At 72.6% G+C, this 115,343-nt stretch carries 85 protein-coding genes and 6 pseudogenes; 38 read left to right on the plus strand and 53 right to left on the minus strand.

Annotated elements, in window-relative coordinates:
• Positions 1-146 precede the first annotated feature (146 nt).
• On the minus strand, positions 147-1,730 hold the full coding sequence (locus ACGF13_RS08140; RefSeq protein ID WP_392870275.1) for a purple acid phosphatase family protein: 1,584 nt from the start codon (positions 1,728-1,730) through the stop codon (positions 147-149).
• Positions 1,731-1,818: 88 nt separating this feature from the next.
• On the opposite strand from ACGF13_RS08140, the gene ACGF13_RS08145 reads away from it, so the two are divergent.
• The gene (locus ACGF13_RS08145; protein WP_392870278.1) at positions 1,819-2,517 is read left to right on the plus strand and encodes a response regulator; all 699 of its coding nucleotides are present in this window, start codon (positions 1,819-1,821) and stop codon (positions 2,515-2,517) included.
• Positions 2,518-2,901: 384 nt separating this feature from the next.
• Here ACGF13_RS08145 and ACGF13_RS08150 read toward each other — a convergent pair whose 3' ends face one another.
• Positions 2,902-4,566 (minus strand): peptide-N4-asparagine amidase, encoded by a 1,665-nt coding sequence (locus ACGF13_RS08150; RefSeq protein ID WP_392870281.1) that lies wholly within the window; start codon positions 4,564-4,566, stop codon positions 2,902-2,904.
• Between the two features lie 344 nt (positions 4,567-4,910).
• Between ACGF13_RS08150 and ACGF13_RS08155 the strand changes: the two genes are divergently transcribed.
• The gene (locus tag ACGF13_RS08155) at positions 4,911-5,876 is read left to right on the plus strand and encodes a pseudouridine-5'-phosphate glycosidase (RefSeq protein ID WP_392871636.1); all 966 of its coding nucleotides are present in this window, start codon (positions 4,911-4,913) and stop codon (positions 5,874-5,876) included.
• Positions 5,877-5,879: 3 nt separating this feature from the next.
• Positions 5,880-6,758 (plus strand): carbohydrate kinase family protein, encoded by an 879-nt coding sequence (locus ACGF13_RS08160; RefSeq protein WP_392870284.1) that lies wholly within the window; start codon positions 5,880-5,882, stop codon positions 6,756-6,758.
• A gap of 149 nt (positions 6,759-6,907) precedes the next feature.
• On the opposite strand, the gene polX is transcribed toward ACGF13_RS08160, so the two are convergent.
• A complete protein-coding gene (polX, locus tag ACGF13_RS08165) occupies positions 6,908-8,638 on the minus strand; it encodes a DNA polymerase/3'-5' exonuclease PolX (RefSeq protein WP_392870287.1) in 1,731 nt (576 codons plus the stop codon).
• 180 nt (positions 8,639-8,818) lie between these two features.
• Complete coding sequence (locus ACGF13_RS08170) at positions 8,819-9,541, minus strand: sensor histidine kinase (RefSeq protein WP_392870290.1); 723 nt, start codon at positions 9,539-9,541, stop codon at positions 8,819-8,821.
• A 333-nt stretch (positions 9,542-9,874) separates the two neighbouring features.
• On the opposite strand from ACGF13_RS08170, the gene ACGF13_RS08175 reads away from it, so the two are divergent.
• A complete protein-coding gene (locus tag ACGF13_RS08175) occupies positions 9,875-10,495 on the plus strand; it encodes a helix-turn-helix domain-containing protein (protein WP_392870293.1) in 621 nt (206 codons plus the stop codon).
• Positions 10,492-11,850, plus strand: coding sequence for an MFS transporter (locus tag ACGF13_RS08180; RefSeq protein WP_392870296.1), 1,359 nt, complete (start codon positions 10,492-10,494; stop codon positions 11,848-11,850). The genes ACGF13_RS08175 and ACGF13_RS08180 overlap by 4 nt, the downstream gene beginning before the upstream one ends.
• A gap of 101 nt (positions 11,851-11,951) precedes the next feature.
• Here the strand turns inward: ACGF13_RS08180 and ACGF13_RS08185 are convergent.
• Together ACGF13_RS08185 and ACGF13_RS08190 are read right to left on the minus strand one after the other, a co-directional pair.
• A pseudogene (locus ACGF13_RS08185) lies at positions 11,952-12,512 on the minus strand (DUF6629 family protein); the annotation flags it as partial.
• Between the two features lie 239 nt (positions 12,513-12,751).
• Positions 12,752-13,591, minus strand: a pseudogene (locus tag ACGF13_RS08190) (DMT family transporter); the annotation flags it as partial.
• A 264-nt stretch (positions 13,592-13,855) separates the two neighbouring features.
• Here ACGF13_RS08190 and ACGF13_RS08195 point away from each other — a divergent pair.
• From ACGF13_RS08195 to ACGF13_RS08205, 3 genes are all read left to right on the plus strand, one after another.
• On the plus strand, positions 13,856-14,119 hold the full coding sequence (locus ACGF13_RS08195) for a dsRBD fold-containing protein (RefSeq protein ID WP_392870299.1): 264 nt from the start codon (positions 13,856-13,858) through the stop codon (positions 14,117-14,119).
• Positions 14,120-14,252: 133 nt separating this feature from the next.
• The gene (gene thpR, locus ACGF13_RS08200; RefSeq protein ID WP_392870302.1) at positions 14,253-14,873 is read left to right on the plus strand and encodes an RNA 2',3'-cyclic phosphodiesterase; all 621 of its coding nucleotides are present in this window, start codon (positions 14,253-14,255) and stop codon (positions 14,871-14,873) included.
• A gap of 169 nt (positions 14,874-15,042) precedes the next feature.
• Positions 15,043-15,411: a hypothetical protein gene (locus ACGF13_RS08205; RefSeq protein WP_392870305.1), complete on the plus strand. Its 369-nt coding sequence runs from the start codon at positions 15,043-15,045 to the stop codon at positions 15,409-15,411.
• Positions 15,412-15,535: 124 nt separating this feature from the next.
• On the opposite strand, the gene ACGF13_RS08210 is transcribed toward ACGF13_RS08205, so the two are convergent.
• From ACGF13_RS08210 to ACGF13_RS08225, 4 genes are all read right to left on the minus strand, one after another.
• Positions 15,536-16,984 carry an alkaline phosphatase family protein gene (locus ACGF13_RS08210; RefSeq protein WP_392870308.1) on the minus strand — a complete coding sequence of 483 codons (1,449 nt, stop codon included), beginning with the start codon at positions 16,982-16,984 and terminating at the stop codon, positions 15,536-15,538.
• A gap of 144 nt (positions 16,985-17,128) precedes the next feature.
• Positions 17,129-17,749, minus strand: coding sequence for a DoxX family protein (locus ACGF13_RS08215; protein ID WP_392870311.1), 621 nt, complete (start codon positions 17,747-17,749; stop codon positions 17,129-17,131).
• A gap of 173 nt (positions 17,750-17,922) precedes the next feature.
• Positions 17,923-20,148 (minus strand): NACHT domain-containing protein, encoded by a 2,226-nt coding sequence (locus ACGF13_RS08220; RefSeq protein WP_392870314.1) that lies wholly within the window; start codon positions 20,146-20,148, stop codon positions 17,923-17,925.
• A complete protein-coding gene (locus ACGF13_RS08225; RefSeq protein WP_392870317.1) occupies positions 20,145-20,579 on the minus strand; it encodes a hypothetical protein in 435 nt (144 codons plus the stop codon). Before ACGF13_RS08225 ends, ACGF13_RS08220 begins: the two co-directional genes overlap by 4 nt.
• 332 nt (positions 20,580-20,911) lie before the next feature.
• Between ACGF13_RS08225 and ACGF13_RS08230 the strand changes: the two genes are divergently transcribed.
• Complete coding sequence (locus ACGF13_RS08230) at positions 20,912-21,967, plus strand: alpha/beta hydrolase (RefSeq protein WP_392871639.1); 1,056 nt, start codon at positions 20,912-20,914, stop codon at positions 21,965-21,967.
• A gap of 34 nt (positions 21,968-22,001) precedes the next feature.
• Here the strand turns inward: ACGF13_RS08230 and ACGF13_RS08235 are convergent, their stop codons facing one another.
• Positions 22,002-23,108: a BTAD domain-containing putative transcriptional regulator gene (locus tag ACGF13_RS08235; protein ID WP_392870319.1), complete on the minus strand. Its 1,107-nt coding sequence runs from the start codon at positions 23,106-23,108 to the stop codon at positions 22,002-22,004.
• Between the two features lie 290 nt (positions 23,109-23,398).
• Here ACGF13_RS08235 and ACGF13_RS08240 point away from each other — a divergent pair, with 290 nt between their 5' ends.
• Together ACGF13_RS08240 and ACGF13_RS08245 are read left to right on the plus strand one after the other, a co-directional pair.
• Complete coding sequence (locus ACGF13_RS08240; RefSeq protein WP_392870321.1) at positions 23,399-23,653, plus strand: hypothetical protein; 255 nt, start codon at positions 23,399-23,401, stop codon at positions 23,651-23,653.
• Between the two features lie 138 nt (positions 23,654-23,791).
• Positions 23,792-25,624, plus strand: a complete 1,833-nt coding sequence (locus ACGF13_RS08245; protein ID WP_392870323.1) for an FAD-dependent oxidoreductase — start codon at positions 23,792-23,794, stop codon at positions 25,622-25,624.
• A 30-nt stretch (positions 25,625-25,654) separates the two neighbouring features.
• Here the strand turns inward: ACGF13_RS08245 and ACGF13_RS08250 are convergent, their stop codons facing one another.
• The 8 genes from ACGF13_RS08250 to ACGF13_RS08285 all read right to left on the minus strand — a co-directional run bounded on the left by ACGF13_RS08250 (position 25,655) and on the right by ACGF13_RS08285 (position 39,315).
• On the minus strand, positions 25,655-26,023 hold the full coding sequence (locus ACGF13_RS08250) for a hypothetical protein (RefSeq protein WP_392870326.1): 369 nt from the start codon (positions 26,021-26,023) through the stop codon (positions 25,655-25,657).
• An 18-nt stretch (positions 26,024-26,041) separates the two neighbouring features.
• Entirely contained in the window at positions 26,042-26,209 is a 168-nt protein-coding gene (locus ACGF13_RS08255; RefSeq protein ID WP_392870329.1) for a hypothetical protein, read from the minus strand.
• A 281-nt stretch (positions 26,210-26,490) separates the two neighbouring features.
• Positions 26,491-27,693, minus strand: coding sequence for a hypothetical protein (locus tag ACGF13_RS08260; protein ID WP_392870332.1), 1,203 nt, complete (start codon positions 27,691-27,693; stop codon positions 26,491-26,493).
• Between the two features lie 58 nt (positions 27,694-27,751).
• Positions 27,752-29,416 carry a YncE family protein gene (locus tag ACGF13_RS08265; protein ID WP_392870335.1) on the minus strand — a complete coding sequence of 555 codons (1,665 nt, stop codon included), beginning with the start codon at positions 29,414-29,416 and terminating at the stop codon, positions 27,752-27,754.
• A 47-nt stretch (positions 29,417-29,463) separates the two neighbouring features.
• Positions 29,464-30,624 (minus strand): hypothetical protein, encoded by a 1,161-nt coding sequence (locus ACGF13_RS08270; protein ID WP_392870338.1) that lies wholly within the window; start codon positions 30,622-30,624, stop codon positions 29,464-29,466.
• A complete protein-coding gene (locus ACGF13_RS08275) occupies positions 30,621-34,448 on the minus strand; it encodes a hypothetical protein (protein ID WP_392870341.1) in 3,828 nt (1,275 codons plus the stop codon). Before ACGF13_RS08275 ends, ACGF13_RS08270 begins: the two co-directional genes overlap by 4 nt.
• Before the next feature lie 63 nt (positions 34,449-34,511).
• On the minus strand, positions 34,512-36,734 hold the full coding sequence (locus ACGF13_RS08280) for a hypothetical protein (RefSeq protein WP_392870344.1): 2,223 nt from the start codon (positions 36,732-36,734) through the stop codon (positions 34,512-34,514).
• 10 nt (positions 36,735-36,744) lie between these two features.
• The gene (locus ACGF13_RS08285; RefSeq protein ID WP_392870347.1) at positions 36,745-39,315 is read right to left on the minus strand and encodes a DUF6603 domain-containing protein; all 2,571 of its coding nucleotides are present in this window, start codon (positions 39,313-39,315) and stop codon (positions 36,745-36,747) included.
• A gap of 265 nt (positions 39,316-39,580) precedes the next feature.
• On the opposite strand from ACGF13_RS08285, the gene ACGF13_RS08290 reads away from it, so the two are divergent.
• Together ACGF13_RS08290 and ACGF13_RS08295 are read left to right on the plus strand one after the other, a co-directional pair.
• Complete coding sequence (locus ACGF13_RS08290; protein ID WP_392870350.1) at positions 39,581-40,810, plus strand: ComEC/Rec2 family competence protein; 1,230 nt, start codon at positions 39,581-39,583, stop codon at positions 40,808-40,810.
• 10 nt (positions 40,811-40,820) lie between these two features.
• Positions 40,821-42,563 carry a hypothetical protein gene (locus tag ACGF13_RS08295; RefSeq protein WP_392870353.1) on the plus strand — a complete coding sequence of 581 codons (1,743 nt, stop codon included), beginning with the start codon at positions 40,821-40,823 and terminating at the stop codon, positions 42,561-42,563.
• A gap of 47 nt (positions 42,564-42,610) precedes the next feature.
• Here ACGF13_RS08295 and ACGF13_RS08300 read toward each other — a convergent pair whose 3' ends face one another.
• From ACGF13_RS08300 to ACGF13_RS08320, 5 genes are all read right to left on the minus strand, one after another.
• Positions 42,611-43,084: a nucleoside deaminase gene (locus tag ACGF13_RS08300; RefSeq protein WP_392870356.1), complete on the minus strand. Its 474-nt coding sequence runs from the start codon at positions 43,082-43,084 to the stop codon at positions 42,611-42,613.
• 70 nt (positions 43,085-43,154) lie between these two features.
• Positions 43,155-44,051 (minus strand): universal stress protein, encoded by an 897-nt coding sequence (locus tag ACGF13_RS08305; RefSeq protein WP_392870358.1) that lies wholly within the window; start codon positions 44,049-44,051, stop codon positions 43,155-43,157.
• Between the two features lie 188 nt (positions 44,052-44,239).
• Complete coding sequence (locus ACGF13_RS08310) at positions 44,240-44,941, minus strand: hypothetical protein (protein WP_392870361.1); 702 nt, start codon at positions 44,939-44,941, stop codon at positions 44,240-44,242.
• A 30-nt stretch (positions 44,942-44,971) separates the two neighbouring features.
• The gene (locus ACGF13_RS08315; RefSeq protein ID WP_392870364.1) at positions 44,972-48,109 is read right to left on the minus strand and encodes an ATP-binding protein; all 3,138 of its coding nucleotides are present in this window, start codon (positions 48,107-48,109) and stop codon (positions 44,972-44,974) included.
• Positions 48,110-48,227: 118 nt separating this feature from the next.
• Positions 48,228-49,172 (minus strand): hypothetical protein, encoded by a 945-nt coding sequence (locus ACGF13_RS08320; RefSeq protein WP_392870367.1) that lies wholly within the window; start codon positions 49,170-49,172, stop codon positions 48,228-48,230.
• A 217-nt stretch (positions 49,173-49,389) separates the two neighbouring features.
• On the opposite strand from ACGF13_RS08320, the gene ACGF13_RS08325 reads away from it, so the two are divergent.
• Entirely contained in the window at positions 49,390-49,956 is a 567-nt protein-coding gene (locus ACGF13_RS08325; RefSeq protein WP_392870370.1) for a GNAT family N-acetyltransferase, read from the plus strand.
• Between the two features lie 74 nt (positions 49,957-50,030).
• On the opposite strand, the gene ACGF13_RS08330 is transcribed toward ACGF13_RS08325, so the two are convergent.
• The 3 genes and pseudogenes from ACGF13_RS08330 to ACGF13_RS08340 all read right to left on the minus strand — a co-directional run.
• Positions 50,031-51,632, minus strand: a complete 1,602-nt coding sequence (locus ACGF13_RS08330; RefSeq protein ID WP_392870373.1) for a glycine-rich protein — start codon at positions 51,630-51,632, stop codon at positions 50,031-50,033.
• On the minus strand, positions 51,536-52,282 hold the full coding sequence (locus ACGF13_RS08335) for a hypothetical protein (RefSeq protein ID WP_392870376.1): 747 nt from the start codon (positions 52,280-52,282) through the stop codon (positions 51,536-51,538). The genes ACGF13_RS08330 and ACGF13_RS08335 overlap by 97 nt, the downstream gene beginning before the upstream one ends.
• Before the next feature lie 113 nt (positions 52,283-52,395).
• A pseudogene (locus ACGF13_RS08340) lies at positions 52,396-52,680 on the minus strand (SDR family NAD(P)-dependent oxidoreductase); the annotation flags it as partial.
• A 462-nt stretch (positions 52,681-53,142) separates the two neighbouring features.
• Here ACGF13_RS08340 and ACGF13_RS08345 point away from each other — a divergent pair.
• Both ACGF13_RS08345 and ACGF13_RS08350 read left to right on the plus strand, forming a co-directional pair.
• Positions 53,143-57,672: a LamG domain-containing protein gene (locus tag ACGF13_RS08345; protein WP_392870379.1), complete on the plus strand. Its 4,530-nt coding sequence runs from the start codon at positions 53,143-53,145 to the stop codon at positions 57,670-57,672.
• A 118-nt stretch (positions 57,673-57,790) separates the two neighbouring features.
• Positions 57,791-58,309, plus strand: coding sequence for a hypothetical protein (locus tag ACGF13_RS08350; protein WP_392870382.1), 519 nt, complete (start codon positions 57,791-57,793; stop codon positions 58,307-58,309).
• 20 nt (positions 58,310-58,329) lie between these two features.
• Here the strand turns inward: ACGF13_RS08350 and ACGF13_RS08355 are convergent, their stop codons facing one another.
• Positions 58,330-59,235 carry a hypothetical protein gene (locus ACGF13_RS08355; RefSeq protein ID WP_392870385.1) on the minus strand — a complete coding sequence of 302 codons (906 nt, stop codon included), beginning with the start codon at positions 59,233-59,235 and terminating at the stop codon, positions 58,330-58,332.
• A 112-nt stretch (positions 59,236-59,347) separates the two neighbouring features.
• On the opposite strand from ACGF13_RS08355, the gene ACGF13_RS08360 reads away from it, so the two are divergent.
• From ACGF13_RS08360 to ACGF13_RS08410, 11 genes are all read left to right on the plus strand, one after another.
• Complete coding sequence (locus ACGF13_RS08360) at positions 59,348-61,762, plus strand: ATP-binding protein (RefSeq protein WP_392870388.1); 2,415 nt, start codon at positions 59,348-59,350, stop codon at positions 61,760-61,762.
• A gap of 32 nt (positions 61,763-61,794) precedes the next feature.
• Entirely contained in the window at positions 61,795-63,018 is a 1,224-nt protein-coding gene (locus ACGF13_RS08365; RefSeq protein WP_392870391.1) for a glycosyltransferase, read from the plus strand.
• Positions 63,019-63,170: 152 nt separating this feature from the next.
• On the plus strand, positions 63,171-63,830 hold the full coding sequence (locus tag ACGF13_RS08370) for a SigE family RNA polymerase sigma factor (protein WP_392870394.1): 660 nt from the start codon (positions 63,171-63,173) through the stop codon (positions 63,828-63,830).
• A complete protein-coding gene (locus ACGF13_RS08375) occupies positions 63,827-64,525 on the plus strand; it encodes a hypothetical protein (protein WP_392870397.1) in 699 nt (232 codons plus the stop codon). Before ACGF13_RS08370 ends, ACGF13_RS08375 begins: the two co-directional genes overlap by 4 nt.
• A gap of 197 nt (positions 64,526-64,722) precedes the next feature.
• Entirely contained in the window at positions 64,723-65,010 is a 288-nt protein-coding gene (locus ACGF13_RS08380; RefSeq protein WP_392870400.1) for a hypothetical protein, read from the plus strand.
• 277 nt (positions 65,011-65,287) lie between these two features.
• The gene (locus tag ACGF13_RS08385; RefSeq protein WP_392870403.1) at positions 65,288-65,662 is read left to right on the plus strand and encodes a type VII secretion target; all 375 of its coding nucleotides are present in this window, start codon (positions 65,288-65,290) and stop codon (positions 65,660-65,662) included.
• Positions 65,662-67,434: an alpha/beta hydrolase gene (locus ACGF13_RS08390; RefSeq protein WP_392870406.1), complete on the plus strand. Its 1,773-nt coding sequence runs from the start codon at positions 65,662-65,664 to the stop codon at positions 67,432-67,434. Before ACGF13_RS08385 ends, ACGF13_RS08390 begins: the two co-directional genes overlap by 1 nt.
• Positions 67,431-68,051: a hypothetical protein gene (locus ACGF13_RS08395; RefSeq protein WP_392870409.1), complete on the plus strand. Its 621-nt coding sequence runs from the start codon at positions 67,431-67,433 to the stop codon at positions 68,049-68,051. Before ACGF13_RS08390 ends, ACGF13_RS08395 begins: the two co-directional genes overlap by 4 nt.
• Before the next feature lie 79 nt (positions 68,052-68,130).
• Complete coding sequence (locus ACGF13_RS08400) at positions 68,131-68,610, plus strand: hypothetical protein (protein WP_392870412.1); 480 nt, start codon at positions 68,131-68,133, stop codon at positions 68,608-68,610.
• A gap of 186 nt (positions 68,611-68,796) precedes the next feature.
• Positions 68,797-69,486, plus strand: a complete 690-nt coding sequence (locus ACGF13_RS08405) for an isochorismatase family protein (protein WP_392870415.1) — start codon at positions 68,797-68,799, stop codon at positions 69,484-69,486.
• Positions 69,487-69,519: 33 nt separating this feature from the next.
• Positions 69,520-69,993: a hypothetical protein gene (locus tag ACGF13_RS08410; RefSeq protein ID WP_392870418.1), complete on the plus strand. Its 474-nt coding sequence runs from the start codon at positions 69,520-69,522 to the stop codon at positions 69,991-69,993.
• A 7-nt stretch (positions 69,994-70,000) separates the two neighbouring features.
• Here ACGF13_RS08410 and ACGF13_RS08415 read toward each other — a convergent pair whose 3' ends face one another.
• From ACGF13_RS08415 to ACGF13_RS08435, 5 genes are read right to left on the minus strand one after another with little or no spacing between them, the layout of a single operon-like run.
• A complete protein-coding gene (locus tag ACGF13_RS08415) occupies positions 70,001-70,507 on the minus strand; it encodes a hypothetical protein (RefSeq protein WP_392870421.1) in 507 nt (168 codons plus the stop codon).
• Between the two features lie 40 nt (positions 70,508-70,547).
• The gene (locus tag ACGF13_RS08420) at positions 70,548-71,117 is read right to left on the minus strand and encodes a hypothetical protein (protein WP_392870424.1); all 570 of its coding nucleotides are present in this window, start codon (positions 71,115-71,117) and stop codon (positions 70,548-70,550) included.
• Between the two features lie 14 nt (positions 71,118-71,131).
• Positions 71,132-71,566 (minus strand): ATP-binding protein, encoded by a 435-nt coding sequence (locus ACGF13_RS08425; protein WP_392870427.1) that lies wholly within the window; start codon positions 71,564-71,566, stop codon positions 71,132-71,134.
• Between the two features lie 53 nt (positions 71,567-71,619).
• The gene (locus ACGF13_RS08430) at positions 71,620-71,850 is read right to left on the minus strand and encodes a hypothetical protein (RefSeq protein ID WP_392870430.1); all 231 of its coding nucleotides are present in this window, start codon (positions 71,848-71,850) and stop codon (positions 71,620-71,622) included.
• Positions 71,851-71,906: 56 nt separating this feature from the next.
• Entirely contained in the window at positions 71,907-73,139 is a 1,233-nt protein-coding gene (locus tag ACGF13_RS08435) for a helix-turn-helix domain-containing protein (RefSeq protein WP_392870433.1), read from the minus strand.
• A 205-nt stretch (positions 73,140-73,344) separates the two neighbouring features.
• Here ACGF13_RS08435 and ACGF13_RS08440 point away from each other — a divergent pair, with 205 nt between their 5' ends.
• Positions 73,345-73,686 (plus strand): ASCH domain-containing protein, encoded by a 342-nt coding sequence (locus tag ACGF13_RS08440; RefSeq protein WP_392870436.1) that lies wholly within the window; start codon positions 73,345-73,347, stop codon positions 73,684-73,686.
• Between the two features lie 50 nt (positions 73,687-73,736).
• Entirely contained in the window at positions 73,737-73,952 is a 216-nt protein-coding gene (locus ACGF13_RS08445) for a DUF397 domain-containing protein (RefSeq protein ID WP_392870439.1), read from the plus strand.
• Positions 73,953-74,141: 189 nt separating this feature from the next.
• On the opposite strand, the gene ACGF13_RS08450 is transcribed toward ACGF13_RS08445, so the two are convergent.
• Positions 74,142-74,519, minus strand: a complete 378-nt coding sequence (locus ACGF13_RS08450) for a nuclear transport factor 2 family protein (RefSeq protein WP_392870441.1) — start codon at positions 74,517-74,519, stop codon at positions 74,142-74,144.
• A 250-nt stretch (positions 74,520-74,769) separates the two neighbouring features.
• On the opposite strand from ACGF13_RS08450, the gene ACGF13_RS08455 reads away from it, so the two are divergent.
• Positions 74,770-75,066 carry a hypothetical protein gene (locus tag ACGF13_RS08455; protein ID WP_392871694.1) on the plus strand — a complete coding sequence of 99 codons (297 nt, stop codon included), beginning with the start codon at positions 74,770-74,772 and terminating at the stop codon, positions 75,064-75,066.
• Here ACGF13_RS08455 and ACGF13_RS08460 read toward each other — a convergent pair.
• A pseudogene (locus ACGF13_RS08460) lies at positions 74,952-75,321 on the minus strand (IS5/IS1182 family transposase); the annotation flags it as partial. The gene ACGF13_RS08455 and the pseudogene ACGF13_RS08460 sit on opposite strands and share 115 nt — an antisense overlap.
• A 183-nt stretch (positions 75,322-75,504) precedes the next feature.
• Here ACGF13_RS08460 and ACGF13_RS08465 point away from each other — a divergent pair.
• The 6 genes from ACGF13_RS08465 (at position 75,505) to tgmC (ending at position 79,633) form a co-directional block, all read left to right on the plus strand.
• Positions 75,505-75,768: a hypothetical protein gene (locus tag ACGF13_RS08465; protein WP_392870444.1), complete on the plus strand. Its 264-nt coding sequence runs from the start codon at positions 75,505-75,507 to the stop codon at positions 75,766-75,768.
• The gene (locus ACGF13_RS08470) at positions 75,740-76,273 is read left to right on the plus strand and encodes a DUF6879 family protein (RefSeq protein WP_392870447.1); all 534 of its coding nucleotides are present in this window, start codon (positions 75,740-75,742) and stop codon (positions 76,271-76,273) included. The genes ACGF13_RS08465 and ACGF13_RS08470 overlap by 29 nt, the downstream gene beginning before the upstream one ends.
• 31 nt (positions 76,274-76,304) lie before the next feature.
• Positions 76,305-77,153 (plus strand): helix-turn-helix domain-containing protein, encoded by an 849-nt coding sequence (locus tag ACGF13_RS08475; protein ID WP_392870450.1) that lies wholly within the window; start codon positions 76,305-76,307, stop codon positions 77,151-77,153.
• Between the two features lie 95 nt (positions 77,154-77,248).
• Positions 77,249-77,521, plus strand: a complete 273-nt coding sequence (gene tgmA / locus ACGF13_RS08480) for a putative ATP-grasp-modified RiPP (protein ID WP_392870453.1) — start codon at positions 77,249-77,251, stop codon at positions 77,519-77,521.
• A 1-nt stretch (position 77,522) separates the two neighbouring features.
• Positions 77,523-78,494: an ATP-grasp ribosomal peptide maturase gene (gene tgmB, locus ACGF13_RS08485; RefSeq protein ID WP_392870456.1), complete on the plus strand. Its 972-nt coding sequence runs from the start codon at positions 77,523-77,525 to the stop codon at positions 78,492-78,494.
• On the plus strand, positions 78,491-79,633 hold the full coding sequence (gene tgmC, locus ACGF13_RS08490) for an ATP-grasp peptide maturase system methyltransferase (RefSeq protein ID WP_392870459.1): 1,143 nt from the start codon (positions 78,491-78,493) through the stop codon (positions 79,631-79,633). The genes tgmB and tgmC overlap by 4 nt, the downstream gene beginning before the upstream one ends.
• 111 nt (positions 79,634-79,744) lie before the next feature.
• Here the strand turns inward: tgmC and ACGF13_RS08495 are convergent, their stop codons facing one another.
• From ACGF13_RS08495 to ACGF13_RS08575, 17 genes are all read right to left on the minus strand, one after another.
• Positions 79,745-80,518, minus strand: coding sequence for a hypothetical protein (locus ACGF13_RS08495; RefSeq protein ID WP_392870462.1), 774 nt, complete (start codon positions 80,516-80,518; stop codon positions 79,745-79,747).
• Between the two features lie 4 nt (positions 80,519-80,522).
• Positions 80,523-87,038 (minus strand): RHS repeat domain-containing protein, encoded by a 6,516-nt coding sequence (locus ACGF13_RS08500; RefSeq protein ID WP_392870465.1) that lies wholly within the window; start codon positions 87,036-87,038, stop codon positions 80,523-80,525.
• A gap of 86 nt (positions 87,039-87,124) precedes the next feature.
• Positions 87,125-91,522 (minus strand): LamG-like jellyroll fold domain-containing protein, encoded by a 4,398-nt coding sequence (locus ACGF13_RS08505; RefSeq protein ID WP_392870468.1) that lies wholly within the window; start codon positions 91,520-91,522, stop codon positions 87,125-87,127.
• 283 nt (positions 91,523-91,805) lie between these two features.
• Positions 91,806-92,978, minus strand: coding sequence for an MAB_1171c family putative transporter (locus ACGF13_RS08510; protein ID WP_392870471.1), 1,173 nt, complete (start codon positions 92,976-92,978; stop codon positions 91,806-91,808).
• Positions 92,971-93,486: a ParH-like protein gene (locus ACGF13_RS08515; protein WP_392870474.1), complete on the minus strand. Its 516-nt coding sequence runs from the start codon at positions 93,484-93,486 to the stop codon at positions 92,971-92,973. The genes ACGF13_RS08510 and ACGF13_RS08515 overlap by 8 nt, the downstream gene beginning before the upstream one ends.
• A gap of 110 nt (positions 93,487-93,596) precedes the next feature.
• Complete coding sequence (locus ACGF13_RS08520) at positions 93,597-94,019, minus strand: XRE family transcriptional regulator (RefSeq protein ID WP_392870477.1); 423 nt, start codon at positions 94,017-94,019, stop codon at positions 93,597-93,599.
• A gap of 208 nt (positions 94,020-94,227) precedes the next feature.
• Entirely contained in the window at positions 94,228-94,419 is a 192-nt protein-coding gene (locus ACGF13_RS08525) for a hypothetical protein (RefSeq protein WP_392870480.1), read from the minus strand.
• A gap of 22 nt (positions 94,420-94,441) precedes the next feature.
• Positions 94,442-94,633, minus strand: coding sequence for a hypothetical protein (locus ACGF13_RS08530; RefSeq protein ID WP_392870483.1), 192 nt, complete (start codon positions 94,631-94,633; stop codon positions 94,442-94,444).
• Between the two features lie 23 nt (positions 94,634-94,656).
• Entirely contained in the window at positions 94,657-94,845 is a 189-nt protein-coding gene (locus ACGF13_RS08535) for a hypothetical protein (RefSeq protein ID WP_392870486.1), read from the minus strand.
• Between the two features lie 46 nt (positions 94,846-94,891).
• A complete protein-coding gene (locus ACGF13_RS08540) occupies positions 94,892-95,083 on the minus strand; it encodes a hypothetical protein (RefSeq protein WP_392870489.1) in 192 nt (63 codons plus the stop codon).
• 119 nt (positions 95,084-95,202) lie between these two features.
• Positions 95,203-97,413, minus strand: a complete 2,211-nt coding sequence (locus ACGF13_RS08545) for a peptidase domain-containing ABC transporter (protein ID WP_392870492.1) — start codon at positions 97,411-97,413, stop codon at positions 95,203-95,205.
• Positions 97,410-100,826, minus strand: coding sequence for a type 2 lanthipeptide synthetase LanM family protein (locus tag ACGF13_RS08550; RefSeq protein ID WP_392870495.1), 3,417 nt, complete (start codon positions 100,824-100,826; stop codon positions 97,410-97,412). The genes ACGF13_RS08545 and ACGF13_RS08550 overlap by 4 nt, the downstream gene beginning before the upstream one ends.
• 340 nt (positions 100,827-101,166) lie before the next feature.
• A complete protein-coding gene (locus ACGF13_RS08555) occupies positions 101,167-101,862 on the minus strand; it encodes a formyltransferase family protein (RefSeq protein ID WP_392870498.1) in 696 nt (231 codons plus the stop codon).
• Between the two features lie 40 nt (positions 101,863-101,902).
• Entirely contained in the window at positions 101,903-103,153 is a 1,251-nt protein-coding gene (locus ACGF13_RS08560; protein WP_392870501.1) for a cytochrome P450, read from the minus strand.
• Positions 103,154-103,155: 2 nt separating this feature from the next.
• Positions 103,156-104,940, minus strand: a complete 1,785-nt coding sequence (locus tag ACGF13_RS08565) for a beta-ketoacyl synthase N-terminal-like domain-containing protein (protein ID WP_392870504.1) — start codon at positions 104,938-104,940, stop codon at positions 103,156-103,158.
• A gap of 54 nt (positions 104,941-104,994) precedes the next feature.
• Complete coding sequence (locus ACGF13_RS08570; RefSeq protein WP_392870507.1) at positions 104,995-106,854, minus strand: amino acid adenylation domain-containing protein; 1,860 nt, start codon at positions 106,852-106,854, stop codon at positions 104,995-104,997.
• Positions 106,851-113,048: an acyltransferase domain-containing protein gene (locus tag ACGF13_RS08575; protein WP_392870510.1), complete on the minus strand. Its 6,198-nt coding sequence runs from the start codon at positions 113,046-113,048 to the stop codon at positions 106,851-106,853. The genes ACGF13_RS08570 and ACGF13_RS08575 overlap by 4 nt, the downstream gene beginning before the upstream one ends.
• A gap of 409 nt (positions 113,049-113,457) precedes the next feature.
• Between ACGF13_RS08575 and ACGF13_RS08580 the strand changes: the two genes are divergently transcribed.
• Positions 113,458-114,855 carry an MFS transporter gene (locus ACGF13_RS08580; protein WP_392870513.1) on the plus strand — a complete coding sequence of 466 codons (1,398 nt, stop codon included), beginning with the start codon at positions 113,458-113,460 and terminating at the stop codon, positions 114,853-114,855.
• A 194-nt stretch (positions 114,856-115,049) separates the two neighbouring features.
• Here the strand turns inward: ACGF13_RS08580 and ACGF13_RS08585 are convergent.
• Positions 115,050-115,136 (minus strand): annotated as a pseudogene (locus tag ACGF13_RS08585) (gamma-glutamyl-gamma-aminobutyrate hydrolase family protein); the annotation flags it as partial.
• Between ACGF13_RS08585 and ACGF13_RS08590 the strand changes: the two are divergent.
• Positions 115,126-115,251, plus strand: a pseudogene (locus ACGF13_RS08590) (cytochrome P450); the annotation flags it as partial. The pseudogenes ACGF13_RS08585 and ACGF13_RS08590 sit on opposite strands and share 11 nt — an antisense overlap.
• Between the last annotated feature and the right edge of the window lie 92 nt (positions 115,252-115,343).

Genomic DNA, 115,343 nt, shown 5'->3' on the forward strand with positions numbered 1-115,343 from the left:
GCTGCTCCCTGCCGGGACGCTGAGGCGTGCCTCGGGGGCGGGTGCGGTGGGTCAGTGGCCCCGGCCGCCGCCGCGGGTGCCGCGCGGGCGGGTCAGCTGCTCCCTGCCGGGACGCTGAGGCGTGCCTCGGGGGCGGGTGCGGTGGGTCAGTGGCCCCGGCCGCCGCCGCGGGTGCCGCGCGGGCGGGTCAGGGTGAAGCGGTCGACCGGGACGAGGTCCCCGTACGGGCCGCTGACGGAGTAGTAGGTGACGCCGATGGTGGTCTGCCCGTTGCGGCCGCCCGGGTCGACGTCGAAGGACGCGAAGCCGTACGGGTTGTCGGCGTCCCGGAAGGCGGACCAGGGGGCGTCCTCGATCACGTACACCGGCGGGCGCTTGCCGGTGGCCGGGTCGACGGTGCCGACGCCGGTGATCACCCGGGCCTTGGGCGGGTCGAAGAAGAGCTGGTTGGACGGGGCGGAGGTGCCGCCGCCGCCGATGACCATGTGGACGGTGCCCTTGGTGGTGTCGATGGTGCGGGTGTCGGTGGAGACCGGGATCGGCGTGCGGGTGTCGGTCGGCTGCTGGCCGCGGAGCGGGTGCGAGCGCTCGTAGTGGTGCTCGTGGCCGCAGACCACCAGGTCCACGCCGTACTTGTCGAACAGCGGCACCCAGGACTCGCGGATCCCGAGGTCGGCGCCGTTGAACTTGTCGGCGGTGGAGATCACCACCTGGTGCATGCAGACCACGATCCAGTCGATCTCCGGGTCGGCGTTGGCCGCGATCAACTCCCGTTCCAGCCAGCGCTGCTGGGCGCCGCCGGAGTAGCCGTGGACGTAGCTGTTGCCGCCGTCCTGGTAGGCCACGTCGTCGTTGTTGAGGCTGATCACGCGCACCGAGCCGGCCGTGAACGAGTACCAGAGGCCGGCCGTCTCGGCGTCGGAGCGGGCGTCCGGCAGCTCGAAGTACGCCTGGTAGGCGCCGAAGCCGATCGGGCCGTTGCCCTTCTCGTTCTCGTGGTTGCCGGCCGCCGGCATCCAGGGGCGGTGGCGGGCCGAGCGGCTGTTGTTCTCGAACCAGTCGGACCAGGTGCGGACCCGGTCGGTGGCGATGTTCGCGTAGCAGAGGTCGCCGTTGAGCAGGTGGAACAGCGGGGCGATCCGCTCGACCCCGGCGGTGGTGTCGCCGGCGGCGGGGCTGCCGAGGTTGTCGTTCACGTAGCCGGTGGCGGTCTTCTTTCCGAGGGTGGGGGTGCCCTGGTCGCCGAAGCTGGTGAAGGTGAAGGCGGAGCGGCCGCGCGGGGCGGTGCGGACGGTGCCGAGCTCGGGGGTGGCGCCGTCGTGGACGGCGGCGTAGACGTAGTCCGTGTCGGCGTGCAGGCCGGTCAGCCGGGCGTGGTGCACCCGGACCTCGGTGCCGGAGGCGGCGTCCCGGTAGGTGCGGGTCGCGGCCTGGACCGTCCGGCCGAAGCCGTTGTTCGAAGTCCCGTACATCACGCGGGGGTTGCCGACCGAGCTGGTGGTGTGCCAGGAGACCACCACCTCGCGCGAGGCGTCCGAACCGAACTGGAGGTGCAGGCCCGCCACGCGCGGCGCGCCGGAGCGGCCCGGCCGCTGCCACAGCACCGGGGAGGCGGCGGCGGGGGTGGCCGAGAGGCCCGAGAGGGACACGGCGCCACCGAGGCCGACGCCGGTCGCACCGGCCAGGAGGCCGCGGCGGCTGACGGAGAGACGTCCACTGGATTCGTTCATGGCGGCCAGCCCACCGGACGAAGGTGAACCGCGCACGGTCCGCCGCGTGAACTTTCCCGCGGCTCACCCGTGCGCCACACTGCTGGGCGTGACGAGTGTGAACGGCGAGGACCGGCGGGTGATCCGCACCCTGATCGCGGACGACCAGGAGGCCGTCCGGCGCGGTGTGCGAAGGATCCTGACGGCCCAGCCGGACATCGAGGTGGTGGGCGAGGCGGCGGACGGGCTGGCCGCGCTGGAGCTGGCGGCCGAACTGCGGCCGGACGTCGCGCTGGTGGACATCCGGATGCCGCGGATGGACGGGTTGGAGCTGACCCGGCGGCTGGCCGGTCCGGGGGTGGCGGAGCCGGTGCGGGTGGTGGTGCTGACCACCTTCGACCTGGACGAGTACGTGTACCCGGCCCTGCGGCACGGGGCGTCCGGCTTCCTGCTGAAGCGTTCCGGCCCGTCCCTGCTGGCCGAGGCGGTACGGGCGGCTGCGGACGGGGAGAGCCTGATCAGCCCGTCGGTCACCGTCCGGCTGCTGCGGCACGTGACGGTGCCGCGCCGTCAGGACCGCCGCCCGGACCGCCGTCAGGCGGCGCCGGTGGTGTCGCTGACCGAGCGGGAGGTGGAGATCGCCGGGCACGTCGCGGCGGGCCGTACCAACGCGGACATCGCCGCGGAGCTGTTCATCTCACCGGGCACGGTGAAGACCCACGTGGCCAGCATCCAGCGCAAGCTCGGGGTGACGAACCGGGTCGGGATCGCGGTGCACGCCTGGGAGATGGGCTGGGCGGCTCGGTAACGGCCGCGGGCCCAGGAACGGCCACGGGCGCGGTGACGGCCACGGGAGGGACCACGGAAAGGAAGGGACGGGAACGCGTCCACGGGGCCGAGGGGATGCTCCGTGGACGCGTGGAACCTGTGAGACTGGGGTGGCCTCCGGACGTGGTGTCCTCCGGCCTGTAGTTCGATCGTCGACCGAGGTAGTGCCCAGCGGCAGACCCTGATCCGTCTCGATCTGTCGCCACTGCCTCCTGCGGTCGAACTATTTCAGCTGCCTCACAGGTCCATCTCCCATGATGCGCCTCCCACGCGCCGTGCACCAGGGGTGTACGGCACGAATCCGGGCAATTTTCACAACCCGGGCAGTCGGGCTTCGGCTGCGCGGGCTTCGGTCATGCGGGTTTCAGGTACGCGGCCAGCCGTCCACGAAGCTCAGCGTCCGCTGGTACGGCCCCTCGGGCCCGGTGCTGCGGTACTCCTCGGTGCTGCTGCCGGTCCGGACGGTGCGGTCCCCGTCGTGCCGCACGGCGGTGGGGCGCAGGGTGTGGTCGACGGTGGAGCGCTCGGTGACGTGGCCGCCGGTCGCCGCGGTGGCCTCGCGGTGGTAGCCGAGTTCCATGGTGGTGCTCTGGTCGCTGTTGCCGGCCGCGTCCCGGCTCACCCGGTAGGAGACGTCCAGCGGTTCGCCCTCGTGCACGGTGGTGGTGCGGTGCGGGCCGCCGCCCCAGGTGGAGGTGGTGCGGGTGAGATCGGTGCCGTTGCGCAGCGTCAGGTCGTTGCCGCCGTCGCGCAGCCGCTGGGTGGAGCGGAAGGCGAGTTCGTCGCGGACCTCGGTGGTGATCCGGCCGTGCGAGGTCTGCACCCAGCCCCGGGCGAGGTCGTTTCGGGTGGCGGTGACCGTCCAGTCGCCGCTGCCGCCGCCGTGGTCGGCGAGGTCGGTGGCGACGGTGGCCTCCGGGGCGACCCGGTGGTCGGTGAGCTGTCCGGTGGTGCTGGCGGCGCCGTGGTCCGTCTCGGCGAAGAGGTTGACCTGGCCGGTCCAGACGTCGTTGCTCTGCGCCTCGGCGGCGTTCACGGTGACGCCCACGGTGTGCGGTCGGCCGTCCAGCAGCAGCCCGACGTACGGGGTGAGGTCGAGCCGGTAGGCGGGCAGGTCGAAGGCGAAGACACCGGGCACGGGCCGCCAGAGCAGCGGGTCCCAGCCGCCGGTGTAGATCACCGGGTACGGCCAGACGGCTCCGGCCACCCGGCCGTCCACGGTGAGCCGCAGCTCGCGGAACGGGCCCTTGCCGCAGATGCCGGTGCCCGGGTTGGCGGCGGCGAAGGCGTCCGGCGCGGAGGCGTAGGCGAACTCCTCGCAGGCGCCGCCGCCTCGGGCGTAGACCTCGGCGGTGAGGCGTTCGAGGTTCCGCGGGAAGGTGAGGTCCCGTCCGGCGGTGGGTGCGGCCTGGGTGAGCCCGAACGGGCCGGTGGTGAGCAGCCGGTCGGCGGTGTGGGCGGCCGGCCAGTGTTCGTCCGCGGTGTAGAAGCTCAGGCTCGCGCTGATCGTGAAGACGCCCGTGTAGGTGGCGTCGGTGACGTTGGCGAGGTCGAAGGAGAAGTCCTGCGGGCCGTCCGCGAGGAGCGGGGCGTAGCGGGTGACGTCGTGCTCGACGTTCCAGGCGATGCCGTCCTTGGACGGCTCCGGGGTGGAGGAGAGCAGCACCTGGACGCCGCCGACGCGGACGCTGAAGATGCGGTCGAACTGCCGCCCGGCGACCTGCCCGTGGAGGTCCAGGACCACCGCCGACCAGGGGCCGGCGCAGTCGGCGGGCGGGGTGAGGGTGGTGGTGTACGGGGTGTCCGGCGGGTTGCCGTATCCGTTGCGGAACTCGCGCTCGTGCATCACCTCGACGGTGCAGGAGCGGGTGTCGGGGCGGGTGAGCGGCTTGGTGGCGGTGACCGGGTCGTGGTAGTCGGTGCCGAAGTCGGCGTGGGCCGGACCGGCGGCGGTGAGGGTGCCGGCCAGGGTGAGGACGGCGGCGCCGACCAGACCGGCGGCGCGGCGGAGCAACGGGCGCAGGGCCAAGGCGGGTTCCCGGGGTCGGGCGGCCCGCGGACGGGTGCCGCGGGCCGGTCGGATGATCCGGGAATCCTTCCGGGGGTGGCATGCCAGCGTCAAGGGATGGCGTCCGTCCGTCGCCGCGCCTCCGGCGGCGTGGCGGCCCGCTTTCGTCGAGGCCGGCGGGTGCGACCCCGGGGACGCACCCTGGCTGCCGGTGCGAACCGTCCATACGCTGAGCGGCATCCTGCTCCGCCGTAGTGGCATCCTCACAGAGAGTTCGCATCATGACCGGACTTCGCCCCGCCGCTCCTGCTACTTCCGATGCTTCCGCTACTTCCGCCGCTTCCGCCACCTCTGCCACCTCCGCCATCGAGGTGTCCGAGGAGGTCGCCCGGGCCCTCGCGGCCGGCCGGCCGGTGGTCGCCCTGGAGTCGACCATCTTCACCCACGGCCTGCCGAGGCCGCGCAACCTGGCCGTCGCGCTGGAGGCGGAGGAGCGGCTGCGGGCGGTGGGCGTCGTCCCGGCCACGATCGGGGTGCACGCCGGGGTGCCCACGGTCGGGCTGAGCACCGAGCAGATCACCGAACTGTCCACCACCGACGGCCTGGAGAAGGTGAGCCTGCGCGACCTCCCGGTGGTCGCCGCGTTCGGTCGGCACGGTGGCACCACCGTCGCCGCCACCGCCTTCCTCGCCCACCGCGCCGGCATCCGGGTCTTCGCCACCGGCGGCCTGGGCGGCGTGCACTTCGGCGCCTCGGAGAGCTTCGACGAGTCGGCCGACATCACCACCCTGGCCGCCACCCCGGTCACCGTGATCAGCGCGGGCGTGAAGTCCATCCTCGACATCCGGGCCACCCTGGAGCGCTTCGAGACCCACAACGTCCCGGTCATCGGCTACCGCACCCGCAAGTACCCGGGCTTCTACGTCACCGACTCCGGCCACGAGATCAACTTCAGTGTGGAGTCGCCCGAGCAGGCCGCCAGGGTCATCGAGGCCCGCGACCGGCTCGCCCTGCCGCAGGCCGTCCTGATCGCCAACCCGGTCGACCCGGGCAAGCAGCTGCCGCCGGAGGAGCTGGACGGCATCCTGACGCGCGCCCGGGCCGAGGCCGAGCGGCAGGGCGTCACCGGCAAGGCCTCCACGCCGTTCCTGCTCGACTTCATCCGGCGGGACACCGGCGGGCGCAGCCTGGAGGTCAACGTCGAGGTGTACCGGGGCAACGTCCGGCTCGGCGGGGAGATCGCGACCGCGCTGGCGGCGGGTGGTGCTGGTGGCATGGCCGCCGGCGCCGGTGGCACCGCTTCGGCCGTCCCCACCGAGACCGGGGCCTGAGCCGTGCTGGGGGTGCTCGGTGACCTCGTCGAGGACATCGTGGTCTGGGCCGACGGCCCGCTGCGCCGCGGCACCGACTCCGGCGCCCGGGTGTTCCGCCGGCGCGGCGGCAGCGCGGCCAACGTCGCCTGCTTCGCCGCCGGACAGCACCTGGCGCGCTTCCTCGGCTGCGTCGGCGCGGACGCGGTCGGGGACGGCCTCGTCGCCGAACTGACCGGCCACGGCGTCGACGTACGGGTCTCCCGGCGCGGCCGGACCGGCAGCGTGGTGGTGCTGATCGACCAGGACGGCGAGCGGACCATGCTGCCCGACCGGGGCGCCGCCACGCTGCTGGAGCGGGTCCCGGACGCGTGGCTGACCGGGCTGACTCACCTGCACGTGCCGGCCTACTCCTTCGACGGCGAGCCGGTCGGCAGCACGGCCGTCGACGCGCTCGCCCGGGTCCGGCGGGCGGGCGGCACCACCTCGGTGGACGCCTCCTCGACCGGCATGCTGGAGAGGTTCGGCCGGGAGCGGTTCCTCGCGCTGCTGGCCGGGTTGGCGCCGACCTTCGTGTTCGCCGACCGCTCCGAGTCGGAGTTCCTCGGGTTGCTGGTGGACGGTCTGCCCGGGCCGGAGCGCGCCCGGCTGGCGGTCACCACGGTCGTCACCAAGGCGGGCGCCGGGCCGACCGCCGTCGACGTGCCCGGTGAGCCGCTGCTCGTGGTGCCGGTGCCGCCGGTGGCCGAGGTGCGGGACCTCACGGGGGCCGGGGACGCCTTCGCGGCGGGGTTCCTGGCCGGCTTCCTGGACACCGGGGACCTCGGGCACGCGGTCGGGCTCGGGCACCGCGGCGCGGCCCGGGTGCTGGCCTCGCCCGGGGCCTCCTGGGGCGGGGAGTGACGTTTCGGCGGGCTTCCGCCGAGCGCGGTCGAGGGTGCGGGCCCGGGGTCGCTCGGGCCCGGCGCTACTGGCGTCCCGGAGCCACCTGGGGCCCGGAGCCACCCGGGCCTCGGGGCTACGTGGGGCTCGGAGCTACTGGGGGCCCGGAGCTACTTGGGCACCGCGTCCTTGCGGAGGAAGTGCTTCAGCTTCTGCCAGGTCCAGGTGTTGATCACGTCCTCGGCGGTGAGCCAGCCGCGCTGCGCCGTGCCGATGCCGTAGCGCGGGTAGGCGAGGTGGCCGGTGGCGTGCGCGTCGCTGTCGACGGCGAAGCGCACGCCGTGCCGCCTGGCCCGCAGGATGTCCTCGTCGCGCAGGTCGAGCCGTTGCGGGGAGCTGTTGATCTCGATCGCGGTGCCGGTGCGCGCGGCGGCCTCGAACACCGCGTCCAGGTCGACGTCGATCGGCCCGCGCCGGCCGATCCGGCGGGTGGTGAGGTGGCCGATGACGTGCACGTACGGGTTCTCGCAGGCGCGGATCAGCCGACGGGTCTGGGCGGCCCGGTCCAGGGCGAAGTGCGAGTGGACGGAGGCGACGCAGACGTCGAAGCCGGCCAGGAACCCGGGCGGCCAGTCCACTCCGCCGTCCGGGCCGATGTTCAGCTCGGTGCCGTGCAGCAGTCGCAACTTCTTGTGCCGGTCGGCGAGTTGCCGCAGCTGCCCGCGCTGGGCGAGCATCTTCTCGTCCGTCATCCGCTGCATCACCAGGTCCGGGGCGTGGTCGGTGACGGCGAAGTAGGAGTAGCCGCGGGCGGCGGCGGTGTCGATCATCTCCTCCAGGGTGGCCAGCCCGTCGGTCAGGTCGGTGTGGGTGTGCAGGTCGCCGCGCAGGTCGGACTCCTGGACCAGGTCCGGGAGTCCGCCGTCCAGCGCGGCCTCGATCTCGCCCCGGTCCTCGCGCAGCGGCGGCGGGATCCACGGAAGGCCGAGTGCCGCGTACACCTCGTCCTCGGTCTCCGAGACCACCTTGGCGCCGCCGTCCACCTCGAACAACCCGTACTCGGAGAGCTTCAGCCCGGCCCGGACGGCCATCGTGCGCAGCTTGATGTTGTGCGCCTTCGAACCGGTGAAGTAGACCAGCGCCGCTCCCCAGTCCTCCTCCGGTACGACCCGCAGATCCACCTGTACGCCCTGGGTGGTACGGACCGAGGTCTTGGTGCTTCCGCTGCCGATCACCTCGGCGACGTACGGGAGTTCGGTGAGCGCGGCCATCAGCGGGGCGGAGTCCTCGGCGGTCGCGAGCACGTCGATGTCGCCCACCGTCTCGCGCATCCGGCGCAGTGAGCCCGCGTACGCGCAGCGGGTGCAGCCGGGGACGGCGGAGAGCGCGGCGACCAGCTGCTCGGCCAGCTCGGTGGCGGTGTCCAGCAGGGTGCGGCCGCCGGACTGCCGCATCAGATCGATGCCGTGCAGGATCTTCTCGCCGCTGCGCTCGCCGAAGCCGGGCAGGTCGGCGAGCTTCTCGGCGCGGGCGGCCGCGGCGAGTTCGTCCACCGAGGCGATCCCCAGGTCGCGGTAGAGGGCCAGGGCGCGCTTCGGCCCCACGCTGGGGACGGCCATCATCTCCCGTACGCCGGACGGGATCTCGGCGCGCAGCGCCTCCAGGGCGGGGATGGTCCCGGTGGCGAGGTACTCGGCGATCTTCTCGGCGGTGGACTTGCCGACGCCGGGGATCTGCTGCAGGCCCTTGACGTCCAGGTCGGCCAGGTCCTCGGGGTGGCCGCCGACCGCGCGGGCGGCCTTCTCGTAGGCGCGGGCCCGGAAGGCGTCCCCGCCGGTGATGTTGATCAGGTCGGCGTACTCCTGGAGCAGTTCCCTGACCTGGTCGTTGAGCCGGGGCATGGGGCAAGTCTAGGGTCGGCGGCATGGGCCTGCCGGGTGTGTGCTCCGCCGGGTTTGCGCTCCGCCGGGTGGAGCGGAGGTGGGCGGGCGGTACTCCGCGGGTCGTACGGGGCCGGTCTCCCGGGGGCGGACTCCCGGGGGCGGCCGTACAGGGGGTCGCGGTCGTCGGTCGTCCCGGGGTCAGTCGTGCGCGACGGTCAGCAGCAGGATGACGGTGAGCCCGCCGCCGGGGGTGGGCTCCACCGCGAGCCGGGCGCCCGAGGCCACCACCAGGCTCCGCAGGGCGGGACCCACCGGGCCGTCCGTCCGCCCGCCCCCGATCAGCCACGCGCGTGCCTCGGAGGGCTCGTGGGCGCCCTGGTCGGAGACCCGGATCTCCACCCGGCCGAGGGTCTCCGCCGGCCTGCCGGGCGCCCGCAGCACGGAGGCGCCGCCCGCCACGTCGGCCCGGACCAGCACCCGGCCGCCCGGCGGGCTGCGCCGGATCGCGTGGTCGACCAGGCCGGCGACGGCGGCCTCCAGCCGGCGGGCGTCCCCGGCCACCACCGGGAGTCCGGGCGCCACCCGCACCGTCACGGCCGCCGCCCGGTCGCCGCCGCGCACCACCCGGCGGAGCACCTCGGCCACCTGGACGTGCCGGGCCATCGGCTCGCAGCCCTCCTGCCGGCCGGTCCACCGCAGCCGCTCCAGCTCGGTGCGGCTGAGCGCCCTGGGCGCGGCCGGCGCGCCCGGCGAGTACGGGCCGGGGCCCTCCTCGGCCTCGGCCCTCGCCCGTGCGCCCACCCGTCCGGGTCCGCCCCGGCGTCCGGTGCCGCCCGCCCCGACGGCCCCGACGGTGCCGCCGAGCGCGCCGAGCGCCCGGGCTCCCGACGCGACGTAGCCCCAGAGCCTCCCGCGTGCCATCGCCCTGCCCCTCGTGCTCCCCGGCGGCCGTCATCCGATCCGCGGCCGACCGCGGCGGGCCGACCTCCGGGCCCTTCCTGCCAGCCTGCGCCCTCGGCCGCCCGGGTGACAATCCCGCTCCGGTCCGCGGTCCGTCCCGGGGCCCCCGCCGAGCGGCCGGCCGGGTACCCGCCGACCGGCGGGGCCGGAGCCCGGGCGCGGTCCCGTTCGACGAACCGCACGGAGCCGGACCGCAGAAGCCGGACCGCAGAGTCGAACCGCAGAGCCGAACTGCAAAGAGTTCTTCGCAAAAAACCCTTTGCAAAGAACTCTTTGCGGTTCTAGTCTCCTGCCATGACCGAAGAGCACGGCTGGAAGCACAGCGACGACCAGCGCGCCGTCGCCCTCACCGCCGAGAGCATGCGGGCGATGGCACACCCCGTACGTCTGCGGGTGGTGGGGCTGCTGCGCAAGTACGGCCCCTCCACGGCGACGCGGCTCGCCGCGGAGCTGGGGATCAACTCCGGCGCGACGAGCTACCACCTGCGCCAGCTCGCCGCCGCGGGCTTCGTCGAGGAGGACGAGGGGCGCGGCAACGCCCGCGAGCGCTGGTGGCGTTCGGCCCACCGGCTCACGGTCTGGACGGTGGACGACATGGCGGACGAGCAGCTGGGCGAGGCCGCCGGGTACCTGCGGTCCGTGCTGGCCGCGCACACCCTGGCGGCCCAGCGCACGCTGGACGCCTTCGAGGCGATGCCGCGGCCTTGGCGCAAGGCGGTGAACCTGAGCGATCTGGTACTGCAGTTGACGCCCGCCGAGGCCGAGCAGCTGTCCGGCGAGTTGAGCGAAGTGATACGGCGCTACCGCTGGGTGGGCGCCGAGGGGCCGGTCCCGGAGGGATCGGAGCAGGTGTCCGTCGTCGTCCACGTCCTGCCGGACGTGCGCGACGACACCGACGAGGGGGGAACCACATGACGAGCACCACCACCACGAGAACCGCCACCGACGAACCCGGGCGCAACTTCCGCCCGCTCGCCGGGGTGCTGACCGCCTCCGTCGTCTCGGTGACGGGCACCCGCGTCTCGGCGATCGCCCTGCCCTGGTTCGTCCTGGCCACCACCGGCAGCGCCACCATGACGGGCCTGGTCGCCTTCGCCGAGATGGCGCCGTACGTGGCGGTCAAGGCACTGACCGGGCCGTTGGTGGACCGGCTCGGGCCGCGGACGGTGTCCTGGACGACGGACGCGGTCAGCGCGGTCGCGGCCGGGCTGATCCCGCTGCTGCACGCGCAGGGGCTGCTCCCGTTCTGGGTGCTGCTGGTGATGGTCGCGGTGATCGGGGCGATGCGTGGCCCGGGGGACTTGGCCAAGTCCGTCATGGTCCCGGAGGCGGCCGACCGCGCCCGGGTGCCGATGGAGCGCGCCACCGGGCTGTCGGGTGTCGCCGAGCGGCTGGCCTCCACCGTCGGCCCGGCGGTCGGCGGCGGGTTGGTCGCCCTGGTCGGCCCGCTCGCCGGGCTGGCGGTCAACGCGGGCACCTTCGCGCTCGGATCGCTGATCATCGCGGTCGCGCTCCCGCGCGGCATGGGGCGCTCGGCGGTGCCCGCCGCTGCCGCCAACCCGGCCGCGGAGGAGCAGCCCGCGGGCTACTGGCGGATGTTCCGCGAGGGCTTCACCTTCCTGCGCTCGGAGCCGCTGCTGCTCACCGTCACCGTGATGGTCGGCATCACCAACCTGATCGACGCCGGTTTCACCACCGTTCTCGTCCCCGTCTGGGCGCGGGAGTCCGGCAACGGCCCGGCCGCCATCGGCCTGATGGCGGCCGTCATGGGCGCCACCGCCGTCGTCGGCAGCCTGATAGCGGCGGCCGTCGCCTCCCGGCTGCCCCGCCGGACGGTCTTCTTCGCGGGCTTCCTGCTGTGCGGCGTACCGCGCTTCCTGGTGCTCGCCCTCGGCGCGCCGATGTGGTTGGTGATCACCGTCTTCGCGATCGGCGGCTTCGGCGCGGGCTTCCTCAACCCGATCCTCGGCGCGGTGCTCTTCGAGCGAGTGCCCCGCCACCTGCTGGGCCGCGTCCAGGCCCTCAGCGGCTCCCTCGCCTGGGCCGGCATCCCGCTCGGCGGGCTGGTCGCCGGTGCGGCGGTCGCCATGGTCGGGCTGATACCCAGCCTGATCGTCAGCGGAGCCCTGTACTTCGCCACCACCACGCTGGCCGGGCTGCGCCCCGAGTGGCGCGAGATGGACCGCCTCCGTGGGCACGTGGGTGGCGCAGGCGAGGCGGGCAGCGCGGGCGGTGCGGCGGCCGAGCCGGAACCGGCGCACAGCGCGTAAGCCGCCCGTCGGCGCGGCTGACGGGCCCGGCCGGCGGCGGAGGCGGGCGCGCCCGCCGGGCGATGGCCCGCCCAGTGAAGCAGCACCGGGCCGGCCAGGGCAGCGAGGGCACACCAGGTGGAGACGAAGGCGAGGCGCCGGAGCGGAGCACAGGCGACGGCACCCGCACCAGTGAGGAGACCGAGACGGCGGAGCAGCGGGTCGCCGCTCACCAGGGAGGAGCCGATGGTGGCGAGGAGGTAACCGGCCGGCAGAAGGGCCGGGTTCGGTACGCCGACCGCGTAGCCGAGCGTGTGGCCGCGCACGGTGGCCGTCACCGGGTGGGACACGACGGCCACGGCCAGCGGGACGGCGACCGCCGCACCGAGCAGGGTGAGCGCGGCGAGCACCCGTCGGCGCGGCCCGCTGGTCGCGCACCACACGGCGGCGGGAACGAACACGGGCAGCAGCGGCAGGGTGGCGACCGCCCAGGCGGTACGGGCCGCGCCGGCGAGGCCGTCCGGCAGCCCGCCCTCCGTACCGAGCCAGACCAGCGCCTCGATCACCTGGTGCAGGCCCAGCACCAGGGGGAGTGCGGCGAGCGGAAGACGCTCGGGCCGGCCGGCCCGGTGGGCACGGACCAGGCACGCCACCCCCGCGAGCGCGACCACCCCACCGGCCACGGCGTCCGCCCGCGCGCTCCAGCACTCGCGGCCTAACCGCTGCTCCCGGGGCGGCCGCTCTCTGGGGGATCGCCGGTCGGCTTCTCCTCCGGTCCGCCCCGCGCGTCCCCCCGCGCGTCCCCCCGCGCCTCGTCCTGCGCTTTCTCTCCCGCTGCTTCCTCCGCCTTCTCCTCCGTCTTGACCTTCTCCGGTTCCTCCGGCAACGCCCCGATGCTCTCCAGGGTGTCGCGGGCGGTTCCGGGCATCGCCGGATGGCGGCCGATCACGATCACCCCGACCACGATCGCCAGCATCCCGGCCGCCTGCCAGGCCAGCGCGGCCGGAGTCACCCGCAACCGGTCGCCGAGGAAGCCCACCGCACAGGCGATCCCGGCCAGCGGCTGGGCGGCGGTCAGCGCAGGCAGGGACATCCGCAGCGGCGCGGCCTCGAAGGCGCTCTGCACCAGCAGCAGCCCGACCACCCCCGCCACCACCACCGCGTACGGCTGCCAGCTGCGCAGCACCGCGGCCAGGCCGTCGTGGTCGAGGCGCTGGGTGGTGGTCCGGGTCAGCGCGTCCTGGAGGCCGTAGAGCAGTCCGGCGGCGAGCGCCAGCAGGGTCGCCTCCTCGAACAGCGGCAGCCGCCGGGCCATCGAGACCAGGAGCAGGACCAGCCCGACCACCGTTCCGACCACCAGCCAGTGCCGCAGCTCCCCGGCGAGCGGCCCGCCGCCCGTCGGCTGCCCGGCCACGATGAAGGCCGTCACCCCGAGGGCCAGCAGCAGCACCCCGGCCCAGCCGGAGCGTCCCAGGGTCTGACGGGTCAACACCCGGGCCAGCGCCATGGCGAAGATCAGATTGGTGGCCAGCAGCGGCTCGACCAGCGATACCTCGCCCTGGTTGAGGGCGAGCGCGGAGAGGATCAGCCCGCTGACCATGAACCCGGTGCCGAGCAGCCACTGCGGCATCCGCATCAGGTCGAGCAGCAGCCGCCAGTGCAGCAGATCGGAACGCGGGGCTCGCTGCGCCGCGTGCTGCTGGAGGACGAAGCCGAGCCCCAGACAGCAGGCCGCACTGAGAGCGAGGAGGAAGACCGCCACGGAGGGACCACCAGGTTGTCGCTGCCCGCGCCGCGCCGACGAGTCCGAGGGGTGGGTCGGGCGTCGCGGCCGCTCCCGTCAGCCTACCGCCGGGCCGGTGCCCGGGCCGGTCGCGCGACGACACGGCGCGGCGGGCGCCGGGCGCCCCCGGCAGCGCTTGCCGCCATCGGCCGGGCAGGCGCACGCTGGTGAGAGCGGCCGCCGCGGGTCTCCGTCCGTGCCGGTCCGGACAGCGCGACGGGGGCCGCCGCCAGGAGGTGTGGCATGCACAACCAGTGGGACGTGGAGCTGAACTTCGACGAAGACGGCGTGCACACGACGTGCGAGGCCAGGCTGACCGGCGCGAGGGCGCCCGGCCTGAGCGCGCACGGCGAGTCCACGAAGAGCGCGGACGACCGTCCGCTCGCCAGGATCGGCGAGGAGGTCGCGGCCTCCCGGGCCCTGGAGGAACTGGCCCACAAACTGCGGACCCAGGCCACCGGGGAGATCGACGACGAAGGGCACCGTCCGGGTTACCTGATCTACTGAGCTGATCTACTCAGCCCACCGTCGCCCGGGCGGCGGCCTACCGGCGTCGCCCGGGATCACGCAGGACGTGGTCCGGGGCCCCGTCCGGCAGGAGCGAGCACGGTCGACCCGCCCTCGGCTACCCTCCCCCCTCGTGGACGATCACCCCGAACCCTCGACCCTGCGCGTCTTCATCGCACTGGCTCCGCCCGACGACGCCAAGGACGAGCTGGCCCGGGCCCTGCAACCCGCCTACGCCGGTTACCCGCGACTGCGGTGGAACCGGATCGAGGACTGGCACATCACCCTGGCCTTCCTCGGCGAGCTGCCGTCCACGGCGGTGCCGCCGTTGCGATCGGCGCTGGCCGGTGCGGCCGCGTCGCATCCCGCCCTGAACCTGCGCCTGCGCGGCGGCGGCCACTTCGACCAGCGACTGCTGTGGAGCGGGATCGACGGAGACCTGGAGCAGCTGCACCTGCTCGCCGCCGACGTCCGGGACCTGGTCAGGTCCTGCGGAATCGAGTTCAGGGAGCGGCCGCTGCGCCCCCATCTGACGCTGGCACGCTCCCGCCGCGACGACGCCGTCAGCGTTCCGCTGGCCGCGGCCGGTCTCACCGGGTTCGTGGGCCGGCCGTGGTGGACCGAACGTCTCCACCTGGTCGGCAGCAACATCGGCCGCGGCCCCGGGCCGATCCGCTATCGCGACATCGATGCGTGGCGATTCGGCGCCAGCGTCGTCCAGGCCGGGAGCGACGGCGCTCTCACCGACTCGTAGCCGGCCGGCACCTGTGGATGGCGGGGAGCCGACACCGGGCCGGAGAGCCGTCCGAAAACCACCGAAGTCGGATCACGAACTCCTACCAGTACGGGCCTCCCACTGGTCGCGGGCCCGACGTCGTCGTCATCATCACTTGTGGCAGACACCATGTCACGAGAGGACCGAGATGCCCCGGACGTTCAAACTGCCCCGCCTCAAGGCGGGGATGGTCGCCGTGGCGACCGTGGCGGCGCTGGGCGCCGCCGTGCCCGGTGCCCACGCGGCGGGCAACTGCACCCACTACGGGCAGGCCGGGTACGGGCAGGTGTTCACCGACTACAACTACTCGGGTGACTGCTGGGAGTTCAAGATCGGGACCTGGACGGTCTTCCCGGTCCTGGTCAACCACAAGGTCTCCTCGCTCAGGAGCTGGGCCGCCTACTCCGGGCAGGTCGTGCACCTGTCGGGCGACGGCATGACGTTCGACGCGGGCGCGGGTGAATGGTGGGCAAGCCTGCCCGACTGGTTCAACGACCACGCCAACGCCGCCTACTGACGATCGGGCACCCCGCGTACCGAGGGGCTTCCACACCTGCGGCACGGTGCGAGCCGAGCCCCGGGCCCGGGTCCGGACCCGGCTCAAGACCCGGACCCGGCCCCGGGCCGAAAGCGGTCGAGCGCTACCGGGGCCGGTGGGGCCCATGGGGCAGGTGCGGACGGTAGCCGGGCTCCTGGACGGGGAACTGCTGGCCCGCGCCCGGCAGGGTGGGCGCCGGATAGTGCGCCACCTCGTACTCGGCCAGTTCGAGTTGCGCGGCGGTCGCGGGCAGCGCCGGGGCCCGGCGCACGCCGCGATGGAACTGGAAGGCCGAGGTCAGGTCCCCGAAGGTGCGGCGGCGCCAGTCGGTGACGGTGGCCGACCGGACCCCGGTGAACCGCTCCAGGAACCGCAGCACCGAGGTGTGGTCGAAGGCCTCACCGGCGACCCATCCGCCCACCGTCCAGGGCGAGACGATGATGCACGGCACCCGGAAGCCGCCGCCGATCGGCAGGCCGTCGACGAACTCGCCCGGGGTCCCGGCCGGGGGCACCGGCGGCGGCACGTGGTCGAACAGGCCGTCGTTCTCGTCGTAGTCGAGGATGAACACCGTCTTCGCCCAGACCTCGGGGTTCGACGCGACCGCCTCGATCTTGGACGCGACGTAGTCGGCACCGGCGGCGGGCAGGTAGTCCGGGTGCTCGGACTGGTGGCTGGTCGGCAGGATCCAGGAGACGGCCGGCAGCCGGTCGTTGCGCGCGTCGTCCTCGAAGGTGCCGGCCGGCCGGGCCGTCATGCCCTTGCGGTGCAGCGCACTGCCGGGCGCGGCCTGCTGAAAGCTCCTGAAGAGCGAGAGCACGTTGGTGCCGTAGTTGTCGGCTTCCTGGTAGACCTGCCAGCTGACGCCGGCCGCCTCCAGCTGTTCGGGGTAGGTCTTCCAGGTCAGCGGCTCGGGTGCCGAGTTCCTGGTGACGGGGCCGCCCTGGCCGCCGTCGGCGCCGATCGAGCCCGTCATCCAGTACAGCCGGTTGGGCCAGGTCGGTCCCTGGACCGAGCAGAAGTAGTTGTCGCAGATGGTGAACGACTCGGCCAGGGCGAACTGGAAGGGGATGTCCTCCCGGGTGTAGTACCCCATCACGTACGGGCCGTTGACGCCGTCGGCGGCCCGGTGCGCGGGCAGCCACCGGTCCATCTTCCCGCCGTTCCAGGCCTGGTGCTGCACCGACCAGGCGTGGCTGGTGGACGGGATCGCCTGCGCGCTCGTGGTGCGGGTGTCCAGGTGGAACGGCAGCAGGTAGCCGTCCGGGTTGGCGCTGTCGGGCTGGTGGAACACGGAGCGCCCGTTCTCCATCCGCAGCGCGTGCGGGTCCGCGAAGCCGCGGACGCCGGCCATCGTGCCGAAGTAGTGGTCGAAGGACCGGTTCTCCTGCATCAGCAGGACCACGTGCTCCACGTCCCGCAGCGAACCGGCCCTCGGCACCCCCGCCGCCACCGCCCGCTGGACACTCGGCGGCAGCAGGTTCGCCGCCGCTGCCGTCCCCAGCACACCGGCCGCCGATCCCAGCAGCCTCCGTCGGGTCATTCCGGACATCCGTCCGCCCTCTCAGTCACGCCGGCGCGCGTGCGGGATGCCACCGCGCCGGATCGCCTTTCGCCTTCCCCGGGAACTTCGGCGCAGCGGAGGTGACGGATGAACGGTCGAGGGCACGCCGGTCACCCGCCGAGCCGGCCGGCCCTACGCGCCGGGCCGCGAGAAGGTCAGACGGTCGACGGCGGACGCGCGGGGGCCGGGAGCCGCGGCGGCCGCCAGGGTGACGGCGGCGAGCCGGCCGTCGTCGTGCGGGGCCGGCTCGGGCGCCCGGCTGAAGGCCGGGCCGGACCGCGTCCGCTCCTCTCCCCGGGTGGCGACGGTCAGGCAGGCCGCGATCAGCACGACGTTCTTGAGGATGTACTGCCCCTCGAGTGTCGGGACGGGCGGGACGCCGTGCACCCACACGTCGTTCGGCAGCAGGACGAGCGTCGCGAACACTCCGGCCATGTGCACGAAGAACACGGCCAGGACGACGCGGAGCAGCAGCCCGGTGACCAGGCCGGCCCCGATGGCGACCTCCATGACCGCCAGCAGCGGCCGCGAGACGCCGGGCGGCACCAGGTCGAGGGTCAGCAGGCTCATGCAGCGGGTGGCGAGGTCCTCGGCGGGACTGGCCCCCGGGATGAACTTGAGCACCCCGAACCAGAGGTACACCAGCCCGACGCTGGCCCGCAGTACGACGGGGGCCACCCGCCGGTAGCCGCGGGAGAAGACGTCGGCCCGGCGTCTGCCGGACCGCACCACCCGTGCGGGATACGACTCCATCCGCCCCTCCTTCGGATCCCTTCAGAGTCCCCGGCACCGAAGAGGACGGGATGTACCGTGGTTGGCTGGATCCGGGTGAGGGGTAGCCCGAAGTGCCAACCGGGGCACGGCCCGTCAGGTGCCGGCTCGGAAGCCCGCAGCTTAGCGCCCGGCCGGCGTGATGGATAGGTTCATCAGGTCCTCCAATGGTGCGATGAAGTCCGGCTGTGCCGGACCGGTGCCTGGGCGAAGTGCTGTCGGAGCCGGGCGTGGCGGAACTGGTAGACCGCGCCGACCTTGCGCAGGACGCCCCGCTCGTGGGCGTCCTCGAGGAACGTCATCGCCGCCAGCGGGAGCCGTCCGGTCAGGGGCAGCCAGGTCCGCGCGAGGACCGTCCACTGGCCCCACGCGGTCAGGCTCAGCATGGTGCCGAGCCCGATCGCGAACGCCGCGAGGACTCCGAACCTGAGCGCGTACCCGGCGTCCCAGATCAGCCGGATGCCCCAGAGGGAGTTGTGGACGAGGGCGAGGAGGGGCTGGCTCCCGACCCCGACCAGGCATCCGAACACCGGCGCGACCATGAGCCACTGCAGCAGCACGGTCCTGCGGTTCAGGTCCAGCAGGTCGCGGGGGCCGGGGGCGGACGCGATGGTGACGGGGGCTTCGACCCAGGCCATCAGCGCCCCGGTGAGCGCGGCGGCGAGGGCGAACACGGCACCGAAGAACGCGGCGTACACCGGTCCGACCCTGTACCACGCCGCGTCCCCCGAGGTCAGGGCTCTGCCGATCCCCTGCAGGAGGCCGACCCCGGCCCCGCCCACCAGCCCTGCCACGAGCCCGAGCCCGGCACGCGCGAGGATCTCGGGGCCGGACCTGGCACCCGCTCCCGCCGTCCTTCCGACGAGTCGTATCCGGACGCGCGACGGCTGCAGGGCCCCGTCCCGGAGCACGAAGGCGATCCCGTGCGCGAGGGTGGAGACCAGGACGGCCGGAAGGCCGTTGATCAGTCCGTCCAGCACCGCGATGGTGAACCCGTCCGCGAATCTGGTCGTGAGGTCGCGTGCGGGCCCGTCCCCGTTGTCGTAGAAGGCGACGGCCCCGTCCAGGGCGCCGATGACGAGGGCGACACAGGCCCCGGTCAGGAGCCCGGTCAGGAGCATGCGCGGCACCAGCCGCATGGCGCCGTCCAGTTCCCACCACGCGAGGTCGGGACGGCCGTTCCGTTCGAGGTGCCGGGCGAGGAAGCCGAGCCAGCGGGACACCCGTTCCGGATCCCGGTTCCGCTCCTCCCGCGACCACTTGGCCGAAGCCCTGCGGCCGGGTTGGGGCGGCGGCAGCGGACCGGAGGGGTACACCGACGGGACCAGCGAGTCCAGCAGGTGGCTCTCGATCGCCTCGGGGGTGGGGAAGAGGCACCGGTCGGCGAGGTCGCCGGGCTGCCGGTCCGGGGCCGGGCGCTGGTAGGCGGTGCGGCACAGCCACAGCATCAGCGGAACCGTCAGGACCTCGGCCGCGGGGCAGGACGGGTCCCCGGTCAGCGCGTCCGCGAGCGGGCGCCAGCGGTGCCGGTGCTGGGGCGTGGCGCTCCTGAGCAGGTACCGCGCGGCCTCCTCGGCGGTCAGCGGTTCGGCCTCGACCACGGCGGCCGAGCGGAGCACCTCGGTGGAGCCGATCGCCGCGGCGTAGTTCTCGGTCCGGCAGGTCAGGACCAGGGGGGTTCCGTCCTTGAGGGCGTTGAGCTTCTCCAGGGCGACCGACTGTTCGGCGGCGGGCAGTTCGTCCAGCCCGTCGAGCACGGGCAGGATGCGTCGGCCGAGGCGCAGGAGCCGGGCCGTCTCCAGGCTCAGGTAGGGGTACTCGCGCAGCAGTTGGTGGTCCAGCCAGTCGGCCAGGTGCTCCACCCGGGGCCGCCAGGAGGCGAGCGGCAGCAGGACGGGGACCGGCTCGCCCTCGCGCATCCGCTGCAGCAGTTCGACCACCAGCAGCACGGCCAGGGTCGTCTTGCCGCTGCCGGGCCCGCCCAGCACGACCAGTCTGCGCTGAGGCAGGCGCAGGAACGCGCCGGCGAAGGAGGCCAGGTCCGCGATGCTTCCCTCGACGGGATCGATGGGACCGGTGGATATGTCGGGATCGACCGGTTCGGCGGGACCCGCCGTCAGGTCGGGGTGGTCGCCGAACTCCCCACCGGGCCTCGCACACCATCGGACGGGGATCGGCTCCGGCCCGTGGAGGCCGCGCAGGGCGGCCTCCTGCCGCCACTGCGCCAGCACCACGTTTCCCAGCTGCTGCGCCGCGGTCTCCAGCCGATCGGGGAAGCGCAGGGTGAAGTAGTTGTTCTGGACACTGTTGGCGCCCGACAGGATCGCGGTCGGGCCGTAGAAGACGAGGCTCGGTCCGCTGCCCGGCTCCGCACCGGTCATGAGGCCCCGAAGTGGTTCTCCTGGCGGCTGTGGTCACCGACCGCGATCGCGGTCGGCCCGTGGAAGGTGTTCCCGGTCATCGTGTTCCCGCCGTGGGCCGGACCGGCGGCGGCCTCGGCGGCCTGGACCTCCGCCACGGCTTCTTGCAGCGTCCCGGCGAACCCGGTGTCGTTCTCGGCCGCCTCCTCCAGGGCCAGCCGCAGCCGCTGCCGGGTACGGTCGGTCGGCTCGGGCAGGCCGGAATCGGCCTCCTCGATCATCCGCTCCAGGGCCGGGTCGGTGCCCAGGCGGACCGCCACCACCTCGTGCAGGCGGTCCATCCCGGCGTCCAGCGCCTGGTCGACCTCGGTGTCCACCCGGCCCGCCACCCGCTTCGCCTTGCGCACCGCCCACGCGAAGAGGAATCCGACCGCCAGCTCCATGCCCACCATGCTCGCTCCTTCGCAGCACGCGTCAGGACGCGTTTCGTCGGTGCGCCGACCATAGCTCCACCGCACCGGCCGCGTGGCGGGAATCCCGAACCTCACCCCGGGTCGGACGCGTCCGAACTCCCTTGATCGGACGCATGTATGACGATACGTCAGTCAATCGACGCAAACCGGTGGACCCGGGCGGCAGGCGTCATCGGGATGTCATCGACCGCTGCGACGGTCGTCCGGTGACTTCGGTTGGCCGGCTCATGGAGGGGAACACCGTGAACACCGCGACGAGGACAGCAGGCCGGTGGCGGCTGGTGGTGGCCCTGGTGGCCGCCGCCCTGGCCATGGCCACGACGGCGGGTTCGGCGACGGGTTCGGCCGGTACGGCGGCGGTGGATCTGGCGAGGGCCGGCGGCGGCACCGGCGCGCCGCCGCCGATGGCGGACGGGTTCGGCCTGACCCAGGTCGCCCCCGCCATGGGCGGGCCCACCGATTTCTACCTCACCGTGACCACACCCGAGGTCGCGGGCAGGCACCACCTCAAGATCATCCTGCCGCGCGGCTACGACGACGACCCGGCCAGGCGCTACCCGGTGCTGTACTTCCTGCACGGTTCGCCCGACAACCCCCTCAACCAGACCTACCCGGCGCTGACCACCTCGAACGCGATGATCACCGTCATCCCGGACGGTGGCGCCCGCGGCTGGTACGCCAACTGGCGGGACCAGAACACCCCGGCCGGAGCCCAGAACTGGGAGAACTTCCACCTCGGCCAGGTGATCCCGTTCATCGACGCCAACCTGCGGACCGTCGCCACCAGGAAGGCCAGGGCCGTTGCCGGGGTCTCCATGGGCGGCTTCGGGGCCTTCCACTACGCCCAGGACCACCCCGAACTGTTCAGCCAGACCGCCTCCCTGTCCGGAGACATCGACCTCTCGATCGACTCCATGGACCTGAGGCTGGCCGTGGTCGCCTCCCTCGTCGACGGACAGGGCGTGATCTGCGGCCTGTCCTCGGGTTCCTGCGACCCCGCGAACTCCCCGTACAGGCCCGCCGTGGACAGCGACGCCCTGTTCGGCTCGCCCTACCCGGTGCTCAACGCGGACTGGCGGTGGAACGAGGTCGACCCGTCCCGGCACATGGACCGGCTCGCCGGAGTCGGGGTCTCCGTCTACGTCGGCAACGGGCGCGGCGTGGTCACCCAACCGGAGTTCTGGCTCGAAGGCGCCGCCAAGCACGTCAAGGGCGCCATGGACGCCCTGGGCATGCCCTACCACTACGTCGACTACGGCGACGGTTCCACCTGGGGCAGCCAGTGCGACGGCGGCCACAACGGCGGCTGCTGGGAGCAGGACCTCCGGGACCTGATCCCCCGGCTGGAGACGGCCTTCGCGTCCTGAGCCGCTCGAGTCGCCCGAGTCGCCCGACCCGACCTCACCGGGCGACTCCGGTGAGGTCGGGGCCGGCGTCGTCTCCGCGCAGGATCATCCGGTACGTCTGCCGCAGCATCCGGCCCGGCGGCACCCCCAGGTCGTCGGCCAGCCGTCGGCGGGCGCGGTCGAACACGGCCAGGGCGTCCGCCCGTCGGTCGCCGCTGTACAGCGCGCGCATCAGCATCGCCGCCACCAGCTCGTTCAACGGGTGCTCCGCGGACAGGGCGAACAGCTCGTCGACGGCCTCCGCGTGCCGGCCCAGCCGCAGCTGCCACTCCAGTTTCCGCTGCGCGACGGCGATCCGGCGCTCGGCGAGCCGCAGCCGCTCCAGCTCGGCGAGCGGGCCGGGCAGGCCGGCGAGGAGCTCCCCGCGGAACAGGTCCAGCGCCTGGGAACAGAGGCGGACCGCCTCGGCCTGGTCGCCCGCCCGGTGGGCCGTCCCGGCGGCGGTGACCAGATCCTCCATCCGCGTCAGGTCCACCTCGGCCGCGCCGGAGACCAGCCGGTAGCCGCCCCGGTCGTGCTCGATCACCGAGTCAGGGCTGTCCCCGATGCGCAGGATCTTGCGCAGCCGGTAGATGTGGACCGGCACCACATTGGCGACCGGTGGCTCCAACCCCCAGACGCCGTCCAGCAGTTCCTGCCGGCTCAGGGCCCGGCCCCCGCGCAGCGCCAGTGCCGCCAGCACGGCCTGCCGGCGCGGATACCCGAGGTCCAGGGAACGACCGTCCCGCCAGGCTCGCAGCGGTCCGAGCACGGCGATCCGCACCGCGGGCCCGGACGTTGCCGTAAACCCGGCCGTTGCCGCGGGTCCGGCCGTCCCGTTCGCGGCGCTCCGCGGCGCGGGGCGCACCGGCTGCGCGCGGGGGCCGCGGCCCGGGGCGACCAGCCCGCAGTCGAAGGCGTGGACGATGGCGGCGGCCCGGTCGCGCAGCCCGAGCTTCCCGAGGATTCGTGCGAGGTGCGCGGCCACGGCGTCCTCGGAGGTGGCCAGCGCGGCGGCGATCTCGTCGTCCCTCAGCCCGCAGCCGACCGCGTGGAGCACCTCGCGCTCCCGGCGCCCGAGTTCGCCGGCGCCGGGCCTGCCGGTGGTGGCGGTCGTCGGCATCGCTGCCCCCTCGACGAGAGTTCCGCTCGGGTGCCTCCGGCCCACGCAGCGCTCCCCGTACCGCCCGAGCAGACCGTTCCCAGGCGAACGGTACCTCCTCGTCCGGGACGGTAAACCGTACGGCGGCGCGGGGACGGGATCGGGCCTGGTGGCTGGCATAGTGTTGGCGGCGAACGCGGCGAACGCGGCGAACACGCACGCCACAGGCCGCGCGACCGTCGCAGGCGCGGCGGCGGACCCGTCGCGATGGGTCGACCGGGCGGCTCCTCGGACCCGCCGAACTCGCCGAGATGAAGCACTCCACGAGCCTCGGACGCGGCGCCGACTACGGCCTCGGCCCGGAGCGCACGCCCACCCCGTGCGGGGACTTCTGGGGCCACCGTGTCGACGGCATCGGCTACAGCAGTGTCATGCTCGGCGACGACACCGGGCAGCGCCGGATCGTGCTCTCCCGCAATCCGTACGACCCCGCGGGGCGGCACGCCTCCGAGGTCGCCTTCACCAGTCTGGTGGCCACCGTGGCCTGCACCGGCCGGACCGCCTGAGGCTCGTCCGGCCCGGTGACGAACAGCGCGGATCCGCAACCGGGCCGGTGGCGGGTGACCGGCGCCGGTCCCGGTCGTTGCACACCGGGGGTCGCACCCGCCATTCGGGGCGGCCCGGGAGTGGGAGGTGCGCGCATCATGGGGTTGGCGGAAGGCTTGCCGGAGGTCGCGGCGGGTGGACGGACGCGCCGTCAGTTCATCGCCGGGGCAGCCGCGTTGGGCGGCGCCATGGCCGTGGGGCCCACGAAGGTCGCCGCTCTCCCGCGCGGCACGGGCACCGGCGCCCGCGGCGGCCCGGGGCGGAGCGTGGCGGTCCTCGGCGGCGGGGTCTCCGGGTTGAGCGCGGCGCACGAACTGGCCGAGCGCGGCTACCGGGTGACGGTGTACGAGTACCATGCCGCGCTCGGCGGCAAGGCCCGGAGCATGGACGTGCCGGGCAGTGCGGCCGGCGGCCGGCGGGCGCTGCCGGGGGAGCACGGTTTCCGGTTCTTCCCCGGCTTCTACCGCAACCTGCCGGACACCCTGCGCCGCATCCCCGTCCCCGGCAACCCCGGCGGCGTCCACGACAACCTGCGCGACGCCACCCAGGCGCTGCTGGCCTTCGACGCCCCGCGCCCGGGCCTGCTGCTCCCGTTCCGGTCCCTCGCCCGGCCGCTCGACCTGGGCGACCTCGCCCCGGACGCCCTGCGGCGGATCCTGGCCGGCGCTCTGGACGAGGTGCTGCACCTGCCCGCCGACGAGCTGGCCTACTTCGTGGACCGGCTCCTGGTCCACCTGACCAGCTGTGACCTGCGCCGCGAGCAGCAGTGGGAGCGGGTGCCGTGGTGGGACTTCATCGGGGCCGGGCGGATGTCCCACGACTACCAGCGCCTGCTCGGGGTCGGCCTGACCCGGGACCTGGTCGCGACCCGGGCCGAGCAGGCCAGCACCCGTACGGTGGCCCGCACCGTCGTCGAGGCCTTCCTGCTGAACGGCCTGCTCGGGCGCGGTGGCGACGGACAGCCCGACCGGGTGCTGAACGGCCCCACCAGTGAGGCCTGGATCGACCCGTGGGCGGCCCATCTCGCCTCGCTGGGCGTCGAGTTCCGCACCGGGACCGAGGTGCTGGAGGTGCTGTACGCCGAGGGCCGGATCACCGGGGTGCGGGTGGCACCGGCCGGCGGCGGCGCCCCCGAGACCGTACGGGCCGACCACTACCTCAGCGCGCTGCCGGTCGAGCGCGCCCGCGCCACCTGGGGCCCGCAACTGCGCGCCGCCGATCCGCAGTTGGCGCGCTGCGACGCGATCGGCACGGACTGGATGACGGGCATCCAGTTCTACCTGCGCCGCCCGGTGCGGCTGGTGCACGGCCACGCCGTCTGCCTGGACTCCCCGTGGTCGCTCACCGCGGTCGGCCAGGCGCAGTTCTGGGACCGGGACTTCGCGGCCGGCTACGGCGACGGAACGGTGCGCGACTGCCTGTCGGTCTGCGTCTCGGAGTGGGACCGGCCCGGGATCCTCTACGGCCGCACCGCCAAGGAGTGCACCCGCGAGGAGGTGGCCCGCGAGGTCTGGGCACAGTGCCGGCGGGCCTTCGACCGGCCCGGTGCCGGGTGGCCGGCCGACGCGGACGTGCACTCGTGGTTCCTCGACCCGGCCGTGACCGGTCTGGGCGGGCCCGCGCCGGCCAACCGCGAGCAACTGCTCGTCCACCCCGCCGGAACGCTCTACCGCCGGCCCTCCGCCACGACCGCCGTGGGCAACTTCTTCCTGGCCGGCGACTACGTCCGCACCGAGGTCGACCTGGCCACCATGGAGGGCGCCAACGAGTCCGCGCGCCGCGCCGTCAACGCCCTGCTGGACGCGGACGGTTCGACCGCCGAACGCTGCCACATCCGGGGCCTGTTCCGGCCCCCGGAGCTGGAGCCCCTCAAGGTGGTCGACGAGGCCCGCTACCGCCTCGGCCTGCCGAACACCTTCGACCTCGGCTGACCCCGCCCGCCGGGCGGGGCCCCCTCGTCCTCATCCCTGGTCGTGCCAGAGGAAGCCGAAGAAGTTCTTGCCGGAGCTGTCGTCGCACGTCACTCCGTCGGGCAGTTGGCTCGCTTTCGCGTCGAAGCTCAGCTTGTCGGTGTCGGCGTCATACCTGAAGTACAGCGAGCCGGGCTGGCCGAGGACGGTGGTTTCGCGGCGCACGGTGACCTGGAAGGGCACACCGTGTTTGACGGTGAAGGTCCTCCCGGGCTGTCCGGTGGTGAGCGTCTGGTCGATCTTGTTGACCGCGCGCTCGATCTCCAGGGTGAGGACTTCACTGTCCTTGGTGTTGGTGAAGGCCGCCATGATGGTGTGCCAGGGAAGCGGCGCGGTGATGGAGGTCGTGACCTCCCGCACCCGGCTCTTCCCGGAGATTTAGAGGTTTCCCGTACCGTCCGTCGCGATGTTCACCGGGTTGCCGACTTCGGCTTCCGTGGCGTCGCCGCCGTCTCCGGAATAGCCGGTCTTTCCGTTTCCGGCCACCGTGTAGATCCTGGCGATCTTGCTCTTCTTGTCGTCCGGGGCGATGTTGTGGTCCTGCATGGTCGTCTCGTCTCCTTGCAGCCACGCGTTGCTGCGGCCACGCGTTGCGGTGGGTGCGGCCGACTGCCTGTGGGGGTGTGCGGTCGGCCGTCGCTGAGCGGTCTCGGGCCGCGTAAGGCGTTTCCCCGGCAACGAACCACGGGGTTCACGTTGGGCGGCTCCGGCCGTGGGGCATCGATGGCCCCTGCTGTCAACGGTGCTCTTGGTCGTGCGTGCCCGCAGCATTGGCAGTCCATCCGGGTGAGGCGCGGAGGGTGGCCGGAGCCGACTCGTGCCGCAGGTCAGAGCGGCACCAGGTCACCGGTCCCGAAGGGGTGCCACCGCAGGTCCGCGGCGAAGAGGAAGGTGTTCTCCGGCTCGGTGAACTTGGCGGACTTGACCAGGTCCCACTTGATCGTGACCGTGCTGCCCTTCGGCACCGGCACGGCCAGGCTCGGTCCCGGGGCGTACACCCGCTTATCCACCCTGCCGTCGCAGTGGATCTGGGCGACGTGCGGCTCGGTGTCGGGGGCGTCCGGAGGTTCCACGGTCACCGTCAGCTCGGCGTTGGTGTGTCTGTAGAACGTCCGTAGCGAACCGGTGAGCAGCCCGTCCGTCCGCGCGCGGAACTTCTTCCGGGTCCTGACGGTGGTGGTCGTGAGTGGCGGCGCGAGTTCCACCTGTGTCGGGTGCGGCTGTCGCCGGCCGAGGAGGGAGAGGGCGCCGCCCACCGTCAGGTCCTTGGTGGTCAGATACGGTTCGGAGACGGTCACGAAGGTGAAGAGCCAGTAGTCGAACGTGGGGGCGTCCTTGTCGCCGGTGTAGGCGTGCAGGGCGAAGGCGGTGTCCTGGTACAGCCGGACTCTGTGGTTGCGGCTGCCGGTGACGTCCACCGTCTTCTGCTTGCCGGTGCCGGCGTCGAAGTACTCCAGTTCCACCGTGCTGCCGGTGGTGGGCGTGAACTGCCAGACCACCTCGGCGTCCTCGGTGGTGGGTACGACCTGCCGGAGGGGCCGGAAGTCGGCGAGGGTCAGCCCTGACGGCCCCTTCGTGCAGTACAGGACGACTCGTCCGGTCCGGCTGTCGCCGTTCTCGTCCTCTAGATCCTCTTCGATCGAGAGTCTCGCGTCCCCTTCCGCGGTGTTCACCGCGATGTTGGACAGCTCGAAGGACAGTGACGGACTTCCGGGCTGGACGGTGGCGGAGCCCTGGTCGTTGGGGCTCGCCGTGGCGATGCCCGGCTCGTCCTCCGCCCATTCGACGGCCCAGCCGGGAGAGTGGTCGACCTTGATGCCACCCGCCCTGTGGACCGGGGTGAAGTCGCCGGCCTCCTCTCCCAGGGAGAGCTCCAGGGTGATGGAGTTGCAGGTGAGTTCCGCGTCCGAGCTGTTGGTGACCGTGACGGTCAGGCTTCCCTTGGCGGGCTCGGATCCCGCGACGGAGACCGGGAGGGGTGAGGGCGTGGTGGGCGCCGCGTAGGCGAGCAGCGGCTGGTCGTCGGTCATGGGTGCGGGCCCTCTCGTCGTGGTCCGGCTCGTCGCGGTCCGGCTTGTCGTGGTCCGGCTATTCCCAGCGCCAGGCGATCTTGACGTCGTCGATCTCGGTCTCCGTCGATCCCCAGTCGGCCTCGACGGTCGCGCAGTGCTTGGCCACGGGGAGGTCGATGACCCAGAGCCGCGCCTTGCTGCCGGAGTCCGAGGAGACGTATCCGGCCACGTAGGCGAAGCGCCCGTTGGGGTCGATGGCCACGCCGCGGGGGTACCTGATGCCGGGCAGTTCGATGTGCCGGACCTCACCGGTGGCCGTGCTCAGGTCCACGACGGCCGCGGAGTACGTGTCCTTGGCGGCCACCGCGCACAACAGCGTGCCGTCCGGCGTCACGGCCAGGCCGTACACCTGGTTGCCCACCGGGATCGTCCTGGGAGCGTCCTGTCCCTTGAACGCCTTGACCGAGCCGCCGCCGTCGCCGACCACGAGCGCGACCGTGCCGCCGTCCACGCTGACGGCCACGAGGGGCTTGCCGAACCCGTTGTCCCCGGACAGTGTGTTGATGAGGGAGCCGTCGAGGGTGTTCGTCACCGGCACCTGCAGGTTGTTGGTCTCGGTGAGCACACCCGGGTAGACCTTGTCGCTCTTCGCTGACAGGGCGACTCCGAACACCGCCCCCAGGACGTCGTACGAGGTCACCGTGAGGTCCTGGGAGTCCACCTTGCCGACGTCGACCCGGTGCAGCATCTTCTGCCGCTTCCTGGTCTCGAAGCCGCCCGTCCACAGGTGCTCGCCGTCACGGCTGAGCGCGCAGTCCCACAGGGTCTTGTCCATGTTCTTCGTCCGGATCACCGGGTCGTCGCCGGTGATCTCGGCCAGGTCGACCGCGACGATCCTGGTGTCGTTGACGAGGAAGCCGTGCTTGCCGTCGCCCGAGATGCTCCAGCTCGACCGGTCGCCCGTGGCCCTCAGGTCGGCGCCCTTGATCACGGTGCCCTTCGCCGTGATCGCTGACTTTCCGGGGAGTGTGTCGGTGCTCAGGTCGATGGCGGTGCGGAAGCGTACGGGCTGCATACCCAGGCCGGAGGCGTAGATGTCCGCGAGCGGGCGCTTGAGGGGGGCGTGCTGCCACAGGTCGGTGATGGCTCCTCCGGGTGCGGCCGTCAGCGTGCCGCCGGCGTCGGCGGTGCACGTGTGGTACTTCTCGCCGGAGAAGAGGTAGCCGTTGGCGGACTTGTCGGGCCAGCAGCCGGCGTCGACGCCGTTCGGCAGGGAACTCTCCAGCGTGCCGTGCTTCTTGAGGCTGCCGTCCTTCAGCTTGAACAGCGCCCAGCGCGGGCCGCTGAAGAGGTAGACGCCCTTCGGGGTGTCCATCGCGCCGCTGAGCCCGGCGAGGAAGTCGTCGGGGAGTTCCTCGACGTCGAAGGTGTTCTCCGGCTTGGCGTCGGCCTCGCTCTGCACCTCGTTCTTGGCGATGTTGTAGCGGACCAGGTGGTCGGGGCGCAGGAAGAAGATCTCGCCCTTGTCGGCGAAGACCGCGGGGTAGGGGCGGTGCCCGGCCGTGCCGGCCAGGCCCGGCCAGAACCAGGTGAGGTGCTGGGGCAGGTCGAAGGGGTTCCTGAACTCCCAGGCGGCGCCGTTCTGTTCGTACCGGGCGGCCCAGGTGCCCTGGAACAGGTAGCAGGTCGCCTTGTTCGCGCTGGACGCCGGAAGGCTGAGGGCGGCGGTGATGCCGGTCATGTGCGGTCGGTCCTCTTCTCGTCGGGATGTCTGCTTCGCTACTTGCTCTACTTGCTCTTCAACCGGCCCGTGCCCAGCGGGAACCAGGTGATCTGACCTCCGTAGCTGCCCGCCTCGGCCCTCATTCCCAGCGTGACCCTGGCTCCCTTGGGCACGGGCACCAGGACGTTCTCCGGTGACTCGGCCACACGGGCGCAGGCCGAGGTGGTCCGGGTGGTGGCGGGTGAGCCGGAGGTGACGGAGGCGTGGAAGTCCACGGCCTTCCCGTCCTCCTCGCAGTCCAGCCGTGCCGCGATCAGGCCGTCGGTCTCGGCGGTCTCGTACGTCCTGGTGAAGGGCGAGGTGGCGCCCGACGTGTCCCCGAGCAGTGTGGTCGGCACGCCCCACAGCTGTACGACGCCGTTGCTGGTGAGCTGTCCGACGGTCAGGTCGGGTTCGGAGACGGTGACGGCGATGGTCCACCCGTAGTCGGTGCCCTTGTACTCGACCAGCATCATGAACGCCGTGGTCCTGGTCAGCGCCGGCGTGGTGTACGTCCCGTTGCCGTCCTTGTCCATGTACGTCTTCTCGTCCGCCTTGATCTCCGTCATGTCGAAGTACAGGCGGTAGACCGGGCGGTCCTTCTCCGGCAGTCCCTTCCAGCTGATCTCGACGGACTCGCCGTTCTTGATGCCGGAGTACTTCGGCCGGAAGTTCTTCAGCAGGCTCTGCACGTCGGTCCTGGTCACGATGAAGGTGTCGGCGGCCGAGCCGGTGCCCCCGCCGACGACGGCCGTCCAGTGCACGGTGCTGCCCAGGGCGACGGCCCCCACGGAGTCGTGCGGCGCCAGCCCTTCGAGGAGCAGCGTGCGGGTCTCGCCCGCCGCCAGCTCGCCGGTACCGGTGTCGGTACCGGCGTCGGCGGCGGGCAGAACGGTGACCTGGGACGGCCCGGTGGACTGCAGCCGCCAGCCGCCCGCCGGTTCGGCCAGCCGGAGCCGCCCGATGTCGGAGGTGAGGCTGTCGGGCCCGTCGCCGACCGGCAGGGAGAGCGTGATCCGCTCACATCGCAGCGTCTCGGTGCCGGGGTTGCCCACCGTCAGGCGCAGCGCGCTCGGCACGGCCGCGTGGGCCTCGCCGGTGTGCACCAGGCCGTCCGTGGTGGTGTCGAGGACGCAGGCCAGCCGATGGGCGGCGGTGGTGGCGGCGCCGGTGGCGGTTCTGGTCACGTCGTGCCCTTCGGTTGCTGTTCCAGGGTGAGCGCGAGGAATCCGGTGCGTGCCACGGGCACGCTGCCGGGCGGGTGGGCGCCGCTGTTGGTGTCGGACAGCGGCAGGTCCGCCCAGGGGCCGGCGTGGCCCGGGGGAGTGCGTTCCGCCCAGGACCAGACGCCCTGCCAGGCCGCCGAGGTGGGCAGGGCGACGGACGGTCCGGACGGTTTCCCGTCACCCGGCACCGTCCCGCCCGGCAGCACGCTCGCCAGCAGGGGGCCGGTGCGCAGCGCGGGGGACAGGGTGGCCATGGGCCCGCGTACGAACGTCTCGGGCAGCTTGGCGGCGACGACCGGCAGGATGCCGCTGTGGGCGTGTACGGCGGCCCACGGGTCGATCAGCAGCGTGGCCCAGGCGGCGGTGTCGGCGGCGGGCGGTGCGGCGGAGTCCTCGGCGTGGGCGGCCAGGACGCGCGGGTCGGCCGCCGCGTCGATGGCGACCGGGAACGAGGACTCCGGGTCGGCCGGCCGGTGTCCGGTGAACAGCCGGTGGTACGGGGTGGACTTGCTGGTGCCTTCGGCGGGGTCCGTCGTGAAGTAGCCGACCAGGCCGTCGCCGGCCCGGTGGGCGTCGCCCAGCCGTACCGGCCAGCGCGCCGAGCGCAGGACGTTGCCGTCGTCGGCCTGTGGGCCCACCGGCAGTCGCTGCCAGGTGGCGTCGTACAGCGGCGGCGCGGCCAGTTCGATCCGCAGTCGCGCCCGGACCAGGGCCAGCGGCCGCCCGGCGAGCAGCGTCCAGTGCGGGTCGGTGTGTTGACCCGGGGGCGCGATGGTGTGCAGGGCGAGGTCGATCACCGCGAGCAGGTCGCGGAAGGCGGGCGGCCCCTCGGCTGAGCCCTGTCCCTGCGGTTTCTTCAGCAGCCGGCGCAGCAGGCCGCCGAGGTGCGGGTGCGCGGCCGTGAACGTGTCGGGGGTGGCGGTGATCTGTTCGCGCGTCAGCCAGCGGGATCCGGGCAGCGGCAGCCAGTCGACGCGTTCGGCGCCGGCGGGGCCCGCCACGTGCAGCTCGCCGAGGCCGGCGCCGTCGCTGCCGTACACCAGCAGCGAGTGCTCCCGCGGGTTGGGCACCAGCCAGCCGCACACCGGGCTGTGCGCGGGGTCGACGGGCAGCACGTCGACCGGTACGGGCTGGTCGTCGTCGGTGCGGCGCAGCCATTCCAGGCGGGCGCGCGCGGGCTGGTGGAGCCGGGGCGGCAGTTGGACGAAGCGGTACTCCCAGCCGGCGACGGCCGTGTCGGCGACCAGCGGCTTGCCGGGGTGGGCCGGGTCCGGGTCGGGCCGGACGGCGGCGGAGCGCCGGGGGTGGACCTGCCCGGCCGTGGTCTCGTTGACGGCCTTGCAGACGCGGCCGAACTGGTCGACGAGGGTCAGTTCCTCGATGACGAACTGGGCGGAGCGCACCGGGTCGAAGTGCCGCAGGGAGGCGGCGGTCTCGGCGTTCGCGACGACGGGTTCGGTGGTCAGCAGTGCCTTGCCGGTACCGCCGAGCGGGTCGAAGTGGTGGGCGGGCTTGCGTTGGGCGAGCCAGGCGTCGAGGCCGTCGAGGGACTGGGAGATCTGGTTGCGGTTGTGCTCCGAGTCGGCCTGAGCGCGGATCGTCTTCGCCAGCGCGCTGTCGGTCACGTAGCGGTTGATGTACTCCTCGGCCCTGCCGCGCACCGCGAACCCGGGCAGGGCCGACAGCCGGGAGCGGCCCTTGACGGTCTGGCCGGGCTTCTGGGCCTCGCCGGCCCAGTGGTGCGCCCGGCCGTCGAAGGTCCAGTGGGTGGCGGCGGTGCTCCCGCTGCCGGTCCGGTAGGGCAGTGGGTGGCAGCGCACCGCCCAGAGCAGGTAGAGCGGCTGCCAGGGCTGGCGCCACAGGTCGGTGTACTCGGGCCAGACCCCGGCGTCGCCCTCGCGATCGGTGACCGTCAGCGTCTTGCCCCCGTGCTTCAGCAGGTGCAGCGGGCCGCGCGGCCGGTGGTCGGGGCTGCCGGTGGGCCAGACCAGCCGGGCCGCCTCCTCGAGGACGGCGAAGTGGGTGAGCAGGGCGGTCACCGGTGCCCAGGTCAGCGGCGAGGTGACGGAGGCGAGTTTGGCGGGGGCGGTCGGAACCTTCGTCGGTGTGACGGGCGTGCTCCCCTCCAGTGCGACGGCCTTCAGGAGCCGCTTCTCGGTGCGGCAGGGCAGTGGACCGCTGCGGGGCGCCGCCATCCGGGCGCCCTTGCCGCTGATCAGGACGACGGGGTCGGTCGGCCGTTGGTAGGGCGGTGCCGGGGTCCGCTTGATCTCGCGGTGGGCGGCGAGGGGCTTGCCGGTGGACAGCTTGTGGTCCCGGCGGTAGGCGTCGATGCCGGTCTGCAGGTCGGAGGGTGTGTTCCCCCAGGGGATCGCCGCGCGGAGCCCGCCCTTGCCGTCCGTCCCGAAGCACAGCTCCTGCTGCGCCCTGGTCTCCTTGGCGAGGCCGTCCTGGCCCGGGTCGAGCTGGATGGTGCTCTTCGCCTTGAAGGCCTTGAACTCCTCGCTCTCCTTCTTGCGGTCGTACGTCCACCACCACAGGTCGTAGAGCCGCTGCCGCAGCTCGGCGAGCCGTCGCAGGCCGTCGTCGAACTTCCGCTGGCGGGCGTTGAGCTGGGCCAGCCAAACCAGTTCGGCGGCGGCTTCGGCCGGGGGCGTCGGGGGTGGCTGGGAGCCCGGGCGGTTCACGATCTGCCAGCTGAACCCGGCCGGCGAGGGCGCGAACCAGGTCCGGTGCGCGGCGTCGTCCATGATGTCGCGCCCGTGGTCGGTCAGGGCGTCGTCGAGTTCGTCGAGGACGCCGTGGTCGAAGGCCTCCAGGAGCAGCCGGTCCTCGGCGGTGGCGCCCTCCCGCAGGGCCGAGCGGGCGTCGGCGGCGCTGTTGCCCACCGCCACGGTCAGGGCGCCCTTGGGGTCCGTGGGCAGGTCGGACTCGGGCAGGTCGTCGACCCGCCAGGCGAGGCCGAGGGCGGTGCCGACGTACAGGGAGCGGTGCACCGGCTTGGTGCCGATCGGGCACTGCCAGCCGAGGGCGGCCAGCGCCGCCTCGAACCTGGCCTGGTCGGTGGTGTGGTGCCCGTACTCGCCGCGGAAGTCCAGCAGCTTCTTGATCTGTTGGACGGAGAGCGGGTCCTCGCCCTCCGCAGAGTGCCAGCCGGCCACCAGGTAGCTGATCGTGCCGTCGGTGGTGACGAGCCCGGTCAGCGGGTCGTGGAAGGACAGCACGTCGGCGTTGTACGGCTGGAAGACCGGGAAGTCCGGCAGTCCGGGGCCGGCGGCGGTCAGGAAGGGCGTTGGCGGGTTCGCGGGCTCCGTCCAGTCCTGCGCGGCCAGGTCGGTGCTGGTGCCGAGTTTGGTGGCCTTGTTGTCGTGCAGGTAGGGCACGGTGCCCTTCGACGCGTCCAGGTAGTCGCTGTGGACGAGCCAGCCGCCGGCCGCGGGGAGCGGTGCGCCGGTGTCCGTGGGCCGGAAGTGGCGCAGCACCAGCCAACGGTTGGGGATGGTGGGGAAGACGGGGAAGGCGGCCGGGCCCCGGCCGGTGCTGAGGTCGAGCCGCCCGCGCAGCAGCGCGTCCGGCAGTCGCCAGTGCAGGTAGACGCCGCGGGCCGCGTCGCCCTTCAGGGAGGTGGTGATGAAGGGCTCCGGCTCCGGGTTCGCGGGCCGCTCGCGCTTGTAGAACTTCGGGACCCATCGGTAGAAGGGGTCCGCGCTCGCGTTGGTCAGCTTGTCGGTGGCGGCCATGGCCGAGACCTCGACCGGCACGAGCAGGGCTTGGGGGTCACTCATCGTCAGGGCGTTCCTCGTCCGTGGGGCGTTCCTTGTCGGTGGCGTGGGGAAGCCGGCCGGCCGTCACTTCGGTGCCTCGATGACCAGTTGGGCCTGGGTGTTGAGGAGCTGCAGGCCGAGCACGCAGGGCGGCAGGTCCTTTTTGGCGTCCCACCGGGGCGGGCTCTCGCGGAGCTTGTCCTGCACGGCCGTCCGGAGCTTGCCGGTGTCCAGCACCTCGCGGGGACGGGAGGGGTCCTTCGGCTGCCGCAGCGGGATGCCGGTGAGGTCCCGGCCCATGCTGGAGCCCACCTCTCCGTCCCCGGAACGGGCGTAGCGCAGGCTGATCCGGTCGGTGTCGTCCAGGCCGAAGTGGAGCACCTGCGAGGGCTGGCGGAGGGTGACGCTCTCGGGGGCCGCCGTGAAGAAGGCCAGCAGGAGGTCGGCGGCGAGGAGCCGGGGCGGGCCGCTCAGCACGTCCTCCGTCCCCTGTCCGCCCTGCTTCCCGCGGTGGGCGACGACCAGCAGGCCGGGCCAGTCCCGGCACAGGGCGGAGCGGAGCAGCATGCCCGCGACCGGCGGTGTGGAGGTGGCGAGCACCTGGTGGTTGAGTTCCTCGTGCAGGGCCAGGTCGAGGCTGGTGCTGAGCCCGAGGCTGCTGGCTCCGGCCGTCAGGGCCCCGAGCCAGCCGGGGTCGACGTGGAAGAAGCGGACGCTCTCCTCCGGCAGAAGCCTCGGGTCGGGCACCAGGTGGTCGAAGGGGACGGCGGCGAGCAGCTTGGCCGGGTCGAGTCCGGCGCCGGTGACCCGGTCGAGGTGCTGGGCGACGACCGCGCGGACGGCGGCCCGGGCGTGGTCGCCCGTCGTGGCCCTCACCACCGGCTCCAGCGTCGGGGCGTCCGGCTCGACGGTGACCGCCCCGGCCGCCCCGGATTCCGCGGCGGGTGCCGGTGGTTCGGCGAGCAGGGCGTGGTCCGTGGCGAGCCGGGCGAAGGCGGCGGTGGCGAGCGGTCCGGCGGCGGTCGCCGGGTTGACCGTCCCGGACCTGCCGGCCACCTTCTTCGGCTCCTGGCCGGTGTTGATGTCCAGCCCGCGGGCCAGGCGTTTGGCGAGTTCCTGGCCGGCCGTGGCGGCGGCCCCGCGGATCTCGCCGAGGGAGCGGGCCAGGTCGGTGTTGGCCAGCGTGACGGCCTTGCCCAGCGCGAACGCCGAGGCGTAGCTGACGTCGAAGACGCCGTGCGCCTGCGAGTAGATCAGGGCCTGCGCCTCCGAGACGACGGTCTTGGCGTCGACGGGCAGCGGGTGCGGTACGACGGGGGTGAACGGCCCGCGGTACCAGGCGTAGGTGCGCGAGCCGTCGGGCAGCTGGTGGCCGACCGGGACGTAGCCGTCGGCCAGGCGCTTGGACACGGCCGTCTTCCCGGTGGAGCCGTCGGGCAGCCGCAGCGGCAGCCTGCCCGCGCTGCCGGTGGCGACCTGCTGCGCCACGGCGAGGAAGCCGGGTGCCGCGGTCTTCCTCTCGACCGTGAAGTCCCAGGCCCACAGGGACACCAGGCGTACCTTCTCGGCGGGAGTCCGGTCGGGCATCAGCGGTGCGCTGCCGGAGAGTTGGGCCTCGGTGAAGCCCTCCAGCGACACCACGTGCGCGGTGTACCGGCCGTCGGTGCGCGGCAGCCGGTTGGCGACCAGCACCGCGTGGTCACCGCCTCCGGGGCCAAAGACGCGCCGGACGTGGCCGAGCAGCGGCAGTTCGTCGAAGCGGGGCAGGACGTCGGTGAAGCAGGCAACGGGTACGTCGATGATGCGGCACGTCTCCGGGTGCTTGGGGTCCTTCTCCGCGGCGAGGGCGGGCAGCAGGACCTTCGGCGGCTGCACGTGTCCCGTGCCGGGCAGCAACTCCCTGACCGGGCAGGTCTGGTCGGCCCGCCCGGTGGCCGCGTCGACGGGCAGGTCCTTCTCGTGGAGGACGAGCAGCGCCAGCCACGGCACGTCGGGCCGGCTCTTGGCGAGGACGCGTTCCCAGGGCAGGACGGCCGGGCTGAGGACGACGTGCGGCAGGACGTCGGCGAAGTTCCCGCTCGCGCCGGACGCCGGGTAGCAGGCGTGCACCTGCTCCGGGGTGAGCGCGAAGCGGGGACCGCGCACGTGCAGGGTGCGGGAGCCGGAGAATGTCTGGTCGACCTGCTGCGCCTTCGTCGTGTCCTTGACCGTGTGCTCGACCCTGATGACGTACTCGCCGGTCGGCACGCCCGGCCAGTAGTCGTGGAGGGCCAGATCGCGGGCGGCCCCCGTGGTGTCCGTCGTCATGGGAGCCGCCTCAGCTCTCGGTGCCGCGCGTCATCGGGTCGGCGCGCAGGTAGGAGTGGATGTGCCCGGCGTAGCCGGTGAGGGAGTCGGTGAGGCTGCCGCCGGGCGGGACGGCCACCCCGCACGCCGTCAGCGCCTCCAGGAGGGGCTTGCGGTCGGTGCCGGTGAGCTTGGCGGCGAGCGTGCTCCGGTCGTACGGCCTGGTGGGGGCGCTGCCGGACTGGGCGGTGGCGAGGAGCGGCTTCTCGTCGATCCTCCGCTCCTCGCGGTCGACGGCCGCCTCCTTGGCCTTCACCGTGCCGCCCGAGGGGGGACGGCGCGGGGCGGTGATCCGGGTGCCGGTCAGACGGTCGACGAGCTCGGGCTTCGCCGTGGGCACCGGCAGTTGCGGGGCCTGGCCGGCGGACTTGAGCGGCTCGCCCCACAGGCCCAGCGGCACCTTGCCGGTGACCTGGCCGACCGTCCACCCGTAGGTGGCCTCGGTGGGATCGATGACGGCGCCGTCGTGCGTGACGGTGACCTTGTGCACGGACGTCGCCGTGACCCCGGTTGGGCGTACGGTGATGGTCTTGCCGGTGTCGGTCTTCCCGGTGTGGCCGGGGGTGACGAGGACGACCTCGGAGGCCGGGATGCTCGCCCGGGTCAGCACGGTGAAGCCGTCGCGGGACATCTCGCAGATCTCGTCGGGCTTCTCGGTGGCCCCGTCGGCGGGCTCCGCGGGCAGCCTGCCGCTCTCGACGATCACCTGCGCCACGGGGCCCGGCAGCATCCGGGAGACGAAGTCGCTCCAGCCGAGGGGTTTGGGCTCGGATGGCGGGTCCTCCCCGAAGCGGAGGTCGAAGGTCCAGCCGAACGCGACGTACACGTGGGCGATGCCGCCGGTGGGCGGGCCCCACAGGTCGAGGTCGACGCCGATCTCCGCGCTGATGGGGATGAGGATGTCGATGCGCACGCCGATCCGCACCGACATCGTCACCCGGAACCGGAACGGGTCCCACTGGATCAGCGCGTCGAGCACGGCGCGGCACCACGCCTGGATGGGGCCCTCGTGGAACGCCACGTCGAGTTCGGCGCCGACCATGAACGCCGAGGGGGTCAGCGCCGCGTAGCAGGCGCCGCGCAGCGACACGGGCCCGGCGTCCCACTCGATGGCGAGCCGCCTGGCGGCCGGGTAGTGGAGCGGAACCTGGAACTTCGGGTGGTAGCCGCCGACGGTCAGCACGAAGTCGCCGGCGTGCTTCGGGCCGAACCACAGGACGAGGGCGGCGTCACCGGAGAGCTTGCAGGAGGGGTGCACCAGGAACGAACCGGGCTGGATCTGCGCCTGCACCCGCAGCGCGTTCTCCCGTGAGGTGTAGCTCGCCATCAGCGCCAGGGAGACGTGCGCGTAGCGGCTGCTGCCGGTGGACTTGAGCGGGAAGTCGGCGTCGGCCTGGCCGAGGAGCGCGAGAGTGATGTCCGACCCGCCGGTCAGGCCGAACTCTCCCAGCACCAGGGCCCGGGCGTGGATGAACTGGAAGGAGTCGAACCGCAGTCCCGCGGCCAGCCAGACGCGTCCCGGGGCCTCGCTGACCCAGGGCGCCTTCCCGGCGGCCGACCTGGTGAGGGAGTCGGCGAGCGTCATCGCGTCCGTGCCGCCGCCCGCGGCGGACGGCAGGAACGGGAAGGTGTCGATCTCGGAGATGTCCGGCAGCCGGACGGTGCTGTTGTAGCCGAACCCGGCGGCGGCCCCGGTCACCCGGAACGGCGGCGGCCCGACGCCCTGCCCGGCGGGGAAGCCGAGCTGGCCGAAGACGAACAACGAGGGCTGGGCGTTGACGCGTTGGGCATACCCGCCCACGGCGCTGAGGCTGAAGCTCGGCACGTCGATCACCGCGGCGCCCAGCAGGGAGACGAGATAGCCCTTCCGGACCTGGTTGATCAGGGCGCCGGAGATCTCGATCGGCGGACGGGAGAAGCCGATGCCCAGCCCGTCGAGCCGGGGGGTGATCCTCGCGGGGTCGTGCAGCGAGATGCCCAGGCCCATCCCCCTCCCGGAGAACTTCAGCCCGCCCATGTCGACACCCGCGTCGATCAGGAGCCACACGGTGCCGTCGGCGTAGCTCACCCCGAGGCGGTCCAGGCGCACCGGGCCGAGGACGCGGTCGACGGTGTACCAGGCCGTCGACGGCGTACCGCTGAGGTCCTTCCCGCCGACCGTGGAGATCGTCTCCTGGTCGTTCCGGCCGATCGCCCTCATGGACGGCGGCGGCGAACCGTCCTGCGTCCCCAACTGCAGGTGCTTGCCGCCCAGTTCCACGTCGAGGGCCAGCCGTGCCTTGCCGGGCCAGGAAGCCTCGGCGAGCAGCAGGGGAGCGCCCTGTCCGCCCATCGCCGTCAGCATCGCGTTGACCCGCTGGACGTCGGTGAGGACCAGCGCCCGGTTGGCGACGTCGACACACAGTCCCGTCAGCCGGACGTCGACCTCCTCCGGCACCTGCGAGCCCACGACGGGCAGGCTGGACAGGCCGGCCGACAGGTTGAGCCGGACGAGCAGGAGCCGCAGCGCGGCGCCGCCCTTCGTCGGGGGCGTGTCGGTCACGTGGTCACCTCCAGGGGGAAGGCCGATGGCCCAGGCTGATCCGATACGAACTGTTGGCTTCTGTGGCCCCACCGCTTTGTAGTCGACGTGGCCCGTATTGTCTGCCCGCGACCTGTGCTTGGCCGGGTGATATCACCCGATCGGTGGATGTGACTTGAGTTTCCCGGCTCGGTCGGATAGATGAGGGCTGTCAATGCCCGGGGTGGCGTGTGATTGCGAGGGGCAGGATGTCTTTCGTACACGAATCCGATGCGAAAGGAACGACATGCCGGTCAAGGTGGTGTTCTTGAACGTGGGGCAGGGTGACTGCACGCTGATGACCTTCTATGAGCCGGGCGCAGCCAAGGCGCATGCGGCCGTACTGCTGGACTGCGGATCCAAGCCGGGGGGTGAGGTGGCGCCCCGGGAATCGGCGGGCGCGTCGGCGACGGGCGACGCCAAGAGGCGTATGACGGAACACGTGAAGCGAGAGATTGACAAGTGTCTGATGGATCTGAAGAATCCCGGAGTTCTGGATTACCTGATCATCAGCCATCCTGATGAGGACCACTTCAACCTCCTGGAGGAGATCTTCCTCGACTCCGAGCATCAGCTGCGCTACTCGGTGAAGAACGTGTGGCACTCGATGTCATCCGTCGACTACAAGGAGGAGAGGAGCGAAGTTCGGTTCGTGGAGACGCTTCTTGACGATCCCAACAGCTTGGCGAGTCCTGACCACAGTGTCGAGAGTGACCCGGTGCTGAAGCCGACTCAGGGGGATCCTGAAATGCTCTTCCCGAATCTTCCCGGCACTCCGAATCTCTATCATCTGAATGCGGGGGGAGCTCTTCCCTCCTCGAGGGATTCTGCGACCAGGGCCAAGTACGTCCATTCCGCAAAAGAGAAGATCGCCAATCTGAACAGCCTTGTCTTCCTGGTCGCCGGCGCACCCGACGGCAATGGGCAGCGGCAGAAGGTTCTGTTGATGGCTGACGCCCTCAAAGTGAACGAAGAATGTCTGATCAAGAACGACTCGAACGGGCTGTTGAAGCGAGAGAAAAACCTGTGGCTCAAGGTCGGGCACCACGGCAGCAAGACCTCGACATGCAAGGCCTGGCTGGACTACGTCACCCCTGATGGGCTCTTCGTCAGCACCGGAAAGGTCATTTTTGCAGGAAAGAGCGCGACCTGCACGGACAGCAACTTCAATGCGGAGCTCCTGAAGAACTGGGAGGACGTCAGGACCAGGCACAACATCCCGGAGCCGAAGGTCACCTCGCAGAAGAAACCGCTCAAGAGGCATTGGGACTACACCTACCAGAACAACACCGCGGCTCTGTCTGGCTTCGTGAACAGGGATGCGACCGGAAAGGGTGTCTTCAGCACCTTCGGCGGAGAGAGATTCGCCACCGGTAAGGCCACGACTGAATGGACCGGCCGGGACTGGATCCTGTGGATCGACCGGACGTCGGACGGATCGTACAAGCCCGGCGCGTACGAGATCTCTTACCAGTAGGAGGCCCGAGATGCCCCTGTCAGTGAAGAGCCTGACCGAGACCCTGGCCGCCGCCGCGAAGAAGGGCTCGCTGCTCATGCAGCCCGAGTACCTCCAACTCGCCCCGGCCGCCGACCTGTTCAAGAGCCACCTGAAGGACGGCGCGCTACAGCTGGACCCCGTCCGAGTCGACGGGCTCACGGCCACCGGCCCCCTGTCGCTGTCCGGCGGGAGCACGGCACCGTCGACGGTCCGCTTCCTGACCGACTCGGCCGGCGCCACGGTGGTCGGCGTGCGGATCGACGCCGCCCTTCCCGGCGCCGGGACGGAACTCCCGAAGGAGGTGCGCAGGGGCCTGGTCCCGCTCGAACGCTTCGGCCTCGGCACCCTCCACCTGGTACTCGGCGTCGAACCGGGGGTGAACAGGACACAGCAGGCGCTGGTCGGAGCGGGAGCCGAGCTCGACTTCCCCACCGCCCAGGCCCACCCCAAGCCCTATGTGTGGGGGTATCCGCCGGCCAAGGGGAACATCTGGCTGCTCCAGGCCGCGTTCGACCCGGTCGCCATCACCGGGCTCGACTCCCTCCGCGCCTTCGCCTCGCTGGCCCAGGGCGGATTCGACCTGCCCTCCGACCTGGCCCCCGGCGCGGGCCTGGCGCTCACCGCACTGGCGATCGGCTGCGTCGTCGACGGCGGCACCTCCGGGGGAGGCGGCAAGGACCGGATCCTGGCGATCCAGCCGACGGTGATCCTGGGCCGGGAGTGGACACCGGTGGAGGGGGTCACCGTGAAGGGCCTCCGAGCCGACCTCTCCGTGCTCGATCCCTTCTCCCACCCCCAGCTGCTGACCACCCTCGGCGGCCGGGTCGAGTTCCCCGGCAGCGTGGCGGTCGAGGTGGAAGTGGGCCTACCGGAGCGCTCGTTGAAAGGCGTCCTCGCCGAGCCCGTGAACCTCGGGAAACTGGTGGCGGAGCGCTTCTCCGGCATCCCCGTCCCGAAGACGCTGACCGTCAGCGAGCTCGAACTGTGGGCCGAACTCGCCGCCGGCGCCAACAACCGGGGCTACGGACTGGACCTCGCTCTCACCGAGGTCTGGAAGGTCACCGACGGCGTCGAACTCGCCGCGGTCATCCTCACCGTCTCGCACCAGGTGGGGCACAAGTACGCCGGAGTCACCGCCGAATGGCGACTCGGCACCGGGGTCCTGGACGTCACGGGCACGTGGTCCTCCGCCACCGGGTGGGCCTTCGCCGCCCACGCGGTCGGGCTCCAGCCCGCCGACCTCCTGAAGCACCTGGGCATCACCGCGCCCGAGCAGCTCAGGAGCCTGACCGTCGAGGAACTCGCCGTGGCCTTCGACACCCAGGGCCACTTCACCTTCGCCTGTGCCACCAGCCTCGCCGTCGGCAACAGCACCCTGTCCGTCGTCGTGTCCGTCATCGCCGACCGGACCAAGGGCAGCACCGTCGTCACCGGGGAGATGCGGCTGGCCGTACCGCTGGCCGACGGCACCGAACGCCTCCTGACCTTCACCGTCGACTACGGCAAGGATCCGACCGGCCGCGTCCTCACCGCCCGCTGGAAGGGCACCCCGGGCATCACGGTCCGCGAACTCGCCGACGCGCTGGAGCTGGACCTCCTCGAAGAGGTCCCCCAGGAGGTGCTGCCCACCCTCACCTCGCTCGGGCTGCGCTACGACACGGTGTCGAAGCAACTGCTCGTGCTCGCGGAGACGAAGTCCGCGAGCGTGGCGTTCGCCTCCCTGCCCGGCTGATCCGGCCGGGCGCACCCCCGCCGGCCTCCGCCTCCACCGGGGCCCGGTCAGCCCCAGTACCCCGTGTGCACGGCGGAGGCCTCCTCGAAGAGGTGCGGGCCGGAGACCTCCACGGTGTTGCCGCCGGCGGCGAAGACCTGGCGGCAGGGCAGGTCGAGCACCGGTTCGTCCGGGTCCACTCCGGCGATGGCGTTCAGGTCGGTGGCGGAGAGCGCGTAGACGACCTGCCGGATGCCGCTCCAGTAGATCGCTCCGGCGCACATCGCGCAGGGCTCGGTGCTGCTGTACAGGACGGTCCCGTTGAGCAGGTGCGGGGCCAGGGTGCGGCAGGCCTGCCGCACCAGGTTGGTCTCCGCGTGGGCGGTGACGTCGTGGTCCGTCAGCACGGTGTTCTCGGCCGTGAGCAGGACGCCTCCGGACGTGTCGGTCAGCAGGGCGCCGAAGGGGTGGTTGCCGTGGGCGCGGGCGGAGGCCGCGAGGTCGATGGCCGTGAGCAGGTGGGTGCGGGTGTGGTCGGTCACTGGCGGACTCCTCAGGGGCGGAAGGGGCGGAGAAAGTGGGGGCCGAACGGAGGACGCGGCCGATCCGGGCTCACTGCGGGTGAGCGGGCACGGTGACGACCGGGCAGTGGGCGCGGCGGAGCAGGCCGTGGGGCACGGAGCCGAGGCGCATGCCGGTGAAACCGCCGTTGCCGCGCCGGCCGACGACCACGGCGAGGGCGTGCTCGGCGGCGCGGGCCAGCTCCTCGACCGGGTGGCCGTGCACGACCTCGTGGGTCACGGTCACGTCCGGGTGGTGCTCGTGGCGTCCCGTGGTGGACTCGAAGAGCAGGCGGTGCAGCAACTGCTCGGTGGCGGGCTCGTCCGGGCTGCCGGCCGGCGGGCGCTGCCAGACCCACAGGACGCGCAGTGCGGCCCGGCGCTCGTCCGCGTACGCGAAGGCGAAGTCGACGGCGGGTTCCGAGGACGGGCTGCCGTCCACGCCGAGCACCACGTACGGCGGGTCCTGGGTGGTGTGCTCGGGGTCGCGGACCACGACCACCGGGCAGTGCGCCTGGGCGCTGACCGGCACGGCCACCGAGTACGTGCTCAACGCCTCCTCGATCCGGCTCAGCCGCCGGGAGCCGAGGACGACGAGCGAGGCCCGGCGGGACTCCCGGCACAGCGTGGGCGCCGGGACGTCCTCGGCCACGACGGCGGTCACGGCCAGCCCGGGGTGGCGCTCCCGGGCGACGGCGGCGGCCCGGTCGAGCGCCCGGTCGGCCCGCTCGCGCAGGGCCTTGTGGTAGCGGCCCTCGTCGAACGGCCGGAACTCGCGGTACAGCGACGGCACGGCGTGCACCAGCCGCAGCGGCAGGCCCTTGCGGGCGGCCTCGTCGGCGGCCCAGGCGGCGGCCATCGAGCCGGTTTCGTGGGCGTCGACGCCGAGGACGACGGGACCGCCGGGGTCGTCGGGGTCGTCGGAGCTCTCGGAGCTTGCGGACGTCATGGTGGTCCTCCTCGGCCGGTGAGGCGTTGCCGTCGGTGACACTCGGTATCCGACCGGCTCGGTACGGGGCCGGGCCCGTGGACCCGGCCGTTCGTACTTCCATGGCACCACCGAACGCCGACTTCGGCAGGGTCCGGCCGGTCCCCGGCGCGGGGCCTGCGGTGCTACGCCGGGGACGTCCTGGCCGGTCAGGCGAGCGGCACCCGTGCCAGAGCCGCCCGCACGGTGGCCGCGAGGTCACCGACGTGGACGCCGAGGTCGCGGAGGTGCCGGGCGGTCTCCTGCACGGGCACGTCGACACACCGGGCGATGCGGACGAGTTGGACGAGCCGCATCGGAGGGTCCTTCGGGCCGGGCATCACCAGACCGTCGGCCGTCAGCAGACGCAGGGCCGCCCCCTGGGTGAGACCGGGCGGGAGGTCGTCGTGGGACACGCGCAGACCGTAGGAGCGCAGTCGGGCCGCCAGTTCCCTGGGACGTCGGCCCAGGTCTCTGGCTGCCAGAACCAACAGGAAGAACGGGATCTCGTCGTCCGGGCTCAGCCAGAACCACCAGACCTCGTCCAGTTCGTCCGAGATGCTCTGGACCATGTCCTCGTAGCGGAACAGCTCGCGGTCGAGTTCGGTCTGGCGCTGTGGCAGGACCATGCCCGTTCGCACTCCGTAGGCGGACAGCCGGCTGAGCAGTACCCGCAGGCTGAGCCCCAGGTTCTCGGCCACTTCCATGAGCTGATGGAAGGTCGGGGCACGGTCCGTTCGGAAGGGCGACCAGTCGACCTCCCACTCACCGGCCAGCAGGTCGAAGTCGTCCAGTGACTCCCGGCAGCTCGGCCGTGGCGGCAGGGTGAAGCCGAGGCGCTCGTACTCGGCCCGCACGTCGTCGGGGGACATGCCTGACCATTCCTGAGCGGACATCAGCTGCTAGGGGGGAAGGGGCCCGTCGGCACTCGCCCACGGCCACATCCCGTCATGGTCCCGGCTTAGCCAGTTGACATACGCCTGGTCCGGTCGCTCGGGAAACTCAAATGGTTCTACTGTCAGGCCATAGCGTTCGAGTCGACGCCGTACCTCCAGTGGGCTCAGTCCGGTCCGTAGAGCGGCCTGGGCCACGTGGCCGGGTGGTACGGGCTTCCTGTCCCAGATCTGTCTGTATTCGCCGATCTCACCGTCGTGGTAGAGCAGTTGGAGGTCCACCTCGTCAGGGGCGCCTTCCGGCAGGTCCTCGGGGACGACGGCGATGCCGTGCGTTCGTAGCCGCGCCGCCGCTTGTGCCGCGCTCACTCCGAGCGTCGTGCCGACCTCCAGCAGGTCACCGATCGTTTTGAACGAGCGGCGACCGCCGTGGCGGCCGTCGATCCAGTGTGTTCCCGAACCGTCCCAGTCGTCAGAGCCGGCAGCCTCAGGGACAACAAGGTCGTCCACTCCGAAGAGCCGTCGCCGTTCCGCAAGACCGGCCGGACCACAGCCGAGCCGACGAGCGGCGGTGAACACGTCCGACCGTCTGGTGTGACCGAAACCCCGGCTTCCGGTGAGCACCTCCATGTCCGACGGCCAAGCCCTGGCCACCTGGCGCGGCTCGGCCAACTCTGGTACCAGTTTGACGAGCTGACGCAGCAGGTCCGTGCTTCCGTGGGCCAGCGTCCGCCAGAGCAGGATGTGGTCCGGAAGCGAATGGAAAGCCGCGTCTGTTGATCGTGGCGTGCGGCTGTTGGCTGTCAGGAGACCTTCATGGATCGCCTGGTCCAGCGGGAACCAACCGGCCACGGCGAGAGCCGTTGGTCGCCTGTGCTCACCGAAGCCGGCTCCTGACTCGTAGGCCGCCTCCGCCACCAGGTCCGCCGTCCGCGGGCTGCTCTCGGCGACTTCCCGCATCCACCTCGGGGTGAAGAACTTCACTCCGCTCATCACCAGGGCAGGTGCCGCGCCCGCGAGCAGTTCTTCGACACGGGATGACACGTCCTCGAGCACCGTGAGGCGATCAGTGCTGAGCTGTCTTGGGGCGTAGTCCCCGCTCAGGTTCACCACGATGCCCCGGCAGCTCGACAGAACCCCGATGCGCTCGTGCGGTTCGATCTGAAGGCCGTCCACCAGCAGTTGGCCGCCCTCCTTGTACCAGAACACCTGCGTGCCCTCGGGGCTGTCGGTCCACTCCACCAGGTGGTCGTGCGGTACGTCGCCCGTCGGTCCGGCACCCCACGGCTTGAACACCCCCGGTTCCCACTCCCTTCTCCGCCCGCCGTGCTGCGCCGCCGTCGGGAACTCGGCGATGCACAGCACCTTGGCCAGGGCGTCCAGCCCGGACCAGGAGCGGCGCCGCTCTCGCAGGTAGAGCCGCACCCGGGTGCCGGGCCTGCTGGCGCGTTCCTCCTTCTCGGCGATCCGGAACAGGTGGTTGGGCCCGAGGATGTGTGCCTCGACCAGTGGTCCTGGCATGCCGTCGAGCCCCATGCGGCAGGACTCCACCCGGATCTCGTCCGCGAGCATGAAGTACGACAGGACGCCGATTCCGAACCGGCTGTTGGGGTGGAGCCGTACCGGGGGTTCGACGCGTTCCCACTGCGCCTGCTCCAGCAGGAAGTCGGGCTGCTCGGCGAAGCGGGCGCCGGCGTTGGAGAACACGCCGCGCAGCTCCGCCTCGCCCATGCCGATGCCGTCGTCGGTGCACTCCAGGTACTCGCGGCCGTCCTCGTCGACGCCCTGGACGAAGTCGATCCGGCCCTCGTACGGGTGGAAGGGCCGGCCGGAGCGCTCCAGGTACTGGGTTCTGGCCTTTCGGTAGCGGCAGGCGTCGAGGGCGTTCTGGTACAGCTCGCGTACGGCGAGGTCGCGGTCCTTGTAGAGCTGGGTGCCGGTCAGCAGGCCGCGTACCCGGCGGTCGTCGAGTCGGAACCGTGCGCCGCTGGTGAAGGTCCCCTCCGCCGGGACGACGCCGTCGGCGGAGATCCGCGCGGGCAGGGGTGGCATGGGCTGGGCGATCCGGTCGGGCACGGCGCGCCCGACGGCGAGGAGCAGCCCGTCCAGGCGCGCCGCGTGCTCGCGTAGGGCCTCCACGACGGCCTCGTGCTCGCAGACCGCCTTGAGGACCGGCAGCTCGGGGGAGCCGCCCCACGCCGTCGTGGCCAGGGTCCGCCGCAGCCCGTCGAGGTCGACCGGGTTCGGGACCCCGATGTGCTCGACCACCGTGTCGGGGAGCACGGCGGGTTCGATCGCTGCGCCGTACGCGACGGCCAGCAGCAGGCCGGTCCGCCGTTCGCGGATGCGCTGGCGGCCGGGGCCGGGCAGGAGTTCGTCGGCCTCCAGCCGGCCGAGGTGCTCGGGGTTGCAGATGTCGGCGCCGATCCGTAGGCCGGCGAGGATTCTGGCGAGGCGCCGGATGCCCACCGCCTCGGTCAACGGACCGCTGTCCGCGGTGAGTTCGGCTTCGAGGGCGGCCAGGGCCGCCATGCCCTTGTCGTCCTGCGCGAGCCAGTGGCGGTACAGCCACCAGCCGGTCGCCGACGCTGCCTGCGGGCGCAGTTCGGCCCGGTTCACCAGCAGGTCGTGGCCGGCCAGGAAGGACTGGTAGCCGGCCCGCCATCCGGTCGCTCCGCGCCGCGGCCGCAGGTCGGTGGGGTCGGCCTCGAGTCGGGAGGTCGTGAGCAGGAGTTGGTGGGTCTGGTAGAGGTAGGGCAGCAGGACGAGCAGCCCGGCCTCGGCCGGGTAGAGGTCGAGCGCGCCGTCGGGCTCACCGAGCAGCCACTCCACGCGGTCCGCGAATCGCGTGGCGAACCCGGGGTCGGCCCACGGGTCCCCGGCGGTGTGCTGCTCGGCGCCGTCCCGGACGGCGGCCAGTCGTTCGGCCAGCCGGGCGGCGTGTCGTCGGTGGGGCTCGGTGTCGCGCTGCGCCGCGTGGGCCCAGATTCCGGAGTCCAGGACGGCGCGGACCCACGGGTCGCTCGACGGGGCGGTGCCGGCCGGGGCTGGGGCTGTCTGGACCGTCATCGAGCCGACCTGGCCGACCTGGATGACCGTCTTCTGGGTCCCCCCGTCGATGGTGTTCGTGACGTTGTACCGATCCACCCGCTGTCCCTCCCCGGTCACCGCGTGGGGACAGCTTAGGTGGACGGGGCAGGCGGCTGTCGTACGGGTGAACAGCGGCTCGTACCGGCCCCGGAGGACCACCGGGAGCGTGGGTGGTTCAGCGGAGGAAGTAGTCGGGGGTTCGGACGGACAGTGTCGACGCCAGCTTGCGCAGATCGGCTTCGGTGTTCTCCTTTCCGTCCGCCGACATGACGATCAGGTAGTCGTCGCGGCGGACGAAGTAGAAGACGACATAGGGATTGGCCCTGCGCCAGGTGCCCGGCGCGACCTGTTCGCAGCCTTCGGCTCTGACCGTGCTGCCGAGGCTCGTCGCATCGCAGACGGGTGGCCTGAAGGCGGGCGGCACGGGCTCCACGGTCACCCGGATGGCCCAGCGGTTCAGGTCGTCGGGGTCGACGCCCTGCCGGTCGGGCAGCAGGAGGAAGCCGAACCACGAGCCGGGCTTGCTGGTCAGCGGCGGCCGCATGCGGTAGCCGGTGACATCGGGTGCGTACAACGGGACGCCCACGTCGGTGAGTTCGTTCCGGGCGCGGTCGTCCGCGCGGTGGCCCCCGACCAGTGCCGAGAGCGGCCAGAGCAGGGCGAGGACGACCAGCAGCACGACCCGGGGCCACCGCAGAAGCGGCCCGGGCGCGGTCAGGGCGGCCGCTGTCGCGAACAGCACCGCGTCGGCGAGTGGCAGCACTCCGTCCGGCAGGCTCCAGGCCCCGGCCCGGGCCTCGAGCTCGAACTGCAGCCAGCAGAGGACGACGGCCGCGGCGGCCACCCGCCAGGCCGGCCGGACGCCCGCCAGTCGCAGCGCCAGCCAACTCGCCAGGAAGACGAGGAGGGCCGCCACCGGGGCGAGCAGCAGTGCCCACCCCAGGCAGCTCCACCCCTGCTGCGGATCGCACGGGAGGAGGCGCTGCCACGGCAGTGCGGTGAGCAGGAGCGCCACCGCGCCGAGCCCGGCCCCCACCAGCGCCGACCTGGCCGTCCGGGATCCCACGACCGCCCGCCACCAGGCGATCCCGTCGATCCGCCGCGACGTCCCCCAGGGCATGCCCACGCTCGCTCCGTCCCCTCCGCGATCTCGTTCCAGCGGCCGATTCTGTCGCACGGCCGCGGGGATGGCCTGAGTACGTGTACTCAGGTCCGGCGGACCACGGCGGACCACGGCGGACGGTGGCGGACCACGGCGGCCCGGCGGCCGTTATTCGGTGGGGGCTTCGCGGTCCGGCCGGTTAGGCTGCGGGCATTTCTCGGGGAGGAAACGATCGATGACCGTGCTCTCGCTGCTGCCCGTCAGCACCGAACGGCTCCTGCTGCGTCCGTTCACGCCGGATGACCTCGACGACCTGCACGCCTTCCAGAGCCTGCCCGAGGTCGCCCGCTACCTCTACCGGCCGCCGCTCACCCGTGAACAGTGCGCGCAGAGCCTGACGCGGCGGGCGGCCGGCACCGCGTGGTCCGAGGACGGCCACGACCTGGTGGCCGCCGTCTGCCCGGTCGGCGAGGCGAAGGTCGTCGGCGAGATCGTGCTGAAGCTCGCGAGCGCGTCGGCCCGCCAGGTCGAGATCGGCTGGACCTTCAACCCGGCCTACGCCGGCCGGGGTTACGCGACCGAGGCGGCGCGCGCGGTGGCCGCGCTGGCCTTCGCCGAGCTGGATGCCCACCGGCTCTTCGCCCGCCTCGACGTGCTCAACACCGGGTCGATGCGGGTCTGTGAGCGCCTCGGCATGCGCAGGGAGGCGCACCTCGTCGAGAACGACCTCGACGGCGGGCGCTGGGGCAGCGAGTACGTCTACGCGACGCTCGCCCGGGAGTGGAAGGCCGAGCGGGCCTGAGCGGTGGTTGAGAGGCGCCTCGCGCGGGAGCGTCGGTTCCGGCCCGGGCCGGAACCGACGCTCCCGCGGCGTCCTCAGGGGGTCACCGTCACCGTGGTGGTCTCGGGGTTCCCGCTGTTGCCCTGGTAGATCGTGTCACCGCTGTAGACGGCCGTGATGACGTGCGCGCCGGTGGTCCGGAAGAAGACGACGCGCCCCGCGGCGGCGCAGTTCCCGAGGTTGAGGACCAGGCGGGCCGTGCCCAGGGTGGTGCCGGTCGTGGTGTCGGTGAACGTCACGGTGCCGGTGGGCGGGGTCGTGGCGCCCCGGTCGGCCGGGCAGACCAGGTCGTCGAGGACCACCGGCCGGCCGAGCCGGGAGTTCTGGGGCAGCGGGATCAGGTGCGTGTTCACCGGCTTGCCCGGAGTGGTGTAGCTGATGGTGACGCCCGCGGCGGTGCTGGTCACCGTGGGGCCGCTGCCGCCGGAGGGGACGAGGGACGACCCGCCGCCGCCACCACCCGCGCTCCCGAACGGAGAGGTCAGGCCGTTGAGGCTGGCGCCGCCGCCACCACCGTAGAGGCCCCCGCCGCCCGCTCCGCCCGTGCCGGCGCCGCCGTTGCCGCCGTTGCCGCCGTTGCCGAGCGTGCCGGGCGCGCCGTCCGTACCGCCGGTGGCCAGGCCGCCGGCCCCGCCCTGGGTGGCCGTGCCCGCCCCGCCGCCCATTCCCCCGTTGCACGTTCCGTTCGCGCCCGGCTGGCCGGCGTCCCCGCCCTGGCTTCCCGGGCACGAGGAGCTGAAGACCTCGCCGGCTCCACCGCCGCCCGCGGCCACGACGAGGCGGGAGTCGGTGGTGGTGAGCGGAGTGGTGCGGGGCTGGGTGCGGACGTCGGAGGCCCCGCCTCCGCCGCCGCCGAAGCGGGTCGTGCCACCGCCGTTGAAGCCGCCGAGGCACGGCGAGAACACGTAGCAGGCGGAGGTGTCGAGCGTGGGGGTGCCGCCGACCTCGACGTAGAGGGTCTGACCCGCGGACAGTCCGGTGAGCGTGCCCGCAACCTGCGCGCCACGGCCGCCGGGCGTGTTGTTGACACCCTCCAGGCCGCCGGCCGCGCCGATCGCCGTGACGTCGACCTGGGTGACGCCGGCCGGACGGTGAACGTCTGCTCGCCGCCGGTGAAGGCGAAGGTACAGGTGGTGGTGGGGCCCGAGACCGTGCAGGAGCCCTGCGCGTGGGCGGTCCCGGACAGTGCCACCGGGGCGATGCCGGCGACACAGAGCATGCCGGCCGCGGCGGCCAGCGCGGGCCAGCCGCGAACGGCCGAACCGGTACGGGGCCTGCTTGCCGTCGCGTTGGGCTGACCGGCGGCGGCCGGCGGTGAGAACTTCACGATCTGCTCCCGGAAGGGGGAAGGAGGGGATCTTTCGGCAGGGGGGTGCCTGCCCTCCGACACTGTGGATCAGACAGTTCGAGCCCAGGCCCGCAGCCGATCTGACACACCGTCGATTCACCCCGGCGGTGTGCGATCGACGTCGAGGTCGACAACCCGGCAAGGCGGATCGGCGGCCGCCGGAACACCGAGAGCTGCTCTGCGGCCGGGGCCCTACCCCAGGCTCTCCGCGACGTGGACGAGCTCCTCGTCCGAGAGGCGTGGAGGGGCGCCGGTGGTGACGACGAAGGTGTACGTCCCGTCGGACCATGTCACCGAACGGGGCGCGCCGTTGGAGTCCGGTGGCGTGATGGTCGCGGGGTGGCCCTTGACGACGGCGGCCCGGCCGGCCGGCGGTGTGCTGTTCCGGAGGGTCTGGCTGATGATCAGGGACCCCTGTTCAGGCTCGGTTCCCAGCCGGTATCCGCTGGCCCAGGCCGGGATGTCGGTCGGGAGCGGAGCCAGGCCGGGCAGGTGGACCATCCTGCCCGCGGGGTAGGGGTAGTAGTTCTCCGGCAGGAACGCGGGCCGCCGGAGGTCGCGTTCGTCGAAGTGCACGGCGGGCTTGCCGGTGGTGTCGTTCAGGGCCCTGGTTCCGAGCGGTTCGTTCAGGTGGGCTGTGATCTGTCCGAGGCCGCCCAGGTCGCAGCCCCTCGGGTCGACCGTGTGCCGCAGGGAGAGTTTCACCGCGCCGGCGGTCTCGCGGGCCACGAGCTCGGGTTGCTTCTCGCAGCTCCAGCCGATGTTGAGCGTCAGGGTGTGGCCGTCGGAGCCGACCAGCAGCGGGTAGCCGGCCACGGGGCCTTCGTGGACCTCGGTCTCCGGGCCCCGGTCCAGCCAGGTGTTGATCGCGAAGCCGCCACCGAGAACGGCTACGGCCGCTACGGCGGTCAGGCGGTTCCGTCGTCCGCGCTTCGACATTCGGACGGTGCGTTCCGTCACAGGCCCCTCCCCGGTGGTCGCGGCCATGCTGGTGGCACGGCGTGTGCGAAGTCAAAGGGCGAGGTGGGGAGCCGGTGGGCGCTGGCGGAGGGCTACCAGGGCAGGGGGCCCGCCGCGCCGAAGTAGCCGCCGGTCGGGCCGTCCGGTCCTGTCTGTGCCATCCGGACGATGATCTCGGCGCCCTGTTCGACGGTCTGGGTGCCCTGGTGGTGGTTCAGGTCGGTCGCGGTGTGGCCGGGTTCCACGGCGTTGATCCGCATCTGCGGGAAGGCCTTGGCGAACTGGACGGTGAGCATGTTGACCGCGGTCTTGGAGGTGGGGTAGGCGGCTCCCGGGTACTGCTTGCCGGCCATGGTCAGCGAGGCCAGGCCGCTGCACATGGCGTCGGGCGCTGGTGGCGGCGGCCGTTCGGGCCCCGCCGATCGACGGGGGCGGCGCCCCGTCGATCGGCGGTATCGATGCGTCGTATGCGAGTGGAACGATCTCAGCGGTCATCAGTTGCGGGATGGCCGAGCCACCCTCGGCCCTCACCGGCGGGGCGGCCGGCTTCCGGGGGGAAGAACCGCAGGAACCGGGGGGGACCACGCGGCAGGCGTTTCGGCCTGCCCGCGTGCGTCGACGCGTCGGCCGGCGATCGACCACTCACGCGCGAACCGACGCGGACGAAGCGAACGGTGCGGTGCGGGCGACGGATCAGCAAGGGCCGTGCGCGGCCCGTGAGCTGACCGGTCGTCGGCCCGCACGATCGCGCCGCCCCGAGGCAGCGCGCGCTCCTGGTGCTCCCGCCCGGACACCGGGCGGCTCATCTTGCGGCCACCATCAGGAGAACAGCCACTCCCATGCAGACCAGATTACCGATCCGCTCACGCCGGGCGCGCCGCGCCGTGGCCAGGGTCCTGGGCGTCACCGCGATAGCCACGGCGATGTCCCTGGTGACCTCCGCGGCGCACGCGGCGCCCGTCCGCTCCGCCGCCCCGGCCGACGTGCCCGCGGCGCCCGCCTTCGCGGTCAACGGCGAGGTCGCCCACTACGACTACGAGTGGAGCGACGAGAAGACCGCGCCGAACCTCATCGACGGCGGCCCGCGCGCCGTCCACCACAACGGCGCGCACGCCGGACCCGGGACCGACAACGAGGTCATCTGGGGGATCCCCGGCCACACCGTCCGCTCGCTCCGGCTGGACGGCACCAACCAGTACGACTCCGTCCCGCTCACCGTGCCGACCGACCAGTCCTTCACGGTCTCCGCCTGGGTGCAGCTCGACAAGAAGCCGGACGCCTCGTACGCGGTGGTCACCGAGGGCGGCAGCCGGGTCTCCGGCTTCTACCTGAAGGTGAATCCGGACGGCAAGCCGCTGTTCGGCATGCCGCGGGGCGACTCGGAGAACATCGGCTGGGACACCGCGGACGGCACCGTCGCGCTGACCGAGAAGAGCGGCTGGACCCACCTCACCGGCGAGTACGACGCCGCGGCCGGCGTGATCCGGCTGTTCGTCAACGGCGTCAAGGTCGCCACCACCCCGCACACCGCCACCTGGAAGGCCACCGGCGAGCTGAACATCGGCCGCGGGATGTGGGCCGGCCAGCCGGGCGACCACCTCCCCGGGCGGATCGCCGACGTCCGGATCTGGCAGCGCGCGCTGTCGGACGTCGAGGCGTCGAACGTGGCGATCGCCGACAGCGTGGTCCGCGACGACCGCTGCTCGCTGGCCTTCGCGCTGCACGCGGGCGGACCCAAGGTCAAGGCACTGACCTCCAAGGCCCTGGCCGGCACGGGCGCCGATGTCCGCGCCGCGGCGGTCAGCGGGTGGGGGTACGGTCCGATCACGGCCGCCGCGGTGGACGACCAGCGCGACCAGCGCGCGATCCAGGACGCCGAGCTGGCCCGCGAGGGGGCCTGGACGGACATCACCAAGCCGTTCGCGGTCTCCGGCCCCGACTACATGTCCTTCCTGAACAAGCCCGGCTACGGCGCTCCGATCTGGGCCTTCCTGGGCGACGGCAAGCTCGTCGACCCGACGGGCCCGCCGAAGCCCTCCCAGGCCGCCCTGGACCGGGCGATCGCGATCTACCAGGAGCGCCGGGCGGCGGCCGGTAACGGCGGCGGGCCGAGCTGGTACGGGTTCTTCGTCAACGAGGACGTCCTCAAGCGCCTGTCGGCCTACCAGATCGCCCGGTTCATCCGGCTCGGCGGTCTGCCCACGGTCGCCCCGGCGAAGGACTCGGTGGAGTTCCGCACCGAGGTCGAGGACCTCAAGGCCCAGTGGGCCGGCTGCGACGCGAGCGACCCGCTCGACCCCCAGCACATCCTGAACGAGGTGGTGGCCACCGCCAGCGCCGAGTGGCAGGCCGAGCTGGGCGACCAGGCCAAGCAGCGCGGCGACATCGTCTCCGCCGACCTGACGGCCTACCAGAACCTGCGGACCGCCACCAGCGCGATGGTGGAGGCCCAGGGCCAGGCGTTCATCGTCAGCCGGATGCTGGTCTTCCAGAAGTACTGGCAGGGCAAGCCGTCGAACGACCCCAACTACCCGAAGCCGCAGACCTTCGCCAACGCCACCGCGGCGATGGCGAACGCCCGGAACGCGGTCAACGCCCAGCTGGCGATCGCCCGACAGGCCGCGGCCTCCGCCAAGGCGCAGGCCGACCGGGCGACCGCCGCACAGTCCGAGGCCGGGAAGATCGCCGAGTCCGGCGGCACCCCGTACGGTCGCGGACTGACCCACGCGCTGCAGTCGGCGCAGGTCACCAAGGCGTCGGCGGCGGCCGCGCAGACGGCGTCCAAGGCGGTCGAGACCACCCTGAACGCGGTCGCCGCCGGCCAGGCCGACAGCGGTGCGCTCTACGCCCTGGCCGACACCCAGACCCACGCCACCCAGGCCGAGTTCCAGCGCGCCGTCGCCCAGGAGGCCGCGGACCAGGCCAAGGCCGCCGCCGCCGCCGCGGCCGCCCAGGCCGACCAGGCGGCCCAGGCCGCCGCCCGGGCCAAGGCGGACCGGGAGCAGGCGCAGCAGGCCGAGCGGGACGCCAAGGCGGCCGCCGACGACGCGCACGCCAAGCGGGCCGTCGCCGAGCAGGAGCGCGCCAACGCGGCCACCGCGCGGCAGAAGGCCGACGGCGAGCGGGCCAAGGCGGCCGCCGCCGAGGCGGAAGCGACCAAGAAGCGGGCCGCCGCGGCCGCCGCGCTGAGCGCCGCCGAGAGCGCCGGGAAGACCGCGTCGGACAAGGAGAGCGCCGCGAAGACGGCCGAGGCGCAGGCCTACCTCGCCCGGGACGCGGCCGCGGCGGCGGAGGCCCGCAAGGACGCCGCCACCGCCCGGCAGAAGGCCCTGGAGGCTGCCGCCGACGCGGCCGCCGGCAGCGCCGACGCCAAGGAGAGCCGACAGGCGGCGGACCAGGCCAAGGCCGCCGCCGCCGAGGCCACGACCGCGGCCGGTGGTGCCAGGGCCGCGGCCGACGCGGCCGGCCGCAGCGCCATCGCCGCCCGGGCGGCGGCCACCGAGGCGACCGGCGCGGCCCAGCGGGCCCAGGCCGCCTCGGACGCGGCCCAGGCCGACGTCGCCATCACCAGCGCGGCCGCCTCCACCGCGCACGCCGCGGCGGCGGACGCGATCGCCGCCTCCGAGCAGGCCGCACAGAACGTCAAGAACGCGGCCGAGCAGGTGAAGGTGGCCGCTGCCGCCGCCCTCAAGGCCGAACTGGCGCAGAAGGCGGCCCAGTTGCAGGCAGCCCAGGCCGCCGCCGACAGCGCCCGCGCCGCCGGCCGGGCCCACGCGGCCTCGCTCTCCGCGCTCGCCGCCAGGGACACCGCGGCCGCGGCGATCACGGCCGGGAACCAGGCGATCGCGCTCGGCACGCCGTACCGGGAGACCGACTCCGCGGCCGCGCTGGCCGTACTGGTCGGCCAGAGCGGCAAGACCCTGGCCCAGCAGCAGAACGACGCCGCCCGGGCCCGCGCGGACGAGGCGGCGAAGGCCGCCGCCACGGCGGCCGCGCTGGCGGCCAAGGCCGGCAGCGACGCCAAGGCGGCCGCCCAGGCCAGCGCGAACGCGGCGGCCGACACCACCAGGGCGCTCGCCTCGCTGCAGCAGGCGCGCGCCTCGGCCGCCCAGGCGGCGAACGAGGCCGCGGCGGCGAAGGTCGCCGAGACCAACACCGCGAAGTACGACGAGCAGGCCCACGTCGACGCGTTCGCCGCGGCGGCCGCCTCGACCGACGCCGCGAACGAGGCCGGCGCCGCCCGGGCCGCGGCCACGGCGGCCGAGCAGGACGCCGCCACCGCGCGCAGCAGCGCGACCGCGGCGGAGGCCGACGCGGCCAGGGCCCGTGCCACCGCCGAGCAGGCGGACAAGGCGGCGACCGAGGCCGAGAAGGCCGCGGCCAACGCCCAGGGCGCCGCCCAGCAGGCCGACCAGTCGGCCCAGCGGGCCGAGGAGCAGCAGCGCAAGGACGAGCAGGCGGCGCAGGCGGCCCGGGCCGCCCAGGTGACGGCCGGTCCGGCCGACACCGGCCCGGACCTCAGCGCGAACGACGAGCAGCTGCTGCTGGCCCAGTGCGGTCAGAGCTGCGTCGACGAGTTCCGCAAGGCCAAGGCGGACGCCGCCAAGGACGTCCTCGACTGGGTGAAGGAGAACGGCGGGGAGATCCTGCTCGACGTGCTCGGGGTCACCGACGCCAAGAAGTGCTTCACCGAGGGGGACGTCGAGGGCTGCCTGTGGACGGCGCTCAACGTGGCGAGCCTGGTGGTCGTGGTCGGCAAACTCCCGGCCGTCAGCAAGGCGGTCATCCGGATCGGCGAGGGCATCGGGAAGTTCTTCGAGGAGTCGGTGGCGGCCAAGCGGGCCATCGACCGCCTGCGCAAGGTGATCGAGGACGCCAGGAAGGCCGCCGACGGGGAGTGCGTGCTGGAGCTGGCCGCCGAGGGCGCCTCGGGTGCGGTCTCCGCCGCATTCCTCCGTCCCGAGGGCGCGTCGGCCGGCAGCCTGCGGCTCGCCGCGGGGAAGAAGAGGTTCTGCGGCATCAAGCGGGCAGCGGTGCTGCACGACGACTTCTGCGCCAAGGGTTCGCACATCAACCTGCTGAACGGCGCCGAGGTGGCCCTGCGCCCCGACGAGAAGGGCAGCATCCGGGGCATCGTCGGGCGGCCCGCGCCGCGCGACGCCACCCAGGCGGAGATCGACGCGGTGATCGACATCATCAAGTCCGACAAGTCGCTGCGGGAGGAGATCAAGTCGGTGGCGAGGGACGCCATGCGCATCTTCAACACCCCGGGCAATCAGCCCGGCACCTGGGGCGGGGGTTGGAGCTGCTCCACCAACCGTGCGCTGGAACTGAAGTTCCTGATCGACGCGCTGGAGCGGATGGGCTAGCGGTGCGGTGATCGTGCTGATCGGGATCTGCTGATCAGGGTGCGGTGCGGTCTTCCCTCCGGGGCAGGCCGCACCGCATTCGATTTCTCCCGACACTTCGCTGTGCCATCATGAACACATGGAATTTCTCCGGGTGTTGACGGAATTCGGATCGGCCGCGAGGCTCGGCGGAATCAGACCGCTGGATGGTCTGGCCGACATCGTCGAACGGCTCGGTCCGTTCGAGAAATCCGGCCGGATCAACCAGAGGCGACGCTGGCCGCACTGGTTCGGGTACGGCGACGTCACCTTCGAATCCTGCCAGTGCCGGATCGTCAACCGCCTTTCGCTGCGCACCTGGTACGAATCGGTCCGGATTCCGGCCGGCGCACCGGGGGAATTCCGCACCTTTCCGACCGGCGTCCGATTCGACCGGCTGGCCGACGCGTTCGCCGGAGCCGGCCTCGAATGGCGGGAACTGCACCGCTCGGACCGCGAGTTCGCCTTCGCCACCCAGGCCGCCGAACTCCCCGGAGTGAGTGTCGCCTTCACCTTCACGGCCGACGACCAACTGCTCTACAGCGTCCATGCCACCGAATCCGGCCACCTCTGCCACCCGCCGGCGCCCGGCACCCCGGACGACGGCTTCGGCCGCTGACGCCCTACCACCCCGCCGCCCTACCGTCCTTCGTCCGTCCCGCCGTGCAGGGCGGCGCCGTAGGCGAGCAGGATGCTCAGCGCCAGGTAGTCCGAGCCGGGGCGGCGGACGGGCACGAACACCCTCAGCTGGTCCCCGTCGGTGCGGTAGCCCTTCTTTATCGCTTGCGCCCTCAGGGCCTGGCTGCCGACGTGCGCGGCCAGCCCCTGGACGTCGAGCTGGACGCTGCTGTCCGGGGTCGCGGAGACGAGGGCGATCCGGGACCAGGCGACCGGCTCGGCGAAGGGGGCGAGCGTCATCCCTTCGGCGGTGAAGGTCAGGGCGCCCCAGCGGAACGCGCCGCCCGCGCCGAGCTCGTCCACGAGGCGTTGCGCGCGGGCCTCGCCGACGGCCCGCGTCGCGATCGTGACGAACCGTTCGCCGGTGTCGGGGGTGGCCTGCTTGATCAGCCCCCAGAAGCCGCACTCCTCGCGGACCTTGACGTAGTCCAGGCCCCTGACCCGGATCCGGTCGCCGGTGTACGGGCGGATCACGGTCTTGAGCACGTCGTGCGAGTGCGCGAAGTTGAAGTGGACGGACACCCGGGTCGACTCGACGGACGCGATCTCCTGCCACGCGTACCGCAGCGTGCGCCGCCCCGGCCGGAGCAGCTCGAAGCCGTGCTCGTACTCCCGGATCCTGATGTGGGCGTGCCGCACGCACAGGGCGAAGCACAGCATGCCCGCCACGACCACCGCCCAGAACACGAGGCGGAACGAGGACTCCTCGTCGTAGTACTCGCCGACGAGGGTGCACATCACGATGAACGCGATGAGGAGCGCGAAGAACGCGCTCAGGGGCCTGCGTGCGTAGACCCCCTGGTAGGTCCACACCCGCTGCCCCAGCCGCCCGGTCCGCTCCGACCCCGCCGCCGTGCCTGTCGACACCACACACCTCACTCGATCGCCCGATACCGCGGTTGTCGAGTCTCGGGCGGCTTCGCGCGGCGGGGCAACGGGAGAACTACTCAATTCCCGTGCGTCCGTAAGATGGCGACCCATGGAAACGGGGTCAGCCACCGGGACGTTCGCCGGCGTCGACGTCGCACTGACGCCGCTGGTCGGGCGGCGGGCGGAGACCGCCCGGATCGCCCGGCTGCTCTCCGGCGCGCGCCTGGTCACGCTCAGCGGAACCGGTGGCGTGGGCAAGACCCGGCTGGCGCTGCGGGTGGCGGCGGGCGCGGCGCGCTCCGCCTTCCCCGACGGCGTGTACGTCGCCGAACTCGCCGACCTGCGGGACCCGGAGCTGCTCGCACCGAGCGTCCTCGGCACCCTCGACGCGGCGAACCCGGGCCGCCCCGGCGCCGATGCGACGGCCGTCCTCGCCGCCCGGCTGCGCGAGCGGCGGGCCCTGCTGGTCCTGGACAACTGCGAGCACCTGCTCGACGCGTGCGCCCGGCTCACCGACACGCTGCTGCGGGACGCGCCCGGACTGCGAGTCCTGGCGACCAGCCGACAGCCGCTCGGCATCGCGGGCGAACAGGTCTTCCCCGTCGAGCCGTTGCCGGTGCCGGACGCGAACGCGGACGCCGGCGTCGGCCAGGGCAACGGCCTGCGTGTCCTGAGCGGCAACCCGGCCGTCGCGCTGTTCACCGACCGGGCCGCCGCCGTGCTGCCCGGCTTCACCCTGACCAGCGCGGACGCCGCCGCCGTCGCCGAGCTCGTGCGCCGCCTGGACGGGCTGCCCTTCGCGATCGAGCTGGCCGCGGCCCGCATCCGGAGCCTGACGCCGCAGGAGATCCTGGAGCGGCTCACGGACCGGTTCGCGCTGCTCACCGGGGGGAGTAGCGTCGCCACCGACCGGCAGCGCACCTTGCGCGCGCTGATCGACTGGAGTCACGACCTGTGCACGGCGCGCGAACGGCTGCTCTGGGCGCGGGCTTCGGTGTTCCGCGGCGGCTTCGACCTGGAGGGCCTCGAACAGGTCTGCGCGGACGCCGAACTGCCGCCCGCCGCCCTGCTCGACACCCTGGACGGCCTGGTGGCCAGGTCGATCGTCAACTGCCGCCAGGTGAACGGGCGTTCGCGCTACCACATGCTGGAGACGGTACGGGAGTACGGGCACGAGCGGCTGGCCGCGTCCGGTTCGCTGGACGCGCTGCGCGGCCGTCACCGGGACCGGTACGCCGAACTGACCGCACGAGCCGGGCGGGAGTGGTTCGGGCCCCGGCAGGTCGACTGGTTCACACGGTTGCGCCTGGACCACCCGAACCTGCGCGCGGCGCTGGAGTTCTGCCTGGAGCGGCCCGGGCAGGCGCGGGCCGGTCTGGCCCTGGCCGTGTCGCCCCGGCACTACTGGATCACCGCGGGCCTGCTGCCCGAGGGGTGCCACTGGCTGTCGCAGCTGCTCGCCACCGACCGCGCCCAGGACGAGGGTGACGACGACGCGGGGACGGACGCCGCCGTCCGTGTCCAGGCCCTGGTCACCGAGACGTACCTGCGCATCCTGCGGGGCGACCCGGAGGACGAGGTCCGCCGCGCCCTCGCCGCCTGCGAGGCGGCGGCCAGGCGGGGCGGACACCGGCGGGAGTCGGCCTGGGTGCGGCACCACCACGGGATCCTCGCCGTCTGGCGGGAGGACTTCGCGAGCGCCGCCGAGCTGTTCGCGCGGGCGCACAGCGAGTTCCGCGCGCTGGGCTGCCTCGACGCGGCCCTCGAATGTCGGGTCAAGTTCGCCATCGCGAACGCCTACGGAGGCCAGGCCGCCGTGGCCGACGAGGCGTGCCGAGAGGTCGAGGAGGCCGCCCGCGCGCACGACGAGTCATGGCTGCGCGGCATGGCCCTGCTCGCCCGCGCCCTGCTGGCCCTGCGCGCCGACGCGCCCGCCGACGCGATCACCCACGCCAGGGCGGCCATCGCCCGGCTGCGCCCGTTCCAGGACTGGTGGGACGTGGCCATGTGCGTGGAGGTCATCGCGTGGAGCACCCGGGACGACCCGCGGCGCACCGCCCGGCTCCTGGGCGTGCTGCACCTGCTGTGGGAGTCGCTGGGCGGGCGACTCGGCGCGGCGCCGTTCATGCGCGCCCGGCACCTGCGCTTCGACGCCGCGGCGCGGGAGGCGCTGTCCGCCGCCGCCTTCGACCGGGAGTTCCGCCGCGGAGCGCGCGCCACCGTGGACGAGGCGATGGCCTACGTCCTGGAGGACGCGGCCGGGGTGCCGGGACTGACGCGGCGCGAGAGCCAGATCGCGGAACTGGTCGCCGAAGGCCTCACCAACAAGGACATCGCGGCGCGTCTGACGATCGCGCAGCGCACCGCGGAGAACCACGTCGAACGCATCCTGGACAAGCTGGGGTTCGCCTCGCGCACCCAGCTGGCGGTGTGGACGTACGAGCAGCGCGACGAACCCGCCGGGAGCCGGCGGCGGCCAGGGCCCACGGAACGGGCACCGGCGGACCGACGCGCCGAGCCCTGACCGGGCACCGGCCCGCCGTGGAGAATCACGCCATGCGCATCCTGATCGTCACGACCGGCTCCCGCGGGGACGTCGCCCCGTTCACCGGCCTGGGCCGACACCTGGTGGACGCCGGGCACCGGGTCGCCGTGGCCGCCCATCCGACCTTCGCGACGCTGGTCGAGTCCTGCGGCCTGGAACACCGGCCGGTGCCGGGGGACCCGGAGGCGTTCATCCGTGACAGGGCCCGCGCGACGTCCCCGGCGGAGACCCGCGCGTTGACGGCCGCGTTCGTGGACGGGCTCGCCGACGGCGTGGCGGACGCCGTGGCCGGCGGGGCCGACCTGCTGCTCACCGCCTTCGCCCCGTCGCCGTTCAGTCTGACGGCCGGGGAGGCCCACGGCGTGCCCGTCCTCGGCACGTACCTCACGCCCGCCTTCGCCACCAGGGAGTTCCCGCTGCCCGGCCCCGCCGGCGGCGGGGACCTGGGACCGGAGGGCAACCTCGCCGCCGGGCAGGAGCGGCTCCGGAGCGCGGACCGGCTGTTCTCGGGTGCCGTGGCCCGGCTGCGCGAGCGCCTCGGCCTTCCGCGCACGACCCCGCCGGAACCGCTCGGGCACACCCGTCCGGTCGTCCACGGCTACAGCCCCGTGCTGCTGCCGCGCCCGGCGGACTGGCCGGCCCCGGTCGAGGTGGCGGGCTTCTGGTGGCCCGCCCGGCCGCTCGGCTGGCAGCCTCCGGCCGAACTGGTCGACTTCCTCAGGGCCGGTCCGGCGCCGGTGTTCATCGGGTTCGGCAGCATGGCGCCGGGGGAGGGCGCGCGGCTCGGTGAGCTGGTGACGGCGGCGGTGCGGCGGGCGGGTGTGCGCGCGGTGGTCCAGGCGGGCTGGGCCGGGCTGAGGGCGGCGGGTGACGGTGTCCTCTCCGTCGGCGACGTGCCCCATGACTGGCTGTTCCCCCGCACGGCCGCCGTCGTCCACCACGCCGGAGCGGGCACCACCGGCGCCGCGCTGCGCGCCGGAGTCCCGGCCGTACCGGTGCCCGTCATGGCCGACCAGCCGTTCTGGGCGGCGCGGCTGCACCGGCTGGGAGTCGCCCCGGAGCCCGTGCCGTTCGCGGAGCTCACCGCCGAACGCCTCGCCGCCGCGATCACGGCCGCCCTGGCCGAGCCGGTCCGCCGCCGCGCGGCCGCCGTCGCCGGGCTCATGGCGGCCGAGGACGGCGCCGGCGCCGTCCTCTCCCACGTCGACCGGATCGCCGACGGCCCCGGCCGCTGAGCCCGCCGCCCTTTCTCGCCGCCCGTTCTTGCCGACCGTTATCGCCGCCCGTTCTTGCCGACCGAGCCGTGCAACCCCTTTCGCGGCGCGGGGGTGAGTAGGGCAGAGCGGCGGTCCGGTCGGGCCGTCGCGTGGATGCGAAGAGGAATCGGATGACCGCGAGCACATTGCACGTCCCACCGGAGGAACGGCCCCGGCCCGTCACGGCACTGGTGTCCGCCGACGGCCCCGGCCCGCGGGAGCCCGACTTCGAGGCGTTCGCCGCCACACGCTGGCGGCGGCTGGTGCGCACCGCCTACCTGCTCACCGGCGACCACCACGAGGCCGAGGACGTGGTGCAGGCGACGTTCGCGAAGGTCTTCAGGAACTGGTCCCGGATCAGCCGCCTGGACGAGCCGGACGCCTACGTCCACCGGGCCCTGGTGAACAACAACCTGAACCGTCACCGGCGGCGCCGGGTCAGGCAGCTGCTCGTGCCCGTCCTGCCCGACCGGGCGTCCACCGCGGGCGGCGGCGGCCACCGCGACGTCGAGGAGCGCTCGGTGCTGCTCCAGGCGCTGGCCGAGCTGCCGCAGCGCCAGCGGGCCGTGGTCGTCCTGCGCTACTGGGAGGACATGAGCGAGCGCCAGGTCGCCGACGTGCTCGGCTGCTCGCCGGGCAACGTGAAGAGCCAGGCCAGCCGGGGCCTGGCGAAACTGCGCGCCCACCCGGCGCTGGCCCCGTACGCCCCGCAGGCCCTGCACGCCCCGCACGCACCGCGCGCGGCGGACACCGACTCGACGATCGACGGCACGAACGGAGGCAACAGGTGATGGACACCGAGGACATGGTGCGCGGCGCTCTGCGGGACGAGGCGGCCCGGGTCGCGGTGGCGGACTGGTCCGCCGGGCCCGTGCGGGTCCACGTGCGCCGCCAGCGGCGCCGGGTGGCGATGGGCGCGTCGGCGGTGGTGGCCGCGCTCGCGGTGGTGGCCGGCACGGCCACGGTGCTGTCCGCGCAGCACGGGGGCCCGGCCGTCGGGCCGGCCTCGCAGGCTCCGCGGCTGCCGGAGGGGCCGGCCCCCGAGGCCGTGGTGGTGGAGCCCGGCAGGCAGCTGCCGTTGGGCCGCCAGGACTGGTGGATGCAGCTGAAGGACCAGGAGATCTGCATCCACGACGCCCCCGCGTACGGAACCGGTCCGGGCTGCGGCGGGCACTCCTGGGCGGGGGGCGCGACCGAGATCACCATGCAGTACTACGGGAACCCCCCGCAGTACCAGGAGGGCCTGTACAACCTCGTCTACCACGGGCCCGGGCAGGTGGCCCGGATGGCCGTCGAGGTGGACGGCCGGTCGTACTGGGCCACCGTCGCCTCGCTCCCCGGCAACCCGGGCTATGCCACCGGCTACGTCTGGGGGCCCGGCCGGAAGACCTCCGACGATCCGAAGGCGCACCCACTCGAGGGCATCAGGCTCGCCGCGTACGACGCCCAGGGGACGGTGCTGGCGAGCCGGACGCTCTCGCCCTGAACCCGGCACGAGCGGCCCGCACCGTCGCCGCGCCGACCGGGCGTTAGCATCCACATAGCCGCGACCCCACGGCTTCACGGCCCCACGGCCCCACGGCTTCACGGCCTCACGGCTTCACGGCCGAACGGCCGCAGGGCCTCGCGGAGCGGAACACGCGCAACACGCGGAACACGCGGAACTGAAAGGCGGAGACTGCCATGGGAGTTGAGATCCAGGTCGAGCCCCTGGGCGACCACGAGCACCTGGTTCGGGTCCGTGAGGGTGTCGTCGAGGCCGAGACCCGGATCCGGGTCACCGACGGCGTCCTCGACCAGCCGCAGGTCACCGGCGCGGACGAGACGAGGATCGTCCACGAGACGGTGGCCTTCCTCGTCGAGCGCCAGCCCGTCATCGACATCCCGCCGATGATCGACCTCGACGACCTCACGGACGCCTACGGCGCCCCTTATCTGGAGGACCTCGGCCGCCGCCTCGCCGCGCGGTAGGCCGGAGCGTCGTCCCGCCGCGCGGTGCCTCGCGTGGCGGGACGCCAGAGGTCGGTCCGCGCCGCCAACGCACCTGAGCCGCCGGTCAGTTCGGTCGCGCCCTGATCGCGCCGCCACAGCGCTGCGCCGGCCGGGAGCCAGGGGGATGAGCCGGGTCTGCTACGTTCACCTGCACGAATGAACCAGTTCGGGCGCATATCTGTTCGATCGCCAAGCCGCTGCCCCAGGGCTGGTTCGTCCGCGCACCGCAGGTCGACGAGCAGGGGGACGGACAACCATGAACGCCTACGCGGACCCGGGCGGACCGGTCGGGCTCTATGGGCTCCCACCGGCCGGGGCGCCGATCGCGCCGACCTTCGGCGTCAACCCCGCGGACCTGGACGCGGCGGCCAAGGCGGCCAAGGAGACCGCCGAGGCGATGCCGAACGAGCTCAAGACCATTCACGACCCCTCGGACAAGGCCGCCGCCGCCCTGTCCGGCTGGCGCGTCGGCGCCTCGCTGAAGAACTGCGCGACCGCGTGGGAGGAGTGCCTGAAGAACCTCGCCACCGAGGTCGACCAGGTCAGTCTGAAGCTGGGCCAGACCGCGGCCGGCTACCGCAACGCGGACAAGAACAGCGCCGCCTCCCTCAAGCCGCAGGCGGGTGGCTGATGGTCACCCTCGCCCAGCTGCGCGACGCCGACCTGTCCGGCCTCCAGCCGGCCGCCACCGCGTACGACACCCTCGCCGGCAACTTCGGCAAGCACGTCCAGACGATGCAGCACGAGGTCACCAAGCACATCCTCAACGCGAACTGGGTCGGCAACGCCGCCGGTGCCGCCAACGCCTCCCTGCAGCGCACCAGCACCCGTCTGGACGCGGCGCACACCGAGATGTCGGCGGTCTCCGGGCTGCTGCGCGAGGCCTCGGAGAACTTCCTGCTGGCCCAGTCCGAACTGAAGGTCGCGCTGCAGGAGGCGCAGAACCTGGGGCTGACCGTCGCCGACGACGGGGCCGTGTCCTGGCCCCCGCCGTCCCAGGCCGAGCGGAACGACCCGGGATACAACGTCCCCGAACGGGCGAAGGCGCTCGCGAACCGGATATCCCACGCCGTCGGCATCGCCGACAACGCCGACCAGAAGGTCGCCAAACTGCTCGACGACCTGACCGCGCGGGCCCGCAACGGCACGGGGCTCGACGCCGACAAGGCCGCCGCCGACCTGAAGGCCGTCACCCAGCAGGGCATCGACCTGATGGCCGCCGGGTTCCCGCCCGCCGGCGCCCAGCCCACCGAGGTCAACTCCTGGTGGAAGGGGCTGGCGCCCGACGAGCAGCAGCGGCTCATCGAGTCCCATCCGGACCTGCTGGGCATGCGCGACGGCATCCCGGCCGAGGCCCGGAACCAGGCCAACCGGCTGAACCTCGCCAACCTCATCACCACGTACGAGCACAAGTCCGGGCTGACGGACGGCGAGAAGCAGAAGCTCGAGGGCTTCCACGCGATCAGGGCGCGGCTGGAGTCCGGCAAGGACAAGCAGCCCCCCATGTTCCTGCTCGGCGTCAGCGAGGAGGGCCAGGGCCGCGGCATCCTCTGCTACGGCAACCCGGACACCGCGAAGAACGTCAGCGCGTACGTGCCGGGGCTGGGCACCACGCTCGCCGCCGTCGGCGGCAAGGACGGCGACCGCGCCCTGAACGTGTGGAACGCCGCGCACAACGCCGACCCCAACGCCGAGGTCGCGTCGATGGTCTGGCTCGGCTACGACCCGCCGCCGGGCCTGGAGAAGCTCGCCGACGGCGACCTGCGCCCGCTGGAGGTGATGGGGACCGACCGCGCGTCCAAGGGCGGCGCCTCCTACGACCGGTTCATGGCCGGCCTGCGCGCCACCCATGACGGGCCGCCCGCGCACCTGGTCGCCCTCGCCCACAGCTACGGCTCCACCACGGTGGGCCTGGGCGCGCAGATGCCCGGCGGCAACGGCGCCGACGACATCATCCTCGTCGGCTCTCCCGGCACGGGTGCGCAGAAGGCCTCGCAACTGCACATCGCCCCCGAGCACGTGTGGGTAGGCGACGCGGAGAACGACCCGGTCAGCCACCTGCCGAGCAAGGACCGGGTCGCCAACGACGCCGCGGGCGTCGAGATCGGCACCGGGCTCCTCGGCCCCGGCGGCGGTTCCCTGCTCGGGGGCTTCGTCGGTGACAAGCTGTACGACTGGTTCGGCCCCGAGAACGAGCTCTGGTTCGGCCAGGACCCGGCCGGCAAGCAGTTCGGCGCCAACCGCTTCGCGGTCGCCGACGGGCCGTCGCTCTCCTTCGACTCCCACTCCGACTACATGACCGACCCCAACGACGCCCAGTCGAAGACCCTGGAATCCGTCAACAACATCGGCCAGATCGTGGCCGGACAGTACGACCACGTCACGAGGCAGGACCACCGATGAACCGTTCCCCCCGCCCCGCCCTCGTCCTGGCGGTCGCCTGCGCCGTCCTCGCGCTCGGCGTCACCGCCTGCGCCGGCGGGGGCGGGAGCGGTACGGGCGGCGGCCGCAGCGGCGGGGGGACCCCCGGGCCGCTCATGACGCCCGCGCAGGCCCTGCAGAAGATCGACGCCCTGCTCGACGAGGTGACCTCGGGCGTACAGCCGGCGCTGCGCTACCGGGACGCCTGGCCGGAGGCCACCGTGCAGTACTCCAAGGGCCTGGACGAGCACTCCCTCGGCTACGCCAAGGCCTCCCGCCAGCGCCACGTCATGACCAAGGTCGCCCCCGCCAAGTACGGCGCCCTGCTGGACGCGGTGCGCAACACCTGGCAGGCCAAGGGCTACCGGGTCGAGGCCGGGCCCGCCAACCTCCAGGCCCTGCTCGCCACCACCGCCGAGGGCCACGGAGTGAGCATCACCATCCACCCCGCCGGGAACATCGACATCGGGGCGACCGTCAGCCCGATCCCGGTGCCGGAGGGCCAGGACCCGTTCGGCACCCCCACGCCCCAGCCGACCACGGCCGGGGGAGCGCCGGACGTCATGCCGACGTACGACGACCCGTACTGGTCCGTCTGACCGCCGCGCCGCCCCCGGGGCCGCTGCCGCGCTGCTCCCGGGGGCGGTCGTCCCACCTCCTCGCTCCGAAAGTCTCCGCATGACCCCCGAACAGGCCGTCCAGGCCCTCGACGCGCTTCTCGACGAGGCGATGTCCGCGATCCGCCCCCCGCTGCGGTACTGGGACGGCTGGCCCCGCTCCACCGAGCAGACGGCCGGTCCGGAGGACCGGTCCCTGGGCTACGCCACCGCCACCCGGGACCGCCATGTGATGACGAAGGTCGCCCCTTCCCGGTACGGCGCGCTGCTGGGGATCACCGAACGCGGCTGGCAGGCCCGGGGATACCGGATGACCGCCGTCAACCCCCGCCAGCCCGCCATGTTCGCCGCCACGCCGGACGGGTACGGCGTCTGCATGCTCTTCGGAGCCGCCGGCAACATCACCGTCCAGGCCACCGTCGGCCCCATCCCGGTCATCCGCGACCGCGACCCCTTCGGCACCTACGAGCCCGAGCCGACCCTGCCCGACGGCCGGCTCGACGTGTTCCCCCGGTACGACGACCCGTTCTGGTCGTGCTGACGGGGCGTCCCGTGTCCTCGTAGCCGTAGCCGTAGCGGCTGCGCATCATATGAGGATTGTTGCCGGCATTGCCGCGCCGGAGCCCTTGGGCCAATGTGGGAACGGTTCGGCAACTCGCCGACGCGCACCGTGAGTCGGCCACGGAGGTGCCATGCGTTCCTCAGCAGTTCCCCTCTCGGGGCGCGCGTGAACGCCTCGCCACCGGCCGACGCCCCCGCCCTGTTGCACGCCTGGTCGATCCCGCACCGCGAGTACGCCCGCCAGGAGGAGCGCCGCGGCCGCCGCCACGCGTACACCAGACTCGACCCGGTGCGCACCGCCCTGGTGGTGGTCGACATGGTGCCGTTCTTCGACGGGCCGTACGCGCGCGGCGTGATCCCGCAGATCCAGCACCTGGCGTGCGCCCTGCGGGAAGCCGGCGGCCTCGTGGCCTGGGTGCTGCCGGGCCCCGGTGGGCCGACGGCGACCCGCGAGGAGTTCTACGGCCCCCGGGTCGCGGAGCTGTACCGGACCTCCGGCGGCAGCGGTCCGCTCGCCGGGCGCCTGTGGCCGCAGCTCACCGTGGACGAAGACCGCGACCTCCTCGTCGAGAAGGCGGTGCCCAGCGCCTTCTTCCCCGGCTTCTGCCCGCTGCCCGACCTGCTGGCCGAACGCGGCATCGACACCGTGCTGGTCTGCGGCGTCGTGACCGACGTGTGCGTTGCCGGGACGGCGCGCGACGCCTCCACCCTGGGCCTGCGGGTGATCGTGGTGGCCGACGGCACCGCCGCCGGCAGCGACGAGGTCCACAACGCCGCCCTGCGCACCCTCTACCGCTCCTTCGCCGACGTCCGCCCCACCGCCGAGGTCCTCGACCTGATCAGGGCGGGCCGGTGACGCTGTCGGTGGTGGGCGCTAGCTTGTGCCGCCATGGCCGACATCTTCGAACTCATGCTCACACTGGACCTGCGCGACGAGTTGTCCGAGGAGGAACTCGCGGAGCTCCGCTGGCACCTCGGGCTGGGCCCCAAGCCGGAGGTCCTCCGCATCGTGCCCAAGTTCCCGCTCGGGTACATCGACGACGACGGCGAACTCGTCATCGAGGACCGTCCGCAGCCCCTCCTGGGCGGTCACGGCGAGCCCCGGAAGATCGATGGCGCGCTCTTCTCGATCCTCCTCCGCCGGGAGCGCACCTGGGGCGGCGGGTGGGGGCTGACCAGCCGGCAGGAGATCCACCCCGACCAGTTCGACCTCACCGGTGAACTGCTCTGCTGGCTCGCGGCCAAGGCCGACTGCGGGCAGCGGAAACTGAACGGCAGCATCCTCCTGGGATACACCCGGTTCTACGAAGAACACCGGCTGAGGCCACTGGTCGTGCGGGACGGCGTCGTCATCTGGCCGTAGCGGCCGATCAGCCGGTAGCAGACCCGTGCACGGCCTGTTCCCAGAGGTCCAGTCCCGCGCGGAGGAGTTCGCGCACGGCCGAGGTCTCCTCGCCCGTCCAGGCTTCCTCGCCGGAGGCCGGGTCGAGGGGTTCACCGCCGAAGAGCTTCTCGTAGGCGCTGTCGTGGACCGGCCCCTGAAAGGGAAGGGGCGGGCCGGCCTTCAGGGTGTGGGAGAGGTCCTCGAAGAAGTTCCACGCGTCCAGCAACTCGACCGTCGCGACCGGGTCGAGGAGGCCGGGGTGCTCGACCCACCGCCGCACGACGGCCAGATCGAGCGTGCCCTCGCCCTCCGGGACGAGCTCCCAGCCGTTGCGGTCGCAGCATTCCTGCAGCGCTCCGAGTTCGGGGAAGGTGAGGAGGGCGCCGAGTTCGTCGACGACGAACTCGTCGGGGGCATCGTCCTCTGCGGGGCGCCAGATCAGCGTCAGGTCGCTGCGCCGGGTGACGATGCGGTACGGGTAGTGCTTGGCCATGCGGGTCTCCCTGATGCCGTGGCGGCGTGTGCCGCCGTGGTCATCCTGCCTGGGGTGACCGCCGCTTGGTGGCTTGGGTGCGGCAGTGGGTGAGGGCGTATGTGAGGCGGGGGTCGGGGTTGGGGGTGGTGGTGAGGAGTTCGCCGGCGGTGGTGAGGGTGGTCCAGTAGGTGGTGGGGTCGCCGGTGCGGGGCAGGGGGTGGGTGGCGGTGAGGGAGAGGTAGGCGGCGGTGAGGTTGCCGGTGGTGAACCAGCGGGTGAGGCCGTGCTGGTGGCCGGGCCGGATGCCGCCGAGGGCCTCGATCGCGGAAAGGAAGAGGTCGACGACGGCGCGGCCGGTGGCGTCAAGGGCGACGGGGACGTCGAAGACGCCGAGGGCTTCGAGGAGTTCGCCCGTGTCGCTCTCGGAGTTGGGGCGGGGGTCGGCAAGGAGGGCGTCGTGGCAGTCCGCCAGGCGGCGGGTGGTCTCGGCGTGGGGGATGTCGAGGGCGAGGCAGACGGCTCGGGCGACGGGGAGGGGCTGGTGGCCGAGGCGGGTGAGGAGGGCGTAGGTGGCGGCGGGGGTGGCGCCGCGGGAGAGGGTGTGGCGGGCGAGGGTGGCGAGGTTCATGGGGGTTCGGGCTTTCAGACGGTGACGAGGGCGGGGGCCGGGACGGGGGCGATGTGGGCCCAGACGAACTTGCCGATGCCGCCCGGGTGGGAGGCACTGCCCCAGCGTTCGGCGAGCTTGTTGACGAGGAAGAGTCCGCGGCCGTGTTCGTCGTCGGGGGTGGGGGCGTGGAGCGCGGGGTGGGTGGTGCCGGCGTCGTGGACTTCAATCCTCAGGCGGGAGTTAACGAGCGAGAAGCGGACTTCGATGTGCCGGTCGTCGGGCGCGTCCAAGTGCTGCACGGCGTTGGCGAAGAGTTCGCCCAGGAGCAGTTCGGCGGTGTCGCCGTACCGTTCACCCGAGGGGAGCCCGGAGAGGTAGGCCCGGAGCATGTAGCGGGCCAGGGGCGTGGATTCGGTCCGCGAGTCGAGCCGGGCGACGAACGCGCGGGGGTGACGGGAAGTGAGCATGGCGAAGTACCTCAAGGGGTTTGCGTGCGGATAGGCGCGGCGTCGAGCGGGTGCTACAGCTCGACCGCGGGGCGAAGGGTGGATCCGTCCTTCGGGGCGGTCCACTCCTGTTCGCCACCGGCGCCTTCCGGGCGCAGGTGGTAGCTGTAGACACCTTCGCCGGGTATGTCCACCACGACGCCGACCCTGCCGGTGGCCGAGTCGTAGGCGAGGTCGCCGAGGCGAGGCGCCCACGGCGGTACAGGGGCGCGCGGTTGTTCGTGGGCCGCGTGTCGTCCACTCATGGACGCAGACCGTAAGTGCTCGACTACTGTCGAATATGAATCGGCGGAATACCGTCCTATCCGTCCAGGTGGAAGCGGTCGGACATGTAGCGCAGCTTCTCGCGGGTGGTCGAGCGCTCGGCGTAGACGATCTTCCGCAGGGTGGCACGGGCGATCGGGTGGTTGCGTACGAGCTGCGGGGCGATCTTCTCCGCCGTCTCCAGGGCCTGAAGTGCCTTGTCGCGGTTGCCGTCCCACAGCCAGGCGCGGGCCAGGTCCATGTGGTGGTGGCCTCGTCGGGACGCTGGGAGGGCGGCGACCTTCGCGGGGTCGGCACGCTCGTTGAGGATCAGTGCCCGGGCGTGGTCACCCATCTCCAACTGGACTGAAACCGCGTGGACTTGGACGTTGCCGCTGGAGAAGGTCAGTGAGTGTCGGTCGAAGGGAGGCGCCAGTCGGCTCCCGTCCATCAACTCGGCCGCCACGTGGGCGTGTCGGATGCGGTCCTCGGCCTCCCTCCGCTGGCCGGCGCGGGCAGCGGACACGGCGGCGCGCAGGTGCATGGCACCCCAAGCCCGCACGGCCAGCGGGTCGTTGGCGCGATAGCGGTCCTCGACGAGGCGAAGCGCCTTGTCGGACAGCGCCAGGGCATCGTCCCAGTCCGCGGTGGCCCACATGTCCCACACCCGCATCCAGTCAGAGACCGCTTCCATCACCGGGTCGCCGGACAGCCGGGCCGACCAGGCGGCCCGTTCGCAGGCCATGGCGATCAGCTCGGGGTGGCCGAGCGTGTGCGCGGCGGTGTGTGCGAACTTGCACTCGATCGCGTAGATCGCGAACGCTTCCTCACGTTCGTGGCCGACCGACACCTCGGCCAGCGCACGCGCTTCACGAAGCATGTCCGGGAGCACCTTTAGGATGGCCACGTTGGCGGCGGCGTCCCGGAGTCGGTGCAGGCGCTCGGTCTCGCGCCAGAGCTCCATCGATGGCCGGGGCGTGCCGTCGAACACCGGCGTGAGGTCGTAGCGGCGAAGCTCCCTCAGGATCGCGGCCGCCGACACCTGCCACTGGTTCTCCGACGGCTTGCCCGCCACGAAGGGCCGCTCGATGAGGTCGTTCGGGTGGCAGTGGAGCGCCGCCGCGATCTGGTTGATGATGCCTGCCCGGTCGAGTTCGATCACGCCCTTCTCGACCTTCGACACCCACCCCTGGGTCCTGCCGAGCGAGGCGGCCAGATCGGCCTGGGTCATGCCCAGCCGCAACCGCGCCCGCCGCACCCGCTTGCCGATCGACTCCCGTTCCTCAAGCACAGTGGCCCTCCAGCACTCACGCGCCCGCCTGCCCGGTCCGTGAGCCTGCGGTGCTATCAGGAAGCTACCCCGTTCCGGCGGGCCGTGTCGCAGATCGCACCAGTGACTTCGTCCGCGGATACCCTTGCCAAAGCAAGGCTGGCGAGCTGCGCGAGTGCCTCAGCGACTTGTCCCTGCCAACCTCGGCGTAGAAGCGGAGCAGCACGTGTCGGACCAGGACCGCGTCATCCATATCCGCCGTCCCTACCTCGACTTGATCGCCTCCGGCACCAAGACGATCGAGGTCCGCGTCGGCTACCCCAGCATGCGCAGGATCGGGCCCGGGCAGATCCTGGTCTTCGAATCCGGCGACGTCAGCTACCGCACCCGGGTCGTCAAGGTCTCCGAATACCCGACGTTCGAGGCGATGCTCGACGCCGAGGACAACGAAGCCATCGGCTCCGAAGGCATGAGCCGAGCCGAACTCCTCTCCGCCTGCCGGGAGATCTACCCTCCCGAGAAGGAGCAGCTTGGCGTTCTCGCGATCCACCTGCAACTCGCCCCGTAGCCCCACCGACTCGCTTGCGCTGATCGCCGATGCACTGAAGGGGTTCATGGATGACGAGGATCGAGCTCGACGCGACCGCCTGGCGGAAGAGCAGCCACAGCGGCGGCAACGGCGGCGACTGCATCGAGGTGGCCCCCGGATTTCCCGGCTGCGTCCCCGTGCGTGACTCCAAGGACCCCCACGGCCCGGCGCTCGTCTTCCCGACCACCTCCTGGGACTCCTTCATCGCCGCGATCCAGGCAGGCGAGTTCCCGATCGGGAACTGACGCCCGCTGGTGCTCTGACCGGGAAGGTTCACCGGGTCGGCGGTCGTGACGGTTGGATGCGCGGTGACGTCCGATCCGAGCGCTGGAGGCGCGGTGGATGAGCCTGTCCGTCCGTGTGCGCAGGCTGACCGGCCAGGAGGGGCAGAAGCTGCAACAGACCGTGCGCCGGGGCAGCACCGACTCGGTGACTCAGGAGGCGACCGGCTCGATCTCCCCCGCGAAGACGATGATCTGGTCGATGAGGCTCCGTCGCAGATGGACGACATCCGTTCCCGCCAGGCGGGGGCCTCCATCAGGCGTGGTGAAGACCCACTGGTACCGGGCCCATTCGTCAGGCATGTCCACCGCCGAGCAGCGCACCATCGTGCCGGTCCCGGCCGGGTGGCGTCGGATGTCCAGCACGAACCGCTCGACCGCCCCGATTCCTTCGGTGCGACCCAACGGCCCCCAGAAGACCACGTCTGAGGTCAGGGCCTGGGAGAGCAGGGCAGTCACATAGCTGTCGTCCGAGGCGTTGAACGCGGAGATGAACGTGTCGATCGCGGAGCGTGCGGTCTCTTCCTGCATACCCCAGTAATACCAGCCGTTTCGCGTGCGCTCGACCCACGAACCGCCTTCCGATCACGGTGAACCTTCCCGGTCACAGCACCAGCCGAGTTCCGGCTGGTCTACGGTGCGTTCGACTTCGCGGTGACCGCCGCCGGCGACTGGTACTTCCTGGAATGCAACCCCAACGGGCAATGGGCCTGGCAGGGTTGCGACACCACCTCGGCGATCGCCGGGCCGTCGCCGACCGAATCGAGGAGGGAATCGGCCCATGAGTGCAGCGGCTCGGCTCCGTGCCGCCCTGGTGGACGGGTTCACCGGGGAGGACGCGGTGGACGACCCGGCGTGGCGGGCTTCCGCGCGGGCGGTGCCCCGGGAGTTGTTCGTCGGCTCCTTCTTCGTGCAAGTCCCGGGCAGCAGCCCGACAGGCGCAGATCGCCGCCACGATCGATCGAGGGCTTCTGCCAGCGCATTCACCATCGGAGGGCGCCTTGGTGATGCAGCCGTCGGCGCTCAGGCGGTCGAGTTCGAGGCCGATCATGCGGTCATGGGCGGCGAGTGCGAGTAGCCGTAGCCTGTCCATCACGCCGGCGTCGATCCACTCGTCGCGGCGTCGGCGCAAGGTGGTGGCCGAGCAGTGTTGGTCGGCGGCGCGTTCGTACCCGCAACCGAAGACCAGGACCTGTACCAGCCGGTCGAAGACGACGGCGTCGCTGATCCTCGGGTTGTGGCAGCCCAGCGGGTGCCGTTCCTCGCGCGCCGGCAGGGGCGCGAGGAACTGGTCGCGGATCGGGTCAAGAATGCATGATGGGACGGCAGGCACGGGTCCTCCGGTGATCATGAAGCACAGAGAACTCCATGATCGGGTGAACCGTGCCTGCCCTGCTGCCAGCACCTGCGGCACCTACTGGCGGACGCCCTTACACGTCTTGACTGCTGGACGTTTGGTCACCTCCGTGGAGCGGTAACGCAAGGATGCACAGCCGACTTGGCACGGGAGGGCACGATGGCGCTACGGTTCCATGGGATGGACCCCGAGACCCAGGGGAACGGCTCGCCGACGGTCTGGGTGGACGAGGAGAAGCGGGAGCTGGTGCTCCAGGGCTGGAAGCCCGGCGAGGAACTGCTGGCCGCCATCAGCACGACCGAGTGGGTTCCCGGTCACGCGATCGGCATCCCCGAGGGCGAGGCCGTGGTTCGTGTCCCGCTCCGCATGGCGGCCATGATGAGGAAGGCGCTCGATGACGCAGAACGTTCCGGACTTCTCTGACCTGCTCAAGTCCGCGCGGCACTCAGCCGTGCACCTGGAGATGCGGGACTGGTACGGCGTTGGCGACGAATCGGCGGATTTCGCGACGTTCAGGCGGACTGGAATCCACCCCGATCTCGACCCCGAGTCCGATGGTTGGGCCGGGTGGGTTCCACTCGTCCGAGATGCCGTCAGCCGGGGCGTGGTCATGCGCAGGGCCCGGATCGTCTCGGAGCCGGTGACCGACTACATCCGCTTCGAGCACGCCGGGACCGTCGTGAACATCGAGGCAGGCGAACAGGTCCGCTGGCTTCCACGCCGTGAGGCGTCGGACATCGCCTTGCCGGGCAACGACTTCTGGGTCTTCGACGGTCGGCTGGTCGAGTTCAACCACTTCACCGGCGTGGGCGAATGGGCGGACCCCAGGTACGAGCTGTCCGAGGACCCGGCGGTGGTGAAGCTCTGCGTCTCGGCCTTCGAAGCGGTGTGGGAGCGCGGCATCGACCACGCGGTCTACACCCTCTGACCTCCGCGATCACCGACCGGACCGACAATTCATGCCCTCCTCGCCATCGTCCAGCGCCCAAGCCGTCCGGCAGGTGGTCGCCGCGCGTCTGCGCGAACTCATGCTGGATGCCGGCCTCAACGGGCGAGAGCTGTCGGCCCGGTGCGGGTGGCATCCGGCGAAGACGTCGCGGATCCTCTCCGCGAAGACGACCCCTTCCGAAGCGGACATCCGGGCCTGGTGTGCCGTCTGCGGTTCCGATGACCAGGTGCAGGACCTCGTCGCCACCGTGCGCGTCGTGGAGTCGATGTATTCGGAATGGCGGAGGCTCCAACGCGACGGCATGCGAAAGGTCCAGGAGAACGTCTACGGACTGAACGAGCGGACCCGTCTGTGCCGGGTGTACGTGTCCAACGTCGTTCCCGGCTTCTTCCAGACACCGGCGTATGCCACGGCCCTGATGCGCGCCATCACACAGTTCCAGGGAACCCCTGACGATGTGGCGGAGGCCGTCGCCGCGCGGGTGGCCCGTAGCCGTTTCCTGTACGAGGGCGGTCACCGGTTCGTGGTGCTTATGGAGGAGGCCGTGCTGCGGTACCGCATCGGTGATCCCGACGTGATGCGTGGGCAGCTCAGGCACCTGCTCACTGTGATGCCACTCGCCTCGGTCTCGCTCGGGATCATCCCGTTCACCGCCCGCCGCTCGGTCTGGCCGTTGGAAGCGTTCTACATGTTCGACGACCGACACATCGTGGTGGAGACCCTGACGGCCGAGATCAACGTCAGGCAGCCCCGCGAACTCGCCGACTACAGTAGGGCGTTCGCCCAGCTGTCCGATGTGGCTGTCTTCGGCGCCGCGGCCCGTGCCGTGATCGGGGCTGCGATTGACTCTCTCGGGTGAATCGGCGCAACTACTCGCAAGTTCGTTGAGGCCGGGTGCCGTGGCTCTCTACCGTCCATGGTGTTGTCGGCACCGTGAACGAGGAGGCGCAACCTATGGCAACCGCACCGTGGGGCACGACCCGGATGAGGCCGTACCCGGACACGACCCCGATCCCCGCCGTCTCGGCCGTGATTGACCCCGAAACGCAGATGGCCGTCTTCGTGGACGACCAGGGCCGCAAGGTCGAGATGGGGGCACACGGCACCAGCACGGAGACCAGCGCGCCTACGAACACGGGCGGCGGTGACGGACAGAGCGGCGGACAGAACACGCCGACCGACATGGACAGCATGTCCTCGAACGACCAGGACCAGGGCACTCGCTGAGATGGCGCTGGATCGACACCGGGCCGTCCTGGTCCTGACCAATACGCACGACGTGACGGCCGACTTGGTGCTCCGCATCTTGTCCGAGCGCCGCGTTCCGGTCGTCCGGGTGGATCCCGGTGCTGATCTGCTCGGGAGTGCCTCGTTGACCGCCCGCTACGGCAAGGGCGACCAACGGGGTACCCTGCGCACACCGAGTCGGGAGCTCGACCTCACCCGGGTGCGCTCGGTCTGGGTCCGCCGCCCCTCGCCCTACGAGGCACCGCCGGGGCTGACCGAACACGCTGCCAAGTTCGCCGGAACGCAGGCGTTCTGGGGTGCCGGTGGCATCCTTGCGTCGCTTCCGGACGCCTACTACGTCAATCACCCGTGGCGCATCCGGAATGCGGAGTACAAGCCCGCACAGCTTACGGTGGCCGGCCGGAGCGGGTTCCAGGTGCCGGACACGGTCATCACCACTGATCCCGACGAAGCGCGCCGGTTCTGCGCAGGCCGGCCCCACGGGTCCATCTACAAGCCGCTGTGGGACAGTCGGTACCGCGCGCCCGACGGGACCGCGCGGACGGTGTGGGTGCGGGAGGTCGACCCGGCCGAGATCACCGAAGCGGTGTCCGTCTGCCCGCACATGTTCCAAGGAACTGTGCCCAAGTCGTTCGACGTGCGGGTGACCGCGGTGGGGGACCAGCTGTTCGGTGTTCGGATCACCAGCCCCGATCTCGACTGGCGTGAACGCCAGGACCTGATGACGTGCAGGCCGATCGAGGTGCCGGGCTCCGTCGCCCGCTCGGTGGCCGCCTACCTCGCCGAGTTCCGGTTGGTCTACGGTGCGTTCGACTTCGCGGTGACCGCCGCCGGCGACTGGTACTTCCTGGAATGCAACCCCAACGGGCAATGGGCCTGGCAGGGTTGCGACACCACCTCGGCGATCGCCCGGGCCATCGCCGACCGACTTGAGGAGGGGATCGGCCCATGAATGACTCGGCTCGGCTTCGTGCCGACCTGGTGGACGGACTCACCGGGGAGGACGCGGTGGGCGACCCGGCGTGGCGGGATGCCGCGTTGGCGGTGCCCCGGGAGTTGTTCGTCGGCTCCTTCTTCGTGCCGGTCCCGGGCAGCAGCCCGACCGTTTACCGGCCGGTGCGGCGGGCCGATCCCGGGTGGCTGGAGCAGGTCTACTCGAACGAGACGCTGATCACCCAGCTCGACGGGCGCACCCGCCCCGAGGACGTGACCGGGGGCACCGCGACCGGAACCCCGTCCTCGTCGTCCACCCTGCCCTCGCTGGTGCTGCGCATGTGGCAGCAGCTCGGTGTCGAGGCCGGTCACCGCGTGTTGGAGGTCGGTACGGGCACCGGCTACTCGACCGCCCTGGGCGCACACCGCCTCGGGGACGCCAACCTGACCAGCGTCGAGTACGACCCGGTGGTCGGCGCCGCTGCCGCCGCCGCGATCGGGTCGGCCGGGTTCGCGCCCCGGCTGGTCATCGGTGACGGGCTGCTCGGCGACCCGGACGGCGGCGAGTACGACCGGCTCATCGCCACCTGCGCGGTCCGCTACCTGCCGCCCTGCTGGCTGCACCAGGTGAAGCCCGGCGGCGTCATCCTGGCGACCCTGTCCGGATGGGGGTTCGGGTTCGGACTGGTGCGCCTGGTCGTGACGGCTCCTGGCGAGGGAAGGGGGGTGTTCATGCCCGGCTACACCAGTTTCATGATCGCTCGCCCGCACGACCGGCCACCGCGCCAGAGCATCTCCCTGCTCCCGGGGGACGAACGCCCGTCCCGGATCAACCCGGAGGTCATCGGCACCTGGACCGGCAGTTGGGTCGCCCAGCTCGCGGCGCCGTCAGCCGAACGGATGGGCGCCGGTGGGCACCAGATCCTCTGGGACGTGGCGACCGGGTCGCAGGCCCGGACCGCGCCCCACCCGGACGGCGGGTGGACCGTGGTGCAGCGCGGCCCGCTGCGGCTCTGGGACCAGGTGGAGAGCGCCGTCGAGGCGTGGCAGCGGGCCGGCGAGCCGCACCAGGAGGGGTTCGGCCTCACGGTCTCGGTGACCGGGCAACGGGTGTGGATCGGCACGGAAGACGGGCCGGGCTGGAACCTGCCGATCTGACTGGACGGCCGGCCGTCGTGGTCGGGCCGGCGACGAATACGCGGGCCGGCGGCGAATATGCGCAGGGCCCCGACCGCGGGCAGCGGTCGGGGCCCCTCAGTGCGCAGCCGGTCAGTCGAGCGGCGGGGTCAGCTCCACCTCGTAGCGGTAGAGCCGGCCGTTCACCCAGCAGGCCAGGTCGGCGCCAGCGGTGTGCCGGGCGAGTTCGGTGAGCAGGCGCTCGGTGAACTCGCCCAACTGCCGGGCGTCGACCGGGGCGGCGGCGGAGCGCGCCCCGGCGGCGAAGGGGAGTTCCTCCGCCCGGTGGGACACGGTGTAGGTCACCGAGTCGCCCGCGCCGTCCGACGGGACGATGTGCCGGCCGGGCTCGTCCTCGGTGAAGACCAGCCCGGTGCCCGAGGCGGCGCGGTTGGCCGCCTCGACCAGGGAGAAGCCGGGCTCCGTGGGCGGAGCCCCGCTCCCCAGCCGCAGGTCGACCACGCCCTCGGACGGCTCCGGGAGGACCCGGTAGCTGTAGGCGTCATCGACCTCGAACACCGACTCCGCCTCCGGCCACACGGCGTGCAGCTCGGCGACGAGGGACCGGCAGAACGCCCGCAGGGAACCGATGCTGTCGTCGGTGTCCTCGGTCGTCCAGTAGATGGACACGTGGACGAAGCAGTCGTAGTCCCGCTCCCCGGCACCGGACGACTCGACGGCCGGCCCGGAGAGGTCGCCGGGCGCGCTGCTCAGCCGGAGCCGGAACTTCGAGCCGTCCGCGCCCACGACGTGGTGCCACGGATCCGTGAGCGGATCGGTGGTCAGCGTGAGGACGTCAGAGATCTCCCGGGCGGTGAGGGCGGGACCGGACGGTCGTCTCACCAGGATGGCGGCATCGGTCGACATGGTCTCAACACCCGTGGCCCTTGCACTTGTAGCCGCCGCCGATCGTGCCGCTGATGCTCCAGCCGGTCGGGTCTCCGGCTGCCCAGATGTGGTACTCCTGGAAGTCCGAACTCCGCCTGCGCAGGTAGTCGTCCAGGCTCGCCACGGCCGTCTTGGCGGAGTAGCCGTCCGGCATGCGGATGTAGGTACGCACCGCACCCTTCCCGTTGGACTTCCTCATGTTGTCGTGGACGGCGTTCGGTCCGGGCTTGGTCTCCTTGAACTCGGACGGCACCCCGTCGACCCAGGCGTCGAAGCCCTTTCCGGACTTTCCGCCGTCGTCCAGTGTCGCCTTGACGTGGGAGCCGCCCTGGGCCAGTTGGAAGGCTATCGCGTACTCGCTGTTGCTGAGCGACCAGGTGGTGAGGTTGCTCCCCTTCTTGGTCAGCGTCTTGAACCGGTCCTCGTCGAAGGGGGTTTCGGACTCGTCGATCCGGCCGGCGATGTCCTCGACGTACTTCCGGTCCATGTAGTCCTGCGCCAGGTTGGCGAAGGCGCAGCCGTCCCGGGCGGAGCGGTGGCAGTACTTCTTGTTGATCTCCCGGATCTTCTCCAGGTACTCGCCGATGACCGGGTTGTCCGGCTGCATCAGCCAGGCCACGCGGGCCTCGTGCCACTTCTTGCGGTTCTCCGCGGTGCCCTTGGTGGTCTTGGTCGGGGACGGCGATCCGCCGTCGCCACCGCCACCACGGGTGCTGGGCACCTCGTCGTCGTCACCGTCGTCGGTGCAGTGGGTGACGCACTGCTCGCCCATGGTCGGCTCGTGGAAGACGCCGTTCATGCCGACCCAGCCGTGCAGCGCCATGTCGTTGCCGGAGCAGTCGTCGGCGCACATCTTGCGGCCGTCGGGGTCGCTGGTGCTGGTCGGGTTGCCGCCCGAGTAGGCGTACCCGTTCAGCTCCTTGGGGCTGGTCGGGTCGAACAGCGGGTCGATGCTGAGGAACCGGCCGAGGGACGGGTCGTAGTCGCGCGCTCCGAGGTGGACCAGCCCGGTGGGCTCGTTGACGCCGCCCAGGAACCCGTGGTTGCCCGACCAGGTGGCGGGAGCCGTCCCGCGCTGCTCGCCGTACGGCGTGGTCCGCTTCTGGGCCGCCGCTCCGGTGGCCGCGTCGACGTTCAGTTCGGCGGTGGAGTGGTGGTCGGCGACCTGGAAGGCGACCTTGTTGTCGTCGGTCCGCACGGCCGAGGCCTGGCCGAGCGAGTAGAACCGGGTGGCGACGGGCTTGGCCGCGCCCTTGGTCAGGGTCAGCTCGGTGGTGCCGAGGTAGAGCGTCCAGTTCTCGGCGCTCGGGTTGGCGCTGTCCAGGACGTGGGAGGTCAGCCGGCTGCCGCTGGGGTCGTAGAGGTACTCCGTCGTCCTGGTGCTGGTGGCGGGCCCGTTCTTGACGGTGTCGACGACCTTGCCGAGCTTGCCCTCGGCGTCCCAGGTCAGCGCCTGGTCGCTGGTGGCCCCAGCGGCGAGGTCCCGGTGGCGGGCGATGGTGTTGCCCGCGGGGTCGTAGCCGGCGGTCTCGGCGAGGACGCCGGTGCCGCTGGTGCTCTTCAGCGTGTGCGGCTGGGTGGCCGTCGGGCCGGGGTAGTTGTACTTGGTGGTGACGTCCTTGGCGGGGTCTCCGGTGATGTCGTGCCGGGTCTGGGTGTCCCGGGTGCTGTCGGGGTTGAACTGCCAGCTGGTCCAGTACGGTGCCGGGCCGCCGAGCGCCTTGGCGTCGGGCTTGGCCGGGCAGCCGGTGCCGCTCGGCGTGAACGCCTCGGTGAGCCGGGCCAGGTAGTCGTACTGGAAGCACTGCCGGTCGGTGCCGGAGCGCGAGGTGTCGGTGATCGAGGTGACGTTGCCGGACTGGTCGTAGGTGTACGCGGCCGCGCGCAGCGGGTTCGCCTCGCCGTACTGGTCGGTGCGGCTGGACGCCAGCCGCTGGGTGCCCCACTCGTAGGCGTTGGTGATGTAGAGCTGCTTGTTCGCGGTCCCGTCGGACAGGGTGCTCTGCAGCGGCTTGCTGGTCAGACTGTAGGTCTGGTTCGCGAGGTAACTGCTCAGACCCTCGGCCGTGGTCATCCGGGTGAGGGAGTCGTAGCCGTAGGCCACCGACTCGGCCGCGAGGTTGCCGGCCGCCGGGTAGCTGGTGCTCTGCTGCTTGCCGTCGAGCCGGTAGGTGGTGCCGCTGATGTAGTTCCCGGCGAGGGCCTCCTGGCCGGGGACGGACGGAACGCTGAGCGTGCTGCGGTTCGCGCGGCCCAGCGCGTCGTACAGCGACCAGGTCGTGGTGTACGGGTAGGTGGCGCCGCCGACGGTGGAGTACCTCGTCGCCGAGGAGATCAGACCCTTGTTGCCGGCCGGGTCCCAGACCTGCGAGGTGAGCAGCGGGCCCGAGACGGAGCCGGAGTGCAGCTCGGTCTGCCGGTCGAGGTTGTCGTAGACGTAGGCCAGGGTCTGGTTGTTGCCGTCCCGGCTGGTGGCGAGTCGGCCGCGGTCGTCATAGGTCCTGACCGACGTGCCGGAGTCGGGGTCGACGGTCTTGACCTGCCGGCCCTGCTGGTCGTACGTCCAGCTCCACTGCGTCCCGTACTGGTCTGTCAGCTGGGTGGTGTGCCCGGCCTGGTCGTAGCCGTACCGGATGGTGTCGTAGGCACCAGTGGGGGAGCCTCCGCGGTACTGGCGGATCTCGGTGGTGTGGCCGTGGGCGTCCTTGATGGTCGTTGCCGGGGTGCCACCCTGGGGCGGGGTGACGGTGACCCGGTCGCCGTCGTAGTCGGTGAGCGTGGTGGCGATCGGGGTGCCGACGCCGTTGCCCGCCAGGGTGGTGGACTTGACGACGCGGCCGAGGCCGTCGAAGGTGCTGGCGGTCTGGGTCTCGACGCCGGTGGCGTCCTCGACCTTGAACAGTGTGCCGGAGGCCGCGCCCGTCGCGTAGTAGCCGGCGTAGGCGAGCGCGGCCTGGCCGTGCTCGTCGTAGAAGGTGTCGGTCAGGACCCGGCCGCCGTTGTCCCCGGGGGACTGGGTCTGACGGCCCCGGCCGAAACCGTCGTACAGGGTGTACGCGGTGGCCTGGGAGCCGTCGGCGTTGAGGGCCTTGGTGAAGACGACGCGGATCTGGCCGTCGTTGTCCGTGTAGCCGAACTCGTGGTTCGGGGTCTGGCCGCTGCCCTTGGAGCGGTTCGGCAGCCAGATCTTGAGGGTGCGGCCGAGCGCGTCGTACAGGGTGTCGGTGCGGCGGTTGTTGGCGTCGACGGCATCGACGGTCAGGCCGCGCAGCAGGTCGACGTCGGCGACGGAGACCATGGCGGTGGCGGGGTTGCCCGCGACCACCGGCGGTCCGGTCGTGGTGACCCTGGTGGGCCGGCCGTTCGCCGGGGCGTAGCCGGTGGTGGTGGTCTGCGCCAGCGGGCTGGCCGTGGTCACGGGTGCCGTGGTGCCCGTGGTGTCGAACACCGTGGTGGACGCCAGCTTGGTGGTGCTGTCGGAACGGCCGTAGGCGTCGTAGTGGGTCGTTCCGTCCAGGTAGGTGGCCCGGTTGCCGGAGCGGGACTTCAGGGTGTGCACGGTGGTGACGTCGCCCTTGACGGGGGCGGCGCCGTAGGCCTGGCCGTCGTAGCGGGTGCGGATGTCCGACAGGACGGCGGAGGTGCCGTCCGCCTGGGTGTCGCGGTTCACGGTCGCCGAGCAGCCGGCGGCGACCGTCTCGACCTGGACGCTGCCGGTCAGCATCCACGCCGCGGTGTTGTCGGCGTACGTCGTGCGGGTGCAGGTGTCGTCGGTGCCGACCGCGACGTCGCCCAGGTCCTCGCTCTGCGTCGCACGGCCGTAGTCGTCGAAGGAGGTCGAGGTGCGGGTCTCGCGCCAGGCGGCGCCCGCGCCCTTGTCGAGCGAGGTGAAGGTCCTGCTCGCCTGGGTGCCGGTGAGGTTGGCGGTGGTGGTGCCCCAGTCGTTGGAGCGCTTGGCGGTCTCCTTCTTCCACGGGGTGCTGACGGACTTGGAGAGGATCACGCCGCCGGGCTTGTCGTACTGCTCGCTGCGGTACTCGAAGCCGGCCCAGGCCTGGTCGTCGGTCAGGACGGTGCCCTGGCCGTCGTCGACGGTGACGCTGCGCTTGCTGTTCTTGTCGGCGGGGTTGTTGCGGTCCTGGTCCATGCCGCGCAGGAACCAGTGGTCGGCCTGGGTGGTCACGCCCGTCACGCCGCCGGTCTCGACCCGGGCGTGGGCGTAGCCGCGCCACTGCGACCAGGTCTTGAGCTTGGCCGGGGTCAGGCCGTCCTCGTCGTCGAAGTGCCAGGCGGCGTCGCCGAGGTAGGTGTAGCGGGTGACCATGTCGGGCGCGCCGCCGGTGCGGTCGGTGGCAATGACCGCGTTGACGACGTACTTGTTGAACCACTCGGTGGTCACCGGCACGTCGTTGGACGGCTGGTACATCTGCGGGAAGCAGCGGGTGGTGTTGCTCTGCGGCGCGGGCAGGTTGTTCCAGTCACAGGCCGCGGCCGAGTAGTTGACGTCGATCTGGCCGCCCTGCTCGTCGGTGACGGTGCCCAGCCGCTGCTTGATGAACGGCATGCGGCCGTCGCCGACCTTGTCGAGCCGGTTCGCCATCTGCTTGTAGGCGAAGCCGGTCTTGGGCAGGGCGATCGCCGGGGTGGCGGAGGAGCCGGTGTGCTGGATGGAGTCCAGCAGCAGCTGGTAGTCGAAGTCGGCCGTGCCCCACTTGTGGGTCAGGTTCCAGGTGTCGACAGTGGCGTAGCTCCCGTCGGCCTGGAGGGTCTTGGCGGTGACGGAGGTGAGGCGGGTCCGGGTGAAGTAGGTCGGCGAGTTCTGCCCGGTGCAGTCGGTGCCGTCCTTGCAGTTCTGGTCCCACGGGGTGTCGTACCAGTACTGCCGGTTGGTGTCGATCTTCGCCGGGTCGCAGAGGCCGGCCGCGGTCTCCAGGCAGCGTTCGGCGGTGCCGAACTCGACCCGGCCCATCGGCTTGACGGTGGCCGAGTGGATGTCGCCCTGCTGCTGACCGTACTCGATGTGGTCCAGGCGCCCGCCGCGGATGTAGGACGTGCGGTCGGTGGCCTTCAGGTTGCGGCCGTAGTTGTTGGTCTCGGGCGTGTACCAGTACGTGATGTCGTTGCCGTGGGAGTCGACCACCAGGTCCAGGTTCCACCGCCAGCCCTGTTGGCACCAGGAGGACGCGAAGTCGGCGCCGTTGCACGGCTCGCCCGCGTTGTTGCCGTAGACCGGCACGGTGTAGACGGACTTGGTCTCCGGCTTGCCGGCGCTCCAGTTGGGCAGACGGTTGTAGCCGAAGTAGTAGTTGGTGCCGTCGGTGGTGGTGGCGCGGAAGTACTCGCCGTCGTTGTCGCCGTTGCCCCGGCCGGTATCACGGACGCGGGTGACCTTGGTGTTGTCGTCACCCTTGATCCGCCACTCGTCGCCGGAGACCGGGATCAGCTCGCCGGAGTGCCCGTCGAAGCTGATGGTGGCGTTGTCGGTGGCCCAGCACAGGTCGCCCGGGCTGGCGGAGCCGGTCTTGGGCGCACCGTCGTCGGCGCACGCCTTGTAGCTGCGCTCCACGAAGCCGGGGGAGAGCTCGAAGCCGTCGCCCGCCCAGGAGGACTGGTTGTTGCTGTTGGCCGTGCGGCCGTCGATCGCGCCGGAGTTGTAGTTCAGGCCGATCTTCGGGGTCAGCCCGCCGGGCATCACCGTCAGTGGCATGTCGTACGACCAGCTGAACGATCCGCTGTTCAGGGACGTCGACCAGGAGGACGCCGAGGTGAGCGGCGTCGCCTTGTAGTCCCCGCTGGGCCCGGCCGTTCCGGCCGTGGCCGCCACGACCATCGCGCCCGGTGCGGACGCGAGCCGCATCGACCCGGCCGGGGCCGCCGTCAGCGCGTCGGCGGCGACGGTCTGCTTCGCCACGTCGTTGCCGCCCGGCAGTGGGGTCTGCACCCGGCACTCGGGCAGGTCGGGGGTGGTCAGCGCGCACTCGGGCAGCCGGACCAGCTTCAGCCGGGAGCCGAAGCCGGAGCCCGCCGCCTGGGCGAAGGACGAGTAGTCGACGGCCAGGCCGCTGTTCTCGTCCGCGCCGGAGACGGTCAGCAGCACGCCGTTGATGCCGGCCTTGGTGGCGGCGTCCTGGCCGAGCAGCTCGACCTTCGCCTTGCCCGCCGCGCCGGCGGAGGAGACGGCGACCGGCAGCTTGCCGGCCTTGACCGCTTTGCCCTTCTCGCCGGGGACGTCGACGGTGGCGCTGCCCGCGGCGGGCAGGGAGCCGTGCTTGCCGTCGGTCTTGCTGACGGTGGTGTCGGCCTTGCGGCCCTTGGTCTTCGCCTCCGAGCCCTTGACCGGCTTCTCCGGGGAGACCGCCGAGGGCTTGGTGTACGGTTCCGCGGCCGCCGCGACGGCGGCCAGTGGCAGTGCCGGCAGCAGCGACCCGACCAGTGTGCCCGCGATGACCGCGGACACTCTGGAGCGGGTCGGCCGGGGCACCGACCTCTTCCTGCTCATGGGGAAACAACTCCTTGAGGTGAAACGGGTGTGACGGACCACGGGCCGGGCGGCAGGAAGCCGCCCGGCCCGCAGGTAGAGGGGGATCAGACCCCGGTGGAGGTGCCGAGCTCGACGTAGTCGGCGAGCTTGACGATCTGCGCGGGGCTCAGCACGCCCTGATACAGCCAGACGTCGTCCAGCTCACCGGAGAAGTACTCGCCCCAGGCACCGGAGTCCTTGCTCCGGCCGAACTGGAGGCCGCCGCCAGCCTCGAAGGGCTGCGGGGCGGTGGTCCAGGAGATGTGCGGGGTGCAGCCGGTCGAACCGTCCGGGCAACCCTGGTTCTCCACCTGGCCGTTGACGTACAGGACCAGCCGGTCCGTGAAGGCGTCGTAGCTGACCGCCAGGTGCGTCCAGTTCTCCATGGCGGAGACGGCGGAGCTGTGCGCGGTCAGGGTGCGCGTCGCGCCGGTGGCGTCGGAGTCGCGGACCTCGGCCTGCCACTGGCCGTACGGCTGGCCGGTGGCGTCGTTGCCCAGCGGGACCCAGCGCACGGCGACGGCGCTGTTGTTGGCGCCGGCCACCGACAGGGCGGTCATCTTCCGGGCCGGGACGCCCGCGGTGTTCGCCCAGCCGGCCAGGGTGAAGCTCTGGCCGGTGTGCAGCGGGGTCGAGGCGGTCGCGGCGTAGCCGGTGGTGCCATCCAGCAGCAGGATGCCGGGGACGGTCAGCACGCCGCCGTCGGCCTTGATGGAGGCGCCGCCGCCGAGCTGGGCGCCGGCCTTGGCCGGGCCCTCGTCGGGGGTGACGGCCGGGGTGCCGGTGGCCGAGGAGAGCTTCCAGCGGCCGGCCAGCTGCGGGCGCTGCTGCACCATGGTGCCGGCCTCCGGGCCCGTGACGACCCGGTCGTAGACCCGCACGTCGTCGATGTCGCCGCCGAAGAACTCGCCGTTGACGCCCTCGCGGTTGACGGCACCGATCTGCAGCGGGCCGGGGTTGGCCCACGGCGCGTTCTGGGTGTAGTCCGACTCGCCGACGAGGAAGCCGTTGATGTAGAAGCGCAGCTTCTTGGCGGCGGTGTCGGAGACGCCCAGCAGGTGGGTCCACTCGCCGGTGGTGCCGGCGAAGCAGGGCGCGCCGTTGATCTGGGTGCCCGGGGTGCAGTCGGGCTGCCAGGTGCGCACCAGGGTGTCGGCGGAGGTGTCCTCCTTGTAGCGGCCGAAGATCCAGCGCTTCCAGTAGGTGGAGTAGTACAGCGAGAACTCGCTGTTGTGCTGGCCGATCTGCGTGACGGCGATCTTCGCGCTGGTGTCGTTGGCGGCGGGGGCCGGCAGCTTCACCCAGGCGGAGACCGAGAAGTCCCGGCTGCCGTCGACCTGCGGGCGGGTGCCGCGCAGGTAGTCGTCCACGCCGTCCAGGTGGATCGCCTTGTCGGCGATGCCGGGCTGGCCGAGCGCGACGCCGTTGTAGGCGGTGAGGTTGTCGGTCTCGGCGGTACCGGCCGGCTTGGCGTCACTGCCGTCCAGGTGCCAGACCGCCTTGGCCGGGCGGCCGGTGGCGAGCTGCTTGTCCGCGGCCACGTCGGCGACCTCGGTCGTGCTCAGGGAGCGGTCCCAGACCCTGACCTCGTCGATGGCGCCGGGCCAGTAGTCGACCCACTGGCCCTTCCAACGGGCGCGACCGATCTCCAGCGGGCCGTGTCCGTCCCAGACCGCGTTCGCGGTGCCCGACTTGGCCAGGGTGCCGTTGACGTACAGCTGGATGGTCTTCGAGTCCGCGTTCCAGACGCCGGTCAGGTGGGTCCACACGCCGGGCGTCGCGGGGTCGGTGGACTGGAGCCCGATCGTGCTCGCGTCCTGGTTACCGGCCGCGGTCTGGACCTTGAAGCCCCACTTGAGGACGCCGGCGACGTTCTCGATACCGAGGTGGAAGGCGTAGTAGTCCGGGCCGCCCTGGCTGACCGCCGCGCGGGTTCCGGTGGTGCCGTCGAACCGGACCCAGGAGGAGACGGTGAAACTGCGAGGGGTGTCCAGTACCGCGCCCTGGGTCTCGGCGTAGCCGTTGGCGGTGCCGTTCAGGGCGAGGGCCTCTTTGAGGTGGCCGGGAGCACCCGGCGTGGCGCCGGTGTTGAGGGCGGCCTCGAAGCCACCGCCGGTGCCTGCGACACTCGTGCCGCCGGCGGCATCGTCCATCGACCAGCCGGCGCGCTGCGGCTGCCCGGAGAGGACGTTGAAGTAGTACGTCTCGGGCTGCGAGGCGTTGCCCGCGCCGTCGACGGCCCGGGCGGAGACGAAGTGCACGCCGGCGGTCTGCGGCTGGACACGGACCGTCTGCCCGGCGCCGCCGCTGGTGGCGATCTCGTTCGCCGCGGACGGCGAGGTGTCGAGGCCCCACTGGTACTTGACCACGTCGGTGGCGGCGGACTTCAGGGTGAACTGGCCGGTGCGGCCGACGCCGTCGGTCCACGGGAGCGCCGCGGTGGCGTCCTTGGAGCCCGGGTAGGCGTTGGAGGTGATCGCCGGGCCGTCCGGTGCGGAGGTGTCGACGATGAAGTAGCAGCCGGTCGGGTCACCGTCGGAGGACCACGGCCCCCACTGCGCGCCGTCCCAGGCGCGGGCCTCCCAGTCGAGCTGGAGGTTCTGCGGCAGGCCGGTCGGCAGTGGCCAGGAGAAGATCGAGCCGGAGCCCTTGAAGGTGTCCCAGCCCGGTGCGGCGTCCTCCGAGCCGGTGGACCACCAGCGGCGGCGCAGGCCGGTGCCGTCGTCCCAGCCGACCGCGAACTGCACGCCGATCGCCTCGCCGTCCGGGTCGGTGGCGCGGGTGGTGACCTGCGGCATCTTGTTGATCTTGATGCCCGGGTACTGGCAGACCGAGCCCGGCGACATCGTCATGTCGGACATCGGGATCTGGTTGGGCCGCAGGTTGTAGTACACCGACAGGTAGGCGTCGTCGGTGAAGCGCTTCCAGGCGAGGGTGTCGCCCTCGTTCTGGGCCTTCAGACCGAAGGTGATGGTCGGCCAGCCCCAGTTGGCGGCGTCCTGGACGAGGTTGCGGACCGCGCCGTCCTCGCCGTACTCCAGCCAGCCGCCGGGGCAGTTGCCGCTCCAGCCCTTGGCGGTGTTGATGGTCTGCAGGTAGCGGCCCCAGAACCCGGCGGCGTTCTGGCTGTTCCAGTTCAGGCCGGAGGAGATGTAGCCGGTGTTCCACAGCTCGACGGGCCGGGCGTCGCAGGAGTACGACCAGCTCTCGTAGGTGCCGAAGGTGGCGCTGAGGATCTGCTTGCCGACGAACGGGTTGGGCACCTGGAAGAACGCCCGCTTCACGTCGGTCGGCGCGCACCGCGAGGTGTCGCCGCAGTAGCCGACGCCCCAGTCGTGGACGTAGCTGCTGTTGTACGTGAAGTGCCAGTACGCCTGGTTCGGGTAGCTGCGCGAGACGCCCGCCCAGTCACCGGCGTGCGGGGTGTACCACGCCGGGTCGATCATCACCGGGTAGACGGTGTCCGGGGCGTCGAGCATGGCCTGGTCGGGGGACAGCACCAGGCCGTCCTTGGGCAGGTCGACCTTGAGGCGGGTCATCTTGGCGCCCTCGCCGGGCAGGTCGCCCTCGCCGTACGCGGCGGGATCGGGCTGACCGGCGGCGGGAGCGGCGGCGGCCGGGGCCTCGGCCCGCGGCGCCTGCTGCGGGGCGGCCTTGAGCGCCTTCGGGGCGGCGGCCGCGGGGGCCGGGGCGGAGGGGGTGCTCGCCGCGGCGGGCGCGGCGGGCTTGGTGGAGTCCCACATCACCGGGACGGGCGCCTCGAAGACGGTGCCGCCGCCGGACAGGTCCTTGGCCTTGAGGGTGCCGTCGGCCTCCTTGCTGACGGTCAGGCCGTCGCCGTGCAGGCCGAGTCGGAGCTGGTCCAGCTCGGGGTTCTGCGCGGCCTCGGGTGTGCGCACCACGATGACCTGGGTGAACCCGGTCTTGGTGGCGGTCAGCCGCAGGTCGACGTCCGGCAGGATCGAGGTGTACTCGGCGGTCGCGCCGGTGACCGTCGGCTTGGGCAGCGGCTTCGGCCAGCTGAGCTTCAGCTCCTTGCCGGCCCGCGCCATCCGGACCAGCGGCTCGCTGCCGCCGCCGGAGAACCGCAGGTCGGCGGTGGAGCCCTTGGGGGCGACGGCGCCGTCCGGCAGCGCCTGCAGCGTCGGGTCGAGGTCCACCCAGGTGCCGTTCTTGCGCACCCGCTTGGGCTGGACGTAGGTGGTGGTCTTCAGCTTGCCGTCGGGCTGGGCGACGGTGTCGCTGGACTCGCCGCGCTTGGCGAGCACCTCGACCGGCTTGCCGGTGCGGGCGGCTTCCTTGACGGCCAGGCTCTCCGCGCTGTCCTGGGTGTCCGTCACGCCGGGCGGCGGTGTTCCGCCGGGGACTGCGGCGGCGGCCGGCGCCACCGCGGTCGCGGCCAGCGCGACCGCGGCGAGTGCCGCGGCGAGCAGGCTGCCCGACCGTCTTGCTGCTGTTCTCACTGTGCGTAAGCTCCGACTTCCGGTGTATGGGCGAAGTTTGAGCGGATCTTCATGGACGCTTAAACGACTGTCAAAGGTTCATGAGAAAGCCATGAGGATCCACACACCCGCCGATGCACCGTCAGAAGGGGAGTAGCTCAGTTAAAACCGGATAAACCGACCAGCCGGTTGTGGCGCAACTCACATCCGAAAAAGAGGTCGGAGAGTCGGGTTCCGAATTCATGAGGCGGTAGCGAACGGTAACCATGCTGGTCATCAGGGGTGTTCGGGCGCCGCGCTGGGTTCAGCGGGGCCCGGCGGCCCGGGGCGGCAGGGTCCGCAGGGCCTGGGCGATCTGGCCGAGCCAGCGGGTCTCCGCCTCCATGCCGCCGATGTGCGGAAGGTGGGGCTCGGCCGCCGGCGGGACGGTGCCGGGAGCTCCGTCGTCGGGATCCCGCACCCGGGCGCGGAGCAGCGCGTCCGCGATCCTGGTGGCCTCGGCCCGCGCCGCGGCCTCGGTGCCGCGGGGCGCGCCGCCCGCCCCCGCCGGCGCCTCCGCCGTGCGGTAGCGGCGCAGGATCAGCAGCCCGTCCCGGATCTCGATGACCCGGCGGTAGAGCGCGAGTTCGGCGTCGGCCGGCGGCATCCGGCCGGAGCTGAGGGCGATCTGCGGGAAGGCCGCGTGCAGCGCCCGCCACAGCGGCCCGAGCGACCGGTAGCTGCGGTACGCGGCCCGCCAGCGCCGGGCGGCGCGGCCGGCGCGCGCCCACAGCAGGGTGGTGGCACCGGCCAGCAGCAGGACCGCGCACAGCCGCCCGAGCACCAGCGAGACCGGGTCCTCGGTGGTCAGCTGGCGGCCCGAGCGCAGGGCGCCGAGGACGTCGTCGAACCCCCACGCGGCCCAGAGCAGGCCGATGGCGGCGGTGAGGGTGATCAGGCCGAGGGCCGTGCGCAGGGCCGTGGTGTCGGCCTGGCGGGTCCAGTGCAGCGTCTGGCGCGCCAGGGTGACGAGGCAGCAGGTCACGTAGCCGGTGATGACCAGGTCGTAGCCGGCCAGCGCCACCGGGCCGAACGCGCCGGTGGCCACCATCTGGCCGCCGTCCTCGCGGATCCCGGCGAGCAGGAACAGGACGGTCGCCGAGAGGACCGCGAGGGCGGTGCCGGCCTGGCGCAGGCGAAGCGCCCGGGCGTCGGCCGCGGGACGGCGCAGTGAGACGGCCGCCAGCGCGAGGAACCCGGCGGAGCCCATCTTGAGGTGGTCGGTGAACATGCCGGACAGGCCCGCCAGGCCGGTTCCGTGGTCGATGTCCGCCCTGGTCTGACCGGCCATCAGCGCCAGGAAGGCGCCGAAGCACCAGGCGAAGCAGCAGGTGTGGCGCAGTGCCGGCGTGCGGCCGCGGCGCCCGCGCGCGAAGAAGCGGTACGTGCTCAGGCCGAGCAGCAGGACCGCGGCGCAGGCGAGGACGGGGTCAGTCATGCGGGCCCGGCGGGCGGCGGGAGCCCAGCAGGGGGAAGAGCCGGTGCGCCCACTCGGCGTCGCGGGACTGGGCGCCGGACGGGCGGCCGCCGGGCAGCAGGGCCCGTTTGAGGATCAGCGAGGCGAGCAACTCCGCCTCCTGCTCCTGGGGTTCGAGGTAGACGGTGCGCCCCAGGACCTTCCCGATCATCGTCGGGGAGAGGTGCGGCAGCAGGCCGCGGGTGAGCCCGGGGTCGGGCGAGGGGCTGTCGGCGTGGCCCAACAGCAGGTGGGCGTACTCGTGCACCAGGATGTGCTGGCGGTGCACCTCGCTGGTGTCCTCGGCGTACACGATGTAGTCGGCCTGACCGGTCGTCACCAGCAGTCCGCAGGGCGCACCGGGCTTCGCGGGGACGGCGATCAGGTCGATCGGGCGGCCGCGGTCGCGGGCGAGGCGGGCGACGAGCTCGGCGGCGTCGAACGGGTCGGGGAGGTCGAGCGACTCGCTGATCGCGCGGCAGCGCCGCATCATTCCGCCGTGCCGTCGGATCCACCGCAATGCGCGCCTCGCCTATCCGCCGGGGCCGACGTGGCCGGTCAACCGTCGCGGGGTGCCTCCTCGGCGGCACCACGTCGTGCTCACTGGGAGGGCTTGCCCCTGGCAGCCTCCCGGCGAGCGATAGTCTCGATCACATCGGAGACCGTGTCCAGAGCTTCGGGTGAGAGTTCCACCGCCCGCAGCGCCATGTTCCGGACACCGGCGTCCCGCAGCGCCTCCAGCAGGGCGAGTTCGGCGACGATCTCCTCGGGGCGGTCGTCGAAGAAGTAGGCCGGTGAGACATGGAAGAACGCCGCCAGCGCCTCCAGGTGACGCTTGGTCGGGTTGTCGCGCTTGCCGGTGCGCAGCTGCCACAGGTAGGTGGCCGAGAAGGTCTCGCCGGTGGCCTCGCGACAGGCGCGCGCCACGTCCTCGTTGCTGTACTGCTCCCGGTTGGGGCGCCGGACCGTGCGGAACAACGTCTCGATCTTCTCGGCGAGCGTGCTCGCCCCGGCTTCCGCCATCTCCGCCTCCTGCGCCGCCACTTCCGGTCACGGCGACGCTGGAGCACGGGGCCGGCCGCCGGGTAACCATCGTAGCTTCGGGCGTGGCGCCACCTCCCGGCAACGGTCCTCCGGAACGAACACGCGAACGAACGTCGGAATGAACGCGGGCCCGGCCCTCGGGGGAGGGCCGGACCCGACGTCCTGTGAGAGGGGTGGTGCGTGCGGGTCAGCAGCAGCCGTAGCTGAAGCTGCCGCAGGTGCCGCACCAGCTCCGGTCGGTGTCGCCGCAGAGGTCGTTGTAGGTGATCTGCTCCTCGCCGCCGGTGAGGGTGGTGAGGTCCGGTTCACCGAGGGGGTGGCCGGGGGCGGTGTGCGCCTCCGGGTCCTTCCAGGACCGGGCGATCTCGTCGTTGCTCATCGTTCGACTCCTTCCTGGTCGCTCAGCAGCAGCCGACGCTGAAGCTGCCGCAGGTGCCGCATCCGGTCTGCATGGAGGCGCAGATGTCGAAGATCGTGATCTGCTCCTCGCCGCCGGTGAGGGTGGTGAGGTCCGGTTCGCCGAGGGGGTGGCCGGGGGCGGTGTGCGCCGTCTCCGGGTCCTTCCAGGACCGGACGATGTCCTCGTTGCTCATCGTTTCGACTCCGTCTCGGTCGCTCAGCAGCAGCCGTAGCTGAGGCTGCCGCAGGTGCCGCACGCGGTCTGGTTGCTGCACATGTCGAAGATGGTCATCTCCTGCTCGCCGCCGGTGAGGGCGCTGAGGTCCGGCTCGCCCAGCGGGTGGCCGGGGGCGGTGTGCGCGGCCTCCGGGTCCTTCCAGGACCGGACGATGTCCTCGTTGCTCATGGCGTTCCTTCCGTTTCGGGTTCCGGGAGTGGAGGTGGTTGGGCCGTCAGCAGTGGGTGCCGGTGGCCCAGGTGGGGCAGCAGCCGGCGCTGCCGAGGGCCTCGCTGCCGTCCTCCTCGTCGGAGAGGCCGCCGACCATCAGGCCGAGGTCGATCTCGCCGGACGGGTGGGCGGGGGCGGTGGCGCGGGCGGTGTGCTCCGGGTCCTTCCAGGCGCGGGCGATGCTGTCGTCGGTCATGGCGGTCCTGCCTTTCGGTGGGTGGTTGCGCGACCGGGCGGCCGGGTGGCCGACCGGGGTTCCGGGGACGGGCGTCGGGCGCCCGTCGGATTGAGCCCGTCGGATCGAGCCCGTCGGATTCAGTGGCTCGCGGCGGGGCGTACGTCGCTGTCGGCCGCGCCGAACAGCAGGCGGTAGACGCCGTCCTGCTCGATCAGCTCGTCGTGGCGGCCGCGTTGGACGATCCGGCCGTGTTCGAGGACGAGGATCTGGTCGGCGTTGCGTACGGCGTTGAGCCGGTGGGAGACGACGATCCGGGTGACGGCGAGGTCGGCGAGCGCGCCGTCGACGTGGCGTTCGGTCTGCGGGTCGAGGTGGCTGGTCGCCTCGTCGAGCAGCAGCAGCCGGGGCCGGTGCACCAATGCCCGGGCCAGGGCGACCCGTTGGCGCTGTCCGGCGGAGAGGGCCGAGCCGCTCTCGCCGACGGGCGTGTCGTAGCCCATCGGCAGGGCCAGCACGTCCTCGTGCAGTCCGGCGATCCGCGCGGCCCGGATCACCTCGGCGTCCTCGGCGTCGGGCCGGCCGAGGGTCAGGTTGTCCCTGATGCTGCCGCCGAAGAGGCTCAACTCCTGGAGGACGGCGCCGCAGTGGGCGCGCAGGTCGGCCAGGTCGAGGCGGTCGATCGGCACGCCGTCGTGCCGTACCGTCCCCTCCTCGGGCCGCAGCAGGCCGAGCAGCAGCAGGGCCAGGGTGCTCTTGCCGGAGCCGGTCCTGCCGACGATGCCCAGCTTGCCGCCGGCGGCGACGGACAGGTCGATCCCGCTGAGGGCCGGCGCCCCGGACGGCTGGTAGCGGAACGTCAGCGCGTGGACGTCGACGGCGGTGGCCCGGTCCGACGCGAGTCGCAGCCCGCCGCCGGTCTCCGTGGGTGCGTCCAGGACGTCGAAGAGGCGTTCCACCTGGGCGTTGACGGTGAGGTAGAGCTGACCGGTGGTGGACAGGGTCTCCAGCGGCGCCAGCAGGGACAGCACCAGGCTGTTCGCGGCCAGCATGGTGCCCAGGGTGGAGCGGCCGGTCATGACCATCCAGGCGCCGACGCCGAGCATCAGCAGCGGGCCGAGCGAGGTCATCGCCCGCTGGGCCCCGGAGAGCCGGGCGGTGGCCCGGCCGCGCCGCAGCATCGCGCCCTGGTAGCGGGTGAACAGCCCCTGCCAGTGCTCCACGGCGCGGCCCTCCACGCCGTTCGCCTTGAGCGGCAGGATCGCCTCCAGCGCCTCGACCAGGTAGCTCTGCTCCTCCGCCCGCGCCACCAGCTCCAGTTGGGCGAGGTTGCGCAGCCGGCGGTGGGACCGGAGGACCAGGAACAGCTGCAGCAGGAACAGCGGGGCGACGGCGAGCAGGTACAGGGGCTGCAGCAGCACCACGGCGACCAGGTAGCCGACCAGCAGGACGCCGTCCAGGGCGACGGTCATCAGCTGCTGGGTCATGGTCTCCCGGGTGCTGGAGACGCTGGACATGCGCATCAGCAGGTCGCCGCGTCCGCGCTCGAGGAAGAACTGCAGCGGCAGCCGGAAGAGGTGCTCGACGAAGGAGCGGGTCAGCACCAGGTCGCCGCGCCGGCGCAGCGCGAGCAGGGCCAGCGCGCGCAGCGCGGTGAGCAGCCCGGTGAGCAGGGCGATGCCGACGGCGGACAGCGCCAGCAGGCCGGGCAGGCCGGTGCGGTGCTGCGGCAGGAGCGTGTCCACCACGGTGCGGGTGAGCAACGGGACGGCCAGGCCGAGCAGTTGCAGCCCTCCGGTGACCAGGGCGGTCAGGGCGAGCAGCGAGCGGCCGCCCGGGGCGGCGAGGAAGCGCCGCAGGTAGCGCACCATCGGACGGTCGCGCAGCGGGGTGTGCCGCTCCTCGAAGTGCTCGCCCGGTTCCAGGGCGACGGCCACGCCGCCGAACAGCTCGTCGAAGTCCCGCCGGGAGATCTGGCGGCGTCCGCCGGCCGGGTCGACCAGCCGGACGGAGCGGCGGTCGACCCGTTCCAGGACCACGAAGTGATGGGTTTTCAGGTAGGCGATCACCGGGCCGCGCAGCGGTCGTTCCAGGGCGGCCGGTCCGCGGTCGACGCGGACGGTCAGGCCGACCCGCCGCGCCGCGTCGACGAGCACGGCCACCGAAGCGCCGTCGCGTCCGGCGCCGAGCAGCGGGCGGCAGTCGGCCACCGTGGAGTCGCGTCCGTAGTGGCTGAGGACCATGGCCAGGCAGGCCGCGGCGCACTCGGTGCGGGTGAACTGGAGCCGCAGCGGCACGCGGTGGGCGCGTTGCCGGGGGCGGGTCCGGGCGGCGTCGGACGGGGAGGTCACGGGGCCTCCTGCGGCGCGAGCAGGAGCACGGGGGCGACGTGGTCGGGCGCGGCGATCCGCAGCAGTCCGTGGCCGATGCCGGCCAGGCCGGTCATCAGACCGGGCGTGGGGATGCCGCCCGGGGTGCCGCAGACCGGGCCGCGCTCCTCGATCCCGGCCAGCAGGGTGTCGCGGGTCCGCCGGAAGTGGTCCCCGGCCCGCGCGACGCCGGCGCGGGCGGCCGCGGCGAACAGCTCCAGATTGCCCAGACCGCCGTGGCAGAGGCTGTCGTTGCCGTCCTGGCCGAAGGCGGCGGTCGAGCGTACGGCGCGCAGCAGGGCCCGGTCGTTCGCCAGGGTGCGGACCGCGGCGGGCAGGTCGGCCCGGAGCAGTCCGATGCCGGGGGCGCCGTGGCACCAGGCGTGCACGTGGGCGATGGTGCCCGGGGGCGGGGTGGCCTGCCAGGGCCTGGGGGTCTGCTCCCGGAAGTCCGGCCAGTTGTCGAGCTCGGGGTCGAAGCCGTCCTCCTCGTAGGCCAGGGCGGCCTGCCCGGTGCGCAGCGCGTCCGCGTCCCCGGTGCGGGCGGCGTGGCGCAGCAGCGCCCAGCCGATCCCGCCGGCGCCGTGGGACAGCCCCAGCAGCGGCCGCTCGCCGGTCAGCGCGGTGCGCCAGGCGACGGTGCCGCCGGGGTGCGGCTCGGCCTTCTCCACCAGCAGTCGGGCGCAGCGCCAGGCGCAGTCCTGTGCGGCGCGGCCGTGCCGCCGCACCAGGGCCTCGGCCACGGCGAGGCAGCCGGCGGCGCCGCCGATCAGGTCGAGCTGCCGGTCGTCGTCGAGGCCGTGGGCGGCCGCGGTGAGCAGCTCGGGTACGGGCTGTGCCAGCGCGGGGTCGTCGAGCAGGGCGGCGGCGCAGTCCAGCGCGTAGGCGGTGCCGGACAGCCCGCCGAACGCCCCCCAGCTCCGCTTCGGGGTGCGGCGCAGCGCGTGCGCGAGGTGCTCGGGGAACGGTGCCAGGACGCGGCGGGCCCACCGCGCGTACCGCTCCTCCCCGGTGACGGAGGCGAGCTGGGCGAGGAACAGCGCGACGCCGGGGTAGCCGCCGTACAGGTCGTCGCGCAGGGCGGTGACCCGCCACTGGTCCCGGGCCAGGTCGAGCCCGAGCCAGCCGGTCCGGGCGCTGGTGCGGCGCGCGTCGGCCGTCAGGCGGTCGGCGACGGACCGGGCGAGGCGCAGGGCGCGCTCGGCGGGGGAGCGGTCGGCCTCGGCCGGGGCGGGCCGCACCGGCCGGGTGGCGGTGGCCGCCGAGTGCGGTCCGCCCGCCTGCGGGTTGGTGGTGCGGGCGGCGAAGGCGGCCCGGATGATCCAGTCCTGGGTGGCGAGGTCGTGCTCGTCCATGGCGGCGATGATCCGCCGGGCCCGGTCGAGCCCGGACTCGGGCAGCGCCCGCGGCAGCGCGTGCCCGCGGTGGGTGTGCAGGTCGCGGGAGCCGACGACGGCGCGGAACAGCGGGACGTCGCCGCTCCAGAGGTCCTCGGCCTCCAGCGCCAGCAGTGGCCGGAGCGCCGGGTTCTCGGCGGACTGGGCGAAGATCAGCCCGAGCACCCGGTCGCGGTCGAGCGCGTCCCGGGTGACGTCCGGGTGGGTGCTCTCGCTCAGCAGGTGGGCGTAGACGCGGGTGGCGCGGACGATGGTGCGGACGGTGTCCTCCCGGAACCGCTCCAGCGGGCCGTCGGGCGCGAGCAGCGCCTCGCGGTGGGCGGCGATCGTCCGGTAGCCGGCCTCGAACCCGGCGCGCAGGGACGGCAGATGGTTCGCCGGGTCGACGTCCCGGCCGTCCAGGTTCGGCCGGTTCGCGCTGCCCCCGAAGGCGCGCTGCACCCGGGTCAGGCGCATCCCGTCGGTGCCGCCGTCCTCCCAGGCGGGCATCTTGAAGGGCAGCACGGCGCCCTTGTCGGCGCCCATCCCGCCGACGTCCAGCACCGCGCCGCCGTCGCCGACCAGGACGGAGGGCAGCAGCCCCACCCGCTGCACCGAGTGGGCGAGCAGGTGCTGTGCCGGGTCGTCGTCGACCAGCGGGCTGCCGGTCAGGTGGGGCACGCCCACGTGGAACAGCGACTCCAGGTCGACCGCGATCGGCTGTTCCCCCACGGCGATCACATTCTCGAAGTGGAAGTCGGTGGCGGCGAGCGCGTAGAGCAGGGCGAGCAGCGCCCCGAGGCGGTGGTAGAACCGTTCGGCCGCCGGGTGGTCGGCGCAGGGCGTCGGCTCCACGAACTCGATCCAGCCGTACTCGCCGCGGTCCCACACCGCCACCGTGCCCAGGCCGACGTCCGGCAGGGCGGTGTCGTACCAGTCGACCACCGCGTTGAAGTGCTCGTGGACGGCCAGCGGCCGGGGCTTGTACACCAACCGGGCGCCGGAGGAGAAGGTCAGCAGCGCGACCGAGCGGCCCGCCTCGTGGCCGTCGCCGTGGCCCATCCGGACCTCGGTCAGCTCGCCGGGATCGCGCCCGTCGAAGAGCCGCTCGACGAGTGACGGCCGGTCGGCGGTGAAGCGGTCGAGGAACTCCCGGTGCGCGTGGACGGCGTTCGCGGTGACGGAGGCCAACAGCCGGGCCAGGACGGCGTATTCGTCGAGGAGCGCGGCCAGCCGCTCGGGCTGTCGCTGCCAGGCGACGAAGGAGCGGAAGCGTTCGCGCGGGGTGTCGCCGGCCAACTGGCCGGAGAGTCGGGCCACGTGGAGTTCCAGGACCAGGGTGCGGCCGAGCGAGGACACCAGCTGTTCCCGCAGGCTTTCGGTGAGCGAGCGCCGGACCGCCGCGAGGGCGTCCTCGGCCGGGTCGGCGGTGGCGTTCCCGGCGGGGTCGGAGGCCGCCAGCAGGCGGTGGGCCTCGGCGAGGAAGGGTTCGACGAGGACCGCGAAGTCGGCGAAGCCGTGCTGGTGTTGGCCTTCGGGTGCCGCGTCGTGCTCGTCGCCGGGCTCTCCACGGTGCTCGGCGCCGGGCTCGGCGCGGTGCTCGGCGTGGCGCGCTTCGTCGGGCGCCGGCGGCCGGTGGGCGGCGCGCGCCATGACGTCCTCGACGAACCGGGCCCAGTCCGGTTTGACGGTCCTGGCGGCGAGGCTGTCGGGGTGTTCGGCGAGCAGCCGGCGCAGCAGCGGCGGGTCGATGCCGAGCGCCCGGGCCTGGACGTCGGCCGTGTCCGGGGTGTGGTCCGGGAACGCCGAGCGCCAGCGGGCCAGTCGGCGGTCGGCGCGCCAGCCGAGGCTGCCCTCGGCCGGGCTGTCGGGCACCGGGGCGGGCGGTTCGCCGTCGGCGGTCAGGCGCTCGGCCAGCCACAGGCCGCGCGTCCACCAGCTGCCGGTCAGCGGCGCGCGGTCGACGCGTGACCAGGGGGCGGCGGTGGCCGCGGCATCGGGCGGGGTCTTCGAGGGCATGCTGAACTCCTGGGACGCGGAGGGCGGACGAGCCGGGACGGACGGGCGCGGCGCAGAGGCGGCCGTCGGCCGTCGGGCTGTCGTCTGTCGTGAATGGAAGTACCCAGTCGATTCATATGAGCTGATGTCGACGCCAGGCGAGTCTGCCCGCGTTCATGACGGTGCGTCAAGTGGTGTGAATGGACATGCCCGAGCCATTCATCTCAGCTGTTGAAGCGGGGCGGCCGAGCCGGGTGGCGTGACCTGCCGGAACGCGCGCAGGTGCCCCCGGAGTGCCGAACACCCGGGGACACCTGCTGAGTTGGTGGATCGATGAGGTTGTCGGAGTACAGGTCGGTGCTCAGCCCTCGTGCAGCGCCCACTTGTCGCTGTCGACCCGCACCGAGCCCGGCAGGGCGATGAGCTCGGGCTTGAACAGCGGCTGGGTGTCCATCGCGGGCTCCCAGGTCGCCAGCCGCTCGTCCTGGGGGACCTCGATCCGCCGGTCCGCGGCGAGGTCGGCGACCACCTTCAGCAGCAGCCGCACGCCGAGCGGAGCCAGGTGGTCGCGCCACAGGCTCTGCGCGGTCGAGCCGGGCGGCACGAACAGGTGCTCCTGGGCGGCGAGCGGGCCGCCGTCGGTGCGCTCGGTGAGGTGGTAGACGCTCCCGCCCGTCACCTTGTCGCCGTCGCGGACGGTCCAGCGGATCGCGTCCCGGCCGCGGTGCAGCGGCAGCAGGCTGGGGTGGTACCCGATGGTGGCGACGGCGGCCCTGGCCCGCGTCCGGCGGCCGAGGAAGGCGTGCGAGTGCGCGGCGAGGATGACGTCCACCCCGTCCGGGACGTGCATCGCGCGCAGTTCGGCCGAGTCCGTCCAGGGGATGTCCCGGGGGAACGCCCAGGCGCGCAGGCGGTCCCAGGACATCGCGTCGCCCTCGTCGGACTTCCCCTTGCGCAGCCGGGGCGCGGCCGCCCCGACGATCTTGTGCCCGTTGTCCAGCAGGGCTTCCGCGACCTGCACCGCGAACGCCCCTTGCCCTGACATGTAGATGTTCATCCGCACTCCCGCGGTCGCTGGTCGGGTGGTTGCCGGTCCCTCAGGCCTCCGTCGGCGCCTCCAGTCCGGAGCGGTCGGGATCGAAGCGCACCGGCATGGTGGAGAACCCGGTCAGGAAGTTCGACCGGATCGGCAGCGCCTCGCCGGTCTGCTCGAACCCGAGGGTGAAGTCCCGCAGGGCCTTGAGCAGTTCGGCGATCTCCACCTTGGCCAGGTACGAGCCGACGCAGAAGTGCGGGCCGTAGCCGAAGGCCAGGTGCTTGTTGGGGGTCCGGCCGAGGTCGAACACCCCGGGCCGCGCGAAGACCCGCTCGTCCCGGTTGCCGGAGGCGTGCCAGAGCGTGACGATCTCGCCCGGCCGCAGCCGTACGCCGTGCAGTTCGGTCTCCCGCTCGACGCTGCGCCCGAAGTGCATCGTGGGCGAGGCCCAGCGCAGCACCTCGTCCACCGCGGTCTCGACCGCGACCTCGCCCCGCTTGAGCCGCCGCCACTGCTCGGGCTGGGCGGCCAGGGTGCGAACGCAGTCGATCATGGTCAGCCGGCTGGTCTCGTCGCCCCCGATGATCAGGCTGTAGCAGTTCAGCACGACGTCCTCGTCGGACAGCGGCACCCCGTCGATGGCGCTGCCGATCAGCATGCTGATCACGTCCTCGCCGGGCGACTCGCGCCGCTCCTCGACGACGTCCATGAAGTACATCAGGATCTCGTTGCGGGCCATCTCGGAGTCGACCTCGTCGACGTCCTCGTCGTCCGCCGACAGCGCGGTCCTGGTCAGCGAGAGCAGGTAGTCCCGGTCCCGCTCGGGCACGCCGAGCAGGTTCGAGATCGTGGTCATCGGGATCCGGCTGGCGATCCGCTCCGCGAAGTCGCAGCCGCCGGACTCGACGGCCTCGCGGATCCACCGCCGGGTGTTGGTCCGGACGGTCAGCGCGACCTCGTCGAGCACCCTCGGGGAGAGCACCCGCTGGAGGATCTTGCGCAGCTCCAGGTGCCGGGGCCCGTCGGTGACGGCCAGCATCCGGCCGGCCCCGGCGTCGCCGCCCTCCAGGAGGGTGACGAGCACGTTGCCGCGCTGGGACGTGAAGTTCACGTTGTCCCGGTAGGTGGCCATGATGTCGTCGTGGCGGGAGAGCACCCAGAACCCGGGGCGGCCGCCGGCCGGCGGGTTCCAGTGCAGCGGCGCGGTGTCCCGCAGGGTGCGCCAGAACCCGTCGAGGTCGTGGTCCGCGAAGGTGGCCGGGTCACCCAGGTCCACGGTCTCCAGGGAGGGTGTGGTCGTCGGCGCGTTCATGCTCACCAGTCCGTGCGCCAGAACCGGCGGGGCTGGAACGGGTAGGTGGGCAGCGGCACCCGGCGGCCGGCCTCCCCGAGGTGCAGGGCGTCGAAGTCCACCTGCCGGCCGGTCACCCAGGCGGCGGCCAGCTCGGCGAGGGCCCCGGCGTCCCGGCCGGCGGGCACGATCCCGTCGCCGGTGCGGGCGAAGGCGTCCGGGTCGGTCCGCGGGGCGGCGGCGGTCGAGGTGGCCGGGCCGCGGGCGCCGTCGTCGGACAGCGCCGCGATCAGCTCCTCGCGGCTGCGGACCACGGCCGCCCACCGGCGGGCCATCACCTTGCGGCCGAGGTTGAGGGTGAAGCAGACGTCGTCCAGACGCAGGCCCGGGTCGGCCTCCAGCCGCTCCCTGAGCCGGGTGCGCTGACGGGCCAGCGCGTCGTCGTCCATGGCGGACAGGGTGGCCAGCCACGGCCTGCCCGCCTCCTCGGGGGCGCGCTCGGCGGGCGTCGGAGCCTCCTCCAGCAGCAGGTGGGCGTTGTAGCCGCCGCCGCCGATCGAGGTGACGCCCGCGCGGCGGATGCCGGCCTCCGGATCCCAGTGCGCGCCCTCGATCTGCGGCACGAAGGGGGTGCTGGGGAAGTCGAGGTCCGGGTTGACCTCCGTCAGGTTGATCGTCGCCGGGAGGGTCCGGTGGTACAGCGCCAGCGCGGCCTTGACGGCACCGAAGCCGCCGGACACCACGCCGCCGTGGCCCACGTTGCCCTTGACCCCGCCGATCGAGGTGGTCGCGGTCTGCTTCCCGAACGCCATGGTCGCCGCGTGCACTTCGAGCTCGTCGGTCATCGGCAGGCCGAGCCCGTTCGCCTCGTACATGGACACGGTGTCCGGGGTGACGCCGCCCACCTCCATGGCGGCGGCGATGCACGCGCTCAGCCGCTCGGGCTGGGCCAGGCCGTACGCCATCGCGCTGACGCCGTTGTTGTTGACGGCCGAGCCCCGGACCACGGCGTAGACGTGGTCGCGGTCGGCGACGGCCCGGCCGAGCGGCTTCAGCAGCACGGTGACGACGCCGCTGGACAGCGCCGTGCCGGTGCCGTTGGCGTCGAACGGGCGGCAGTGGCCGTCCCTCGACAGGATGCGGTTCTCCTCCCAGAGGTGACCGCGGGGGTGCGGCAGGCGGACCAGCGCGCCGCCGGCGATGGCCAGGTCGCTCTGGCCGAGCAGCAGCGACTGGCAGGCCAGGTGCACCGCGTAGTGGAAGCCCGCGCAGACCGCGGCGACGGTGACGGCCTCGCCGGTGAGGCCCATGTAGTACAGCGCGTTGGAGGTCATGGTGTCCGGCGACCACGCCAGGCTGGCCTCGATCGCCTCGGGGCCGACCGACACCCGGTCCGGCGGGGAGCTGTACTGCGCGGCGGTCTGCGGGTTGTTGGCGCCGTACATGCCGACCTCGGCCTTGAGCCGGTCCGGGTCGTAGCCGCCGTCCTCCAGCGACTCCCACGCGCTCTCCAGGTACAGCCGGTTCTCCGGCGTCATCCTGGCGGCCATCCGGTCGCTGATGCCGAAGACCGACGGGTCGAACTTGTCGTACGTGTCGAGCACGCCGCAGGCCCGTACGTAGAACGGGCTGTGGATCAGCGTCTCGTCGACGTGGATGTCGTCCTTGGTCAGGAAGGACACGGACTCCCGGCCGTGGACGAGGTTGTCCCAGAACTCCTCCTTGGTGCGGGCGCCTGGCGCCCGCAGGGACATGCCGATGACGGCCACGTCACCCGGGTCGTACTCCTGCTCGGGGCTGTCGGTCATGGGAAGGCTCCTGCTTCGTCGGCTTCGTTGGCTTCGGGTGGGGCAGGGGGGTGCTCAGCGTCCGGCGGCCGCGCCGCCGCCACGGCCGCGCAATGCGGCACGGCGGGCACTGGCGCGCTGGCGGGCGGACTCGACCACCTCGGGGGTGGCGCCGCTCTCGTCGTCCAGCCAGCGGGCGAGGGAAGCGATGTCGCGGAAGCTGAAGAGGTCGGGCACGCGGACGCGGCGGTCGAAGCGCCGGGTCATCAGCCGGGCGAGGCGGACCAGCAGCAGCGAGTCGCCGCCGAGGTCGTAGAAGGCGGACTGCACGTCGATGGCCGACGGTTCGAGGTCGAGCAGCTGGCCCCAGATCTCCGACAGCGCCACCTCGGTCGGCGTACTGGCGGCCGTCAGCGGACCGCCGGAGGCGGCCGGCGGCTCGGGCAGCGCGTCGCGGTCGAGCTTGCCGCCCGGGCCCAGCGGGAGGGCGGGGAGGACGACGAGGGTCGCGGGCACCATGTAGTCGGGCAGTTCGACGGCGAGCCGGCCGGTGACGGCGCTCTGCAGCGCGGCGTCCAGCCGGGGGCCGTCCTGGGCGGCGCCACCCGGGGCCGTGCCGTCCTGCGTCGCGCCGTCGCCCGCGGGCACGACGTAGCCGACGAGCCGGTTGCCCCGCACGACGGCGGCCGCCTCCCGGACCTCGGGGCAGGCGGTCAGCCGGGCCTCGACCTCCTCCAGCTCGATCCGGTAGCCGCGCAGCTTGACCTGGTGGTCGGAGCGGCCGAGGAAGCGCAGTTCGCCGTCCTCCGTGAACTCGACGAGGTCCCCGGTGCGGTACATCCGCCCGCCCTCGCGGAACGGGTCCGGCAGGAAGCGCTCGGCGGTGGTGCGCGGCCGGTTGACGTAGCCGTGCGCGACGCCGACGCCGCCGAGGTAGAGCTCGCCGGGCCGGCCGGGCGCCACCGGCTGCAGGTTCCCGTCGAGCACGTGGACCACGGCGTCGGCGGTCGGCGGGCCGATGGTCGGCTCGTCGGTGCCGTCCTCGGGCACCAGCCCGAAGGAGCAGAAGACGGTTCCCTCGGTGGGGCCGTAGGCGTTGAACACCCGTACGGCGCCGGTCTCCCGGTAGGCCCGGTCCACCAGCTTGCGGCGCAGCGCCTCGCCGCCGAACACGATCGAGCGCACGTTCGGTGGCAGGGCGCCGGCGTCCAGCAGGCCGTTCATGACCGACGGGACGACGGTCAGGTGGGTGATCCGGTCCGCGTACCGGCTCTCCGACAGGTGCACGGCGCTCTCGACGAGCACGACGGCGCCGCCGCGGCAGAGCGCGTTGAAGACCTCCATCACGGACATGTCGAAGCAGATCGAGCTCGCCGCCGAGACGCCGCTCAGGTCGCAGCCTTCGAGGACCCGGTCCATCGCGGCGAGCATCGCCACGGCGCCGGCGTGCCGGACGGCCACGCCCTTGGGCCGGCCGGTGGAGCCCGAGGTGTAGATGACGTACGCGGTGTCCTCGGGCACGACCGCCACCGGCTTCGCGCCGGGCTCGGTCGTCACGGTGTCCCCGAGCACGACGACGGTCGCGCCGGGCGGGCAGTTGGCCCGGGACGCGGGCGTGGTGAGCAGCAGGCGGGTCCCGCTGTCCTGGACCATGAAGGCCAGCCGGTCGGCGGGGTAGTTCGGGTCCAGCGGCAGGTAGCAGGAGCCGGTGCGCAGGACGGCCAGGACGGCGACGAGCAGGTCGGGGGTGCGCTCGACGCAGATGCCGACCGGGACGCCGGGGCCCGCGCCGTCGGCGGCCAGCCGCTCGGCCAACTCACGGGAGCGCTCGTTCAGTTCGCCGTAGCTCAGGACGCCGGCGTCGGAGTGGACCGCCGTCGCGTCGGGGTTCTTGACGGCCTGGGCGATGAACTCGGAGTGCAGGGTTTCGGTCAACGGTCCGTCTCCTTGGGGAGGCCGGCCGGCGCGACGGCGCCGAGGGCCTGGTCGGGTCGGGCGATCGAGTCGAAGAGCACGGTGCGGTACAGCGAGAGCAGCGCCGTCACGGTCCGCCGCTCCAGGTAGGCGGGCTTGAACTGGACGTGGCCGGCCACCCGGCCGTCGATGTCGGCCATCGAGATCTCCAGGTCGAACTTGGCGAGGTGCCGGCGGACCTGGAGGGGTTCGAGCGGCAGCGCGCCGTCCGGGGTGAGCGTGTCGCCGACGCCGTGGAAGAGCTTCACGGAGCGCGGGAAGGCGTCCGAGGAGAGCCAGTTCACCACCACGTCGAACCACGGGGAGCGGCCCTCCGCGCGCGGCGGCTTCAGCTGGGCGGCCAGCAGGTCGAGGGGGTAGTTCATGTGCTCCAGCAGGCCCAGCGAGAAGGCGTGGACCTCGCGCAGCAGCTCGCGGAAGCTGCGGTCGGCGGTCGGGTTCGCCCGCACCAGTACGGTGTTGAGGTAGTAGCCGATGGCGGACTCCCAGCCGGGTTCGGCCCGTTGGGCGATGGCGGTGGCGAGCACCGAGTCCTCGGTGCCGACCGCGCGGTTGAGCGTGGCGAAGAACCCGGCCAGCACGACGGTGCTCACCGACACGCCCTCGCGTACCGCGAACTCCCGCAGCAGGCGCGTCTCCTCGGCGCTCCAACGGAACGCGACGTCCCGGCCCTCGTAGGTGACGCCCGGCGGCCGCTCCTTGTCGGAGAGGTCGAGGTGGGCGGGCGGGTCGGCGAGCTTGCGCGACCACCAGTCCAGCGCCGCCTCGGCGGCCGGCCCGGCCAGCCACTGCCGCTCCCACGCGACGAACTCGGTGTACGGGGCGACCGGCGCGCTGCTGGCCGGGTCGGCGCCCTCGTAGTACTCCTGGATCTCGCGGATCATGACGTCGGCCGACGCCGCGTCCGAGGCGATGTGGTGGACGAGCACCAGCAGGTAGTGGTCGGCGGGGCCGCGCCGCATCAGGACGATCCGCACCAGCGGCCCGTTGTCCAGGTCCAGCGGCTCGTGCCCGTACCCGGCCAGTTCCTCGCGGGCCTGCTCGTCGTCCAGGTCGGCGGTGTCCACGACGAGGAACTCGTACACCGGCTCGTCCAGGATGACCTGGTACGGGCTGCCGCCCGCCTCCACGAAGACGGTGCGCAGCGCGGGATGCCGGTCCAGCACGGCCAGGACGGCGCGCTCCAGGGCCTCCTCGTCGACCGCGGCCCGGATCCGGGCGGTCACCATGAAGTTGTACGGCACGGCGTCCGGCGCGACCATCTGCATGAACCACAGCGAGGCCTGGCCGTGCGAGGCCGGCGCCACGTCGAGGCCGAGGCCGTCGGCGCGCAGCTGCTCCAGCGCCGGGGCGTCGGTGGCCTCCATCAGCCCGCGCGCGTCCAGTTCCTCCAGCAGCTCCTCGGCGTCCAGTTCGGAGAGGTCCGCCAGGAAGCTCCGGTCCGGCCGGGCCGGGGGAGCGGGGGCGGGAGCGGGGATGACGGGGCCGGCGGGGACGGCGGTGGCGCCGGCGGGTGCCGGAGCGGGTGCGGCCGGTCCGGCGGTGAGCCCGACGAAGTGGGCGACGACCTCGGTGATGGAGCGCCCGTCCAGGAACACCACCGGCGACACCCGGTGCCCGAGCACGGCCTGCAGCCTGTTGACGAGGCGGATCGCCAGCATCGAGTCCAGGCCGAAGTCGCGCAGGCCGGCCGCGGTGTCGAACCTGCTCACCGGTACGCCCAGCGCGTCGGCGAGTTCGGCGAGGACGACCTCCGCCACCGGCCGGTCCGCCGCCGCCGGGCTCTCGACCGGCCGCGCCTCGACGGGAGCCGTGACGGCCACGCTCGCCGCCGCGGTCTCGACCGCCGGAGCCGGGGCGGGCGCGGCCTCGCGGCGGGGCTCGGTGTCGATCCAGTAGCGCTCCTTCTGCCACTGGACGAGCGGGGTCTCCACCACCTCGACGTCGTCGCCGAACAGCGAGTCGAAGCTCAGCGGCAGCCCCCTGACGTACAGCGAGGCGACGGCGCCCAGCAGGCAGCGGACGTCGCTCTCCCCGCGCCGCAGCGAGTTGATCGCGTGCACCTCGGTGCCGCGGGACAGCCCGATCTCCTCGACCGCGCCGCGCAGCGTCTCGTGCGGGCCGATCTCGACGAAGGTGGTGACGCCCCGGTCCACCAGCGCGCCGATGGTCTCGGCGAAGCGGACCTGGTTGCGCAGGTTGTGCACCCAGTAGTCGACGTCGGTGACCGGGTTCACCGTGTCGGCCAGGGCGGTGGAGTGGAAGGGGATGCCCGGTGTCAGCGGGGTGATGCCGTCGATGCCCGCGCGCAGCGGTTCGAGCAGCGGGTCCATGCCGGGGCTGTGCACCGGCCGCTCGACCCGGATCCGCCGGACGGAGACCCCGTCCCGCAGGAGGTCCGCCTCCAGGGCGTCGACGGCCTCGGGCGAGCCGGAGACCGCCGCGCTGGTGGGGCTGTTGACCACGGCGACGGCCGCGTGCTCGGCGTACGGGGCGAGTCGGGGCCGCAGTTCCTCCTCCGGCAGGTCGACCGAGATCATGGCGCCCTCGGCGGCCTTGCGCTCCAGCAGGCGCGAGCGGGTCACCACGACCCGGGCGGCGTCCTCCAGGGACAGCGCGCCGGACACGCAGGCGGCCGCGACCTCGCCCAGGCTGTGGCCGACGACGGCCGCCGGCTCGACGCCCAGGTCGAGCCAGACCTGCGCCAGCGAGACCTGCAGGGCGAACAGCACGGGCTGCTGGAAGTCCATCTCCTCGTACCTGGCCTCCTCGGCCGGGGCGGCGAGCAGGTCGAGCACCGAGAACCCGCCGGCCGCGCGGACGGCGGCGTCGCAGGCGGTCATCCGGGCCCGGAAGCCGGCGTGGGAGCGCAGCAGCTCGCGGCCCATGCCGACCCACTGGGTGCCGCCGCCGGAGAACACCAGCGCCACCCGCCGGTCGGCGTTGCCGGAGACCGTACCCGTGACGACGTCGGGGTGCGGCCGGCCGGCGGCGACCCGGGCGAGTCCGTCCAGGACGTCCTGCCGGTCGCGGGCGAACAGCGCGATCCGGTGGCCGTGGTGGCTGCGCCGGGCGGAGAGGGTGTAGGCGAGGTCGGACACCCGCAGGGCCGGGTCGCGTTCGACGTGGTTGGACAGCTCGCGGCAGGTGTCGGCCAGCGCGTCCGCGGTCCGGGCGGTGACGGGCACCAGGTGCAGCTGCCCGTCGGCGGCGGCGTCACCGGGGCTCGGCGCGAGGTGGCGGCCCCGGTCGCCGGCCAGGAACGGGTGGGCCGCGACGGGGAGTCCGGCGGTGTACAGGGCGCCGAGCGAGCCGAGCAGGGTGGCGGCCTCGTCGGCGCCGCGCCGCAGGGAGGGCAGGGTGGCCGCCGCCGGGAGGATCTCCGAGACCGACTTGAGCAGGAGGGGGTGCGGGCTGAGCTCGACCACCGCGTCGACGTCGTGGCCGCGCAGGGCCGTCAGGGCGTCGACCATCCGGATCTCCCGGCGCAGGTTGTCCGCCCAGTAGTCCGGCCCGAGCTCCGCGCCGTCGACGAGTTCGCCGGTGACGGTGGAGATCATCGGGATGCGGGTGGACCGGGGCCGGATGCCGTCGAGCTCGGCCTTCAGCGGGGCGAGGACGTGGTCGACCAGCGCGGAGTGCGGGGCGTGGCCCATCCGCACCCGGTGGCTGGTGACGCCGGCCTCGGTCAGCCGCAGGACGAGGTCGTCGATCTCCTGCGGGGTGCCGGTGACGAGGGTGGAGCCGAGGCCGTTGCGGCCGGAGAGGGTGAGCCCGCCGGTCAGGTGCGGCAGCACCTCCTCCGCGGGGGTCATCACCACGATGCCCTCGCCGCGGCCCACAGCCAGCAGTTGGAGGAGCCGGCCGTGGTGGGCGGCCAGCCGGGAGGCGTCCTCGAAGTCGAGGGCTCCGGCGATGTGGGAGGCGGCGAACTCGCCGACGCTCTGCCCCACCACGACGTCCGGCTCCACCCCCAGCGAGCGCCAGGTCTCGGCGAGCGCGACCTGGAGGGAGAACAGCAGCGGCTGGAAGACGTCCATGTCGTCCAGGCGGCCGTCGGGGTCGAGCAGCTGCTCGACCAGCGAGAAGCCCAGCAGCTCCCGCATCCGCCGGTCGGACCTCATCATGGAGCGGCGGAACACGGGCTGGCCGGCGAGCAGTTGACGGCCCATGCCGACCCACTGCGAGCCGTTGCCGGAGAACAGGAACGCCACCCGCGGCCTGCGGCCGGCCTTCCCGGCCTCCCCGACGCTCAGTCCGGGGGCGTCCGCGCCGGTGCCGAAGGCGTCGAGGCTGCCGCGGAGTTCGGCCATGTCGCGGGCGGTGGCGGCGAGCCGGAACGGGCCGTCGCCGGGGGTGCGGCGGCAGAGCGCGCGCAGGTCGTCCGCGTCGCGCACCGCCCGGGCCCGCTCGGCCAGCTCCTCGGGGGAGTCCGCGGCCAGCAGGAGCAGCGAGGCCTCGGGGCGCGGCAGTTCCTCGACGGCGAGGTGGCAGATCGAGCCGCCGAACCCGAACGAGCTGACGCCGCCGCGCCGGGCGTCGGAGCGCCGCGGCCACGGCTCCAGCCGGTCCTGGACGGTGAGGTTGTACTCGTCGAACAGGATCTGCGGGTTCGGCGCGCTGAAGTGCAGGCTCGGCGGCAGCACGCCGTTGCGCATCGACATCGCGAGCTTGACCAGGCCGACGATGCCGGCGGCCGCCTCCAGGTGGCCGACGTTGGACTTGACGGAGCCGAGCCGCAGCGGCTCCGCGCGGTCGCCGCCGAGGACGGCGCCGATGGCGTTGGCCTCGATCGGGTCGCCGAGCGGTGTCGCCGAGCCGTGGCACTCGATGTAGTCGACGAGGTGGGGTGCGATGCCGGCCCGCTGGTAGGCGGTGCGGAGCATCTTCTCCTGGGCCTGGGGGTTCGGCGCCGTCATGCCGTTGCTGGGGCCGTCGTTGTTGGAGGAGCTGCCCTTGATCAGGCAGTACACCGGCAGGTCGCGTTCGAGCGCCACGCTCAGCGGGGCGAGCACGACGACGCCGGCGCCCTCACCGCGGACGTAGCCGTCGGCGCGGGCGTCGAAGGACTTGCAGCGGCCGTCCGGGGCGAGCGCGCCCATCTGGTCCATGGCGGTGTAGTAGTCGGAGACGAAGCTCAGGTTCACGCCGCCGGCCAGCACCAGGTCGCTCTCGCCCAGCCAGATCGACTGGCAGCCCACGTGCACCGAGACGAGCGACCCGGCGCAGGCCGAGTCGATGGCCATGCTGGGGCCCTGCAGGCCGAGGACGTAGGAGACGCGGTTGGCGATGATGCCGTCGTGCATGCCGGTCGCGGTGTGCGGGGTGATCTGGCTGTCGGGGCCGCGGTAGTGGGCCAGGGCGGCGTAGTCGCCCCAGCAGGAGGCCATGAACACGCCGGTGTCGCTGCCGACGAGGCTGTTCGGCGCGATGCCGGCGTCCTCCAGGGCCTCCCAGGACAGCTCCAGGACCAGGCGCTGCTGAGGGTCCATCTGGACGGCCTCGCGGGGCGAGATGCCGAAGAACAGCGGGTCGAAGCGGTCGATGTCGTCGATGAACCCGCCCCAGCGCACCCGGTCGTTCAGCAGCTCGCGGCGTGCGGCCGGCACCGGTCCGACGGCGTCGCCGCCCTCGGTCAGCAGCCGCCAGAACGAGGACGGGTCCGGCCCGCCGGGGAACCGGCAGCCGATGCCCACGATCGCGACCGGCTCGTGCGTGGGAGAGCGGCGTTCGGTGCTCCGGGCGGGCTCCGCGGCCCGCGGACCGTCGACCAGGGCGCGGGCCAGCCCGTCGACGGTCGGGTACTGCCACATCAAGGTGGCCGGGACCTGCCGGCCGAGGAACTCGGACAGGGCGGCCGCGAGGTTCACCGACTTCAGGGAGTCCAGTCCGTACCGGTGCATCGGTGCCCACCGGTCCACGGAGTTCGCGGAGACGTCCAGTAGCTCGGCGAAGCGGGATAGCAGGAAATCCGTGACGGCGGATATGTCTCGCGCTGCGCGCTCTTGGGGCATGGCGACTCCCTCGACAGGGCGGATGGAATGGACGGTTGGAGCTTCACAGCCGATCGTTCGCAGGGGGGGACTGGTAGTTCTTTCAGGTGGGGGGAATTCGGCCACGAAGGAGCACCTCAGGTATAGGCCTGTACATGACATGCCTGGACCCGCGGTCGTGCGGCACTGCTCCTCTCGTGGCAGGAGGGAGGAACCGGAGCGCCGATCGCGTGACTCGCCAACGCGTGTGGGGGGCAGGATGCTACGAGGTGACCGGAGTGATCGCGGATCAGCGGCTCACTGTGGAATTCTCACCGGCGCTCACGGCGCCGCGCCGGCGGAGCTGTCGCGCATTCTCGCTGCCGGGATTTTGGCAGCGCTGTTTCATCCGCGCGTTCGGGTGGGGAGCTTCTCGACTCCAGGATTGCGCACTTCGTGCTCCGGTTGTGGCAGTGGCGAGATTTGATCGACAAAGTGTCCGATTCGATCTCCTGGGACGGTACCATTCAGTGCCGTTTTGCGGGCCGAGGCGGAGTGGACAGCGGATGAGCGGCCAATGCAAGCTGTCCGCATGGCAGTTGAAAAATTTGACGCGGCGTCGACCGATGCCGAGAACTCCTTACCCGGACCTGCCCCGGCCGCCCCGGTCCGCCGGCCGGGACTGGCACTCGGCGTGCTGGCCGGGGCACTCGCGCTGGACGTGAGCGGCCTCGGCGTGCTCAACGCCGCCCTGCCGTCCGTCGGAGAGCGCTTCCACCTGGGCGAGACGACGCTCCAGTGGGTCATGACCGCCTACGCCGTCACCTTCGCCGGCTTCCTGCTGGTGGGCGGCCGACTGGCCGACGTGCTCGGGCGGCGGCGGGTGTTCGAGGTCGGCGTCGCGCTGTTCACCGTGTCCGCACTGGTCGGCGCGGCGGCCCCCAACACCGCGACCCTGCTGGGCGCGAGAGCCGCGCAGGGCATCGGCGCCGCCCTGTCGGGCCCGGCCGCGCTGGCGCTGCTCACCGACACCTTTCCGGCCGGTCCGGCACGCAACCGGGCCTTCGGGGTGTACGCGGCCGTCGGCGCCGCGAGCTTCAGCGGCGGGGTGCTGCTGGGCGGCGTCCTGACCGAGTTCCTCGGCTGGCGCTCGGTGCTGTGGTTCTCGGTGCTGCTCGGGCTCGGGGTGCTGGCCGCGACGCGCGTCGGACTGCCCGACGGCGCCGGCCACCGCGGCCGGCTCGACCTGCCCGGCGCGATCACCGGCACGCTCGGCCTCACCCTGCTCGTCGTCGGCGTGAGCACCGGCGGTGCCTCGGCGTGGATCGTCCTCGCCGCCGCCGTGCTCTTCCTGGTGCTGTTCGTCGTCCGGGAGCACCGCACCGCCGACCCGGTGCTCCCGCTCGGCCTCTTCCGGACCAACGCGGTGCGGGAGGCGAGCCTGGCGGCGTTCCTCCAGTACACGGGCTCGGTCGGGATGCTGTTCTTCGCCCCGCTGTACCTCCAGGGGATGCTGCACTACTCGCCGTTCGAGTCCGGCATCGCCCTGGTGCCGATGTCCCTGGCCGTGTTCCTCACCGCCAACTTCGCCACCGGCCGGCTGCTCGCCAAACACTCCCCCCGGACGCTGATGGCCGTCGGCCTCGTCCTGATCGGGGTGGGCACCGGGCTGTGGCTGGGCACGCCGCAGGACGGCGACTACCTGCTGCACGTGCTGCCCGGACTGGTGGTCAGCGGCATCGGTCAGGGGCTGAACTTCCCCTCGATGACCTCCGCCGGCCTCTCCGGCGTCCCGGAGCGGCAGCACGCCGTCGCCGGGGCGGTGAACGTGGTGACCCAGCAGATCGGCGCCAGCGTGGGCGTGGCGCTGCTGGTGCTGGTCGCCGCGACCACCGAGGACCAGCTCGCCGGCTACCACCTCGCCTACGTCACCGCCGCGGCCGCGTGCGTGCTGGGCGCGGTGTTCATCGCGGTGCGGCGACGGGCCTGAGCGTCCCGCGCGGTTCCGCGGCCGGTGTCGCGGATCCCGCCGACCAAGATGCCTGAGTCGCCGGTCCGGAGCCCCCGGACCGGCGACTCAGGCCGTGTTCGGTCCGGCGACGGCGAGACGAGGGAGCACCCGCCCCCGCCGCAGCGGCCGGCGGGCCCGCCGCTGACCGGCGGTCGCCGGGCTCGGACCGCCCCGCGGGCGGCGCGCACCAGGGCGGCGGAGAGCCGCTGCTGGGCCGGGTCCTCGTGGGCGGTGTCCTCCGGGTGCCACTGGACGGCCGTCCGGCACGCCGACATCGCCCGCGTCGACCGGGACGCCGAGACCTTCGCCTCCACGAGGTTCGTGAACCTGGAGGAGGTCGACGACGACCGGATCAAGAGGCGCGCCTCCGTCCTGACCTCGTGAACGGCGTCAAGAAGCCCCCCGTGGCGCGGTCACGCTCGCCCGATTGTCCGTCAGGTGTACGGCCCGGAGCCGCGGTTCCGGGC

It is taken from the genome of Kitasatospora sp. NPDC048286 (assembly GCF_043201735.1).
GTDB lineage: Bacteria > Actinomycetota > Actinomycetes > Streptomycetales > Streptomycetaceae > Kitasatospora.

Bases quoted from the DNA above. Each gene is read 5' to 3' on its own strand.
- ACGF13_RS08140 (WP_392870275.1), bottom strand. From the start codon at position 1,730: ATGAACGAATCCAGTGGACGTCTCTCCGTCAGCCGCCGCGGCCTCCTG.
- polX (WP_392870287.1), bottom strand. From the start codon at position 8,638: ATGCCCCGGCTCAACGACCAGGTCAGGGAACTGCTCCAGGAGTACGCC.
- ACGF13_RS08170 (WP_392870290.1), bottom strand. From the start codon at position 9,541: ATGGCACGCGGGAGGCTCTGGGGCTACGTCGCGTCGGGAGCCCGGGCG.
- ACGF13_RS08175 (WP_392870293.1), top strand. From the start codon at position 9,875: ATGACCGAAGAGCACGGCTGGAAGCACAGCGACGACCAGCGCGCCGTC.
- ACGF13_RS08180 (WP_392870296.1), top strand. From the start codon at position 10,492: ATGACGAGCACCACCACCACGAGAACCGCCACCGACGAACCCGGGCGC.
- ACGF13_RS08195 (WP_392870299.1), top strand. From the start codon at position 13,856: ATGCACAACCAGTGGGACGTGGAGCTGAACTTCGACGAAGACGGCGTG.
- ACGF13_RS08205 (WP_392870305.1), top strand. From the start codon at position 15,043: ATGCCCCGGACGTTCAAACTGCCCCGCCTCAAGGCGGGGATGGTCGCC.
- ACGF13_RS08210 (WP_392870308.1), bottom strand. From the start codon at position 16,984: ATGTCCGGAATGACCCGACGGAGGCTGCTGGGATCGGCGGCCGGTGTG.
- ACGF13_RS08215 (WP_392870311.1), bottom strand. From the start codon at position 17,749: ATGGAGTCGTATCCCGCACGGGTGGTGCGGTCCGGCAGACGCCGGGCC.
- ACGF13_RS08220 (WP_392870314.1), bottom strand. From the start codon at position 20,148: ATGACCGGTGCGGAGCCGGGCAGCGGACCGAGCCTCGTCTTCTACGGC.
- ACGF13_RS08225 (WP_392870317.1), bottom strand. From the start codon at position 20,579: ATGGTGGGCATGGAGCTGGCGGTCGGATTCCTCTTCGCGTGGGCGGTG.
- ACGF13_RS08230 (WP_392871639.1), top strand. From the start codon at position 20,912: ATGGCCACGACGGCGGGTTCGGCGACGGGTTCGGCCGGTACGGCGGCG.
- ACGF13_RS08235 (WP_392870319.1), bottom strand. From the start codon at position 23,108: ATGCCGACGACCGCCACCACCGGCAGGCCCGGCGCCGGCGAACTCGGG.
- ACGF13_RS08240 (WP_392870321.1), top strand. From the start codon at position 23,399: ATGAAGCACTCCACGAGCCTCGGACGCGGCGCCGACTACGGCCTCGGC.
- ACGF13_RS08245 (WP_392870323.1), top strand. From the start codon at position 23,792: ATGGGGTTGGCGGAAGGCTTGCCGGAGGTCGCGGCGGGTGGACGGACG.
- ACGF13_RS08255 (WP_392870329.1), bottom strand. From the start codon at position 26,209: ATGCAGGACCACAACATCGCCCCGGACGACAAGAAGAGCAAGATCGCC.
- ACGF13_RS08260 (WP_392870332.1), bottom strand. From the start codon at position 27,693: ATGACCGACGACCAGCCGCTGCTCGCCTACGCGGCGCCCACCACGCCC.
- ACGF13_RS08265 (WP_392870335.1), bottom strand. From the start codon at position 29,416: ATGACCGGCATCACCGCCGCCCTCAGCCTTCCGGCGTCCAGCGCGAAC.
- ACGF13_RS08275 (WP_392870341.1), bottom strand. From the start codon at position 34,448: ATGAGTGACCCCCAAGCCCTGCTCGTGCCGGTCGAGGTCTCGGCCATG.
- ACGF13_RS08280 (WP_392870344.1), bottom strand. From the start codon at position 36,734: ATGACGACGGACACCACGGGGGCCGCCCGCGATCTGGCCCTCCACGAC.
- ACGF13_RS08290 (WP_392870350.1), top strand. From the start codon at position 39,581: ATGCCGGTCAAGGTGGTGTTCTTGAACGTGGGGCAGGGTGACTGCACG.
- ACGF13_RS08295 (WP_392870353.1), top strand. From the start codon at position 40,821: ATGCCCCTGTCAGTGAAGAGCCTGACCGAGACCCTGGCCGCCGCCGCG.
- ACGF13_RS08305 (WP_392870358.1), bottom strand. From the start codon at position 44,051: ATGACGTCCGCAAGCTCCGAGAGCTCCGACGACCCCGACGACCCCGGC.
- ACGF13_RS08310 (WP_392870361.1), bottom strand. From the start codon at position 44,941: ATGTCCCCCGACGACGTGCGGGCCGAGTACGAGCGCCTCGGCTTCACC.
- ACGF13_RS08320 (WP_392870367.1), bottom strand. From the start codon at position 49,172: ATGCCCTGGGGGACGTCGCGGCGGATCGACGGGATCGCCTGGTGGCGG.
- ACGF13_RS08325 (WP_392870370.1), top strand. From the start codon at position 49,390: ATGACCGTGCTCTCGCTGCTGCCCGTCAGCACCGAACGGCTCCTGCTG.
- ACGF13_RS08330 (WP_392870373.1), bottom strand. From the start codon at position 51,632: ATGGTCCGACGGGACGTACACCTTCGTCGTCACCACCGGCGCCCCTCC.
- ACGF13_RS08335 (WP_392870376.1), bottom strand. From the start codon at position 52,282: ATGTCGAAGCGCGGACGACGGAACCGCCTGACCGCCGTAGCGGCCGTA.
- ACGF13_RS08345 (WP_392870379.1), top strand. From the start codon at position 53,143: ATGCAGACCAGATTACCGATCCGCTCACGCCGGGCGCGCCGCGCCGTG.
- ACGF13_RS08350 (WP_392870382.1), top strand. From the start codon at position 57,791: ATGGAATTTCTCCGGGTGTTGACGGAATTCGGATCGGCCGCGAGGCTC.
- ACGF13_RS08360 (WP_392870388.1), top strand. From the start codon at position 59,348: ATGGAAACGGGGTCAGCCACCGGGACGTTCGCCGGCGTCGACGTCGCA.
- ACGF13_RS08365 (WP_392870391.1), top strand. From the start codon at position 61,795: ATGCGCATCCTGATCGTCACGACCGGCTCCCGCGGGGACGTCGCCCCG.
- ACGF13_RS08370 (WP_392870394.1), top strand. From the start codon at position 63,171: ATGACCGCGAGCACATTGCACGTCCCACCGGAGGAACGGCCCCGGCCC.
- ACGF13_RS08380 (WP_392870400.1), top strand. From the start codon at position 64,723: ATGGGAGTTGAGATCCAGGTCGAGCCCCTGGGCGACCACGAGCACCTG.
- ACGF13_RS08385 (WP_392870403.1), top strand. From the start codon at position 65,288: ATGAACGCCTACGCGGACCCGGGCGGACCGGTCGGGCTCTATGGGCTC.
- ACGF13_RS08390 (WP_392870406.1), top strand. From the start codon at position 65,662: ATGGTCACCCTCGCCCAGCTGCGCGACGCCGACCTGTCCGGCCTCCAG.
- ACGF13_RS08395 (WP_392870409.1), top strand. From the start codon at position 67,431: ATGAACCGTTCCCCCCGCCCCGCCCTCGTCCTGGCGGTCGCCTGCGCC.
- ACGF13_RS08400 (WP_392870412.1), top strand. From the start codon at position 68,131: ATGACCCCCGAACAGGCCGTCCAGGCCCTCGACGCGCTTCTCGACGAG.
- ACGF13_RS08410 (WP_392870418.1), top strand. From the start codon at position 69,520: ATGGCCGACATCTTCGAACTCATGCTCACACTGGACCTGCGCGACGAG.
- ACGF13_RS08415 (WP_392870421.1), bottom strand. From the start codon at position 70,507: ATGGCCAAGCACTACCCGTACCGCATCGTCACCCGGCGCAGCGACCTG.
- ACGF13_RS08420 (WP_392870424.1), bottom strand. From the start codon at position 71,117: ATGAACCTCGCCACCCTCGCCCGCCACACCCTCTCCCGCGGCGCCACC.
- ACGF13_RS08425 (WP_392870427.1), bottom strand. From the start codon at position 71,566: ATGCTCACTTCCCGTCACCCCCGCGCGTTCGTCGCCCGGCTCGACTCG.
- ACGF13_RS08430 (WP_392870430.1), bottom strand. From the start codon at position 71,850: ATGAGTGGACGACACGCGGCCCACGAACAACCGCGCGCCCCTGTACCG.
- ACGF13_RS08445 (WP_392870439.1), top strand. From the start codon at position 73,737: ATGACGAGGATCGAGCTCGACGCGACCGCCTGGCGGAAGAGCAGCCAC.
- ACGF13_RS08450 (WP_392870441.1), bottom strand. From the start codon at position 74,519: ATGCAGGAAGAGACCGCACGCTCCGCGATCGACACGTTCATCTCCGCG.
- ACGF13_RS08455 (WP_392871694.1), top strand. From the start codon at position 74,770: ATGAGTGCAGCGGCTCGGCTCCGTGCCGCCCTGGTGGACGGGTTCACC.
- ACGF13_RS08465 (WP_392870444.1), top strand. From the start codon at position 75,505: ATGGCGCTACGGTTCCATGGGATGGACCCCGAGACCCAGGGGAACGGC.
- ACGF13_RS08470 (WP_392870447.1), top strand. From the start codon at position 75,740: ATGACGCAGAACGTTCCGGACTTCTCTGACCTGCTCAAGTCCGCGCGG.
- ACGF13_RS08475 (WP_392870450.1), top strand. From the start codon at position 76,305: ATGCCCTCCTCGCCATCGTCCAGCGCCCAAGCCGTCCGGCAGGTGGTC.
- tgmA (WP_392870453.1), top strand. From the start codon at position 77,249: ATGGCAACCGCACCGTGGGGCACGACCCGGATGAGGCCGTACCCGGAC.
- tgmB (WP_392870456.1), top strand. From the start codon at position 77,523: ATGGCGCTGGATCGACACCGGGCCGTCCTGGTCCTGACCAATACGCAC.
- tgmC (WP_392870459.1), top strand. From the start codon at position 78,491: ATGAATGACTCGGCTCGGCTTCGTGCCGACCTGGTGGACGGACTCACC.
- ACGF13_RS08495 (WP_392870462.1), bottom strand. From the start codon at position 80,518: ATGTCGACCGATGCCGCCATCCTGGTGAGACGACCGTCCGGTCCCGCC.
- ACGF13_RS08500 (WP_392870465.1), bottom strand. From the start codon at position 87,038: ATGAGCAGGAAGAGGTCGGTGCCCCGGCCGACCCGCTCCAGAGTGTCC.
- ACGF13_RS08510 (WP_392870471.1), bottom strand. From the start codon at position 92,978: ATGACTGACCCCGTCCTCGCCTGCGCCGCGGTCCTGCTGCTCGGCCTG.
- ACGF13_RS08515 (WP_392870474.1), bottom strand. From the start codon at position 93,486: ATGCGGCGCTGCCGCGCGATCAGCGAGTCGCTCGACCTCCCCGACCCG.
- ACGF13_RS08520 (WP_392870477.1), bottom strand. From the start codon at position 94,019: ATGGCGGAAGCCGGGGCGAGCACGCTCGCCGAGAAGATCGAGACGTTG.
- ACGF13_RS08525 (WP_392870480.1), bottom strand. From the start codon at position 94,419: ATGAGCAACGACGAGATCGCCCGGTCCTGGAAGGACCCGGAGGCGCAC.
- ACGF13_RS08530 (WP_392870483.1), bottom strand. From the start codon at position 94,633: ATGAGCAACGAGGACATCGTCCGGTCCTGGAAGGACCCGGAGACGGCG.
- ACGF13_RS08535 (WP_392870486.1), bottom strand. From the start codon at position 94,845: ATGAGCAACGAGGACATCGTCCGGTCCTGGAAGGACCCGGAGGCCGCG.
- ACGF13_RS08540 (WP_392870489.1), bottom strand. From the start codon at position 95,083: ATGACCGACGACAGCATCGCCCGCGCCTGGAAGGACCCGGAGCACACC.
- ACGF13_RS08550 (WP_392870495.1), bottom strand. From the start codon at position 100,826: ATGCCCTCGAAGACCCCGCCCGATGCCGCGGCCACCGCCGCCCCCTGG.
- ACGF13_RS08555 (WP_392870498.1), bottom strand. From the start codon at position 101,862: ATGAACATCTACATGTCAGGGCAAGGGGCGTTCGCGGTGCAGGTCGCG.
- ACGF13_RS08560 (WP_392870501.1), bottom strand. From the start codon at position 103,153: ATGAACGCGCCGACGACCACACCCTCCCTGGAGACCGTGGACCTGGGT.
- ACGF13_RS08565 (WP_392870504.1), bottom strand. From the start codon at position 104,940: ATGACCGACAGCCCCGAGCAGGAGTACGACCCGGGTGACGTGGCCGTC.
- ACGF13_RS08575 (WP_392870510.1), bottom strand. From the start codon at position 113,048: ATGTCATGTACAGGCCTATACCTGAGGTGCTCCTTCGTGGCCGAATTC.
- ACGF13_RS08580 (WP_392870513.1), top strand. From the start codon at position 113,458: ATGGCAGTTGAAAAATTTGACGCGGCGTCGACCGATGCCGAGAACTCC.